Origin of the sequence: Aerococcus tenax, assembly GCF_003286645.3 — a bacterium.
In the GTDB taxonomy this organism is placed as follows: domain Bacteria; phylum Bacillota; class Bacilli; order Lactobacillales; family Aerococcaceae; genus Aerococcus; species Aerococcus tenax.
On record NZ_CP127382.2, the window covers coordinates 229,152 to 344,494 of the forward strand.

General features: G+C 43.2%; 97 protein-coding genes, 3 pseudogenes and 1 other annotated feature (2 of these 101 cut by a window edge). Of the genes and pseudogenes, 77 read left to right on the forward strand and 23 right to left on the reverse strand.

What is annotated here, in order from left to right:
- Window positions 1-1,207: pseudogene (locus DBT50_RS01100) on the forward strand (IS1182 family transposase) (it extends 323 nt beyond the left edge of the window).
- A gap of 150 nt (window positions 1,208-1,357) precedes the next feature.
- Here the strand turns inward: DBT50_RS01100 and DBT50_RS01105 are convergent.
- Complete coding sequence (locus DBT50_RS01105; protein WP_111852235.1) at window positions 1,358-2,644, reverse strand: adenylosuccinate synthase; 1,287 nt, start codon at window positions 2,642-2,644, stop codon at window positions 1,358-1,360.
- 498 nt (window positions 2,645-3,142) lie between these two features.
- Between DBT50_RS01105 and purB the strand changes: the two genes are divergently transcribed.
- Together purB and DBT50_RS01115 are read left to right on the forward strand one after the other, a co-directional pair.
- A complete protein-coding gene (gene purB, locus DBT50_RS01110) occupies window positions 3,143-4,438 on the forward strand; it encodes an adenylosuccinate lyase (RefSeq protein ID WP_111852233.1) in 1,296 nt (431 codons plus the stop codon).
- Between the two features lie 136 nt (window positions 4,439-4,574).
- Window positions 4,575-5,477 (forward strand): acetamidase/formamidase family protein, encoded by a 903-nt coding sequence (locus DBT50_RS01115; protein ID WP_111852232.1) that lies wholly within the window; start codon window positions 4,575-4,577, stop codon window positions 5,475-5,477.
- A 53-nt stretch (window positions 5,478-5,530) separates the two neighbouring features.
- Here DBT50_RS01115 and iadA read toward each other — a convergent pair whose 3' ends face one another.
- Window positions 5,531-6,712: a beta-aspartyl-peptidase gene (gene iadA, locus DBT50_RS01120; RefSeq protein WP_111852231.1), complete on the reverse strand. Its 1,182-nt coding sequence runs from the start codon at window positions 6,710-6,712 to the stop codon at window positions 5,531-5,533.
- 14 nt (window positions 6,713-6,726) lie between these two features.
- Window positions 6,727-8,454, reverse strand: coding sequence for a putative basic amino acid antiporter YfcC (yfcC, locus tag DBT50_RS01125; RefSeq protein ID WP_111852230.1), 1,728 nt, complete (start codon window positions 8,452-8,454; stop codon window positions 6,727-6,729).
- A 161-nt stretch (window positions 8,455-8,615) separates the two neighbouring features.
- On the opposite strand from yfcC, the gene DBT50_RS01130 reads away from it, so the two are divergent.
- The 4 genes from DBT50_RS01130 to DBT50_RS01145 all read left to right on the forward strand — a co-directional run bounded on the left by DBT50_RS01130 (window position 8,616) and on the right by DBT50_RS01145 (window position 14,879).
- Complete coding sequence (locus tag DBT50_RS01130) at window positions 8,616-10,022, forward strand: aldehyde dehydrogenase family protein (protein WP_111852229.1); 1,407 nt, start codon at window positions 8,616-8,618, stop codon at window positions 10,020-10,022.
- 95 nt (window positions 10,023-10,117) lie between these two features.
- Window positions 10,118-10,335: a binding site (T-box leader), on the forward strand.
- A 78-nt stretch (window positions 10,336-10,413) separates the two neighbouring features.
- Entirely contained in the window at window positions 10,414-11,901 is a 1,488-nt protein-coding gene (locus DBT50_RS01135; RefSeq protein WP_111853462.1) for an ABC transporter substrate-binding protein/permease, read from the forward strand.
- A 51-nt stretch (window positions 11,902-11,952) separates the two neighbouring features.
- Complete coding sequence (gene argH, locus DBT50_RS01140) at window positions 11,953-13,371, forward strand: argininosuccinate lyase (protein WP_111852227.1); 1,419 nt, start codon at window positions 11,953-11,955, stop codon at window positions 13,369-13,371.
- On the forward strand, window positions 13,362-14,879 hold the full coding sequence (locus tag DBT50_RS01145; RefSeq protein ID WP_111821520.1) for an ABC transporter substrate-binding protein/permease: 1,518 nt from the start codon (window positions 13,362-13,364) through the stop codon (window positions 14,877-14,879). The genes argH and DBT50_RS01145 overlap by 10 nt, the downstream gene beginning before the upstream one ends.
- Before the next feature lie 86 nt (window positions 14,880-14,965).
- Here the strand turns inward: DBT50_RS01145 and DBT50_RS01150 are convergent, their stop codons facing one another.
- Window positions 14,966-15,922 (reverse strand): NAD(P)-dependent oxidoreductase, encoded by a 957-nt coding sequence (locus DBT50_RS01150; protein WP_111852226.1) that lies wholly within the window; start codon window positions 15,920-15,922, stop codon window positions 14,966-14,968.
- Window positions 15,915-16,634 carry a glucosamine-6-phosphate deaminase gene (gene nagB / locus DBT50_RS01155; protein ID WP_111852225.1) on the reverse strand — a complete coding sequence of 240 codons (720 nt, stop codon included), beginning with the start codon at window positions 16,632-16,634 and terminating at the stop codon, window positions 15,915-15,917. Before nagB ends, DBT50_RS01150 begins: the two co-directional genes overlap by 8 nt.
- 298 nt (window positions 16,635-16,932) lie before the next feature.
- On the opposite strand from nagB, the gene DBT50_RS01160 reads away from it, so the two are divergent.
- The 4 genes from DBT50_RS01160 (at window position 16,933) to DBT50_RS01175 (ending at window position 22,620) form a co-directional block, all read left to right on the forward strand.
- Window positions 16,933-18,741: a PTS mannitol transporter subunit IICBA gene (locus DBT50_RS01160; protein WP_111852224.1), complete on the forward strand. Its 1,809-nt coding sequence runs from the start codon at window positions 16,933-16,935 to the stop codon at window positions 18,739-18,741.
- 113 nt (window positions 18,742-18,854) lie between these two features.
- On the forward strand, window positions 18,855-20,981 hold the full coding sequence (locus tag DBT50_RS01165) for a BglG family transcription antiterminator (protein WP_111852223.1): 2,127 nt from the start codon (window positions 18,855-18,857) through the stop codon (window positions 20,979-20,981).
- Between the two features lie 50 nt (window positions 20,982-21,031).
- The gene (locus DBT50_RS01170; protein WP_013669286.1) at window positions 21,032-21,475 is read left to right on the forward strand and encodes a PTS sugar transporter subunit IIA; all 444 of its coding nucleotides are present in this window, start codon (window positions 21,032-21,034) and stop codon (window positions 21,473-21,475) included.
- A complete protein-coding gene (locus tag DBT50_RS01175; protein ID WP_111852222.1) occupies window positions 21,475-22,620 on the forward strand; it encodes a mannitol-1-phosphate 5-dehydrogenase in 1,146 nt (381 codons plus the stop codon). Before DBT50_RS01170 ends, DBT50_RS01175 begins: the two co-directional genes overlap by 1 nt.
- Before the next feature lie 88 nt (window positions 22,621-22,708).
- On the opposite strand, the gene DBT50_RS01180 is transcribed toward DBT50_RS01175, so the two are convergent.
- Window positions 22,709-23,233, reverse strand: coding sequence for an acyl-CoA thioesterase (locus DBT50_RS01180; protein WP_111853463.1), 525 nt, complete (start codon window positions 23,231-23,233; stop codon window positions 22,709-22,711).
- A 33-nt stretch (window positions 23,234-23,266) separates the two neighbouring features.
- On the reverse strand, window positions 23,267-24,262 hold the full coding sequence (locus DBT50_RS01185; protein ID WP_111821514.1) for a substrate-binding domain-containing protein: 996 nt from the start codon (window positions 24,260-24,262) through the stop codon (window positions 23,267-23,269).
- Window positions 24,263-24,859: 597 nt separating this feature from the next.
- Between DBT50_RS01185 and proS the strand changes: the two genes are divergently transcribed.
- Together proS and DBT50_RS01195 are read left to right on the forward strand one after the other, a co-directional pair.
- Complete coding sequence (gene proS / locus DBT50_RS01190) at window positions 24,860-26,314, forward strand: proline--tRNA ligase (RefSeq protein WP_111852221.1); 1,455 nt, start codon at window positions 24,860-24,862, stop codon at window positions 26,312-26,314.
- A gap of 491 nt (window positions 26,315-26,805) precedes the next feature.
- Window positions 26,806-29,088: a glycogen/starch/alpha-glucan phosphorylase gene (locus DBT50_RS01195; protein ID WP_111852220.1), complete on the forward strand. Its 2,283-nt coding sequence runs from the start codon at window positions 26,806-26,808 to the stop codon at window positions 29,086-29,088.
- 150 nt (window positions 29,089-29,238) lie between these two features.
- Here DBT50_RS01195 and pnuC read toward each other — a convergent pair whose 3' ends face one another.
- Both pnuC and DBT50_RS01205 read right to left on the reverse strand, forming a co-directional pair.
- Window positions 29,239-29,991 (reverse strand): nicotinamide riboside transporter PnuC, encoded by a 753-nt coding sequence (gene pnuC, locus DBT50_RS01200; protein ID WP_111852219.1) that lies wholly within the window; start codon window positions 29,989-29,991, stop codon window positions 29,239-29,241.
- A 17-nt stretch (window positions 29,992-30,008) separates the two neighbouring features.
- Window positions 30,009-30,638 (reverse strand): deoxynucleoside kinase, encoded by a 630-nt coding sequence (locus DBT50_RS01205; protein ID WP_111852218.1) that lies wholly within the window; start codon window positions 30,636-30,638, stop codon window positions 30,009-30,011.
- A gap of 461 nt (window positions 30,639-31,099) precedes the next feature.
- Between DBT50_RS01205 and DBT50_RS01210 the strand changes: the two genes are divergently transcribed.
- Window positions 31,100-31,726, forward strand: coding sequence for a bifunctional 4-hydroxy-2-oxoglutarate aldolase/2-dehydro-3-deoxy-phosphogluconate aldolase (locus DBT50_RS01210; protein ID WP_111852217.1), 627 nt, complete (start codon window positions 31,100-31,102; stop codon window positions 31,724-31,726).
- A gap of 443 nt (window positions 31,727-32,169) precedes the next feature.
- On the opposite strand, the gene DBT50_RS01215 is transcribed toward DBT50_RS01210, so the two are convergent.
- The gene (locus tag DBT50_RS01215; RefSeq protein WP_111852216.1) at window positions 32,170-32,817 is read right to left on the reverse strand and encodes a YigZ family protein; all 648 of its coding nucleotides are present in this window, start codon (window positions 32,815-32,817) and stop codon (window positions 32,170-32,172) included.
- A gap of 156 nt (window positions 32,818-32,973) precedes the next feature.
- Between DBT50_RS01215 and DBT50_RS01220 the strand changes: the two genes are divergently transcribed.
- The 15 genes and pseudogenes from DBT50_RS01220 to DBT50_RS01290 all read left to right on the forward strand — a co-directional run bounded on the left by DBT50_RS01220 (window position 32,974) and on the right by DBT50_RS01290 (window position 48,950).
- The gene (locus DBT50_RS01220) at window positions 32,974-34,320 is read left to right on the forward strand and encodes a DEAD/DEAH box helicase (protein WP_111852215.1); all 1,347 of its coding nucleotides are present in this window, start codon (window positions 32,974-32,976) and stop codon (window positions 34,318-34,320) included.
- On the forward strand, window positions 34,313-34,990 hold the full coding sequence (locus tag DBT50_RS01225) for a ComF family protein (RefSeq protein WP_111852214.1): 678 nt from the start codon (window positions 34,313-34,315) through the stop codon (window positions 34,988-34,990). Before DBT50_RS01220 ends, DBT50_RS01225 begins: the two co-directional genes overlap by 8 nt.
- Before the next feature lie 118 nt (window positions 34,991-35,108).
- Window positions 35,109-35,678, forward strand: a complete 570-nt coding sequence (gene hpf / locus DBT50_RS01230; RefSeq protein ID WP_013668810.1) for a ribosome hibernation-promoting factor, HPF/YfiA family — start codon at window positions 35,109-35,111, stop codon at window positions 35,676-35,678.
- Window positions 35,679-35,951: 273 nt separating this feature from the next.
- Complete coding sequence (secA, locus tag DBT50_RS01235) at window positions 35,952-38,324, forward strand: preprotein translocase subunit SecA (RefSeq protein WP_111852213.1); 2,373 nt, start codon at window positions 35,952-35,954, stop codon at window positions 38,322-38,324.
- Window positions 38,325-38,734: 410 nt separating this feature from the next.
- Window positions 38,735-39,845 (forward strand): peptide chain release factor 2 gene (gene prfB, locus DBT50_RS01240; RefSeq protein WP_111821504.1). Its coding sequence is split into 2 segments (ribosomal slippage): window positions 38,735-38,806 and window positions 38,808-39,845, totalling 1,110 coding nucleotides; the frame shifts between segments, so codons are not numbered across the junction.
- Between the two features lie 84 nt (window positions 39,846-39,929).
- Window positions 39,930-40,673, forward strand: a complete 744-nt coding sequence (locus DBT50_RS01245; protein WP_111821503.1) for a response regulator transcription factor — start codon at window positions 39,930-39,932, stop codon at window positions 40,671-40,673.
- Complete coding sequence (locus DBT50_RS01250) at window positions 40,670-42,178, forward strand: sensor histidine kinase (protein WP_111853464.1); 1,509 nt, start codon at window positions 40,670-40,672, stop codon at window positions 42,176-42,178. Before DBT50_RS01245 ends, DBT50_RS01250 begins: the two co-directional genes overlap by 4 nt.
- A gap of 15 nt (window positions 42,179-42,193) precedes the next feature.
- Window positions 42,194-42,514: pseudogene (locus tag DBT50_RS01255) on the forward strand (sensor histidine kinase); the annotation flags it as partial.
- Between the two features lie 313 nt (window positions 42,515-42,827).
- Window positions 42,828-43,715, forward strand: a complete 888-nt coding sequence (locus DBT50_RS01260; protein WP_111852211.1) for a substrate-binding domain-containing protein — start codon at window positions 42,828-42,830, stop codon at window positions 43,713-43,715.
- A 107-nt stretch (window positions 43,716-43,822) separates the two neighbouring features.
- Window positions 43,823-44,695, forward strand: a complete 873-nt coding sequence (pstC, locus tag DBT50_RS01265) for a phosphate ABC transporter permease subunit PstC (RefSeq protein WP_111821500.1) — start codon at window positions 43,823-43,825, stop codon at window positions 44,693-44,695.
- Window positions 44,695-45,516 carry a phosphate ABC transporter permease PstA gene (gene pstA / locus DBT50_RS01270; protein ID WP_060777685.1) on the forward strand — a complete coding sequence of 274 codons (822 nt, stop codon included), beginning with the start codon at window positions 44,695-44,697 and terminating at the stop codon, window positions 45,514-45,516. The genes pstC and pstA overlap by 1 nt, the downstream gene beginning before the upstream one ends.
- A 37-nt stretch (window positions 45,517-45,553) precedes the next feature.
- A complete protein-coding gene (gene pstB / locus DBT50_RS01275; RefSeq protein WP_216403018.1) occupies window positions 45,554-46,321 on the forward strand; it encodes a phosphate ABC transporter ATP-binding protein PstB in 768 nt (255 codons plus the stop codon).
- Between the two features lie 214 nt (window positions 46,322-46,535).
- Entirely contained in the window at window positions 46,536-46,841 is a 306-nt protein-coding gene (locus DBT50_RS01280; RefSeq protein WP_111852210.1) for a DUF4298 domain-containing protein, read from the forward strand.
- A gap of 17 nt (window positions 46,842-46,858) precedes the next feature.
- Window positions 46,859-48,235 carry a TrkH family potassium uptake protein gene (locus DBT50_RS01285; RefSeq protein ID WP_070559525.1) on the forward strand — a complete coding sequence of 459 codons (1,377 nt, stop codon included), beginning with the start codon at window positions 46,859-46,861 and terminating at the stop codon, window positions 48,233-48,235.
- Between the two features lie 40 nt (window positions 48,236-48,275).
- Window positions 48,276-48,950: a potassium channel family protein gene (locus DBT50_RS01290; protein ID WP_060777688.1), complete on the forward strand. Its 675-nt coding sequence runs from the start codon at window positions 48,276-48,278 to the stop codon at window positions 48,948-48,950.
- Between the two features lie 35 nt (window positions 48,951-48,985).
- Here DBT50_RS01290 and DBT50_RS01295 read toward each other — a convergent pair whose 3' ends face one another.
- Together DBT50_RS01295 and uidA are read right to left on the reverse strand one after the other, a co-directional pair.
- Window positions 48,986-50,488, reverse strand: a complete 1,503-nt coding sequence (locus DBT50_RS01295) for a DUF1846 domain-containing protein (protein WP_013669551.1) — start codon at window positions 50,486-50,488, stop codon at window positions 48,986-48,988.
- A gap of 246 nt (window positions 50,489-50,734) precedes the next feature.
- Entirely contained in the window at window positions 50,735-52,570 is a 1,836-nt protein-coding gene (uidA, locus tag DBT50_RS01300; protein WP_111853466.1) for a beta-glucuronidase, read from the reverse strand.
- A gap of 255 nt (window positions 52,571-52,825) precedes the next feature.
- On the opposite strand from uidA, the gene DBT50_RS01305 reads away from it, so the two are divergent.
- From DBT50_RS01305 to DBT50_RS01325, 6 genes and pseudogenes are all read left to right on the forward strand, one after another.
- The gene (locus tag DBT50_RS01305) at window positions 52,826-53,734 is read left to right on the forward strand and encodes a metal ABC transporter solute-binding protein, Zn/Mn family (RefSeq protein ID WP_111852237.1); all 909 of its coding nucleotides are present in this window, start codon (window positions 52,826-52,828) and stop codon (window positions 53,732-53,734) included.
- Window positions 53,735-53,778: 44 nt separating this feature from the next.
- Window positions 53,779-54,870: pseudogene (locus DBT50_RS09645) on the forward strand (pneumococcal-type histidine triad protein); the annotation flags it as partial.
- On the forward strand, window positions 54,850-57,918 hold the full coding sequence (locus tag DBT50_RS01310) for a pneumococcal-type histidine triad protein (protein ID WP_412030719.1): 3,069 nt from the start codon (window positions 54,850-54,852) through the stop codon (window positions 57,916-57,918). The pseudogene DBT50_RS09645 and the gene DBT50_RS01310, both read left to right, overlap by 21 nt.
- A 221-nt stretch (window positions 57,919-58,139) precedes the next feature.
- Window positions 58,140-59,153 carry a lipoate--protein ligase gene (locus tag DBT50_RS01315; protein WP_111852207.1) on the forward strand — a complete coding sequence of 338 codons (1,014 nt, stop codon included), beginning with the start codon at window positions 58,140-58,142 and terminating at the stop codon, window positions 59,151-59,153.
- Window positions 59,154-59,425: 272 nt separating this feature from the next.
- The gene (locus DBT50_RS01320) at window positions 59,426-60,346 is read left to right on the forward strand and encodes an ABC transporter ATP-binding protein (protein ID WP_111852206.1); all 921 of its coding nucleotides are present in this window, start codon (window positions 59,426-59,428) and stop codon (window positions 60,344-60,346) included.
- Window positions 60,347-60,349: 3 nt separating this feature from the next.
- Window positions 60,350-61,129: an ABC transporter permease gene (locus DBT50_RS01325; protein WP_111852205.1), complete on the forward strand. Its 780-nt coding sequence runs from the start codon at window positions 60,350-60,352 to the stop codon at window positions 61,127-61,129.
- An 82-nt stretch (window positions 61,130-61,211) separates the two neighbouring features.
- Here DBT50_RS01325 and DBT50_RS01330 read toward each other — a convergent pair whose 3' ends face one another.
- Complete coding sequence (locus DBT50_RS01330; RefSeq protein ID WP_111852204.1) at window positions 61,212-62,108, reverse strand: sensor histidine kinase; 897 nt, start codon at window positions 62,106-62,108, stop codon at window positions 61,212-61,214.
- Window positions 62,105-62,797: a response regulator transcription factor gene (locus tag DBT50_RS01335; protein ID WP_111852203.1), complete on the reverse strand. Its 693-nt coding sequence runs from the start codon at window positions 62,795-62,797 to the stop codon at window positions 62,105-62,107. Before DBT50_RS01335 ends, DBT50_RS01330 begins: the two co-directional genes overlap by 4 nt.
- Before the next feature lie 113 nt (window positions 62,798-62,910).
- Between DBT50_RS01335 and DBT50_RS01340 the strand changes: the two genes are divergently transcribed.
- Window positions 62,911-63,210 (forward strand): DUF2316 family protein, encoded by a 300-nt coding sequence (locus tag DBT50_RS01340; RefSeq protein ID WP_111852202.1) that lies wholly within the window; start codon window positions 62,911-62,913, stop codon window positions 63,208-63,210.
- Window positions 63,211-63,351: 141 nt separating this feature from the next.
- On the opposite strand, the gene DBT50_RS01345 is transcribed toward DBT50_RS01340, so the two are convergent.
- Complete coding sequence (locus DBT50_RS01345; RefSeq protein WP_111852201.1) at window positions 63,352-64,317, reverse strand: glutathione S-transferase family protein; 966 nt, start codon at window positions 64,315-64,317, stop codon at window positions 63,352-63,354.
- Between the two features lie 195 nt (window positions 64,318-64,512).
- On the opposite strand from DBT50_RS01345, the gene DBT50_RS01350 reads away from it, so the two are divergent.
- On the forward strand, window positions 64,513-65,712 hold the full coding sequence (locus DBT50_RS01350; RefSeq protein WP_111853467.1) for a coenzyme F420-0:L-glutamate ligase: 1,200 nt from the start codon (window positions 64,513-64,515) through the stop codon (window positions 65,710-65,712).
- 485 nt (window positions 65,713-66,197) lie between these two features.
- Window positions 66,198-67,586, forward strand: coding sequence for a group II intron reverse transcriptase/maturase (ltrA, locus tag DBT50_RS01355; protein WP_224785078.1), 1,389 nt, complete (start codon window positions 66,198-66,200; stop codon window positions 67,584-67,586).
- 67 nt (window positions 67,587-67,653) lie between these two features.
- Here ltrA and DBT50_RS01360 read toward each other — a convergent pair whose 3' ends face one another.
- Window positions 67,654-68,877: a helix-turn-helix domain-containing protein gene (locus DBT50_RS01360; RefSeq protein WP_111853470.1), complete on the reverse strand. Its 1,224-nt coding sequence runs from the start codon at window positions 68,875-68,877 to the stop codon at window positions 67,654-67,656.
- Between the two features lie 183 nt (window positions 68,878-69,060).
- Here DBT50_RS01360 and larC point away from each other — a divergent pair, with 183 nt between their 5' ends.
- The 5 genes from larC to DBT50_RS01380 all read left to right on the forward strand — a co-directional run bounded on the left by larC (window position 69,061) and on the right by DBT50_RS01380 (window position 72,854).
- On the forward strand, window positions 69,061-69,801 hold the full coding sequence (larC, locus tag DBT50_RS09620; RefSeq protein WP_111852198.1) for a nickel pincer cofactor biosynthesis protein LarC: 741 nt from the start codon (window positions 69,061-69,063) through the stop codon (window positions 69,799-69,801).
- A 23-nt stretch (window positions 69,802-69,824) separates the two neighbouring features.
- On the forward strand, window positions 69,825-70,268 hold the full coding sequence (gene larC2 / locus DBT50_RS09625) for a nickel pincer cofactor biosynthesis protein LarC2 (RefSeq protein WP_111852197.1): 444 nt from the start codon (window positions 69,825-69,827) through the stop codon (window positions 70,266-70,268).
- A 13-nt stretch (window positions 70,269-70,281) separates the two neighbouring features.
- Window positions 70,282-71,076 carry an ATP-dependent sacrificial sulfur transferase LarE gene (gene larE, locus DBT50_RS01370; RefSeq protein WP_111852196.1) on the forward strand — a complete coding sequence of 265 codons (795 nt, stop codon included), beginning with the start codon at window positions 70,282-70,284 and terminating at the stop codon, window positions 71,074-71,076.
- A gap of 53 nt (window positions 71,077-71,129) precedes the next feature.
- Window positions 71,130-71,810, forward strand: a complete 681-nt coding sequence (gene larB, locus DBT50_RS01375; protein WP_111852195.1) for a nickel pincer cofactor biosynthesis protein LarB — start codon at window positions 71,130-71,132, stop codon at window positions 71,808-71,810.
- 87 nt (window positions 71,811-71,897) lie between these two features.
- A complete protein-coding gene (locus DBT50_RS01380; RefSeq protein ID WP_082888611.1) occupies window positions 71,898-72,854 on the forward strand; it encodes a DMT family transporter in 957 nt (318 codons plus the stop codon).
- Window positions 72,855-72,926: 72 nt separating this feature from the next.
- Here DBT50_RS01380 and DBT50_RS01385 read toward each other — a convergent pair whose 3' ends face one another.
- On the reverse strand, window positions 72,927-74,159 hold the full coding sequence (locus DBT50_RS01385; RefSeq protein ID WP_224785044.1) for a helix-turn-helix transcriptional regulator: 1,233 nt from the start codon (window positions 74,157-74,159) through the stop codon (window positions 72,927-72,929).
- Between the two features lie 273 nt (window positions 74,160-74,432).
- On the opposite strand from DBT50_RS01385, the gene argF reads away from it, so the two are divergent.
- The 6 genes from argF to arcC all read left to right on the forward strand — a co-directional run bounded on the left by argF (window position 74,433) and on the right by arcC (window position 83,304).
- Entirely contained in the window at window positions 74,433-75,425 is a 993-nt protein-coding gene (argF, locus tag DBT50_RS01390) for an ornithine carbamoyltransferase (RefSeq protein ID WP_013669249.1), read from the forward strand.
- A gap of 382 nt (window positions 75,426-75,807) precedes the next feature.
- On the forward strand, window positions 75,808-77,178 hold the full coding sequence (locus DBT50_RS01395) for an alanine/glycine:cation symporter family protein (protein WP_013669755.1): 1,371 nt from the start codon (window positions 75,808-75,810) through the stop codon (window positions 77,176-77,178).
- Between the two features lie 216 nt (window positions 77,179-77,394).
- Window positions 77,395-79,953 carry an ATP-dependent Clp protease ATP-binding subunit gene (locus DBT50_RS01400; RefSeq protein WP_111852194.1) on the forward strand — a complete coding sequence of 853 codons (2,559 nt, stop codon included), beginning with the start codon at window positions 77,395-77,397 and terminating at the stop codon, window positions 79,951-79,953.
- Window positions 79,954-79,994: 41 nt separating this feature from the next.
- Window positions 79,995-81,176 carry an ornithine cyclodeaminase family domain gene (locus DBT50_RS01405; RefSeq protein ID WP_111821481.1) on the forward strand — a complete coding sequence of 394 codons (1,182 nt, stop codon included), beginning with the start codon at window positions 79,995-79,997 and terminating at the stop codon, window positions 81,174-81,176.
- Complete coding sequence (locus DBT50_RS01410) at window positions 81,166-82,257, forward strand: putative NPN-dependent ornithine cyclodeaminase (protein WP_064292378.1); 1,092 nt, start codon at window positions 81,166-81,168, stop codon at window positions 82,255-82,257. Before DBT50_RS01405 ends, DBT50_RS01410 begins: the two co-directional genes overlap by 11 nt.
- Window positions 82,258-82,377: 120 nt before the next feature.
- Complete coding sequence (arcC, locus tag DBT50_RS01415) at window positions 82,378-83,304, forward strand: carbamate kinase (RefSeq protein ID WP_070559506.1); 927 nt, start codon at window positions 82,378-82,380, stop codon at window positions 83,302-83,304.
- Window positions 83,305-83,361: 57 nt separating this feature from the next.
- On the opposite strand, the gene metF is transcribed toward arcC, so the two are convergent.
- Entirely contained in the window at window positions 83,362-84,216 is an 855-nt protein-coding gene (gene metF / locus DBT50_RS01420; protein ID WP_111852192.1) for a methylenetetrahydrofolate reductase [NAD(P)H], read from the reverse strand.
- Window positions 84,194-86,473, reverse strand: a complete 2,280-nt coding sequence (gene metE, locus DBT50_RS01425) for a 5-methyltetrahydropteroyltriglutamate--homocysteine S-methyltransferase (protein WP_111853469.1) — start codon at window positions 86,471-86,473, stop codon at window positions 84,194-84,196. The genes metF and metE overlap by 23 nt, the downstream gene beginning before the upstream one ends.
- Window positions 86,474-86,856: 383 nt before the next feature.
- Between metE and DBT50_RS01430 the strand changes: the two genes are divergently transcribed.
- The 26 genes from DBT50_RS01430 to DBT50_RS01555 all read left to right on the forward strand — a co-directional run bounded on the left by DBT50_RS01430 (window position 86,857) and on the right by DBT50_RS01555 (window position 109,427).
- On the forward strand, window positions 86,857-87,633 hold the full coding sequence (locus DBT50_RS01430; protein ID WP_111852190.1) for a hypothetical protein: 777 nt from the start codon (window positions 86,857-86,859) through the stop codon (window positions 87,631-87,633).
- Between the two features lies 1 nt (window position 87,634).
- Entirely contained in the window at window positions 87,635-88,231 is a 597-nt protein-coding gene (locus DBT50_RS01435; protein ID WP_111852189.1) for a bifunctional adenosylcobinamide kinase/adenosylcobinamide-phosphate guanylyltransferase, read from the forward strand.
- Window positions 88,228-88,989: an adenosylcobinamide-GDP ribazoletransferase gene (cobS, locus tag DBT50_RS01440; RefSeq protein WP_111852188.1), complete on the forward strand. Its 762-nt coding sequence runs from the start codon at window positions 88,228-88,230 to the stop codon at window positions 88,987-88,989. Before DBT50_RS01435 ends, cobS begins: the two co-directional genes overlap by 4 nt.
- A complete protein-coding gene (locus DBT50_RS01445) occupies window positions 88,989-89,639 on the forward strand; it encodes a histidine phosphatase family protein (RefSeq protein WP_111852187.1) in 651 nt (216 codons plus the stop codon). The genes cobS and DBT50_RS01445 overlap by 1 nt, the downstream gene beginning before the upstream one ends.
- Window positions 89,615-90,709: a pyridoxal phosphate-dependent aminotransferase gene (locus DBT50_RS01450; protein ID WP_111852186.1), complete on the forward strand. Its 1,095-nt coding sequence runs from the start codon at window positions 89,615-89,617 to the stop codon at window positions 90,707-90,709. The genes DBT50_RS01445 and DBT50_RS01450 overlap by 25 nt, the downstream gene beginning before the upstream one ends.
- A gap of 26 nt (window positions 90,710-90,735) precedes the next feature.
- Window positions 90,736-91,686, forward strand: a complete 951-nt coding sequence (cbiB, locus tag DBT50_RS01455; RefSeq protein WP_111852185.1) for an adenosylcobinamide-phosphate synthase CbiB — start codon at window positions 90,736-90,738, stop codon at window positions 91,684-91,686.
- Window positions 91,687-91,760: 74 nt separating this feature from the next.
- Window positions 91,761-92,279: an ECF transporter S component gene (locus tag DBT50_RS01460; RefSeq protein ID WP_111821472.1), complete on the forward strand. Its 519-nt coding sequence runs from the start codon at window positions 91,761-91,763 to the stop codon at window positions 92,277-92,279.
- A 15-nt stretch (window positions 92,280-92,294) separates the two neighbouring features.
- A complete protein-coding gene (locus DBT50_RS01465; RefSeq protein ID WP_111852184.1) occupies window positions 92,295-93,935 on the forward strand; it encodes a peptide ABC transporter substrate-binding protein in 1,641 nt (546 codons plus the stop codon).
- A gap of 254 nt (window positions 93,936-94,189) precedes the next feature.
- Window positions 94,190-94,657: a flavodoxin domain-containing protein gene (locus DBT50_RS01470; protein ID WP_111852183.1), complete on the forward strand. Its 468-nt coding sequence runs from the start codon at window positions 94,190-94,192 to the stop codon at window positions 94,655-94,657.
- Window positions 94,657-96,045 (forward strand): cobyrinate a,c-diamide synthase, encoded by a 1,389-nt coding sequence (locus tag DBT50_RS01475; protein WP_111852182.1) that lies wholly within the window; start codon window positions 94,657-94,659, stop codon window positions 96,043-96,045. The genes DBT50_RS01470 and DBT50_RS01475 overlap by 1 nt, the downstream gene beginning before the upstream one ends.
- 2 nt (window positions 96,046-96,047) lie before the next feature.
- Window positions 96,048-96,701 (forward strand): cobalt-precorrin-8 methylmutase, encoded by a 654-nt coding sequence (locus DBT50_RS01480; protein ID WP_111852181.1) that lies wholly within the window; start codon window positions 96,048-96,050, stop codon window positions 96,699-96,701.
- A 45-nt stretch (window positions 96,702-96,746) separates the two neighbouring features.
- Window positions 96,747-97,874, forward strand: a complete 1,128-nt coding sequence (cbiD, locus tag DBT50_RS01485; RefSeq protein ID WP_111852180.1) for a cobalt-precorrin-5B (C(1))-methyltransferase CbiD — start codon at window positions 96,747-96,749, stop codon at window positions 97,872-97,874.
- Window positions 97,871-98,497 (forward strand): precorrin-6y C5,15-methyltransferase (decarboxylating) subunit CbiE, encoded by a 627-nt coding sequence (gene cbiE, locus DBT50_RS01490; RefSeq protein WP_111852179.1) that lies wholly within the window; start codon window positions 97,871-97,873, stop codon window positions 98,495-98,497. Before cbiD ends, cbiE begins: the two co-directional genes overlap by 4 nt.
- Complete coding sequence (locus DBT50_RS01495) at window positions 98,487-99,041, forward strand: decarboxylating cobalt-precorrin-6B (C(15))-methyltransferase (protein WP_111852178.1); 555 nt, start codon at window positions 98,487-98,489, stop codon at window positions 99,039-99,041. The genes cbiE and DBT50_RS01495 overlap by 11 nt, the downstream gene beginning before the upstream one ends.
- A 33-nt stretch (window positions 99,042-99,074) precedes the next feature.
- Complete coding sequence (locus DBT50_RS01500; RefSeq protein ID WP_111852177.1) at window positions 99,075-99,827, forward strand: cobalt-precorrin-4 methyltransferase; 753 nt, start codon at window positions 99,075-99,077, stop codon at window positions 99,825-99,827.
- Window positions 99,811-100,983 (forward strand): cobalt-precorrin 5A hydrolase, encoded by a 1,173-nt coding sequence (locus tag DBT50_RS01505; RefSeq protein WP_111852176.1) that lies wholly within the window; start codon window positions 99,811-99,813, stop codon window positions 100,981-100,983. Before DBT50_RS01500 ends, DBT50_RS01505 begins: the two co-directional genes overlap by 17 nt.
- Before the next feature lie 6 nt (window positions 100,984-100,989).
- Window positions 100,990-101,730: a precorrin-3B C(17)-methyltransferase gene (gene cobJ / locus DBT50_RS01510; RefSeq protein ID WP_111852175.1), complete on the forward strand. Its 741-nt coding sequence runs from the start codon at window positions 100,990-100,992 to the stop codon at window positions 101,728-101,730.
- A 42-nt stretch (window positions 101,731-101,772) separates the two neighbouring features.
- A complete protein-coding gene (gene cobK, locus DBT50_RS01515) occupies window positions 101,773-102,600 on the forward strand; it encodes a precorrin-6A reductase (protein WP_111852174.1) in 828 nt (275 codons plus the stop codon).
- Window positions 102,593-103,603, forward strand: a complete 1,011-nt coding sequence (gene cobA, locus DBT50_RS01520) for a uroporphyrinogen-III C-methyltransferase (RefSeq protein ID WP_111852173.1) — start codon at window positions 102,593-102,595, stop codon at window positions 103,601-103,603. The genes cobK and cobA overlap by 8 nt, the downstream gene beginning before the upstream one ends.
- 11 nt (window positions 103,604-103,614) lie before the next feature.
- Window positions 103,615-104,400, forward strand: a complete 786-nt coding sequence (locus tag DBT50_RS01525; RefSeq protein ID WP_111852172.1) for a sirohydrochlorin cobaltochelatase — start codon at window positions 103,615-103,617, stop codon at window positions 104,398-104,400.
- Window positions 104,390-105,097: a precorrin-2 C(20)-methyltransferase gene (cobI, locus tag DBT50_RS01530; RefSeq protein ID WP_111852171.1), complete on the forward strand. Its 708-nt coding sequence runs from the start codon at window positions 104,390-104,392 to the stop codon at window positions 105,095-105,097. The genes DBT50_RS01525 and cobI overlap by 11 nt, the downstream gene beginning before the upstream one ends.
- A gap of 4 nt (window positions 105,098-105,101) precedes the next feature.
- Window positions 105,102-106,610 (forward strand): cobyric acid synthase, encoded by a 1,509-nt coding sequence (locus DBT50_RS01535; RefSeq protein WP_111853468.1) that lies wholly within the window; start codon window positions 105,102-105,104, stop codon window positions 106,608-106,610.
- Window positions 106,611-106,612: 2 nt separating this feature from the next.
- Window positions 106,613-107,173: a cob(I)yrinic acid a,c-diamide adenosyltransferase gene (locus DBT50_RS01540; RefSeq protein ID WP_111852169.1), complete on the forward strand. Its 561-nt coding sequence runs from the start codon at window positions 106,613-106,615 to the stop codon at window positions 107,171-107,173.
- A 40-nt stretch (window positions 107,174-107,213) separates the two neighbouring features.
- Window positions 107,214-107,672 carry a precorrin-2 dehydrogenase/sirohydrochlorin ferrochelatase family protein gene (locus DBT50_RS01545; RefSeq protein WP_111852168.1) on the forward strand — a complete coding sequence of 153 codons (459 nt, stop codon included), beginning with the start codon at window positions 107,214-107,216 and terminating at the stop codon, window positions 107,670-107,672.
- Window positions 107,669-108,667 (forward strand): hydroxymethylbilane synthase, encoded by a 999-nt coding sequence (gene hemC / locus DBT50_RS01550; RefSeq protein WP_111852167.1) that lies wholly within the window; start codon window positions 107,669-107,671, stop codon window positions 108,665-108,667. The genes DBT50_RS01545 and hemC overlap by 4 nt, the downstream gene beginning before the upstream one ends.
- A complete protein-coding gene (locus DBT50_RS01555; RefSeq protein ID WP_111852166.1) occupies window positions 108,660-109,427 on the forward strand; it encodes a uroporphyrinogen-III synthase in 768 nt (255 codons plus the stop codon). Before hemC ends, DBT50_RS01555 begins: the two co-directional genes overlap by 8 nt.
- 69 nt (window positions 109,428-109,496) lie before the next feature.
- On the opposite strand, the gene DBT50_RS01560 is transcribed toward DBT50_RS01555, so the two are convergent.
- A complete protein-coding gene (locus tag DBT50_RS01560) occupies window positions 109,497-110,273 on the reverse strand; it encodes an alpha/beta hydrolase (protein ID WP_181566141.1) in 777 nt (258 codons plus the stop codon).
- Window positions 110,274-110,465: 192 nt separating this feature from the next.
- Between DBT50_RS01560 and DBT50_RS01565 the strand changes: the two genes are divergently transcribed.
- Entirely contained in the window at window positions 110,466-111,884 is a 1,419-nt protein-coding gene (locus DBT50_RS01565) for a leucyl aminopeptidase (protein ID WP_111852164.1), read from the forward strand.
- 186 nt (window positions 111,885-112,070) lie between these two features.
- Window positions 112,071-113,024 carry a nucleoside hydrolase gene (locus DBT50_RS01570; protein ID WP_111852163.1) on the forward strand — a complete coding sequence of 318 codons (954 nt, stop codon included), beginning with the start codon at window positions 112,071-112,073 and terminating at the stop codon, window positions 113,022-113,024.
- Between the two features lie 116 nt (window positions 113,025-113,140).
- On the opposite strand, the gene DBT50_RS01575 is transcribed toward DBT50_RS01570, so the two are convergent.
- The 3 genes in view from DBT50_RS01575 to DBT50_RS01585 are tightly spaced (at most 18 nt apart) and all read right to left on the reverse strand, a layout consistent with a single transcriptional unit that may run on beyond the window.
- Window positions 113,141-114,148: an alpha/beta hydrolase family protein gene (locus DBT50_RS01575; RefSeq protein WP_181566140.1), complete on the reverse strand. Its 1,008-nt coding sequence runs from the start codon at window positions 114,146-114,148 to the stop codon at window positions 113,141-113,143.
- A gap of 18 nt (window positions 114,149-114,166) precedes the next feature.
- Window positions 114,167-114,664 carry a threonine/serine exporter family protein gene (locus DBT50_RS01580; protein WP_111852161.1) on the reverse strand — a complete coding sequence of 166 codons (498 nt, stop codon included), beginning with the start codon at window positions 114,662-114,664 and terminating at the stop codon, window positions 114,167-114,169.
- Window positions 114,661-115,343, reverse strand: the 3' portion of a protein-coding gene (locus DBT50_RS01585; RefSeq protein WP_111852160.1) for a threonine/serine exporter family protein. Its footprint extends 100 nt past the window's final position; only the last 683 of its 783 coding nucleotides appear in the window; its start codon lies off the right edge, out of view; the stop codon is at window positions 114,661-114,663. Before DBT50_RS01585 ends, DBT50_RS01580 begins: the two co-directional genes overlap by 4 nt.

Consider the following 115,343-nt stretch of genomic DNA (forward strand, 5'->3'; position numbering starts at 1 on the left):
TTGTAGATGTTTATTAGAAAATTTATTCGTTGAGTTTACCACTCAGTTAAAGTTAGAGAAATTAATTCATTTAGAAAATTGCTTTATAGATGGAACTAAAATTGAAGCGAATGCCAATAAATATTCTTTTGTTTGGAAAAAGGCAACTGAAAAATATGCAGAGCAATTAAAAGTGACTTCACGTGAATATTACTTTAATGAAATTCAACCGATGGTTGATGCTGGCATCCAATATGATGAAAATTTAGATCTAGAAGAAAATATGCTTCAAGAGATATCTAAAGTTCTTAAGGAAGAAATCGATAAACTCACTGAAGATATTGAGGAAACTCCTGTAAAAGGGCCAGATCAACGTAAACAAGAACGTCGTCGTTTGAAAAAACATTACCGTAAAGTGAGTAAAGATTTTCTACCCCGCAAACAAAAGTATGCCAAACAGTTTGAAACATTTAACGGAAGAAACAGCTATTCAAAAACAGATCCTGATGCTACGTTCATGCGAATGAAAGATGATCATATGATGAATGGGCAATTGAAAGCGGGATACAATATCCAAGTAGCGACTGAAAACCAGTTTGTCCTTCATTATGATATTTTCCACAATCCGACGGACACGCGGACTTTACAACCCTTTGTTGAAAGTTTTCCTAATTTCCCGAAATGCATTATAGCTGATGCTGGTTATGGTAGCGAAGAAAACCTTACTTATTTAGATAACCATAAAATTAACCATTTGATTAAATATAATCGGTTTGATAAAGAGCAGAAAAAGAAACATAAAAAATCAGCTAAAAATATGGATAATTGGAGTTACGATAAGCAAAGTAATACTTTTACACATCCTGACGGCACGGTTTATTTCTTTAGTCATCTCCAAAAACGAAAAAATAAAATGAGTGGTTATATTTCTGAAATTCAGGTTTATAAGCCTTTGGACCCAAAAAATGCGCCGCAAAAGGCGCTTTACTATAATAAAAACTATCAGGAATTAAAGAATATAGAAACACAGAAGCTTTTATCTGAAGAAGGATCTAAGCTCTTTTCCAAACGGAAAATTGACGTTGAACCAGTTTTTGGCCAGATAAAGGCTATTTTAGGGTTCACTCGATTTAACCTCAGAGGGAAAACAAGGGTTAAAACTGATGTTGGATTGGCCTTCATGGCCAATAATTTGAAAAAATATAGCAAAATAAAAGCAATAAAATAAGAGAATCTACAAATCACGCTTAAGTAATTTGTAGATTCTCTTTTAGTTTTAGAGTTCGCAGACTTTTGTCCCAGGCTCTTTTCACAAAAAAGTAAGCTCAGATTAAGGGGATTTTCCTCAGTCAGAGCTTACTTTTTCTCTTTATCGTTTTTACCAAATATTATCTAAGATTAAGGTTTGGGTACGGTCAGGTCCCACTGACACTGTGGCAATGGGGGCCCCTACGATTTCACTGATGCGACGGACATAAGCTTTAGCATTTTCGGGAAGTTGGTCAAAGTCTTGACAGCTAGTGATGTCTTCTTCCCAGCCAGGTAAACTTTCATAGATGGGTTGGCATTGAGCCAGGTAGCGCAAGTTAGCGGGGTAGGATTTGGATACTTGGCCATTAGGGGTTTGGTAGCCTACACAGACCTTGATTTCATCCAGTCCAGTTAAGACGTCTAAACAGTTCAAGGAAAGCTTGGTTAAACCAGAAACCCGGCGCGCATGGGCCGTCACCACCCCGTCGAACCAACCTACCCGGCGTGGACGTCCAGTAGTGGTACCATATTCATGGCCAACTTCACGGATGCGGTCCCCAATAGCATCATGCAATTCGGTTGGGAAGGGACCGTCACCTACTCGAGAGGTATAGGCCTTCATCACTCCGATAACGGTATTGATTTTGCTTGGGCCGATCCCACAACCGACTGTAGCACCACCGGCAATGGGGTTAGAGGAAGTCACGAAGGGATAGGTCCCATGATCAATATCCAGTAAGACCCCTTGGGCCCCCTCAAAAAGAATGTTTTCCCCTTGGTCATAGGCATCATTCATCAATAAGGAAGTATCCGTGACATATTTTTTCAGTTTTTGGCCATATGCTAGATATTCCTGGTAGATGGTGTCGTAGTCTAATGGCTCTTCGTCATATACCTTGGTGAGGAGTTCGTTCTTGACTTGAATTTGTACAGATAACCTTTCCGCGAAAGTTTCAGGGTCAATGAGGTCAGCCATCCGGATGCCATTACGGGCAATCTTATCCATATAGGCAGGGCCAATCCCTTTTTGGGTAGTACCGATCTTATTGTCGCCTTTACGTTCTTCATCCAAGCGGTCGATCAGTTGATGGTAGGGCAAGATCACTTGGGCCCGTTCAGAGATGCGGAGGTTTTCACAAGAGATTCCTGCTTGGCGCAAATAGGCCAATTCTTCAAGTAAAGATTTAGGGTTAACAACCACGCCATTTCCGATCACACTCAGCTTATCTTCTGAAAAAATTCCTGAGGGAACGAGGTGGAGCTTAAAAGTTTGCTGGTTGAATTGGATCGTGTGGCCAGCATTATCTCCGCCTTGGTAACGGGCAATAATATCGGCTTGGCTACTGAGGTAATCGGTGATTTTCCCTTTTCCTTCGTCGCCCCATTGAGTACCTACAACAACAACTGATGGCATATGTGTTCTCCTTTATCTATTCGATCTTAATAATGTCTTCATTATGTTAGCTTGTGGCATAACACCCAAAATATTATACCGCAATTTTTTTTGAAGAAAACCTTTTTTTAGGCTCTGACCTTTTTAATCATAAAAAAAGTCCTTGCCTGCCCTAAAAAAATAGCATACATTTATAAAGTACAGAGTGTGACAAAAGTCGAAAAAGCCCTGAAACACTGGAGCAAACTTTGGTGATAGGTGGAGGCCTATCAGCCACAGTTTGTGAAGTGGAGGTCAGGGCTGACTTTTGGAGCAGGTTTAAACAGAGTGCGACAAGCGCATCAGAAGGCAAGATCACTGGAAGAAAAAGACGCAAAAATTCTCAAAGAGAATTTTTCGTCATTTTCTGAAGTGGACGTTTGCCTTGCGCTTGGAGCAGGTTTAAACAGAGTGCGACAAGCGCACCAGAAGGCAAGAAGCACAAGGCAGAAGAAACTGTCAGAAAAGGAGTAAAAGCTGATGATTAATCGCTATACCCGTCCAGAAATGGGACAATTGTGGTCGGATGAGAACAAGTATCAATCGTGGTTAGAAGTCGAAATTTTAGCTGTTGAAGCTTGGGCTGAATTAGGGGAGATTCCTAAAGAAGATGCCCAGGCTATTCGTCAAAAGGCCAGCTTTGATGTCAACCGTATTTTAGAAATTGAAGCCGAAACCAAGCATGATGTGGTGGCTTTTACCCGCTGTGTTTCGGAGTCATTGGGCGAGGAGAAGAAATGGGTCCATTATGGTCTGACCTCGACCGATGTGGTGGATACAGCTTATGGTTACCAATTAAAGCAAGTGAATGACCTCCTCCGCCAAGACTTAGATGATTTCTTAGCGATTCTTAAAAAACAAGCTCTCAAATATAAAAATACCCTCTGCATGGGACGGACTCATGGGGTCCATGCTGAGCCAACCACTTTTGGTTTAAAAGTGGCCCGTTGGTATAGTGAATTTAAACGTCATCGTGAACGTTTTGAACATGCGGCTAAGGGCGTCGAAGCGGGAAAAATTTCTGGTGCAGTGGGGACTTTTGCTAATGTTCCCACCCAAGTGGAAGCCTATGTTTGTGAACATTTAGGGATTCGTCCCCAAGAGATTTCGACCCAGGTCTTGCCACGTGACTTGCATGCAGAATATATTTCAGTCTTAGCCCTAATTGCTACCGGAGTAGAAAATATGGCGACTGAAATCCGCCACTTACAAAAGTCCGAGGTCAGGGAAGTGGAAGAATACTTTGCTGCCGGACAAAAGGGCTCTAGTGCCATGCCCCATAAGCGTAACCCGATCGGTAGTGAGAATGTCACTGGGCTGGCCCGGGTGATTCGAGGACATGTAGTGACTGCTATGGAAGATGTCAGTCTCTGGCATGAACGGGATATTTCCCATTCCTCAGCCGAGCGGATTATTTTGCCCGATACCACCATCTTAGTGGACTATATCCTTCATCGTTTCGGTAATATCTTAGCTAATCTGACGGTTTTTCCAGAAAACATGAAGCGTAATATGCAGGCTACCCACAATTTGATCTTCTCCCAACGGGTCTTATTAAAATTAATTGATTCAGGTCTTTCTAGGGAGGCGGCCTATGATTTAGTCCAACCCCTAACCGCTAAGTCTTGGGACCAGGGCCTTGATTTTAAAGGCTTAGTCGAAAATAATGCGGAAATTCGCCAATCTCTCGACCAAGTGGCTATTGATGATGCCTTTGATCCGGCTTATCACTTGCGCCGAGTGGATGAAATTTATGCACGTTTGGGATTAGCTTAGTTGGTTATTTTTAAATGATCTCTTTTTCCTTCTCCACTTATCCTCTTATATGCTATTGAAAACGTTTACTATTTATAAGCAATATGAGATGATAGGTCTATATTAAATCTTAAATAGACATAATGGAGGTAGGCTTATGCATATTACAAAAGATCACTATGTGTTCTCTATGGACAAGAACCAGAAACCCATTGCTAAGGTAGCTAGTGGCCAGCGCTTACAGGTCGATGTCTGGGATTGCTTCAAGGGCAGTGTCCAGGATGAAAAGGACTTAATTTCTGGAATTGATTTTAATGAAATTAATCCAGCAACTGGTCCGATTTATGTGGAAGGCGCTCAACCAGGCAATGTGCTGAAAGTGACTATTCATAGCATTGACTTAGATCCCCAAGGAGCCATTATGACTTCTCCAGGGCTCAACAAATATTTCTCCAAGGAAATTACTGAAGAAGAGACAGCCATCTGTAAGGTCAGCGAAGACCAAAAGAGCTTTGACTATTATGGAGCAACTTTCCCGGTTCATAAGATGATTGGTGTGATCGGAACAGCACCCAAGGACGAAGCGGTGGCTACTGGATTGCCTGACTTACATGGTGGCAATATGGATAACAATCAAATTACCGAAGGCTCTGTCGTTTATCTGCCTGTTGAAGTCGAAGGGGCACTCCTGGCTTTAGGTGACATGCATGCCGCCATGGGTGATGGCGAGATTTGGGGCAGTGGCGTTGAGATCGGTGGGTCGGTTGACTTAACCGTTGAAGTTCTCGAGTCCTTCCCTTGCCCAACGCCTTTTGTGGAAACTGACCAGGCTTATTATTCCTATGGCGTCGGTGAAGACTTTGAAACGGCAGTTGTCCAAGCTAATGACCGGATGGCAGAATTTCTCATGGCTCAAACCGGCTTATCCTATAATAAAGTTGGCATGTTCATGACCTTTTCCGCTCATTTAGAATCTTGTCAGATTGTTAACCCCAATATTTCCATGCGCGTTCGGGTCGACAAGGCCAGTTATGAAAAATTAAAAGATGTTAAAGAGTAAGCCTAAGTAAAAAAGGAGTTGCAGTGAGCAACTCCTTTTTAATTCGGCCTTCTTTAGGCATTTTCGAAGGTACCGTATTTAATGATTTCTTTGTTTTTAATCATTATTTCTGACATGGCAATCACGGTATCGATGGATAAACTGTCTTCATCTAAGAGCAGGATATCTGCGTCCCGCCCCACTTCTAAACGTCCCTTATGGTTAAGTTTTAGGATACGGGCAACGTTAGAGGTGACTGCTGGAAGGGCCTTTTCAAGGGCAATATTTTCTCTTTGAACAGCTTCTTGAATACCGACCAAGAGTGACTTAGCACTGCCCACACCAATACGGAGGAAGTTGCCTTCTTCATCGAAGCGGGGGAGACTTCCTTGGCCATCAGAACTCATGGTAATGCAGGATTCATCTAAGCCTTGGTCTAGGACTTGTTTGAGAACCGTTCTAAAAGGAATCTCCCCGTCTTTTTCATAGGTCATATCGGGGTCTTCACTTCCGGTAATATCGAAAGTCCCGCCGCGTTTGGCAAAGGCAATGGCTTCATCAACCAGTTCCTGGCTCCGGCCACAGTGGGTCGGCAGGAAGGTAGTGACTGGAATATCGGTTTCATCTAAGGCCTTAAAGAGGAATTCTAGTCGGCCCTTGTTGGGCCCCACATGGCAGTTGACCACGCCGGCCTTACCTGCTAATAAACCACCAGTCCGGGTATCGGCTGCGGCATGGGCAAATTGTTCAAAGGTTGGTGCCCCATTGCGGTGGTCGGAAATAGCAATTTCACCAATGCCAATCACCTTGTCAATGGCCATAATGTCTTTGATGATGGATCCGGTGAGGGTGGTTGCCGGAAGACGGTAGTTTCCGACATAGATATAGGTGGAAATACCCTCTGCTTCTAAACCACGGGCCTTGGCTAAGAGGGCCATTTCATCGCGAGCGACCCCATCAGTCCCCAATAAGCCACAGGCAGTAGTTACTCCAGCCGTGGTTAGTTGACTCAACTGGACTTCTGGTGTTCGGTTTTGAAAACCATTCTCACCACCGCCTCCTAGGAGGTGGAAGTGGCTATCAATGAAACCAGGGGTAGCGATTTTACCTTGACCATCGATCACTTCAATATCAATAGCATTACTATCAATAGTGATATGGTCCTCAATGGCAATAATTTTGGAACTATCCATTAAGATATCTTTAATCCCTAATTTTTCAGGGGCGTAAACAGTGACTTGTTTGATTAATTTCATACTTTCCCAACTTTCTAACTGTAACCGATACTAATGGCAATAATAATGGCAATGCTCCCTAAAACAAAGAGGAAACCCTGCATTTTAATTTGGAACTTAGCCCAATCTGCCCAATCGATCCGAGCGACTGCCAAGCAACCCACCAGGCTAGCAGAAACTGGGGTGAAGGCGTCCACAAAACCGGACCCTAATTGGAAGGCCAAGACGGCAACTTGACGACTGACTCCGATAATATCCGCCAGTGGAGCCATAATCGGCATGGTGAGGGCGGCTTGACCAGAGTTGGAGGTCACCACTAAGTTGAAACAGGATTGGAAGATATACATGAACCAAGCGCCTAGAATGTTAGGAATACCAGATAAGAGGTTACCGACGCCATAGAGAATGGTATTTAAGGCGGAGAAGGTCCCCGCGTCTGATCCTCCTAAGACCAGTAAAATCCCCTTGGCCATCCCCACAACTACAGCGGTAGGCGCCAGGTCAGAGACCCCATCTTTAAAGGCAAAGGCAATATCATTAACGGTCATGCCATCAATTCTAAAGATTAGGGCGGTAATTCCTGATACTAAGCCCATAACAAAGAATTGGGAAGCTAATTCAGGAATGGAAAAGCCTTGGCTCATCACACCCCAAACAATCCATACGAGTCCCAGTAACATTTCTAATAAGATCAGTTTGTGGCCCAGGGTAAATTCATGGCTGACATCCTCTTGCTTGGCTAAATCGGTCCGGAAGTAGGCGTCTGATTCATAAGAGGCTGATAATTGTGGAGCCTTACGAATTCGCTTCGCGTAGACCATGGTAAAGCCACAAGACAGGGTGGTAATAATTACCCACATGACAATCCTAAAGCCAGCCCCTGACAAGGCCGGAAGCCCAGCGATCCCTTGAGCAATGGCGATGGAGAAGGGACTCATCCAGGAACAAGCGTTACCAATCTGTGAAGCAGCAAAGGTCACAGTTACCGCCGTGATGGAGTCATAGCCCAGGGCAATCATAAAGGGAGCAATAATCATCACAAAGGGAATAACCTGTTCAGAGGCCCCAAAGGTTGCTCCGGCAAAGGAAAAGAGGAAGAAGAGCAGGGGAATGGCCAAGTGTTCCATTCCTTTGGCGCTATTGACAAAGGCATAAATTCCGGCGTCGATAGCCCCAGTCCGCATAATAATTCCAAAAGAACCCCCAACGACTAAGAGGAGGGCCACAATCCCGATGGCGGAACCATAGCGGTCCCCGGTAACAATCCCTTCAAAGATATAGTTTAACACCCCGAAGCCATAGTGGTCCTGGGTTCCCCATAGGCCAGCGGTTTTATTTAAATTTTTACTGGTGTCGTAGATACGATCTCCATACATGGCATAGAGTTCGGATTCTTCTAAGTCGATTTCTTCTAACTGCCCCAGGGTCAAGGGTTCTGACTTTTCTAGAAGCTTGGATAAATCCTCCTGGTCAACTTCTAGTTCTTGCAATTTAGCGGGTTCTTGGACCAGGTCTTCCAAGTTGTCCCTTAAAACATCCTCCTTTAAGGGATGCATGTAACGGAAGGAATCTTGTTGGAGAACGGTTCGGGTTTGGGTTTCCCCATTGGCTCCTTCATATTCCAAAACTTCGGTGGTATATTTACCAGCCGGAACGATGAATGTTAGTAACCAGGCCACGAGAACAATACCAAAAATAATGACGTAAGTGTGTGGCGTCTGGAAACGCTGTTTTTTCTCAGCGGTTTCATTCATTTTTCTCACTCCTTATTTTATATTTATAAGGTTATTGTACCATGATAGCGCTTTAGGTGATATGTCTTAAAATGAAATTCCTTTTAATTAATGAATAAGGCCATTACGGTCATTTCTTCTTGCTTGAGTCTCTTGGGATTTTTTTAGATAATAAGAACGAGGTGATGATTATGGAGAACTATCGGAATTTTATCAATGGAGAATGGATAGCATCGTCAAGCCAAGAATTAATGCCAGTCATTAATCCGGCGACAGAAGAAGTCATCAATCATGTACAAAAAAGTAACCAGGAGGATGTTGATCAAGCAGTGGCCGCGGCTAAGGCAGCTTTTCCTGATTGGAATGCCTTAAGTGTGGACCAACGTTTAACCTATTTAGAGAGAGTTTATGACGGCTTGAAGAAATATGCCGACCTTTTAGTTAAGACCACGGTCTTAGAACTAGGGGCTTCGGTCAATTTTGCTAAGGATAATCATATTCCTATGGCCATCAAAGAGATGCGTGAATATATGGATTCGGCCGAAGACTTCGATTTTGAAGAAGAAATCGATGGGAGCCGGGTCATTAAGGAAGGCTTCGGCGTGGTGGCCTGCATCACCCCTTGGAATTACCCACTCAATCAAATTCAGCGGAAGGTCACTCCAGCCCTCATTGCTGGAAATACAGTAGTAGTTAAACCGGCTTCCAATACGCCCTTGACCGCCTTGGTCTATGCCAAAGTTTTTGAGGAAGCTGATCTTCCTCATGGCGTCTTTAACTTAGTCACTGGTTCCGGGAGTGAAGTCGGTGACTATCTGGCGGGGCACCCTGATGTGGCGGTGATTTCCTTTACGGGGTCTACTGAAGTCGGCCGAGGTCTCTATGAAAAGGCTGCGCCAAACATTAAGAAATTAATTCTTGAATTAGGTGGCAAGTCGGTCATGCTCTACTTAGCCGGTGGGGATAAGGACTTAGCGGTTAAAAAGTCTATGGATTCGATTTTAAACAACCAGGGTCAAACCTGTTCCGCCTTTACCCGCTTATTAGTGCCTGAAGCTGAACTGGAAGACTTTAAGGAATTGATTGAAGCTTATTACCAAGACCACGTCAAAATCGGTATGCCCGGCGACGGCGAAACCATGGTAGGGCCGATGGTATCGGCTCAACAAAAAGAAACCGTCCTTGACTATATTCAAAAGGGTATTAATGAAGGCGCTGAGCTTTTCTTAGGTGGTCAAGATATCGACCACAGTGGTTTCTATGTCCAACCTACAGTCTTTACCCAGGTAGATAATCAAATGACCATTGCCCAAGAAGAAATTTTTGGTCCGGTCTTATGTGTATTGACCTATAAGGATGAAGAAGAGGCTCTTGCTATCGCTAATGACTCGGCTTATGGTCTATCCGGTTATGTGGTTGGGCCTAAGGAGAAAGCGGTAGCCATGGCTGAACAATTGCGGACAGGAAATGTCTTCGTTAACCATGCTTCTGGGTCTTCCAGGGCACCATTTGGTGGCTATAAAGAATCCGGTCTCGGTCGGGAAAAAGGTCCTTACGGAATTGCCGACTACTTAGAAATTAAGACGATCTTTGTCTAAGGGCTTGCTTCTTTTTCATTTTAGGATTAAACTTTAGGAAAAAATAAAAATAAAGATTGACAATAAATAAATGTCCTTTATAATAACATTAATTTATGAAATCGATGAAGCAAATAAGTAATTAACTCATTCCTGCAAAGCGAGGAACGTTTGGTGCAAGGTTCCCAGGATGACTAATGAAACGTCTTGCTGAGATAGTTAGTCGAAGTTTTGAGATTAACTCGCAGATGTCTGCGTTACCAAACAGAGTTGTCAATAGTTAGTAAGCTATTCGCAAATTAGAGTGGTACCGTGGAAGAAGTCCGCCTCTTAGGAGGTGGGCTTTTTTTGTTGTTTATGAGCCATTCATTGATTGAAGTGATGTTTAGTTATTATAAAGGGAGGTATTTATATGTATCAATGCAAGAAAATGTTTAGTGCGCTGTGTTTGTTTGCTTTGACTCTTTTAATCTTACTTAGTCCAAGCAGTGTTTACGCAGAGGAAAACGAGGGCAAGCAAGTTGCCCAAGACGATCAACTACTTCAGGAAATTAAGGACCGCGGCGTACTTCGCTTTGGTACAGCGAGTGGCTATGCTCCCTTTGAGTTTACCGTCTTAGAAAATGGCCAAAACCGCCTAGTAGGGACGGATGTTTTCCTCGCCCAACAAATTGCTGACGATCTTGGAGTGAAATTAGAAATTGTCGATATGGAATTTGGTTCTCTGATTCCAGCCATGGAGACCGGGTCTGTTGATATGATTATTTCCGGGATGTCCTATACCGAAGAGCGGGATAAAAAAGTGGATTTCTCTGATGTCTACCAGTCCGACCAGCAATATTTTGTGATTAGAAAAGAAGACCAAGATAAAATTAAAGATGTTTCTTACTTTGACCAAGGTGGCAAGATTGGGGTTTCCGATAACACCCTCCAAGATACCTTGGTGACCGAACGGGTTACCAGTGCTGAAAAAGTAGCCATGCGGAAGTCGGCTGATGCTGTCGCTGCCCTAATGGCTAACCAGGTGGATGCCGTGCTCCTCGATGAATCGGTAGCCAAGGCCTTTGCTGCTGAACATGGGGAACTTTTAACTATTCCTTCTGGTTTAGATGTAAGCTCTGATGGTAAGTCGGTGGCTATCCCTAATAACCAACCCACCTTCTTAGCAGAAATTAATAAAACGGTGAATGCCTGTGTAGAATCGGGACAAATGGATCAATGGATGGAAGAATCCTATGACTTGATCCGGCAAAGTCAAAAGTCGAACTGGTTGAGCTACTGGCCTTACTTCTATGATGGGATAAAAGTCACCCTGTTGATTTCAGTAGTGGCCATTTTAGCTGGGATTGTTTTGGGCTTGATCATCGTCTTGATGAGAATTTCAAACTTACCTGTCCTGCCTCAGCTGGCTAGTGCCTATGTTGAGTTTATTCGGGGAACCCCTTTAATGGTTCAAGTTCTCTTCGTTTTCTTGAGTGTCGGAGCTTTGTTCTCCTTATCTTCCCTGCTATCAGGGATTATCGCAGTTTCCCTAAACGCTGCGGCCTATATTTCAGAAATATTTAGGGGCGGGATTCTTTCCGTTGACCGGGGGCAAGTAGAAGCTGCCCGTTCCTTGGGACTCAATTACTGGACCACCATGAAGAAGGTCGTCTTCCCACAATCCTTACGTCCAGTCTGGCCGTCTTTAGTGAATGAAGCGGCGACCTTAATTAAGGATTCTTCCATTGTTTCTACGATTGGGGTAGCGGAATTAACCTTCCAAACCCGGGCGGTGACCAGCTTAACCTATCAGGGGACGATTCCTCTATTTATTTCGATGTGTTGTTACTTTGTCCTTACTTTTGTGACTTCGATGGCTTTACGTTTATATGAGAATAAGATGCAAGCGAAAGTATAAAGTCGATGAGGAACGCTTGAATACAAAAAATATAGAAAAGGTTGTGTTAAAATGGCACTTTGGTCCAATACTTATCATCAAGCCATGGCTGAGTCAGCCTACCAGTTAAATCAATCCTTGGCTATTGACTTGCGGTTACTTCCTGCAGATCTTGAGGCTAGCCAAGCCCATGCCAAAATGTTAGGTCAACAAGGGATTATTGCTAAAGAAGAAGCGGAAGCTTTAGTAGCAAGTCTAGGGGATATGCAAAAAGAATATGCCCAAGGAGAACTCACTATTGATCCTAATTCAGAAGATATTCATAGTTTTATTGAAAGTGAACTCACCAAACGCTTAGGTGATATCGGTAAGAAAGTCCATACTGGACGGAGCCGTAATGACCAAGTCGCCACAGCCATGAAAATTTATGCGCGCACAGCGGTTGATGAATTATTAGATCAATTGGACCAAGTGGTAGAGGCCTTTTGTCAGGAAGCAGGACAACACCTAGAAACCATCATGCCTGGCTACACCCACTTGCAAAGAGCCCAAGCGGTTACTTATGGTCATTACTTGATGGCCTATGTGGAGATGTTTATGCGCGACTATGAGCGTTTAATGGATGCCCAAAAGCGGATCAACCATTCCATGCCTTTAGGGGCAGGCGCCTTAGCGACAACCACTTTTCCCTTGGACCGGCAATTAACTACTGAGTTATTAGCTTTTGATGCTTATGCCGGTAATAGTATCGATGCGGTTTCCGACCGGGACTATAGTATTGAATTACTGAGTGCCTTGGCCTTGATTAGTATGCACCTGAGCCGGTATAGTGAAGAAATGATCTTATGGGCCAGCCAAGAGTTCCAATTGATTGTAGTGGATGACCGCTTTTCTACGGGGTCATCGATTATGCCTCAGAAGAAGAACTTGGATATCCATGAATTAATGCGGGGCAAGGCTGGCCGGGTCTATGGCGACTTGATGGCGGTCTTAACCATCATGAAGGGCATCCCGCTCGCCTATGATAAGGATTTACAAGAAGAAAAGGAAAGGCTCTTCGATGCCATTGATACAGTCCAAGCCTTACTTAACTTACTGCCAGCCATCTTGGATGCCACCCATCCTCAGGTGGAAAACATGTACCAAGCCGCGGGTAAGGGTTATTTAAATGCCACTGACTGTGCCGACTACCTGAGCGCTAAGGGCTTACCCTTCCGTGATGCTTATCGCCAAGTTGGGGATATTTTAAAGTATTGTCATGAAACGGATAAAACTTTAGAGGAACTCTCCTTAGAAGAGTACCAATCCTTTAATGATTTATTTGAAGCCGATATCTACCAAGCCATTGATTTGAAACATGGGGTTTATGCCCGTCAGGTGGCTGGTGGACCAGCTCCAGACCAGGTCAAAGAACATATTGCCCAAGTGAAAGAACGTCTGAAAAACTATCAAAATAAGAGAAAAGAAGGGAAGAATGAAAAATGTCATTGATGAAGAAATTGAATCATTGCTTTTTAGCTGTTTTACTGATGCTAACGACCCTATCCGGTCTCTTAGCCCCACAAGTCTATGGTGAGGAAGACCAAGGCCAGGCCCCTAGCGAGAATTCACTCCTCCAAAGCATAAAAGACCGTGGTGAACTTCGAATGGGGGTTAGTCCTGACTATCCACCTTTTGAATTTATTACCATGAAAGACGGCCAACAAACCGTGGCCGGAGCGGATATTGAATTAGGACAAAAAATTGCCGATGACCTCGGGGTTAAATTAAATGTGGTGACTATGGAATTCTCTAGTCTCCTATCTTCCATGGAAGCGGGGAATATCGATATTATCATTTCTGGGATGGGGTATACTGAAGAAAGAGCTAAGTCGGTTGACTTCTCTGATGGTTACCAAAATGATGAACAAGCCATTATTATCCGTAAAGACGATGCCGAAAAGATCCATGATAAAGATTCCTTCACCCCCGATATGACGGTAGGTTACCAACAAGGATCGATTCAAGAAGGGCTAGCCAATGAACAAATGGCTCATGTGGGTAAGCACGCTATGCAACAACTCCCTGATTTAATTTCTGCCTTACTGACGGGGCAAATTGATGGGGTTATTATCGACTCTGGTGTGGGGGGTGCCCACGTTCGCGCCCATGAAGATGCTCTAGAGATGATCAATGGTCACTTTAAATTAGAAGACGATAACTCTAAACGGGTAGTTATGCCCAAAAACCAACCTGATCTACAAGCCGCTATCAACCAAAGTGTCCAAGAAGTCAAAGACCAAGGGTTGATGGACCAATGGCTAGATGAATCTTATGATTTGATTATTAGTGAAGGTCAAGAACAAGCTGAACAAGGGGTTGACTGGTTATCCTATTGGCCTTATTACTGGAACGGCATTAAAATGACCCTGCTGATTTCAGCGGTCAGTGTGGTCTTTGGCTTAACCCTAGGGGCTATCTTAGCTGTTATGCGCCTGACTGAGAACAAAATTTTATCCGGTATTGCTATGGCCTATGTTGAATTCATTCGGGGGACGCCTTTAATGATCCAAGTCCTCTTCATGTTCTTAGGAATCGGTGGATTATTTAACGTACCTGCCTTGCTTTCAGCCTTGATTGCGGTGTCCTTAAACTCGGGGGCTTATATTAGTGAGATTATCCGTGGGGGGATCCAAGCGGTTGATAAGGGGCAAACTGAAGCCGCACGTTCCCTTGGCTTAGACCGTTTGACCACCCTGAAGAAGGTTATCTTCCCACAATCTTTACGGTCAATTTGGCCAGCCTTGGGGAATGAATTTGTGACCTTGATTAAGGAGTCATCCATTGTATCGACTATCGGTATTGCTGAATTAACCTTCCAAACCCGGGCGGTTACCAGCATTACCTATCAAGGGATTATTCCATTGTTGATTTCTATGGTAATTTACTTTATCTTGACCTTTACCTTAACCAAGTTCTTGAACCGTTGGGAAAAACAAATGAATGCCAAATATGCTTAGATTGGCTGAATAATAGCTATGTAAAAAAGCCACTTACTGCTTCCTTGAAGGGAAGGGGGTAAGTGGCTTTTTATGAGGCGAATGTTTTAGTAGCCTTTCTTTTTATCTAGGCGGTTGATACTTGGATAGTTACCGCTTAGGTAAGCTTGGTAGTTTTGATAGAAAATCTTAAAAATAGCATCACGGAAGTGCTCTACCCGACCAGAGGCATGGGGTGTGATTAAGAGGTTTTTAGTTCGCCATAGGGGACTGTCTTCCCTTAAGGGTTCCTCTTGAAAGACATCCAGATAGGCTCCGGCGATCTTTTCTTCTTCCAGGGCGGCTTGGAGGTCAGCCTCTACGACAGCATTGCCGCGGCCCACATTGATGAAATAGCTATTGGTTTTCATCTGCTTAAAGAAGTTCTGGTTAAAGATATTTTCAGTCTCTGCTGTTGCCGGAAGGGTATTAATAATGATATCCATTTGGCCAAGCTGTTCGGTCACACTCGTTTGGGTGTAGGTATTTTGGAAATGTTCTACCGGTCTCCCTGAGGTATTAACTCCGTAGCAGCTTAAACCAAAAGCTTGGCCAATCCGGGCAATTTCACTGGCTAAATGGCCAGTTCCGTAAAGGAGTGCCTTTTTACCTGCCAGATTTTTCACATGCTCATAACGGTGCCAGTTATTTTCTTCTTGTTGGCCATGGTAGATAAAGAGTTGGTGGAAAACCCCTAAGAGATAACCGTAAATACTCTCAGCAATGGAAGGGGCATGGATTCCTGAAACGGTCGTCACCGTTACTTTGGGATCGGCCATAACTTCTTGGGGCAAGTAGTCAGCTCCAGCGGTATCTAATTGAAGCCAGGCTAAATGGCGGTCTTCTCCTTGGTAGATGGCCCTTAGGGTATCTAAGTCGCTACCGAAAAAGATTTCGATTTGGGCGTAGTCACTCGCTTCAAGTTGGTTTTTGTCTTTAATTTGATAGCGGTCACTCAGCTCTGCTAGTTGCCCACGGGCTTGGCCCTTATATTGGGTACCTAGGTAGAGGATGGGTTTAGGCATCTGCCTCACCGCTTAGTTGGCTAGCGGCTGCTTGGTCCAGAATGACAACAACATTAGGGTGTTTTTGGAGGGCACTAGCTGGGACTTCTTCAGTCACTGGACCTTCCACCATGGCTTTCACAGCGGCTGCCTTTTCTTCACCAAAGGCTAAGAGCAAGATGTTCTTGCTGTTTAAAATGGAACCGATCCCCATACTATAAGCCGCGGTTGGGACATCGCTAGGAGAGTCAAAGAGACGGCTGTTAGCCTCGATGGTTGATTCCGTTAGTTCAATTTTACGGGTTTTACTGGTGAAGGAAGAGCCAGGTTCGTTAAAGCCAATATGACCGTTGCGGCCAATACCGAGTAATTGTAGGTCAATCGGATGTTCTTGGAGCAAGTTTTCAAATTGTGAACATTCTTCTTCTTCGTTAGGGTTGGCCCCATTTAAGAGATAGTTATGTTTGAAGGGTTTTTCGTTGAAGAGGTGTTTGTGCATAAAGTAATTATAGCTTTGTGGGTGGCTGGCTTCTAAGCCAACGTATTCATCCAAGTTAAAGGAAAGACTGTCGGAAAAGTCTAAGTCAGAAGCAACGATTTCTTGGTAGAGTTTTTCTGGTGTCGAACCGGTAGCTAAGCCAAAGACTTTAGGCCCATCAGCTAAGGCTTCTTGGTAGTAATTTAAAGCGGCTTGGCTGGCTGTTTCGATGTCATCATAGATATAAACTTTCATTTTTGTACCTCCATAAAAGATATAAGTTGATAAAAATCTTATCCCTAGTTTAACACGGATAGGAAAATAAATCTGTGGCAAAAGTAGATTTTGAAAGTAAAACCGGCACTTTAACAAAAAAATCACAAAGTTGAATAGGTGAAAAGGGGGGAGAAATGATTAAAGCATCTTGGCATAAATTTTGGCAGCGGGCACTTTGCCAAAACTAGCCGGCAAATCCATTGAAAGCGTATACAGATATTCTGTACAATAATGGTGTAAATACTTATTACAATGATTCGATGAAGGAGGAAATATTATGGAACAGTCACAAGCCAAGTCTTCCGGCTTGAAGGCAGGTATCCAAAAATTGGGACGCCATCTCTCTAGCATGGTCATGCCTAATATCGGTGCCTTTATAGCCTGGGGGATTTTTGCTGCGCTCTTCATTCCAACGGGTTACCTACCTAATGAAAGCTTAAATGCTGTTGGTGGAGCCATGCAACGTTATCTCTTGCCATTATTAATTGCTTATTCTGGTGGTGCCCTGGTCTACCAACAACGGGGTGCTGTTGTTGCGACCATTGCTACGATGGGAGTTATCGGTGGTGCGCCACCCGAAACGCCAATGTTTATTGGTGCTATGGCCATGGGTCCCTTTGCCGGTTGGGTCATTAAGAAATTTGACCAAGCCTTCCAAGAAAAAATCCCTTCTGGTTTTGAAATGTTAGTCAATAACTTTTCCAGCGGGATTCTAGGCTTCTTCTTAGCCTTACTTGGTTTCTTTGCAGTTGGACCACTGGTGAGTTGGGGAACTGAATGGATGGGAATTGGCGTAAATAAGATCATGGAACTGGGTTTCTTACCTTTGGCCAATGTCTTGATTGAGCCCGCTAAGATCCTTTTCCTAAACAATGCTATCAACCATGGGATCTTAACACCACTAGGTTCAGCCCAAGTTGCTGAAGTGGGCAAATCGGTACTCTATCTCTTAGAAGCCAACCCTGGTCCTGGTCTGGGTGTTTTACTAGCCTTTGCTCTTTTTGGTAAGGGTAGCGCCAAATCTTCCAGTTGGGGAGCTATGATCATCCACTTCCTTGGTGGGATTCATGAGATTTACTTCCCTTATGTGATGACCAAGCCTCTCTTAATCTTAGCGGTTATCGCTGGTGGGGTAACGGGGACCTTTGTTAACGTCCTCCTCAATGTTGGTTTAACTGGACCTGCTTCTCCAGGCTCCATTTTTGCTATTTTTGGGGTAACTGCTCGTGGCGACCATCTACCTATGCTCCTAGCTGTTGCTGCCGCTGCTGCGGTATCCTTTGCGGTTGCTGCTTTAATCCTAAAAACCGACCGTTCCCAAGAAGACAACTTTGCTAAGCAACAAGCAGCTGTTTCTCAAGCCAAGGCTGAATCGAAAGGGCAAAGTGCTGATGTTGAAGCGGCTTCAGATGAAGTTCCAGACGTCAACCAAATCGACCGGATTATCTTTGCCTGTGATGCTGGGATGGGGTCAAGTGCCATGGGGGCTTCCTTATTAAGAAAGAAAGCCAAACAATTAGGTTTGACGCAACCCGTGACCAACTCAGCCATTAATAACTTGAGTGACGATGCGAAGACCTTAGTTATCACCCAACAAGAATTAACCCCTCAAGCTCGTAAGAAAGCGCCATCTTCCACCCATATTTCGGTGAATAACTTTATGGATTCTGACCGCTATGATGAAATTTTAGCGGATATGTTAGATGAAGATGTAGAAACGGTTGAAGCTGAAGTATCTGATGGCTCTAGTGAGTCCGCTGATAAAGACGCTAGTCAAGCGCAAGCATCTGATTATGCTGGTATTAACAAGGTCGTCTTTGCCTTTAAAGGACCTGGTGTTGGTGGCACGACGATTGCCGCTTCCATCTTTAGAAATTTACTTGTCAAAAAAGCCCCTGATAAAAATATCCATGCTTCTGCTCAAGCACTGGAAGAGATTAATGACCAAGACAATATCTTGGTGATCGTACAGAGTGATGACTATCAAACAGCCAAGGAACATTTCCAAAAGGCTAGAGTCATTCATTTTGACCGTTTGATTGATGAAGGGAATTACTATTCATTGATTCAATCCTTAGGGGAATAAGGCCTTTAGCCATCCTTTAATAAATAAGCGACTTCAGTCAGATAAAGTTTTCCATTAGCTCGTCTCATGGTGTACTATAAAGGCAAAGTAGCTTTTATAGAGAGGATTAGGCCATGTACTTTTCAGAACGAGAACGGGTCATATTACAGTGCTTTATGGAGCAAGGCGATGGCGTGAGCTTGGAAAGTTTAAAGATGACCTTACAAGTCAGCCAGCGTACAGTTTATCGGGAATTGAATAATTTAGCAGCTTCCTTGAACAAGTTTGGGATCGAAATCGGTCGTGACCGCAAGCAGGGTTACTTCTTACGTTACCCCAAGGACTTTACGGCTTATGATTTAAAGGATATTCTTGGACCAAAGCAAAGGCAAGCATCCTGGCCTTTCTTTGACCGGGAGATACGCCAGCAGCATCTGGCCTGCCAATTATTACTAGAAAACCCAGAATTGACCAGGCGAGGCCTGGCACAGGATTATGGTGTCAGCCCAGCCACCATTCAAACTGACCTCAAGGCGGTTGGTGAGGCCCTATTGAATTATGACCTCCACCTCGTCCGTGATGATAGGAAGAATTATTTGGTTAGGGGCTGGGAAGCCGAACGCCGGCAAATGCTGAGTTCACTTTTAAGTCAAAATATTGACGAATATACCTTCTTTCATCCCAACCGCCAAGGCGGACAAAACAGTCAAGCCTTTATGGCTTTACTGGAAGGGGAAGACTTGGAATTAGTCCAGCAAATCTTTAATCGTTTGAATCCGACAACCTTTGCTAAGGTGACGGATAACCAGTTGAAGTTGATTATGCTCCAAGTCACAGTCACTATTAGTCGCTTAAAGTCGGGTCAGCATTTAAAAGATGGAGGGCAAGAAAAAAGCAAACACTTAGCCCTTTCCCGGCCCGGAAAAACTGAACAACAGTTAGCCCAGCAAATCATGACTTGGATATCGGATGCTTTAGCCTTACCGATTGGTATTAATGAACGGAATTTCTTGGCCCAGCAATTAGAAGGGGTCAATTACAAGCCGCTTGAACACTTGTTGATTGAAAATTACGATGGAACTTTCCTCTATCAGGTTTCCGAGCTTATCCAAGCTGTCAGTGAAAAAACGGCCAATGATTTCCGCACTGATTCAGCCCTTTACTATAATTTAGTCACCCATATCCAGGCGACCTTTAACCGACCGGAAGTGAGTGAATTTCAAGAATCTCCCCATACCTTATTGGACCGGATAACTGACCAATATTTTGACCTTTACCAGGCAGTGAGGACGAGCTTTTCCCAAGCCTTCCCTGGTCAGAAGATTGGCCGTGATGAATTGGCCTATATTGTTATTCACTTTGCGACTTCCCTGGAACGTCACCCCCAAGGCCGCCAGCAAATTTCCTTGCTCTTGGTTTGCGCGAGTGGGATGGGAACGACAAAAATTCTGGAAAACCGTTTGAAAAAGTACATTAAACAAAATCTATTGATTGATGTGGTGAAATTATCAGCATTAAATCAAGTTGCGCTAACTTCCTATGATATCGTCTTATCCACCCTGTTCTTACCAGGGCTCAGCCGTCACTATCACTTGGTCTCCCCCTTGCTCTTAGACGATGAATTAAAGGCTTTAGAAATAGAAATTGAGCAAATCGCTCAAAATAAGGACCGGGGAGGAGCTAACAATCGGACTGGGGAAGTAAGAAGCTTAGCGAGAAATAATCAGGAACTCAGTTTAGAAAATTATTATCATAAGATCAAAGAGGCTTATCAAGTCTACCAAAACTTTCAAGTGATTAAGGTCAATAATACTGGAAAGGCTAAGCTTGATCTCAAAGCCTTACTTGACCAGCAAATAGGGCAACTTAGAGGCCAGCAAGTTGGCGATAGCCAGCAGGTCAGCGAGGCGGTCATGCGGCGATTTAAAGAATCGGCTATCGGCATCCCACATTCAAGTATCGGACTCTTCCATACGAGTCATGTTGAGGTCCTAGAGCCGTACTTTGTCATTTATGACTTGGCGGAGGGTTACCCTATTTTGGGCATGGACCACCAAATGATGACCCTTAGACGTTTGCTACTACTCTTAGCCCCCAACCCCTTAACCCCCTGGATACAGGAAGTGATGGGAGCAATATCGAGTTCCGTGATTGAAAATGATGCTAATCTCTCCCTCTATGATCGAGGCGATGAAGGGCGCTTGAAACAGTTATTGAATAACATATTACTGGCTACCATAAAAAATATGGACAGTCTATAAAAAAGCAAAAATGATGTAGGAGTATTCCTGGAGATAAAAGGAGTGAGGAAATGGAATTAAAAGAATCGATGATTCGTTTGAATCAATCCTTTATTAATAAAGAAGATGCCATTCGTGCAGCTGGGCAATTGCTTGTTGATGACGGCGATGTGGAAGAAGAATATATTGATTCCATGTTAGCCCGTGAGGAAGTGGTTTCAACCCATATGGGGAATTTTATTGCCATTCCCCATGGCACCGATGAAGGTAAAGATAAAGTAAAAGCAACTGGTATTTCGGTGATCCAAGTACCATTCGGGGTTGACTTTGCCCCCGATGAGCCAGAAGAAAAAATGGCTATGATGGTTTTTGGTATTGCGGGGATTGGAAATGAACACTTGGATCTTTTATCCAAGATTGCAGTTGTATGTTCAGATATGGACAGTGTTGTACGCTTAGTCAATGCAACAAGTGCCCAAGAAATTATTGCTATTTTTGAGGAGGCAGAAGTTTAATGAAAGCTGTACATTTTGGTGCGGGGAATATCGGACGTGGTTTTATTGGTGAAGTATTAGTCGCCAATGGTTTTACCGTTGATTTTGTGGATGTGAATGAAACGATCGTGGATGCCTTGAATGAACGAGGATCCTACCAAATTGGTTATGCGGCACCAGGAGAAGAAAAAATTGATATTTCTGGTGTGAAAGCCATTAATAATGGAAAAAATCCTGAAGCCGTGGTTCAAGCCATTCAGGAAGCAAATATCATTACCACTGCGATTGGCCCTAATATTCTTCCCTATATTGCTGAATTAATTGCCCAAGGCTTACAAGCACGTCGCCAAGCTGGGGTGAGTGAACCTATTGATGTCATCGCTTGTGAAAACATGATTGGAGGGACCGATTTCTTACACCAAGAAGTCGATAAATACCTGACCGACCAAGATCAAGACTATATTGACCGCTATGTTGGTTTTCCCAATGCAGCTGTCGACCGGATTGTCCCTGAGCAACACCATGAGGATGTCCTCTTTGTTAGTGTAGAACCCTTCAAAGAATGGGTGGTTGACCAAACTCACTCTAAAGCTAAGAACATACGCTTAGACGGGGTTCTTTACGTGGATGACCTGGAACCTTACATTGAACGGAAATTATTCTCGGTCAATACCGGCCATGCTTCTGTGGCTTATTCTGGAGCAGCTAAGGGCTATCAAACCATTGGCCAAGCCTTAGAAGATGATGTCATCTTAGAACGTTTGAAAGCAGTCCTTAAAGAAACCAGCAGCTTGTTAATTGCCAAGTGGAACTTTAAGGAAGCGGATATGGCCGCTTACCGGGAAAAAATTGTTGAACGTTTCCAAAATCCAATGATTGTTGACCAAGTCAACCGGGTAGGTCGGACACCAATCCGTAAGTTGGGTTATAATGAACGCTTTATCCGTCCAATCCGTGAATTAAAGGAACGGGGCTTAGATTATAGCACCTTGCTAACAGTGGTTGGCCTAGCCTTTAACTTTGATAATCCCCAAGATGACCAAAGTGTAGCCTTACAAGAAAAATTACAAAAGCAAAGTTTAGAAGAAGTCATCCAAGATGTCACTGGCTTGGATGATGCGGATTTAATTCATGAAATTAAAGCCGCAGTTGAAGCCGCTAAATAATTTCTACAAAAACTTCAAAGAAAAAGAGGTCAGGAAAAAATTCTGACCTCTTTTTTTGAACAATTTTAAAAGATTAAGCCGCTTGTGCTTAATGGAAATGGTGTTTCATTTTCTCTTGGATAATTTGATCTTCTTTTCTTTGTTCTTGGCGGATCTTGCGACGGGAGCCATAACCAGCACAGATGTAACGTTCTTCATCGGTTTCCGGTTGAATTTTGGGCATGGTAAAATCTTCGTCTTCTTTTGGTGTAGCGACAAAGGTTAAGAAAGAGGTTGCGCCAATGAATTTACGGTTTTCCTGATAATTTTCACCAATCACTTTGACAAAGACTTCCAAGCTGCGATGACCGGTCCCAGTGACATAACACTCGATGCGGACAATTTCCCCTAATTTAAAGGGGCTAATGAAGTTCATATTGTCCAAGGAGGCTGTTACCCCAGAACAGCGGGTGGCTTTATGGGCAGCGAGACTAGCCACATTGTCGATTAAATAGAGTAACTCCCCACCATAGAGGTTCCCAGCGGGATTAGTATGGGCAGGTAAAACTAGCATTTCATGGACAACAAGTGTGTCTTTACAATTAAGGACTAAATCCTTTGTTTCGTTTTCCATAGTGACATCCTACTTTCTAATTAAGCCGCTTGATTAACTGGTGGTTCCTCCCTTTATGATTTGGTAAGGAAGCTTCAGGTCAGTGTCAAGCGTTTCATTTTCCATTAACTTGGTCAAGGCCCGCATGGCAACAGCACCAATATCATAAATTGGTGGAGCAATTGAGGAGAGTTCCGGACGTGACATGTGGACAATTGGTGAATTATCCGAAGCCATGATTTCAATCTCATCAGGGACCTTAACGCCATTATCTAATAAGGCATTGAGTAATCCAATGGCGATGGTATCATCGGTAGCAATAGCAGCATCAGCTTCTAATTCAGAGAAAGTCTCGTAAAGGGCATAGCCTGAGTCATAAGAAGGCGACTTCGCCGCAATTAATAAGTCTTCATTGACGGCATGTCCAGCTTCTGTTAAGGCCTTTTCATAACCTTGTAATTGCCGGCTTTGGCTCACTTTGAAGCCTTGGTCACTACCGACGAGGGCGATTCGTTTCTTACCCTTAGCTAAGAAATCTTTAGTGACTTGGTAGTAGGCATCTTCCACGTCTATATTAATAGTAGGCATGGTTGCTTCAGGATCGATTAAATCAGTGAAGACGCAAGGACGACCAGCGGCGGAAATTTTTTGCCGGGCCTCTTGGGAAATGCTATTCCCGATAAAGATAATGCCGTCGACTTGCTTCATAATTAAACTTTCCACCCCAGCAGCGTCATGTTCAGGGTCGGCGTTAGCTAAAATAATATTGTATTCGTACATATTAGCAATATCATCGATCCCCAAAGCCAGAGAACTGTAATAAGGGTTAGTAATGTCTGGTAAGAGTACCCCGATATAGCGGGTCCGCTTGCTGGCTAAACCGCGGGCAATGACGTTAGGATGGTAATTTAATTCTTTAATCACTTTCATGACTTTTTCTCTAGTCTTAGGGCGCACATTAGGATTTCCGTTAACGACACGTGAAACTGTGGCCATGGATACCCCTGCTTGGTGGGCGACATCATAGATTGTCACGTTTTGTTTCTCCATAATAAAACTCCTTCGAAAAAATTTACTGACTTAATATAGCAAAGGTGTTTTTCTTTTGCAACCGTTTACTCATTCATTATATCACGTTTTCATTAACTTTCATAAAAAATAAAATCTTTCCTAAAAAGTTATCGTAGCTTATTACGCTGAAAAGCGCTTAAGCCTGCTTGCTGTCTAAGAAAACACCTATCTCTTTCATTATATATAAAATATTAATTTAAAAATATTATCATAAAATGATAAATAGAAAAAGTTTTTGTAACGAAAAAACATTCTTGACAGTATTTCTCTAAGTGATGAGCTTTTTCCCTATTGACAAAAGGCCCTAAGTCGGCCACAATGAGAGATAGTTTAGACCAGTAAATTGTTGAAGGGTTAAGAGAGAGTTTGGCTGCTGAAAAAACTACCCCGCTCACAATTGAACCTACTAAGATACTAAGTAAGACTTAGCAAGTGCAAGCATTTGCAGGGGAGACACCCTTATCGTCCAATGAGATAAGCAAAAGCTTAATAAAGGTGGTACCGCGAGTCATATCGTCCTTTTAGGGGATGGTGGACTCGCTTTTTTTATCGGATAAAGTGAAAAAGGAGATTACAATGGCAAAAGAAACAACAAGTCATTTACAAGAAAATGATTTTTCTAAGTGGTATTTACAAAGTATTCAAAAGGCTGATTTATTTGCCTATGGTCCTGTTCGTGGAACCATGGTCTTTAAGCCTAATGGCTATGCCTTATGGGAAAAGATTAAGACCGAATTTGATAAGAAATTTAAGGCATCAGGGGTAAAGAATTGCTACTTCCCCATGTTAATACCAGAATCCTTCTTCAAGAAAGAAGCTGACCATGTTGAGGGCTTTGCCCCTGAATTACCCTGGGTAACCCGGGCGGGTGATGAAGAATTAGAGGAACCAGTTGCCCTTCGTCCTACCTCAGAAACCCTCTTTGGTAATGCCATGTCTGACTGGATTAACTCTTACCGTGACTTACCTATGGAACTTAACCAATGGGCCAATGTCTTCCGCTGGGAGAAACGGACCCTACCATTTTTAAGAACCTCTGAATTTCTCTGGCAAGAAGGCCACTGTGCCTACGCTAGCGAAGAGGAAGCCCGAGAACGGACTATGCACTTCCTTAAGGTATATCAAGAAACCGTCGAAGACTTATTAGCTTTACCCGTTTACGCTGGTCAAAAAACCCCTTCGGAAAAATTTGCTGGCGGGGTGGATACCTATTCGATCGAGGCCATGGTGAAAGACACCAAATCTGTTCAAGCAGGGACCTCACACTACTTGGGGACCAACTTTGCCGAAGCCTTTGATATTAAGTATCTTAATACCGAAAACCAACATGTTTATGCCCATACCAGTTCTTGGGGTGTCTCGACCCGCTTGATCGGGACCATGATTATGGCCCATGGTGACGAAAAGGGAGTTGTTTTCCCACCAAAAATGGCACCAATTCAAATTGCTTTGATTCCCGTTGGCAATGTGAAGAAGAACCCTGAGGTCCTTACTCGCCTAGAAGCCATTGAAAAGGACCTACAAGCAGCCGGTTATTCAACCTATTTAGATGATTCCAATAATTCAGCGGGTTACAAATACAATGAAGCTGAAGTGAAAGGGGTCCCACTACGGATTGAATTTGGTCCACGGGATATGGAAAATGGCCAATGCATGATTAAGATGCGTGACTTAGAGGACAAAGAAGCGGTTAACTTAGATGACTTACTCGACAAGGTTGCCACTGAAATGGAAACCATGCAAAAACGTCTCTATGATAAGGCAGATCAATTCCGTCATGACCATGAACATTTCGACATTGACACCCTAGACCAATTAAAGGCACATATCAAGTCTTGTGAAGAAAAGGGTGAATACCCAGGCTGGGTCCTTGCTGGCTGGGATGGCACGGAAGAAACAGAAGCCAAGGTAAAAGAAGAAACCGGCTTCACTACCCGGAATATCCCCTTTGAACCAGCCGTCGAAAAAACTGTCGACCTAGTCAGCGGAAAGCCCGCAAAACACACCGTCTGGTTCGCCCGCGCATATTAGAAGAGAGTGCGACAGTCACACCAAAGGACGAAATCGCTGGAGGAAAATACCATAAGCACAGCAATAAGGATGTGAGGAAGGACCAGGGAGGGAGATTCCTTGGAAGAAAAGGTGATAAGATCAGCTTGCTGATCGTACAACTTTTCTGAAAGGACATCCCCTCACCCTTCCGAACTCAACTAACTGTGCGTTGGAATTTTCTGAAGCGGATGTTCGTCCTGTGACTGGAGCAGGTTTGAATAGAGTGCGACAAGCGCGAAAAAGAGGGCAGAGGCCCTCTTTTTTATTAACTCAAACATGTTTCTTCTACTAACTAAAGACCAGTCGTTTGATATTTTAAGTGGTTAACTCTTGTTTTTATCTCAGGAGAAAATAGAAAACGCTTGCTCAATGAGATGAAATCAGCTATTTTAATAGTATATTACTTAATTTTTTTAAAGTGGATACAACTTTTTAGTTGTTATTATCCAAGTACGAGAAAGGATCCACCTATGAATACAATGGCAGCTATGGCAAAAAATCAATTTCATAAGTCCATAGAAGATATTAGTGACCAGGAACTTTATTATTTATTACTCGATTTAATCAAAGATAAAAGCAAAGGCTTAGCCACTAATCACAGTAAGAAAAAACTTTATTATGTATCGGCAGAATTCTTGATTGGTAAATTACTGGTCAATAACCTATTAAACTTAGGGATCTATGACCAAGTTGAAGAAGAATTACAGGCTCACGGCCGATCTTTAATGGAAGTGGAAGAAGCAGAAAAAGAACCTTCACTCGGTAATGGGGGGTTGGGACGCTTAGCTTCTTGCTTCTTAGATTCTATTGCCAGCTTAGGCATGAACGGGGACGGAATCGGTTTAAATTACCATTTTGGTCTCTTCCGTCAGTTTTTTGATAATAACCAACAAACGGCCAAACCTGATGACTGGTTAGGGGGGAGAACTTGGTTAAACCGCACCGAGACTACTTTTACCGTTCCCTTTAAAAATGGGTCAGTCGCTTCCACCTTATATGAGATTGATATTATCGGCTTTAAAAAAGGGGAACGTAACCGCCTCCGCTTATTTGACTTGGATACGGTGAATTCTGATTTAATCCAATGGGGAACTATCCAATTTGATAAGAAAAATATCCCTGAAAACTTGACTCTTTTCCTCTATCCTGATGACTCTGACCATGCGGGACGGATGCTAAGAATCTATCAACAATACTTTATGGTCTCTAACGCTGCCCAATTGATTATTCGTGAAGCCTTGGAACGTGGGTCCAACCTCCATGATTTAGCTGACTACGCGGTCATCCAGATTAATGATACCCACCCTACCTTCATCATTCCTGAATTGATCCGACTTTTAACTGAAGACCACGACTTTACTTTTGAAGAAGCGGTGGGTATTGTCCGCCAGGTAGTCGCCTTTACTAACCATACGATTTTAAGTGAGGCCTTGGAAAAATGGCCACTGGTAGATATTGAAGCCGTTCAACCAGAAATTGCTAATATTATTTACCGCTTAGACCGTATGATTAAGGAAGAGTTTCCCGATAATCATGCGGTTGAGATTATCGATGGCTCGAATACGGTTCATATGGCTAGCATTGCTATCCACTTTGGCTTTTCGACGAATGGTGTGGCCCGCTTACATTCGCAGATCTTGGTGAATAGTGAGCTCAAGGCCTTTGCAGATATTTACCCAGAAAAATTCTCTAATAAAACTAATGGGATTACCTTTAGGCGTTGGATTATGGCTGCTAATCCGCGTTTGGCTCATTTAATTGACCAAAGCATTGGCGACCAATGGCATCAAGGAATCTCCGATCTTAGCGATTTAAGCAAAGAAAAGAATAATAAGGATTTCATGAATCAATTAGCCCAAATTAAGCAGGCTAATAAAGACCGTTTAGCGGAACATTTAAGGGTAAGTAAACGGATCGAGATTAAGCCAGATTCGATTATTGATGTTCAAATTAAACGGATCCATGAGTATAAACGTCAACAAATGCTGGCCCTTTATATTATTTACAAATATTTTGATATCAAGAATGGCAACCGGCCGCAAACCCCAATCACCATTCTTTTTGGGGGCAAGGCCGCTCCAGCTTATACTATTGCTCAAGATATTATCCACTTAATTCTTACTTTGTCAGCTCTGATTAAGGAAGATCCTGAAGTGGCTCCTTATTTACAGGTTGAGTTTGTCCCCAACTATAATGTCACGGAAGCAGAATACCTCATTCCGGCGGCTGATATTTCTGAACAAATCTCTTTGGCTTCAAAAGAAGCGAGTGGGACTGGTAATATGAAATTTATGCTTAATGGGGCTTTAACCATTTGTACCTTGGATGGGGCGAATGTGGAAATTGCTGAGCGGGTAGGGGAAGACAACATCTACACCTTTGGTAAGGCTAGTGATGAAATTATTGACCTCTATGCGAATAACGCCTATAATCCCCAAGATTACTATAATCGCCCAGCTATAAAACCCTTAGTTGACTTTATTGTGAGTCCGGAAATGATTCGCCTAGGCCACGAAAGTCAATTACGGCGTCTCTATGAAGATATCAAGAACAAGGACTACTTCATGGCGATGATTGACTTAGAAGAATACATTGCCCTCAAAGATAAGATGTATCAAGACTATGAAGACCAAGATGCTTGGTTGGAAAAGGTCCTAGTCAATATTTCTGAGGCAGGGTACTTCTCTAGTGACCGTACGATTTTGGAATATAATAAGGATATTTGGCACTTAGAAGTTGACGATCCTGAATAAACTATTAAAAAGACATAAGTAAAACAAAAATGCAGCAAGCCTAAGGACTTTGTTTGAGAAGTAGGAGCGATTAGAACTTCTCAGCGATCCTTTTGTGCTTGCTGCGCTTTTTTATTTATTGTGTTGTTGAAGATGGAAGCGACAATTCCTTTAGTCGATGCATTCGTTTTCGTATTCTAAGGCAGAGCTCTTTCCTTTAGACCAGATAATTAAGCCAGCAATCCCTTGAGCTAACATGCCTAGGTAGGAGAAACCTACGATCAGGTTACCTGCTTGTAACCAAAGAATCACGGAAAGAATATCGTTAATTAACCAGAGATAGTAGCCGTCCTTGTGACCAGTCACTTGACGTTGTTGGGCGGTAAAGGAAATCCCGTTAGTGATGGCGTCTAAGACAATTTGTTGACCACCTAATACATAGGAGAAGGCCCCTAAACCAATGGTCCAGAAGAAGACAGCTTGACAAATTATTTTTAAATTAAAGTATTGGTCCACATGGAGGTCACCATTTTCGTCACGACGTTTAGCCCAACTGAAGTGGCCAACAAATTCGGTGATGAGATAGTAAATAGATGAAAACATATCTCCGTATATTCCTAGGATAGCGGCAGCGGCAATCCCGAAGATATTTTGGATCCCGTTAACAATAAAAGTGGGTTGCCATTGGATGGCTAAGGTCCAAGTGCCTAAAAATCCAAAGATACTCATCCCCAGAGACATAAGGATGTTAAGGTCAAATTCTTGGCTGGTTAAACTGGTAATAATTCCGTATAAATTAAATCCCAAGGAAACGATAAAACCAAAAGCGATGATGGCTAATTCCACCTTGTTGAGTGGTTTTAAGGCGCGGTGAATACATTCTTTTAAGGACAGGGTCTTAGTGGCTTTGTTTTGTTCTTGCATATATTTTCCTCGTTTTTCTATTGAATTTTTTCTAAATATGTGTCAATACTATCAAAAATGATTTGAGCATCTTGGGGGCGATGAATGTCATAATTATCCACATTTAGCCGCATTTTAGGTGATTGGTCATAGTCTGCATACCATTGACCATAGTGGCTGTGGAGTTGACGGTAATAATCGTAAAGGCCGTTATCAGAACTTGGTTGTTCATAAACCCGGCCCCGTTTTTTGATGTTTTTGACAGCGTTGTCTAGGGAACTATCTAAAAAGACTAAGAGGTCAGGAGCCTTTTTAGGTAGGCTGTCTAATTCTTCCATCATGTTGGCTAGTAAGTCACGGTAGATGCTAAACTCTTCTTCAGAGATATTCCCGTTTAAGACATTCAAATAGGTGAAAAGTTCGTCTTCGTAAATACTACGGTCCAAAACGTTATTATTATCGAAAAAGGCTGCCTTAATATTTTTAAAGCGTTGGTTTAAAAAGTAAATCTGTAAGGAAAAGGCATATTTCTTGGGGTCTTGGTAATATTTATCAAGGATGGGGTTTTCCTCGACAGGTTCGTAAAATACTTTTGTGCCTAAATATTCAGCTAATTTTCCGGCATAGGTCGATTTCCCTGCGCCGATGGTTCCAGCAAAAACTATCACTATTGTAATCCCTACTCTCTAACTATATATTGTGCTGTTTTCTTATAAAAATAAGTGTAAACACTATATCTTGTGTCCGAAAAGTATTCTATCATAGGATATTGATCAGGCCAAGGAAGAAATTTTCCTGCAATCTTTGACCTATTTGACTAAGCTTGAGACTGCCTGGATGGATCGGCCTAATTATTTTTAAAATTTAAATAAGCTTTTATATTTGGGGGCCTTCTTTATAAAAGTTCTAAAAAGACCGATAAGGTGATGAAATCGCTTGCGAAAGCGTTAACAAGATGCTATAATAAGCTTGTGAGTCCCTTACAATGCTTACCCAAAACCTGTAAGGGCTTTTTTGTTTTCAAGAAAATATAAAGCAGTCCGGGGGCTTTTTTCTAGCAAATCCTAGTAATCGTGTTAGACTGAATAATAATAAGCAGCGTAATTTCAATGAGTGGAGGACATTAGGTATGGCAGAAACTTTTAAAGAACGATTGGGTAAAGAGCAACTCTTACCCTTATACACGGTCAATGACTTAGGGTCGGTGGTCTTAGCTGAGGCGGTTTTAAGTGAAAACAACTTGTCCTTTATCGAAGTGACCTACCGCAGTGATCTAGCTTCTCAAGCCATCAAGCAATTGGCGGATAGGGGCAAATTAGTTGTGGGAGCAGGCACAGTCCGTGACTTGGATACCGCCAAGGACGCCGTTGACTCTGGTGCGCAATTTATTGTCAGTCCTGGTTTATCGGTTGAAGTGGTCGATTATTGTTTAAAACAAGATATTCCTGTCTTTCCGGGAGCAGTTACTCCAAGTGAAATCATGCAAGCCATGGATTTAGGCCTTGACGTGGTGAAATTCTTCCCAGCCAATGTCTATGGGGGGCTGTCAGCGATTAAGTCTTTAGCAGGACCTTTCTTTGATATTCAATTCATCCCCACTGGCGGGGTCAATAGTGACAACTACACCGACTATTTAGCCAATGATGCCGTATTGGCAGTGGGTGGGTCTTTTATCTTGTCTGAAAAAGAGGTCTTAAAAGATGAAGGTCAGACAGCTTCAGAAAAATTAGCGGCCTTAAACAAGCAGCTCCACTAAAACTTATTGGAAGATAAATACCCAGCTTTTAGCGGCTGGGTGTTTTTTTGGAAGGAATTTTTTTGTTTAGCTAAAAATTGGCAGAAAAATAAGAGGCTGAGACAAAAGTCCCAGGCTCTTTTTAAAACATGAACTATCTATTCAAAACGTTCTCCAAAAGTCAGCCCTGACGTCCACTTCATACAGGGTGTAAGATTTGGCGTATAGGCTTGGATGGTTGGAGCAAGTCAGAATAAAAGCGAAGCATTCGCTTGTTTCTAACTTGTGAAACCACTCCAAGTCTGCCAAATTGAACCCAACTACAAACTATGTGCGATAGTCTTGTGCCTATCTTCCATAGTTCGCTCCAGTTGCTATAGCTGTTCGAAGCGCAAGCGAGTTACAGATATAGTATGCGAAGCGGTTCAGGGCTCTTTTGACTTTTGTCACACTCTCTTATTTCTTTATTGATCAGTATCGACCGGGACAGGCACATCTACATAGACTTCTTCACCAATCTGAAAACTAGCTTGGGCAGCAGTAAGGTTGGTGAGTTCTTCTTGGAGTTTGTCCACTTCTTGGCTCGGAACGCCTAAGTGATAGGTCACTTTTTCTAAGTAGGAGGTATCTAGGAGAGAGTAGGGGGAGTTTTCCACCCAATAGGCCATGCTACCATTGAGGGAATAATCGATGGTCACATCGACTTGGGTTTGCAAGCGGCGTTCAACCACACCAATCTGGTGGACAGCTTCGGAAACGGCGCCGCTATAGGCACGGACTAGACCGCCAGTTCCCAATTTGGTGCCCCCAAAATACCGGGTAACCACACAGGCAACGTTTTTTAAATCCATATTTTTTAGGACTTCCAGCATGGGTACTCCAGCTGTTCCGCTGGGTTCACCGTCATCAAGGGCCCTTTGAATTTCATTACGCTCACCGATTTGGTAGGCGACACAGTTGTGGGTGGCCCTATAATGTCCTTTTCTGACTTCTTCAACAAAAGCGTCGGCTTCTTCCTTCGTGTAGGCACGCTGAATCCGACAAATAAAGCGTGATTTTTTGATTTCTATTTCATGTTCACCAGCACATTTAATGGTACGGTATTCAATCATTGATGGCTCAGCTCGTTTCTGTTTATTTTCTCCTTATTGTAACTAAAGCGGGTCTAAACTTCAAAAGTCTCCTTTTATTCGTCAATTGAGAGGGGAATTTGGCCGTTAATTACGGATGAATAGTTTAGTCAGGTGATGAAAGGAGGATGAATAAGCGTGCAAGACTTACTTTTAGGACGGCTGCTGGCGGCGAGTGAGCTGCCTGATGACCTTGATTTAAGCAGTATTCCTAGCCTTCCAGCAATTAAAGCTGAGGGAAAGCAATTAATTTGCCAACGTTGTTTTAACCATATGGCTTTTCAGCCTAATCCTTGCATTTGTGACGGCCCGTGTTTTTATTGTTTAAATTGCCTGGCCTTTGCCAAATTAAGGACCTGTGACCGGCTTTATTATGACCTAGATCCTCACTTTTACTTTAGAGACTTATGTCGGGAGCAAACTTACCTAGAATGGCCTGGAACCCTATCACCCCAGCAAGAGCAGTGTGCTAAACAATTATTGACTTCCTATCAAGCGGGGCGGGATCACTTGGTTTGGGCGGTCACTGGGGCAGGGAAAACAGAGATGATTTTTCCCCTAGTGGACTATGTCCTCCGCCAGGGTCAGCGTATCGCCTTGGCCACGCCTCGGGTCGATGTTTGTAATGAGTTATTCCCCCGTTTTCAAGCCGCCTTTCCGGAAATTGATATTCTCCTCCTCCATGGCAAGGTGGACCACCCCTACCGGCTTAGCCCCTTGACTATTGCTTCGACCCACCAGTTACTGCGCTTTTACCAGGCCTTTGATCTTTTAATTGTTGATGAAGTCGATGCTTTTCCCTACCATGGTGACCCCTTATTAGAGGCAGCTAGTCGGCGAGCAGTTAAAGACACCGGCGTGCGAGTGGAACTCACGGCCACCCCTTCAAGAGACCAGCAAAGGGCTATCAAGCAGGAAAAAATTGCCGCTTCTATCCTGCCAGCCCGCTACCACCGCCATCCTCTCCCGGTTCCTAAGCACCGCTGGGTGGGCGATTGGCGGCAAGCTATTGCTAAGGGGCGCTTGCCGGGCGTATTAGGGTCAACCATCAAGTCTTTTTTGAAGAAGGACGAGTCTTTTTTACTCTTCCTTCCCCATATCGCCTTGATGGAAGAACTCGAAAAAATTCTCCATAGGTATTTTAAGCAAGTAAGCTTTACCAGTGTGTCCTCTAAAGACCCCGATCGGATTGAAAAGGTAGCCGCCATGCGTGAACAGACTTATCAGTTTTTACTGACTACTACTATTTTAGAGCGGGGTGTGACCTTTCCTGGAATTCACGTCATTGTCTTAGGGAGTGAGGACCGGGTCTTTAACACCTCCTCCTTAGTTCAGATTGCTGGACGGGTAGGACGAAAACCTGACCAAGCCAGCGGGCAGGTGTATTTCCTTCATGAGGGGAAAACCAAGGCCAGCCTAGAAGCGGTCAAGCAGATTCTCTGGCTAAATCAAGAAGCTAGGAAGCGGGGCTTGATTGATGAGTGAGTGCTTATTGTGTCAAGAAAGTTTCCAGGAAAAGCTTAGCTTAAAAGAACTCTTCACCTGGAAGAGCTGGGAGCCTATTATTATCTGTCCAACTTGCCAAGAGGCCTTTCATTATTTAAAGGGGCCGCGTTGTCAGCAATGTAGCCGAGAATGGGAAGAAGGGGACTACTGCCCTGACTGTTTGACCTGGCAAAGGGAGGATGGCTGGTACTTTCGTAATTACTCGCTCTGCGCCTATAATGCTGTCTTTAAAGACTGGCTACATACCCTGAAAAGTAAGGGCGATGTCAGGGTGGCCGGCTTATTTACACAAGAACTCAAAAAGATTAGAGGCGATTATCCCGGATACACCTGGTTAGCCATCCCTGGCTCAAGTGCAAAGTTTAAAAATCGCGGTTTTCATCAAAGTGAGCTTATTTTGGACCAGGCGGGTATTCCCTACCAACGCTTAATCCACCTATCTGGATCCAAAAAGAAACAGGCCCAGTTGAACCGTCAAGAGCGCTTAGCTAATCAACGCCAGATTGAACGCTTGACAGAAGGGCCACTCCCTCAAAAAATTCTTCTCTTTGATGATGTCTATACAACCGGAGCGACTATCCACCAAGTGGCCCGCTTTTTAGAAGCTTTTGGGGTAGAAGAAATCACTTCACTCACGTTGGGACGTTAGGGAAAACTGCCTTATGACTTGAATTAAAGCGCTATCTAACATATAATATAAGTAGTAAGAAAGAAGCTTATTAAGGGCTTCTGCCAGACCATGTTTGGCTTAGGAAGGATGAGTAATTATGTTTACTTACAATGTTCGCGGAGAAAATATTGAAATCACTCCTGCTATCCGTGATTATGCAGAGAACAAGATTTCAAAAATCGAGAAATACTTTAAAGACGCTCCGGATACAACCGTCTATGTGAATGCCAAAGTCTACCAAAACGGAGAGGCTAAAGCAGAAGTTACCGTTCCCCTACCACGTTTAACCTTACGGGCTGAAGAAACCTCACAAGACCTTTACGGTAGCATTGACCTAGTGGTTGATAAACTCGAACGCCAAGTGAAGAAATATAAAACTCGGATTAACCGCAAATCACGTGAAAAAGGTATTTCTGACGTGATGTTTACTGAAAATAATCAAGAAGACAGTAAAGATGACAATGACAGTAATATTGAAATTGTCCGTACCAAGAGTATTGCGGTAAAACCAATGAGCGCAGAAGAAGCGGTCTTACAAATGGAAATGTTAGGACACTCATTCTTTATTTATGAAGATGCTGAAAGTGAAAGCGTGTCCTTAGTTTACAAACGCCATAACGGTAAGTACGGTTTAATCGAAATCGAAAAAGACATCGTTAACGAATAAGAGATTTTTAAGTCAGAAGCTGGGTCACTTTGATCCAGCTTTTTTGAATGGAAAGACTTAAAGTTTACCAGGTAAATCTCTTCTGACTAGCTGGTGGAAGCTGAAAAGAACGGGGCCGCTAGAATATAAAAAATGATTTCATTTAGCCGAGACGAGCTGCTTCTGTTACAATCAATGGGGAAGTTTTTCTTGTTTTCATAGCTATAAAAAAATGCTAGAATAATAAAGATACCTTATTTATGCAAGGAATACGAGTAGATTAAGGAGAATTCCATGGCCAACATTTTAAGAAAAATGTTTGATAACGATAAAAGAGAATTAAAACGTTTTAATAAACAAGCAAAAAAAGTGGAAGCACTTGCTGATAAATACAGTGAGTATTCCGATGAACAATTACGGGCAAAAACCACCTCTTTCCGTGAGCGCCTCGCTTATGGGGAGAGCCTAGAAGATATCTTAGTCGAAGCCTTTGCCACTGTCCGGGAAGCCGCTAAACGGGTTTTAGGTTTATATCCCTACCATGTCCAAATCGTGGGGGGCTTAGCCCTGCATTATGGGAATATTGCTGAGATGAAGACTGGGGAAGGTAAGACCTTGACGGAGACCATGCCAGTTTACCTCAATGCCTTAGAAGGTAAAGGGGTTCATGTGGTAACAGTTAACGACTACCTGGCCCGCCGTGACTCGGTGGATATGGGAGAAGTTTATCGCTTCCTAGGCCTGACAGTGGGTTTAAATACCAATGACTTAACCGCCGAAGAAAAACGGGCTGCCTACCACTGTGATGTGACTTATTCCACCAACAACGAATTAGGTTTTGACTACTTACGTGATAATATGGTGGTTTATAAAGAACAAATGGTCCAACGTCCCTTGCATTATGCCATTGTCGACGAGGTGGACTCCATCTTGATCGATGAAGCCCGGACGCCTTTGATCATTTCTGGACAAGCTGAACAATCCACAGCCCTTTACCAACGGGCCGATTATTTCGTGAAGTCCTTGAAAGAGGAAGAAGACTATGTCATTGATATTGAGTCAAAAACCATTAGCCTGACTGAACAAGGGGTCGACAAGGCTGAGGCGGTTTTCCACTTAGATAATCTTTATGATGTGGAAAATGGTCCCCTGATCCACCACATTGATACAGCCTTACGGGCTAACTACATCATGATCCGTGATATTGACTACGTGGTTCAAGAAGATGAAGTAAAGATTGTGGACGGATTTACTGGTCGGATTATGGAAGGACGGCGCTATTCAGATGGCCTCCACCAAGGGATTGAAGCCAAGGAAAATGTGCCGATTCAAAATGAATCTAAAACCATGGCCACCATTACCTTCCAAAATTACTTCCGTATGTATGACAAATTAGCCGGGATGACCGGGACAGCCAAAACGGAAGAGCAAGAATTTCGTGAAATCTATGATATGGATGTTATCCAGATTCCTACCAACCGCCCAGTCCAACGTGAAGACGCTTTGGATAAGATTTATCCTAACTTGATGACCAAGTTCCGTGCAGTTGCAGATGAAATTGAAGCCCGCCACAAAAAAGGTCAACCGGTATTGGTAGGGACAGTTGCGGTGGAAACTTCAGAATTACTGTCACGGATGCTCAGTGAGCGAAACATTCCCCACAATGTCCTAAACGCTAAAAACCATGCCCGCGAAGCTGAGATCATTGCGCAAGCAGGGCAAGAAGGCGCCGTAACCATCGCTACCAACATGGCGGGACGTGGGACCGACATTAAATTAGGACCTGGCGTTAAAGAGCTGGGCGGTTTGGCAGTTATTGGGACGGAACGTCATGAATCACGCCGGATCGATGACCAATTACGGGGCCGCTCTGGCCGGCAAGGAGACCCAGGTTTCTCTCGTTTCTACTTGTCCTTAGAAGACGACTTGATGCGTCGCTTTGGTTCAGACCGGGTGAAAGCAATCTGGGAAAACCTTCAATTAGAGGATGATGATGTCTCAATTGAAAATCCCATGCTGACTCGCCAAGTGGAATCTGCTCAAAAACGGGTAGAAGGTAATAACTACGATACCCGTAAGAGTGTCTTAGAATACGACGAAGTCATGCGTGAACAACGGGAAATCATCTATAGCCAACGACAACAAGTTATTGATGAGAAAGAATCGCTTGATAAAATCATGTGGGCAATGATTGAACGTACCGTTGAGCGTATGGTAGAACAGTACACTGCTGGAACGGAAAAAGAGTGGAACTTAGAAGCCCTCTATGACCAAGTCTCTACCGAAATTCTACGCTCAGATGCTATTCAACTTAGTGATTTAGAAGGTAAGTCGCAAGACGAACTCAAGCAATTCATTACCGATAAAGCCCGCCAACGCTTCCAAGAAAAGTTAGAGAATATTGCTAACCCTGACCTGATCTTGGAATTTGAAAAGGTAGTTATTCTGCGGGCAGTTGACACCCGTTGGACCGACCATATTGATGCCATGGATCAATTACGTCAAGGGGTAGGGCTAAGAGCCTATGCGCAAAATAACCCGCTTGTCGAGTATCAAACGGAAGGTTATGAACGTTTCAATGATATGATTTCTGGCATTGAATATGATGCCAGCCGGATCTTTATGAATTCTGAAATCCGTCAAAACCTACAAAGACAACAAGTTTAAGGAAGGATGTGAGGAAGGACCAGGGAGGGAGATTCCTTGGAAGAAAAGGTGATAAGATCAGCTATAAGGATGTGAGAACGCCATCAAAGACTTGAATCACTGGAAGAAAATGCCATAAGCACAGCAAGTCTGTGCGCTGGCATTTTTCTGAAGTGACTTCAAGGCTAGCGTTCGAACTCAACTTGCTGATCGTACAACTTTTCTGAAAGGACATCCCCTCACCCTTCCGAACTCAACTAAAGAGTGTGACAGGCGCCTTAGCAGGCAAGACCTTTAGCGAAATGGAGCTCGTCTCGCACTTGGAATACGTTTAACGATTAAGAAAGAAGGACTGGGCTCGTGAGGCTTACAGTCCTTGTTTTCTTATTACTCAATTTAAAATTAAGGATTTTTTATAAAGGAGCAGTTCGATGGAAATTAGTGAATTACGTCATCTATTAGCAGAAAACCAAGAACAATTAACCAGTTTCGGGAGGTCTCTTTGACTTAGAGGAGTTAGAAGCCCAACTGGCTGAATACCAAGACCGCATGTTGGCCCCTGATTTCTGGGATGACCCGAATCAGGCCCAGGAAGTAATCAATGAAAATAATCAAGTCAAGGCTGTCTATGAAACCTACCATAAGTTATTGTCAACTTATGAAGATCTTCAGGCTTATGATGACTTACTTTCAGAAGAAGAGGCTGACCAAGAGCTCTACCAGGATTTTGAAGATCAAGTGCTCGCCTTCCAGGAAGAGATGGAGGATTATGAGCGCCATATGCTACTCAATGGCCCTCACGATAAGGCGGCGGCTATTTTAGATATTCATCCTGGGGCAGGAGGAACCGAGTCTCAAGACTGGGCCAGCATGCTGCTTAGGATGTACCAACGCTGGGCAGATAGCCATGATTTTACTTTTACCCTCTTTAACTATCAGGCGGGCGATGAAGCGGGGATCAAGTCGGCTACCTTTGAAATTAAAGGCAATAATGCTTATGGCTTATTAAAATCGGAGCACGGTATCCATCGTCTGGTCCGCATTTCTCCCTTTGACTCCAACAAGCGCCGGCATACTTCCTTTGCTTCCGTAGAAGTCATGCCTGAAATTGATCAGAATACAGAAATAGAAATCAATGATGATGACTTGCGGATCGATGTTTTTCGTGCTTCTGGTGCTGGGGGTCAGCATATTAATAAAACCTCATCAGCCGTTCGCATTACCCATATTCCAACTGGAATTGTCGTTTCCTCACAAAGTCAACGCTCACAATTACAAAACCGGGAAACCGCTATGAAAACGCTGCAAGCCAAACTCGCCCGTTTATTAGAAGAAAAGAACGCCCAGGAACTTGATGAAATTCGGGGCGAAAAGTCTGAGATCGCCTGGGGGTCTCAAATTCGTTCTTATGTTTTCCACCCCTATCAAATGGTCAAAGACCATCGCACCAATTACGAAGAAGGCGACACCAGTAAGGTGATGGATGGCGATATCGATGGCTTTATCGATGCCTATCTTAAAGAGACTATCAATCAGGATTAATAAGAAAATGTTATAGAGTTCTTTTTCAGATATTTTTTTGCTACAATAAGAACTGATGATTGATAACAAGGGGGAGGCTTATTCATGAAGAAAGTTCTAGTCGTGGATGACGAAGAATCAATTCGGAAGTTGTTAGAATATAACCTATCTAAAGAAGGCTATGAGGTCACTTCATCGGCTGATGGTAAGGCAGCCTATGATCTTGCAGGTGAGAAAAACTTTGATTTTATTATATTAGATTTGATGCTTCCTTCCATGGATGGAATGGATGTATGTAAGCAATTGCGTCAAGATAAGGTAAATACACCGATCTTGATGCTAACTGCCAAGGATGATGAATTAGAAAAAATTATTGGCCTTGAACTGGGAGCGGACGATTATATGACAAAACCCTTTAGTCCGCGAGAAGTAGTCGCGCGAATGAAGGCCATCTTACGTCGGTCACGTGATTATGGCAAAGTGGCTAGTGACCAAGAAGACAAGAAGGAAGCTGACCAAGACCCAGCCGGGGAAGAGGAATCAGTGATCCAAGTAGGCGATATCACTATTAATAAGAGTGACTTTTCTGTTACTGCCCATGGGCAAGCGGTAGATATGACAAAGAAAGAATTTGAACTCTTAACTTATTTAGCTGAACGGGTCGACCGGATTGTTTCTCGGGAAATTCTCTTATCCAAGATTTGGGATTTTGATTACTCGGTAGGTTCCCGCTTAGTGGATGTGCATATCAGTCACTTACGGGAAAAGATTGAAAAGGACCCTAAAAATCCTGAATATATCATTACGGTTAGAGGCTTTGGCTATAAATTTGAGGTGCCCAAAGCATGAAGCGTTTAACTTTAATCATAACAACAGTGTTTTCACTGTTGTTTATTTTATATAGTTTTCTTTTTGCTTATAATGCTAACGAAGTTGTTCAAGTCACTGTCCAGCAGGAAACCCAAGAATCCATGCGCGATACAGTCCATTCGGTTGAACGCATCACTAAGAACTTGACCGCAGAAGATGTGGTGAACAATAGTTCCGCTTGGTTTGATGCCCAGCAGGAAATTATGAATACCCTTAACCCTATGGAACGGGTGTCTATTTATGACGCTAACCATAAGGAAGTTCTCTCCTTTGGTAATAAACTCTTAGCCAATATTCCCTTTACCGAAGCGGGGAAGCAGGCCTTAGATAAGAATTTATCCTTTACCGAGTTTGAAAATGAAGAAGATATGACCACCTATGAATACACTGGCTTGATCAAGAATAAGAACCACCAGCCCATCGCTTCAATCCGAGTTCTGCGGAATGTTAACGATATAACAGAGGCGCAAAACCGCTTATTGATCGTGTCTGTCGGTGGGTCGGTGGTCATGGTTTTAATCCTTTTAGCGATTCTGTCCTATTACTTTAAAAAGATTGCCCAACCCATTTATTCTATTTCAGATGTGGTTGGTCGGCTGTCTAAAAGTGACTACTCGATTCGTTACAACCAGCTGGGAGTGGCGGAAATTGACGAATTGGGAGACGATATCAATGACTTAGCCAGCAATTTGTCCCGGCAAGATATCCAAATTTCTATGCAGGAGGAACGTTTACAACTCCTGATGGACTATCTGGTGGTGGGTGTTTTAATGATTGATAAAAAGCACCGCATTAAAGTGGCTAATAAGGCAGCCTATAGTATTTTTGATTTAGATGATAATGTGATTAATCATAAATATGAAGAAGTGCTGACAGGTTATCGCCTCTTACAAATGATAGAAACTTGCTACTCCACCAAAGAGAATGTTAACGATGAAGTTTACCTCTATTATCCTAAGGAATTGATTTTGGATGTTAATATTCTCTATGTTCCTAAGAAGGCCAATGTCTCTGGAATCAGTGAGCAGGTAGTGGTATTAGCCTATGATATTACTGAAATTCGCCGTTTAGAAAAAGTGCGCTCTGATTTCATTGCCAATGCTTCCCACGAATTAAAGACACCTGTCACCGCCTTAAAGGGCTTTACGGAAACCTTACTCGATGGGGCCTTAGAAGATGAGGATACCGCTCGAGAATTTGTCGAGATTATGAACCGGGAAGCTAACCGACTGGGTTTTCTCATTAATGATATTTTAGATTTGGCTAAGATTGAGCAAGACCAACTCGGTCACCGGAGTGAAACAGTGCAACTGAACCGTGTGATTGCTGAAGTCGTTCATTCTTTAGAAATTCCTGCCAGCGAAAACCGGGTGAAAGCCCACTATGACAATGATCTTGAAGCAGGCATTCGTTTTACTACCGAAGAAATGCGCTTAAAGCAGATTTTGACCAATTTAATCAACAATGCGATCAAATACAACTAGGCAGAGGGAGGTCAAGTTTGGATTAGTTCTACAGTGACTGAGGATGATAAATATGTTGTTATTGCTATAAGAGATAATGGTCTTGGAATTCCTGACGAAGATATCCCCCGGATTTTTGAACGTTTCTATCGGGTAGATAAGACCCGGTCAACTGCTTCTGGTGGGACTGGTCTTGGCCTGTCTATTGTCCGAAATTTAGTCGCATCAATGAGTGGAAAGATTGATGTGGTCAGCGAACTCAATGAGGGATCGACGTTTACCGTCTATTTGCCTAAAAACGATAAAAATTTACTAGAAACAGAAGCAGACACCTCCCTGTCTGCTGATAGCGAATAGAAATTAAGTTTTTTAAGGACCGGATTTCAATAGCAAAGAAATACCGATAAATAATATTTTAATAAAGAACAAACTAAAACAGTCAATGACCTTTAAGTGAAAGGAATTGGCTGCTTTTGTCTTTTTGATTATTTAAAATATAATTTATAAAAAGGAAAAATTTACACAAAATTTACATAAATTTTACAAAAATCGGCAAAAAAGGCTAAACCCTAACATTATTTTTACATTAGGGGGCTATAATGAATATAGTAAGAAAAAAGCGGTCATCCATGATGGCTATATTTTATCAATCAGAAGGAGAGATTGTTTAATGGCATTGAAATTCAAACCACTAGGTAAGTTAGTTATGGCTTTAGGTGTAACAGCAACTTTAGCTGCTTGTGGTAACGGCGGTTCTGAAGGCTCAAATACTGCAGATGGTGGTAGTGAATCAGCTGGTGATTTCTCAGGTACTATTAACGTAACCACTCGTGAAGAAGGTTCCGGTACCCGTGATGCTTTCCAAGAAATCATCGATTTTGAAGAACCAGACGCATCTGCTTTAGTTCAAAACGGTACTGACCAAGTGCTTTCCTATGTAGCTGGAGATACATACTCCATTGGATACATCTCCCTTGGTTCTATGAACGATACCGTGAAAGCCTTGAGGATTGACGGTGTCGAAGCAACTGAAGAAAATGTTGCCAATGACAGCTACAAGATTGCTCGTCCTTTCAATATTGTTTACCCTGGTGAATTAGAAGGCGCTGCCAAAGACTTCCATGACTTTATCTTCTCTAAAGAAGGGCAAGACATTGTCTTAGAAAATGGTTATGTTCCTGTGAAGTCTGACGCTGAAGCATATAGCGGTGATGGTTCTGCAAGTGGTACCATTAATATCGCTGGTTCAACTTCTGTTGGTCCGGTTATGGAAAAACTAAAAGAAGCTTATGAAGAAAAGAATCCAAATGTTCAAATTAACATTACCCAAAATGGTTCTGGTGCAGGGGTTACCGGTGCTCAAGAAGGTACAGCTGATATCGGTATGGCTTCTCGTGAATTAAAAGAAGACGAAACTGGTGTAACAGCTGAAGCAATTGCTAAAGATGGTATTGCAGTAATCGTCAACAAGGAAAACCCAACAGATGATTTATCTGTAGACCAAATTAGAGGAATTTATACAGGAGAAATTCTTGACTGGTCAGAGCTAAATCAATAATAGCGATTAGTAAAAAGAGGCTACTCCTTTAACTAGAGGTAGCCCTTTTTATTGCTGGCCCTTTATAATATAATAGCTTAGTAGAAGAATTTTAAAGGGAGAAAAAAATGCAGAAGAATACTTTAGAAGTCGTCATGAAATGGATCTTTTTCATCTGTGCGGCTGTTTCAATTTTAGCATTATTAGCTATTTGTTATTTCATTTTTGCGGGAAGTATTCCTTTCTTGTCGGATTATGGACTAGGAAACTTCTTATTTGGTTCTAGCTGGCGCCCGCGTCAGGGAGACTTTGGAATTGCTCCAATGATTGTTGGTTCTTTTTATGTGACTCTCTTAGCGATTGCTATTGGTGTCCCTGCAGGAATTTTTACGGCGGTCTTTATGGCCTTCTATTGTCCCAAGAAACTCCACACTTGGTTGAAACCTGCTGTTAACTTGATGGCCGGGATCCCTTCCATTGTCTATGGGTATTTTGGTTTAGTGGTTCTGGTTCCAGCTGTTCGTAGTTTCTGCCAATCTCTAGGTATTTCAAGTACCGGGATGAGCGTTTTTACAGCGGGGTTAGTTTTAGGCATTATGATTTTACCAACCATTATTACCACTTCTGAATCATCCCTAAGAGCGGTTCCTAAGTCCTACTATCAAGCCTCTGTTGGTCTGGGAGCGACCCATGATCGAACAGCTTATCGGATTATGTTGCCAGCGGCTCGGTCAGGGGTTCTTGCAGCGGTTATCTTAGGTATTGGTCGTGCAGTGGGAGAAACCATGGCGGTAATTATGGTTGCTGGTAACCAAGCCATTTTCCCACAAGGCCTCTTCAAAGGGGTCAGAACCATGACCACTAACATTATGTTAGAAATGGCTTATGCTTCTGGGACTCACCGTGATGCCCTGATCGCGACAGGGGCAGTCTTATTTGTGGTTATCTTAATCATCAATGGTGTACTAGCTATTGTAAACCGTAAAGGAGGCAACCACTAATGGCAGATAAATTACTACGTGCTTTGACTTATCTCTTTACCTTATTTACTTTTGGTTGGTTATTTTTCATTATTCTCTATGTTCTAGTAAAAGGGGTTCCTTATTTATCACCAGAACTATTTGCTTGGAATTATACCACTGAGAATGTGTCGATGATGCCTTCTATCATCACCACCATTTACATTGTTCTAGGTTCCTTACTCATTGCAGTGCCTTTAGGAGTCTTTGCTGGTTTCTACTTGGTAGAATATGCTGGTAAAAATAATAAATGGGTGGAAGCCATTCGAATTGCTACAGATACCTTGACAGGGGTACCTTCCATTGTGTATGGTTTATTCGGTATGCTTGCCTTTGTTTTGGCAGCACAATTCCAGTATTCCGTTTTAGCCGGGATTTTAACCATGGCAATCATGGTCTTACCCTTAATTATCCGTAATACCGAAGAAGGTTTAATGTCAGTTAACGATAGTTTACGCTTTGCCTCATATGGCTTAGGGGCAGGCAAGTTACGGACCATCTTTAGGATCGTTTTACCAGTGGCTATGCCAGGGATCTTATCAGGGGTTATCTTGGCTATTGGGCGTATCGTAGGTGAAACGGCAGCTCTTATGTATACCTTAGGGACTTCGACTAGCTTACCAAAATCACTCTTTTCATCCGGGAGAACCTTAGCCTTACATATGTACGTGCTTTCCACTGAAGGCTTACACCGTAACGAAGCGATGGCAACGGGTGTGGTATTGCTGATCTTAGTTTTAATTATTAACGGAACATCAACATGGCTATCCAATAAATTGGGAGCACAAGGAGGACAACAATAAAATGGCTGAACAAACAAAAACGCCGATGAAATTAAAGATGAGTGCCCATAATATGGACCTCTGGTATGGTAATTTCCAGGCTTTGGAAGATATTGATATTGAAATTTATGAAAAACAAGTGACTGCTCTGATCGGACCTTCTGGATCAGGGAAATCCACCTTTCTTAAATCTTTAAACCGTATGAATGACCTGGTTGATGGTTGCCGGATTGACGGGACCATTGAATTAGAAGGTAAAAATATTTACGATAAAAATATCAACCTTAATCTTTTACGTAAGGAAGTAGGAATGGTTTTCCAACAACCTAACCCTTTCCCAATGAGTATTTATGATAACGTGGCTTACGGCCCTCGTACCCACGGTATCCGTGATAAAAATGAACTTGATCAAATTGTGGAAGAATCCTTACGTGGTGCAGCTATTTGGGACGAAGTCAAGGATGACTTGTCTAAGAGTGGTTTAGCTATTTCTGGTGGGCAACAACAACGGGTATGTATTGCGCGTGCCTTAGCCGTTAAACCAGAAGTCTTACTCATGGACGAACCCACTTCAGCCTTGGACCCAATATCCACTTTGAAGATTGAAGACTTAATTAATGATCTTAAAGAAGAATATACCATTGTCATCGTGACCCATAACATGCAACAAGCTGCCCGGGTATCCGACTATACTGCCTTCTTCTATGCTGATCCCGAATTAGGCGGTGGCCATTCTAGAATTATCGAGTATGGCCCAACGGAACAAATCTTCAACAATCCCCAACAAGAACAAACTGCCGACTATGTGGCTGGTCGTTTTGGTTAGTGGAACTTGCCTTTTTACAATTGAAAAGAAGTTTTCAGGACTTGGTTAAGGCCAGGTCCTCTTTTTTTAGAAATAGAAAATAATTGAAAAATTGTCTTATTACTTGGAGAAAAAGCTAGCTTATTAGAAGTATTAGGCGTACAATTCATAGTTATTGAGAGTGAATATATGCGCTAGCCGGAAATAATGGCTTAGCGAGTTAAGGAGGATGTTGATGGAAGCAGAAGCTAGAATCCAGGCGATGGAAAGCCATGCCGATCAAGTGGCCACTTTACTTACTGATTTTTCTAAGTCCCTAGAGGCATATGCTAAGGGCCAAGCTGCCGTAAATAAACTTAGCGATTATTATGGGAGTGAAGAATGGTATCGTGATTTTGAGGCTTCTAACCAGGGAGCTCTTCCTAGTGACTTAAAATGTGGTGTGCTTTCTGAGGATCAAGTCTATAATTTACTTACAGATAATTATGAATTAGCTATTCGTATGCTAGAAATAGCCACACAAGTTATTAAAAATTATTAAGAATAAAGAGGGTAGTCATGTTAAATTTCTTTAAGCGCTTAAATGTTTCTCAAAAGATTGCTTTTTCTTTCATGAGTGTGATTTTAGTAGGGTCCTTACTCTTATCCCTACCGATCGCCCATACGGCGACTTCTACTGCAACTTATTTAGACCATTTGTTTATTTCGGTATCAGCCGTTTGTGTGACTGGTTTATGGACCGAATCCATTTATGATTCGTATAATATTATCGGACAAATGGTGATGCTAGCCCTGATCCAAACGGGTGGCTTAGGCTTGATGACCATTATTGGGTCCATCTACCATACCATTGGGCAAAATATTGGTTTGAAAAATCAAATAGCCACTGGCGCGGCCCTTAACCACAGTGAAAATTACAAAATTGGCGACTTCCTAACCCGAATTATTCGCTATACGGCGATTATTGAGGGGACTGGCTTTATCTTATTGTCGACCTACTTTGTGCCTCGCTTCGGCTGGGCTAAGGGGCTCTGGAATGGTCTCTTTACAGCCATCTCAGCTTTCTGTAATGCTGGTTTTGATATTATGGGAAACAATTCCCTAATTGACCTAAAGACAGTGCCGGTATTAAATTGGACCATCATGGCCCTCATTGTCCTGGGGGGAATTGGTTTCAGTGTTTGGTTTGATATTACTAATCAAATCAAAAATTATGCTAAAAAAAGTAATGGACGCAAACTGAGTTTTTATTTTAAACACTTAAGTCCCCACACCAAGTTAGTTCTTATCGTTACTAGCTTAGTTATTCTGACCGGAGCCTCTTTATTTTTACTAGTGGAGTGGAATAATCCTGGTACTATTGGGCCGTTATCGCTTGGAGATAAGATTATGACTGCCTTTTTCCAAACCATCACTATGCGTACTGCCGGCTTTGCTACCGTGGATTACACGGCCTGCCGCCCCGTGTCCTTATTGATCTTTGTTCTCACCATGTTCATTGGTGGGGGTGCCGGGGGTACTGCCGGTGGGTTAAAGGTAACCACCTTTGCCTTAACCATTATGTTAGCCTTGCGCGAGGTGCGGCAAATTAAGCATGTCAACTTTGACCGGCATACGATTCCAGATGCTGCGGTTCGTCAATCTTTTACCATAGCTTTAATGTATGTTAGTGCTCTCTTCATTGGGTCCGCCTTATTATTAACTTTTGATCCAGGCCAGCGCTATTTACACTTGTTATTTGAAGCCATTTCAGCCTTGGCGACAGTTGGGGTCTCTGCTGGCTTGACGCCTAACCTTTCCCTAGCTAGCCACATTGTTTTAATGCTATTAATGTTTGTTGGCCGGATAGGACCGATGACCATGGCTTTAAGTTTGAGACGGAATCGGAACAATTATGATATTCGCTATGCGAAGACCAATATTCTTATTGGATAGATTAGAAAGAAATAAAAAATAATAGGATAAGGGAGTCATTATGAGTAAAGCAAATCGTGTTATTGGTGTTATGGGCTTAGGCCTCTTTGGTTCTGCCTTGGTTAAGCGGCTAGCGACCAAGGGGATTGATGTGATTGCTTGTGACCGCATGGAAAAACATGTCAACGACTTGGAAGATTGTCTAACTATAGGTAGTGTAGGAGACTTTACCGACCTCGACTTTATGCGAGAAGCTGGTTTTGGAAATTGCGATATTATTGTGATTGGAACCGGGGAAAACCTCGAGGCTGCCGTTCTCGGTGTGATTAACTGCCAAGAATTAGGGGTCAACCATATTATCTGTAAGGCCAAGAACCAACGTTTTGCCCAAGCCTTGTTAGCGTTAGGGGTTTCGCGAGTGATTCTTCCTGAAGAGGAATCAGGCTACCATATTGCCGATGTTATCAGCCGCCAATCCATTGAAGACCTGATTAATCTGGATGAAGAAACCGCTATTGTTGAATTCCGGGCTCCGGAAAAATGGGTTAATGTCACTTTGGATGAATTAGATGTCAGACAGAAATACGATCTCAATATTATCGGAATCAGGAAACATTTAAAGGAAACCCTAAATACCCAATTCCAACCGGACTATCGTTTTGCTAAAGACGATATTATTGTGGCTGTAGCCAATAATGAAAAATTTGATCAAATTGATTACTTAGAACGTTTATAATAAGCAAAAAACAGGCCGCGGCCTGTTTTTTGTTTTTATTGATAATAGAGATTTTCATTAGGGAAGACGGGATCATTAGTGACATCGATACCTAAACTCTTTAAGGTTTTTTCATTGTCTTTAGTGAGTATGTAGGTTGAGTGAGCTTGGGTGCCGTCCAGGGCTTTTAATTGGTCATAAGCCATTTGGGCGGTTGGATTGGTTGACGCTGAAATAGCTAGGGCAATGAGTAGTTCATTAGCAGTTAGGATCGGTGTCCGGTCACTTAAAGGGCCAGTTTTGAGTTCTTGAATGGTTTGTAAAATGAGTGGTGATAGCAAGTTAATCGGGTCAGCGATGCCAGCCAGTACCTTTAAGCTATTTAGGATGACTGCACCTGAGGCGTCCATCAGGTCACTGCTACGTCCAGTAACAATTTGACCATCATCTAAAGCCAAGGCCATGACGGGTTGGTCTTCTTCGGAATTGAAGCGGTCTTGGACTTCTTTAGCATATTGGCGTGCTTCTTTGACAGGAACGCGGTCTTCTTGCTTGAGGTTGGAGTCTTCCATAATTAATTGCATCCGTGACAAGGCTTCTTCATCGACCAGACCACTCTTATAATCGTTTTCTGTTTGGAAGGAACGTCGGATGATTTCTTCATTAGCTGCCTGACGGACCACTTCGTCATCAATAATGCCAGCTTTGACACAGTTCACGCCCATGTCGGTAGGGGATTGGTAGACAGTTTCGTGGGTAATGCTTTGTAAGATGCGGCGGATGACTGGGAACATCTTTAAGTCGCGGTTGTAATTAACAGCGACTTCCCCATAGGCATCGTAGTGATAATTATCAATCATATTGACATCTTTTAAGTCCACCGTCGCTGCTTCATAGGCAATGTTAACAGGATGGTTGAGGGGGAGGTTCCAGACTGGGAAGGTTTCAAATTTGGCGTAAGATGCCCGGACGCCACGTTTCCATTCATGGTAGAGCTGGTTAAGGCAGGTGGCTAGTTTCCCAGAACCGGCACCTGGACCAGAGACAACCACAATCGGTTTTGTGGTCTCAATATAAGGATTGACTTCAAAACCATTTTCCCCTAAAAGGTCAACGTTAGTGGGGTAGCCTTTAATTTCTTGGTGGGTGTAGACCTTAATTCCCCGTCTTTCAAGATTATGCATAAAGTTTGTGGCATTCGCTTCACCATGGTAGCGGGTGATAAGGACGCTGTTAACAGAAATATCTAAGGCATGGTATTCATCGATTAAACGTAAGACTTCAAGGTCATAAGTGATGCCATAGTCGCCCCGCATCTTGTTACTTTCAATGTCTCCAGCATAGACACAGATAATAATTTCGGCTTGGTCCTTCATTCTCTCCAAGAGTTTCAATTTGGCATCTTCATCGAAACCTGGAAGGACCCGTTTGGCGTGCTTATCGCCGATTAATTTTCCCCCAAATTCCAGGTAGAGCTTATCCTTGCCTTCAACGCGCTTAAAGATATACTTTGACTGTTCTTCAAGATACTTTTTAGTGTCAAAACCAATTTTACCCATACTCTTACACTCACTTTCTCTTTTTTATTAACGATTAAATGATCGTTACTTGTCTCGGTTCATGTGTTAGTCCAACAAATGAACACCTACAATATGATACACGAAAAAGTTCGCTTGCACAGTAGAAAAAAATAATTCTCGTAAAATATTAGTCAAAAACGATAAAAAGCAAAGACTGATTCCCCTTATTTCAAGCTTTTGGCACAGAAGAATCAGCTTTGCTTTAAATGATTTTATCAATCAGGCCTAGTTTGTTTTTATTTTATAATTAAAGTTTGGTATCTTTTGCCAGCGGTCTTTAAGGAAACGAACCACCATTTTGGGTTCCCGGGCCCGGTTAAAGATACCTTTTTTGTTGCCTTGAACCCGTTGAACGCCAACTTTGGTTTGGAAGTCAGCAAAATTCCAAAGTTGCTCGCCGACAAAGTTATCTACTTGGTCGAAGACTCGAGACATCATGACATAGTAGTCCCATTGGAATTCTTCTGTAAAGGGTTGGCGCTCGATGGCATGGAGGCCAGCAACCGTATCAACCCCGTATTCCGTGTACATGATGGGTTTATCTGGATAGAGGGCTTGCCAGTCTTGTAATTCTTTTAGGCTCAAGTCTTCAGCTAAGTCAAAATCAGCGGTTTGGGTATACCAGCCGTAATAGCGATTAAGACAAATAACATCAACCAGTTCAGAACATTGGTCAGTATCCGGAGTTGCTAAGAGGATATTGATCATAGTTAGGGGACGTTTTTGGGGGTCGAGGGACCGAGCTAATTCAAAGAGCGGGGCAAAATAATCATGAGCTTCCGGGTTGAAAGTGGCTGCTTCGTTGGCCAAGGACCACATCACCACACAGGCGTGATTTTTATCTCTTTGAATCAATTCGCGGATCACTTGCTCATGGGCGGCTTGGGTATCGAGTTCTTGGAATGTATCATCGCGGTAGGTATTGGGGTCAAAGTTAGACATATTAAAACCAAAGGAGGACATAATCCCCACCCCGGTGGTTTCATCGATAACAACAATCCCTTCCCGATCACAGAGCTGCATCATTTCCTCAGAGTAAGGGTAGTGGGAGGTACGGATGGAGTTGGCTCCCATGCTCTTTAAGAGGTTAATATCTAAGACATTATAAACAGGATCATAACCACGACCATGGGCGTAGCTATCTTCATGTTTACCACAACCTTTAAAATAGAAGGGTTCTTGGTTAATTAAAAATTGGCCATTTTTGACCTCTACCTTGCGAATCCCAAAGTCTTGCCGGTAAGTATCCACTAGTTGGCCGTCTTGGTAGAGGTCGACTTGGGCAGTATAGAGATAGGCATTGAGTGGTTGCCAGAGATGGGGTTGGTCTAGGTAAAATTCACTCTCATTAGCCTTCCCCTCGGCAACTATCTTTTCAGCTTCGTCATAAATACTTATTTGATAGGATAACCCGTCATTAACCTGGAAATCAATCGAAACATCGAAGCTAACTTTAGCTTGATCTAAGGAATCATTTAAATCTGGCAGGATGGTGAGGTCAGTCAAACGGGCAGCTTTTGAGCTGGTATAGATAACAATGGAGCGGTTAAGTCCGGCGTAATTGAAGAAATCAAAGTTCTCATCCAATTCTCGGTGGATCTTTCCTTGGTCATCTTTCTTTTCATGGTAGTGGCCCACGGGTAGGGTGGTGTGGTCAAGAATATTGGAGAGTAGGACAGTTAGGCGGTTAGTTTTAGAAAAAGAAACCGCGTCCGTAATTTTGCACTCAAATGGGGTAAATCCCCCTTGGTGATGGGCGACTTCCTGACCATTGACGTAGACCCAAGCTTGGTGGGTTGCAGAGCCAAAGCGGAGAAAAATATCCTGGTCAGCCAAAGTCTTGGGGAGGGTGAAGTCTCTTTGGTAGTAAAAGTAGCCGACATGGTTGCGAATGGCTGGGTCAGCCACTTGGTCATTGAAGGAGGCAGGGACCGCAACACTTTGCCAATGGTCTAAGGGGTCCTTAGGGTCATAACTTTCTTGGTCTTCTTTAATGCGGAAGCGCCAATTGCCATCGAGCGATAAGACATTGCGACATGAGTTGGTTTGTGGATATAACATCTTCATTTCCTTTCTATGGATTTTCTCTTAGCCGGCCTCTTGGTCATGGTTAGGAAAAAATCTTCTTACTTATTACTTTAACAGGACTTTTGTAGAAACAGAAAGAAAAGCGCCAGCAAAAAATAAATCGTAATATTTACGATTTACTATTGACTTCGATCGGAAGAATCGATAATATAAATCGTAAGAGTTACGATTTAAAAAGTAAGAGGAGGAAATCAAGTGAAAAAATCGGTTAAAAGCCTAATCTTTAGCATGTTTTTACTCGCTTTATTAGTGTTTACTGGTGCTTGTACGAAGAATACTGGGGGTAAAGAAGTCAAGGGGCTAAATATTGTCACCAGTTTTTACCCAATTTATGAAATGACCCGGGCGGTTTCGGGAGACTTGAATACGGTGCAAATGATTCAAAGTGGAGCCGGTATTCATTCCTTTGAACCCTCAGCCAATGATATTGCTGCCATTGAAAAGGCAGATGTCTTCGTTTATCATTCGCGGACCTTGGAAGGCTGGGCTAAGAATCTTAAGGAAAACCTGAAAGATTCTCCAGTCAAAGTTATCGAAGGATCAGAAGACTTAACTCTAGACAAGGTTCCTGGCTTAGAAGACCTCGACCCTGGTCAAGAAGTTGACGAAAAAACACTCTATGACCCCCACTCCTGGCTTGATCCGGTACTTGTTGGTCAAGAGGCACAAAGTATTGCTAAGCAATTAAGTGCGATTGATCCTGACCATGCAGCAATTTATCAAAAGAACGCTGATGACTATCAAGCCCAGGCCCAAGATCTAGTGGATAAATACCAAGATCAATTCAAAGAGGCCAAGCAAAAAACTTTTGTCACCCAGCACACGGCCTTTTCTTATTTAGCTAATCGCTTTGGCTTACGCCAATTAGGCATATCGGGGATTTCACCGGACCAAGAGCCCAGTGCCCAACAAATGGCTGAAATTCAAGACTTTGTAAAAAATTACCAGGTCAAGACCATTTTCGTTGAGCCTCAAGTGTCTACCAAAATTGCTGAGGTCATTTCCCAAGCGACGGGGGCTCAATTGGATACCTTAAGTCCCTTGGAAGCAGACCCCAAAAATGATAAAGGACTCTTAGGAAATATTGAGATGAATTTACAAACCCTCTTAAAGCATTTACAAGAAGATAAAAAGTAGAAAGTGAGTGAATAATTGTGGAGAAGAAAAACATTAAGCAAGCCATTCTGGCCTGCTCAGCCTCAGCGCTCTTATTAGGAGGGGGCTATTATTGGGGCTACTCCCAGGGGCATTCAGGCAATGAATCGACGATTAATTACGTGGCTGACCAAGGCCTGGGAAAAGATGGGGCCGAAGTCAAAAAATTATCTCATGCGGATGATGAAATCGAAGCAGAGCAAATCGTAGTGAAGATCACTGATGATGGCTATGTCACTTCTCACGGCGATCATTTCCACTATTACAATGGTAAGGTTCCTTATGATGCCATTATTAGTGAAGAATTAATTATGCGAGACCCCAATTACAAACTCCGTCAAGAAGATATTGTAAACGAAGTTCGGGATGGCTATATCATTAAGGTTAATGGCAAATATTACCTCTATCTAAAAGATCCTAATAAAGCTGTTAATGTGCGAACCAAAGAAGAAATTGAAGAGCAAAGAAAATTGCACAATGTTAAAGAAGACGGTAGCCACGGAGGACATGCCATGACTAAGGCTGAGGCCCAAGCTGTCCAAGCAGCTAAAGCCCAAGGCCGTTATACCACCGATGATGGTTATGTCTTTACTGTAGGGAGCATTGTTCAAGATACCGGGGACGCTTATATTTGTGCCCATGGCGACCACTTCCACTATGTACCTAAAGCAGACCTTTCCCCAGCGGAACGGGCGGCCGCAGCGGCCTATATGGCGGGACGATCAGGAACTTCTCAGTCAGGATCAGCAGGCCCCTCGCGTAGTAGTGGACAAAGCATCGTTAGCCAACGCTTAAATAATAGTCCTTATGCTGGCCTAGTGAATGGGAATAATAGCTGGCAAAACCCACAGGGATCAACGGGTAAAATAAGTCCCCAAAATCAAGCCAACCAAGAAGTTCAGCAAGCGAGTCAGGGACAACGTTCTGGCTTAGACGGTTTATTAGACCAACTCTATAAACTGCCAATGCATCAACGCCATGTAGAGTCCGATGGCTTAGTTTTTGATCCGGTCAAAGTCACCAAAAGAAACAATTTCGGCTATGTCCTCCCCCATGGCGACCACTTCCATATTATTCCTTTTGACCAACTATCCGATTTGGAAATTGCGGCCACTGAAGCTTATTTAAAGGCGGGGAACTACAACTACCAAGCGCCTAAAGACCATTCAAAAACGACAGCATCTAATAAGAAACCACAAACAGGGTCGCAGCCTGAGAAAAAAGATCAAGCAGCTCCTGAACAAAAAGAGCCAGCAGGACAGAAAACCCAGGAGCATGGCCAAGGCAATAAAGATCAAGGAAAGGATCTTTCTCCCTTAGAAGAAGCGCGGCGTCAGGGACGTTATACTACCGACGATGGTTATATCTTTACCCCTGAATCTATCGTTTCTGACCAAGGCGATGGCTACATCTGTCAGCACGGCGATCATTTCCACTATGTGCCTAAGGCGGATTTAAGTGTTAATGAGCGCGCCCAAGCCCAGGCATATCTTAATAAGAAGAGCGGGCAAGCTGGAGCACAGCAAGACCAGACTGAGAAGGTCATTAGGCCCTTAGACCCAGCTCGCCCGCAAGTGAATAAACCAGGCTTTAAACCTAGCCAAATCGACCATCCCAAAGAAGCAAAACCACAGCCGCAAAAAGATCTCAATGACAGTCCGGCAAATAGTCAAAAAACCTTAGAGCAAATGTTGAATGAACTCTACGCTCTTCCTCTAAAAGAACGCCATAGGGAAGGGGATGGCTTATTATTCGATCCGATGAAAGTGACACGCAAGACCAAATTTGGCTATGTTCATCCCCATGGTGACCACCACCATGTGATTCCTTTGCAAGAATTATCCGCTCTTGAAATTGCTGCAACAGAAGCTCATCTCAACAATCCTTCTTATATTTACCAAGCTGGGAAGACCGATCAGGAAAGTAAACCTTCAGATTCCCATGGTGAAGAGATAAATCATCAAGCAGATGAGTCTAAGAAGCAAGCAAGCCAGGTGGACGATAGACAAGAGGAGAAAGACCAAGATAAGGTAAACTTCCTTGCTCTGGCTCAAAAAATCGCTAAATCCGCTAAAGGTAAAGATCATAAAGCCTATACCACTGATGACGGCTATCGTTTTAGCCCAGAGTCGATCCTAGAGTACGACAGTAACGGCCTTATCACCCAACATGGCGATCACAGTCACTATGTTCCCTTTGCGGATTTGGATGATGAAGAGATCCGTCAAGCACAGGATTATGTCAATAGCGGGAAAAAGGAAATTAAGTTTGTCGAAGAAAGTCAGGATTCTGCTGATGAAATCGATAAGAAACTTTCTTTAATCGCCCTGGAAAGTGGGGTTAAGAAGGCCGATCTTAAAGTAACCGGCAATAAAGTCATTGTTCCGCATGGTAATCATAGTCATATGAAGAATTTATCGGACTATCCTTCCTACCTAAGAGCGAGTGATTTTTCTACTGCTGAAGAATATAAAGACTATATTTTAGGATTAAAATTGAGTCAGTTCAAATTGGAACATGGTCTCCAAGACAAAGAGGTTTTACGTGATGGTGATCAGTTACTTGCTGTTCTCGCGGATAAAACGATTGCTAAAAAACTTGATGATATTACTTTACCGATAGACTATGAAACTGTTTCGTTTAGCTCTTCTAAAAATGACCAAGGTGAGAAAAAGGGAGAAATTGTAGCAGAGCAGCCACAAGCTACCCCTATCCCTGAAGGGCTCTTTACCCCTCAGCAATTGGCTGCAGTGAATATACAGATGGCCTATCCGGAAAGAGAAGAAAATGGGGCTTTCTTGGTTTACCATATTGATCACTGGCACAAAATCGAAGATATCCATTTAAATGCTTGGTTTAACCAAGATAAGGAAAAAATCGAAAAGGCTAAGGCAAGTATGCGTTATTTAATCACTCATCCTGAAGCTAAAATGCCGCCTAAAAATGGTTTTGGTGTCTCTCATAACCACTCAGAGGATGACAAGGATTTCTATGTGACCTTTAATGGTAAAAAGTATAAGGCTTTCGGTAAGGGGCTCCAGGCGGGACCTTATAATACTGGATCTGAAGGCTATGTTTTTAGTAAGGATAATATCTTAGGGGTGGATGACCATGGTGTAACCACCGCGCACCGAGAAGATGGTCATGCCCATACTCACTATATTGAATTTGGCGAATTAAAGGGCTATGAACTTGCCCAAGTGGAAGAATGGATGGAAGAACAGGGAATAGCAGTTGAAAAGACTAAGGACCAAAGCCCTCAAATCGATCCAGAAAGTGTTGTGCCTGACAAGCGTGGTGACCGCTACGTCTTCGAAGGTGACAATGGTAAGGAATTTTATGTCTATCCATTTGAATTAAGACCGGACCAAATTGCTGCAGTCGAAGCGGTCTTAGCTAGAAAAACACTTGACCCTCAAACAGTGTTAGGCAAGGCTGGCGATGGTTACCACTTTAAAGTGAATGGAAAGTCCGTGGTTTACCCAGCTGAAGCTTTATCCGATTACCAAGTTGAAAAAATTGAACGGCAACTTTTCTTGAAGAATTTCCAAGCAGATAAAGTGCTTAGCCGTTTTTCACGCGGATACCTCTTCCAATTTGACCAAGGCAACCAGTACTTCAGTCAGTCTGAACTCTCAAAAGAACAAATTGCCGCGGTAGAAGAAGTCTTGCAGCAAAGAGCTAGCAAGGCCCCAGATAAAGAGCCAGCCACCGATTCAAAAGCAGCTACCGAACAAAAAAACGACGCCGAACGAATTGAAACGGCAAAGGAAGCCTTTCTCGCTTCTCATGGTTTTAACCCTGAAGAAGTAAAATCCAGAACTGCTGGAGGCTACATCTTTGAAATTTTCGGCACGGAATATAAGCTGACAGTCTATAAGCCAGAATCCGGACAAGCTAAAAAGGCTAGTGAATTAAGTCCTGACCAAGTTGTCGCAGTGGAAGCAGTGCTCAAATCCCGTGAGCAAGAAAGGGCAAACTTAATTTCTGAAAGCAATCACAATCCGTCCTTAGATAATAGTGAGGACAAGAAAGGTCTAGCAGAAAATGTGCTTACTGAAACAGTCAATTCAGAAAATGCTGAAGCCGAAAAAACCAATGACAAAGAAGTTTCGCCAGAAAATAGTGAGACCAACCTGACCACTGAAGTCAAAGCGGCAAACTAAGCAGAGAAAATTCATTTATTTAATCGCTTAAAAATTTGCTTAAGTCACAATACTAAGGCAAGAGGCTCCCTCTAAAGTTTACTTGAAACGAGCTAAAACTTTAGGGGGAGTTTTTTCTTGGTCCTTCGCTTATCAACCGCTTTCATTATCAGTTAAATTTGCTATAATAAGCTCTGGTAAGCTTTATTAAATATGAATTAGTCATGAGAGGAAGGAAAACAATGATTTTTGTAGATAATAATAATCACTATGATGCTTCGGTTAATATTGCCTTGGAGACTTATTTGGTTGAAAACCGCCTAGTCGATGAACCCATCCTACTATTTTATATCAATGATCCTTCGATTATTATTGGACGCAACCAAAATACCTATGAAGAGATTAACCAACGTTATGTGGATGAGCATAATATCCAAGTGGTTCGTCGCATGTCCGGTGGGGGAGCGGTTTATCATGACCGGGGCAACTTTTCCTTCTGCTTTATTAAAGATGATGATGGTAGTTTCCGTGACTTTGCCTCCTTTACTAAACCGGTGATCGATGCCCTCCATAAGATGGGGGTGGAAGGCGCTGCCCTAAAGGGGCGTAATGACTTAGTGATTGGTGACCAAAAATTTTCCGGTAATGCCATGTACGCTAAGGATGGTCGGATGACTGCCCACGGGACCATTCTATTTGATGCGGACTTAAATGAGGTCAACAATGCCCTTAAACCCCGTAAAGAAAAATTCGAATCCAAAGGGATTAAGTCGGTTCGGTCACGGGTAACCAATATCAAACCCTTTGTCGACGAGGAGTATAAGAACCTCTCCACAGAAGAGTTCCGTGACCGGATCCTACTCGAAATCTTTGGGGTTAAAAATCGTGAAGAAGTGCCTGAGTTAAAATTAACCCCTGAAATTTGGCAAGGAGTTATGGATTTACGGGCTGAACGGATGGGAAACTGGAACTGGAATTATGGACAATCCCCTGACTTTGATATCCAAGGTTCACATAAATTCCCCTTCGGCTTTGTGGATTTGCGGTTGAATGTTTCTAAGGGACTCATTAGCCAAGCCAAGATCTACGGGGACTTCTTCGGTCTAGGAGAAATTTCTGATGTGGAAGAAGCCTTGGATGGTGTCAAATACGACCGTCAAGCCATGGTTGATGCCTTAAGTGATCTAGACCTAAATAAATATCTCGGCGATATCACTGCGGAAGAATTAGTGGATATTGTATTCCAAGAAGTCTAGAAAATGCCTTCTTGGGGATAATTTGAGGAAAAATGCTAAAACCGTCTGTATGAGAGAGCGGTCTGTGGATAAAAACTGAATAATTAAACTGGAGCTGTGGCTAAGTGGAAAACTCTGCCTAACTGATAGGTAGGCAGTCCCCAGTCACAGCTTCTTTTTGCGTGTTTCCATTTCTTTAGAAAGACTTTAGAATTGCTTGGCAATCTATTGAGAAGCGGCTGGCATAATAAACAGTGTCAAGAAGAGATCAGATATGAAAGTGAGGGATTAGCATGGAAGAAGTGCTAAGAGTTGACCAGCTGACCAAGACTTATGGCAAGCAAGTAGCTTTAGACCAAGTGTCTCTAAGTCTTAAGGCAGGGGAAATTTATGGCTTAATCGGACGTAATGGGGCAGGGAAAACTACCCTGCTCAAAGCAATTGTCCGTTTGATCAAACCAAGCTCGGGTAAAGTGTCCTTGTTCCATTCGGAAAGTAGCCGGGAGTGGACCAAGGCCTTGGAACGCACCGGGGCAGTGATTGAAAGTCCCGTGGCCTATGACGCCTTAACTGCAGAGCAAAATTTACACTATTATTGTAAATTACGTGGAGTGGTTGATGAGGACCGGGTGGTAAAGGAAACCTTAGACTTGGTTGGCCTGACCCAAGACCGCAAGAAAGCCTATAAATCCTTTTCTATGGGGATGAAACAAAAATTAGGCATTGGGATTGCCTTATTAACCCAGCCTGACCTATTAATTCTCGATGAACCGATCAATGGCTTAGACCCGATTGCCATCAGCCATTTCCGTCAATTAGTTAAACGGTTAAGCCAGGAAAAGCAAATGACTATTATCATTTCTAGTCATATTCTTTCTGAACTTTATCAAACGGCTAGCCGCTTTGGCTTCATTAATCAGGGGCGGCTTATCCAAGAAATGACTAAAGAGGAATTTGAGCAAATGAACCGGGAGTATATTGTCTTACAAACTAGTCAAGTATCCCAGGCCAGCCGTCTATTGTCTGAACAAGGGCAGTCGAACTTTAAAGTGGTGGATGAAGAAACCATCCATATTTTCACCTCTGACCAAAAGATTCAGCCCTACATTCAGCTCTTTAGTCAGGCGGATGTGCCTATCGATGCCATTTATTTTTCTCACAAAAACTTAGAAGATTATTTTACCGGCATTGTCGAAGAGAAAGGAGACCAATAGACCATGTTAAGAGCAGATTTTTATCGATTGTTTCATAGCAAGGGCTTTTACATTACCCAGCTGGTTTTGATTCTGGTAGTCGCCTTCTGTGTCTGGGATAAGGGTGTTTTCTCAATGACTGTCAGTGAACAAAATGCTCAGGAAATCGCCCAAAGGACCGATCTTATCCGAGAAATGGCCTGGACCAGTCACCAAGCCGTTATGGCCATGTCAACCATGGCAGCCTTTCTAATCTATTTCTCTCTCCCCCTCTTTTATATGACTGTGGGAGCGGATTTAAATAGTGGGACCTTAAAGAATATTATTAGTAGCGGGATGTCTAGGACTCATTACTTCTTTTCCAAGTATAGTGTTTTTCTTATGGTGACAGCCCTGCAATTCATCTTTTATTACGGAACGACTTACCTGGTAGCGGGCCTTACCAATGGCTTTGACGCCTTAAGCTTAGAGTGGCTTGGTAATTTTATCAGGGTATTCTTGGTGCAGTACCTCTCCCTCCAAGGCGTCTTTGCGGTAACGATGCTGGTTATTTTCCTAACCCTCTCCAATGTGTGGAGTATCTTAGCGACTATTGTGGTGCCCTTGGTACTAACGGTCGTTCAGATTGCTTACTTTGCTGAAAGTAAAATTTTCGCCTACCTGAATTTCCAAAGTATGCTCAACCAGGCTGGCGCCTTAACTTTGGATAGTGAATTTTTCTTAGAATTTACCCCCTTAGCCCTCTTAGTGATCGCAGTCTGCCTCTTAATCGCCTTAATGTCATTTAAACAGCGCGATTTCTAAAAATTAGCCATTGAATAGTAATGAAAAACCGACCTCGATGACTTAGAATAAGCCTCTAAGTCAAGAGGTCGGTTATTTGTTGTTAATCTGAACCTTCACTAGCTGGCCAAGTGATTTGGCTGGTGAAGCTACCTTCTTGGTAGGTCATGGAGAGTTGCCCCTGAGTGAGATCAACTAATTCTTGGATAATAAACAAGCCTAAACCCGAAGAAAGTTGGTCGTTGGCAAGGTTTTCTGCGTAGAAGCGCTTGGTTAATTGGTCTAAATGTTGGACGGCTTGCTGACTTTGATTTGACAGGGTCAAGTGGACCTGCTTGTTGTCTTTTTTGACCTGGATATTTAATTGAGAGTGGCCATGCTTAATCACATTGCCCAAAAGATTATCCAGAATACGGTTTAAAAGATCCGGGCTATTGTCAATATAGCAAGCTTCCTCAATGGCTAAGTGAATCTGAAAATCATCATTAAGGCGGTCGTAGTAATGGAGTAAGTTTTCCTTTACCGCTTGGCTGAGGTCTACTGGCTCAAGCTGCACTTGGACTTGACCTTCGATAAGTTTTTGATAGCTGAGTAATTCTTCTAAGCGGTGAGCGACTTGGCTGAGATGTTGGTTGATTTTCAATAGCTTTTCTTTTTCAACCGAGTCTAAACTACCTTCTGAATCCAAAAGCTGCTGGCAGTAGCCGCTGGCAACGGTGAGGGGAGTTCTGATATCATGGGCAATATTATGGATGGCTTGGTCAAGACTATTCTTTTCTTGGAGGTTTTTAATCCGCAAAGTTTGTAAGTCATCGAAGAGTTGGTTAGCCTCCCTAATTACTTGGTGGAGGTCCTTATCATTCAGGGAACTGGTGAGTAGGCGGTTAGATTGTTCTTCTCTTCGGTAGGCCATGTCTTGGCTAAAGTTCCGCAGAGCTTTTTTCATTTTCAGATAGCGGTAGAGCAAGAATAAAGATAAGATGCAAAGTAGCAGGGTCAATCCTGGTCCCCCCTGGCTAGTCTGACACCAATCCCCCAAATGGTTTCAATATAGTCCTGGCTGGGATCTAATTGAGTCAATTTCTTACGCAGGTTGGAGAGGTGGGTGTTTAAGGTATTGTCTTCGGCGATATATTGCGCCTGCCAGATAGATTCATAGAGTCGCTCCTTGGTGAAAATTTGCTTAGGGTGGCTGAGCAATTTGTGAAAGATCTTGGCTTCGATTTTAGTCAGGCGGATGGCTTCCTGGTCCGTATAGATCAGAAACTGCTTAGGATCAAAGTGGATGGCTTGAAAGTCAATGACTTGGTCTGACTGATCTTTAGCCTGTTGGTTGCTTTGCCGCAATTGCACCGTAATTCGGGCTAAGACTTCTTTATTGTTAAAGGGCTTAGTAATGTAGTCATTGGCCCCTTTTAAGAGGTATTCACTGACCAGGTCTTTATCCCCCAGGGCTGTCAGCATGATGACCGGGATTTGGCTGCTTTGACGAATATAGTCCAGGACTTCGTCGCCTTTCTTGCCGGGAAGGAGGATATCTAGGAGCACTAAGTCGATGTCCTCTTGGTCAAAGAGTCGGATGGCTTCAGTTCCGGAAAAAGCTTGTTGGATTTGGTAATTCTGACTCAGGAGGTCTTTAAGCATTGTGTTAATGTCATCATTATCTTCCACAATCATGATTTGTTTCATGCAACCACGCCTTTCACTTGATTTTTACCAGTATTGTAACATGGACTAGGCGGATTATTCTCTTATTTCTCGAGCGAAGTTTATAATAGAAGGCAGAAAGAGGAGTGATAACCATGTCTTTAACCCAATCTCAAAGAGAAGAAACTAAACAAGCGCTTAAAGCGGCCTTTAAAAAGACTGGCTTAAGCAAGCAGGAGCTAGCTGACATTTTGGAGACGAGTGAATCTTACCTGGACCAGGTCTTTCAATTACAAGGCCAACGTTTAGAAGATGCCTGGATCTTAAAAAATTATCTCAATACTTATTTAAACGAGCACGGCCAAGAGCCAGTGCCCTTTCAAGCCCTGGGGGGGGATTACCATGATTATTGGTTCTTAGATGCCGATCTCATTGAGCGTGGTCTATTAAAGTAAAAAAGCACCCCCACTAGTGTAGTGCCCCCCAAAAGTTGAATTCTTAGTCCAACTTATTGGGGTCACCATATAGCCTCGGGAGTGCTTTTTTGTAGCGGGTTGAAGGCTAGTGAGAGTGCTTATTCAAATGATTTTATTTCTTTATTCATTAGGAAGTGACCAGTCTAAATCAGGCCCCACCGGAACGATTCCATTGGGGTTAATGGTCGGATGGCTGGTGTAGTAGTGTTCCTTAATGTGGGAGAAGTTTACCGTTTCTTTGATGCCCGGCCATTGATAGAGCTTACGGGTGTAGAGCCAGAGAGCTGGGTAGTCGGTTAAGTTTCTAATATTACACTTGAAGTGGCCGTAATAAACGGAATCAAAACGAACCAAGGTGGTAAAGAGCCGCCAATCAGCCTCTGTGACTTGGTCCCCAACCAGGTAATCATGGTGACTTAAGTGGTCCTCTAAGCGGTCCAATTCCTTAAATAATTGGTCCACTTCTTCTTCATAGACAGATTGCTTGGTCGCAAAGCCCGCCTTGTAAACGCCATTATTAACCTTAGGATAGATTTCATCATTCCATTGGTCAATCTCATTGCGTAGCTTTTCTGGATAGTAGTCGCCTGTTTTTGCGCCAATATCATCAAAGGCTTGGTTAAACATCCGCATAATTTCGGAAGACTCATTATTAACAATGGTATCGGTCTTCTTGTCGTAGAGAACGGGAACCGTGACCCGACCGCTATAATTAGGATCAACATGGGTATAGATTTGATAGAGATAGTCAGCGTCAAAGAGCGGATCTTTGATCACGCCGTCAGCTTCTTCAAAGGTCCAGCCGTTTTCGCCCATATGGGGATGGACAACCGAGATTGAAATCATATCTTCTAGCCCCTTGAGTGCCCGCATAATGAGGGCACGACTGGCCCAGGGGCAGGCATAGGACACATAGAGGTGGTAGCGGCCAGCTTCAGCCTTAAAGCCTCCTTGGCCTGTGGGCCCGGGGGAGCCGTCTTTAGTAATCCAGTTTCTAAATTGGGAGTCTTTGCGGACAAAGTGGCCCCCAGTACTTTCGGTATCGTACCACTTGTCATACCATTTACCGTCAACTAATAATCCCATCGATTAATCGCTCCTTTTACTTGTTTTTAGGTCATATAAGCTTCTTATTTACTATATAAGACCAATCCCTAAATGAAAAATGATTTGCTCCTTTTTCTTGTATGGGTAAAAAACCAAGAAATGATTTAATGTCAGAGAAAATAATGGTAAAATGTTCAGGTACTCAAAGTAATTTAATTAAAAAGGATGATGAATATGTCAAGAGTTGTTGGGACAGTATCACGTGGCCTACGTGCACCCATTGTAAAAAAAGGTGACGACTTAGCTCAAATTGTTGTAGATACAGTCACTCATGCAGCCAAAGAGGCGCCCTTTACCATTCATGACAAGGATATTGTGGCCATTACCGAATCAATCTATGCCAGAGCCCAAGGAAATTATGCCAGCTTAGATGCTGTCGCTAAGGATATCCACCAAAAATTCCAATCAGAAAGTATTGGTGTGGTATTTCCAATTAATAGTCGGAATCGTTTCTATAATATTCTCCAAGCCGTTGCCCGGGCAACTAAGAAAGTTATCATTCAACTCTCTTATCCGGCTGATGAAGTGGGCAATGAATTAATCAGTGATGAAGCCCTGGTGAAGTCGGGCGTTAACCCCTGGACAGATACCCTAAGTGAAGCAGAATTCCGTTCGCACATTGAAGAAATCAAACATAAATTTACTGGGGTAGACTATGTGGCCCTTTACCGTGAATGCGTGGAAAAAGAAGGCGCTGAATGTGAAATCATCTTTTCTAACCAAGCCCAAGCCATTCTTGACTATACTGATGCTGTCTTAGTATCGGATATTCATACCCGTTTCAAAACAGCTCAAGCCGTTAAAGAAGCTGGAGCTAAGACTGTCTACCGTTTAGATGAAATCTTAACCCAATCAGTTGATGGGTCAGGTTACAATGAAGAATACGGTTTATTGGGGACCAATCTCTCTGGAGACAATGAATTAAAACTCTTCCCGCGTGACTCAAAATCTTTTGTCTATGATGTGCAAAAGCGCTTATTAGAAGCTACCGGCAAGAAAATTGAAGTCATGGTCTATGGAGATGGTGCTTTCAAAGACCCAGTGGGTCATATCTGGGAACTGGCTGATCCAGTCGTTTCCCCTGGTTATACCAGTGGTCTTGAAGGGACTCCTAATGAAGTGAAATTAAAATACTTGGCCGACAATGAGTTCAGTGACCTTAATGGGCAAGCCTTAGAAGATGCCATTACTGACTATATTAGCCAACATGACGATGTGGATAGAGATGGTAAAAATGTCAGCCTAGGAACCACCCCACGGCAAATTACTGACTTAGTAGGTTCCTTATCTGACTTAACCAGCGGTAGTGGGGATAAAGGAACTCCAATTGTTTACATCCAAGGTTACTTTGATAATTTATCCGATGAAGATTAATTCATTTAACGAGTAAAAAGGAAAAGTTCAAGCTGAAAATAACAATCAGCTTGAACTTTTTTCTTGGTGCGCCTGGCATGGGCGACAACTCGGTGGTGAAAGTCCACTACAGGCCTTTGCAGTAGGAACTGTTAGCCAATGACAAGGGTGTCCACCGTGAGGTGGAATCTGAAGGAAGTTGGAGGCAAATACTTGCACTGACGTACAGAAACTTCATAAAGAAAGGCTGTCAAAAGATGGATGAGCTTGCCAGACAAAGTGAAGTCCAATACTGCACGAATCTGAGACAGTAGATGAAGCAGTGACATGAGTAGAAAGTTGTCGTTCTTACCCAGGGAGATCTCACAGACGGCGCAGGAGTCCCCTTATAAGAAGCCGGTCGAAAAAGGTTTACTGTGAGAAGTCAGCCGAAGTCATAGTAGTTTCCAGAGGAAACGAAGGACTGAACAATATCCATGTTTATTTAGATGGGAGGTAGCTCAATTATGGGAAAAGCAGAAAAGTTGCGGAAGCAACGCAGCCTACAGAGGAATAAGGTGGAACCTGAAAAGTATGTAGATGTGCTTAGTGGTAGAGCTATTGAATATATGAAAAGACATGATGGGTCTCTAATGAGTCTCGTTGTCAGAGAAGAAAACCTCATGCGAGCAGCTCAATTAGTTCGTAAGAACAAAGGAGCAGCTGGTATTGATGGTGTTTCCGCAGAAGCTGCGGAAGCTGAAGTAAGAAAGTATCTTAGACCCTTACAACAGAAATTGATGAATGCAACATATAAACCTCAACCGGTCAAGCGGGTAGAAATTCCCAAAGCCAATGGAGGAGTTCGTCGATTAGGTATTCCTGTGGTCAGGGATCGCATTGTTCAACAAGCCATTCGACAAGTGATTGAACCAATCATAGATCCTCAACTATCACCTTATAGTCATGGCTTTCGTAAAGGCAAGAGTGCACATAGTGCACTGAAACAATGTGTCGACTATTACGAAACAGGCTATAAAGTTGTGGTTGATTGCGATCTAAAGAATTGTTTCGATAATTTTAATCAAGATAAAATGATTCATTACTTGGAACAAATGGTAAAAGATCCAGCGATATCACGTATTCTTAGACGTTTTATGAGTGCAGGTGTTATTGATATGTCTGGTCAATTTATTGACAGTCATACGGGTACCCCTCAAGGGGGTGTTATTTCACCGCTTCTATGTAATGTTTATTTAAATGAATTGGATAGAGAATTAGAACGTCGTGGACATCGTTTTGTACGTTACGCAGATGACTTTGCGATTTTCGTCAAATCTAAGCGAGCAGGAGAACGTGTGCTAAAAAGTATTACTACTTACATTGAAAAAGATCTTCGATTAACCGTTAACCATGAGAAAAGTCAAGTGGGTTCGCCAACCCGTTTAAAATTCTTGGGTTGCCTTATCAAGCCTACCCGAAAGGGTTGTCGTTTTCGTCCGACGAATGAAGCGAAGAAGAAATTCAAAGCAAAGTTAAAACGTCTGACAAGTCGAAAGCGACCAGGTACCTTTAAAACCATTGTAAAAGAGATCAACCAAGTCACACAAGGTTGGATCAACTATTTTGGAGTAGGCTATATTAAAACCTATATTGAAGAGATAGAACAATGGTTAAACCATCGCCTAAGGCAACTCATTTTGAAGCGATGGAAAAACTGTCGAACGAAGATTATACGCCTCATGCGGTTGGGATTGGATAGTGAAAGCGCGAAGCGTATTGCTTTCTCACGCAAGAAGTATTGGCGTCTATCCAAGACACCGGAGGTGCACTACGCTCTGACAACAAAAAGACTCCGTCAGTGGGGATTAAAATCATTAACCCTCCTGGCGGAGTCTGCCTATTTAAGATATTGAACCGCCGTATACGGAACCGTACGTACGGTGGTGTGAGAGGTCCTCTGTCCGACTAACGGACAGAGTCCTACTCGATCTTATATTTTTCCCAGTAGGCTTCTGGGGTCATTTGCATAATAGTATAGAAGCTACGTTTAAGTTTATTTTCATGAATAAAGCCCGTTTCTTTGGAGATTTCTTTAAGGTCTTTATCACCAGCTTGTAAGCGCTGACAGACGCTTTTTATTCGTAGATGGGTCACTAAGTTTTGAAAATTTCTTTCAGTATAGGCGATAAGTTGGCTATTAATATCTTGGGGGCTTAGGGAAAATCTTTGACTCAGGTGTTCAATTGTAAGAGCATCAGTAAAGTGAGAGTAGGTGAATTCTAATATTTTAGGTTGCAATTCTTTAAGGGCTATAGGAGTAATGGCTTCAATTAATTGCCAGTAGGATTCACATTCTTTAGGGCTTAAGTACTGAATTCTTTTGCTTTCTTCCTGTATTTCTTGACTGTAGGGATAGTTTAATAGCAGAGAAATTTCTTCTTGATTTAACTCAGTATTTTCTTGTAAATGAAGCCATTTAAAGACACGGATTCTTTGTAAAACTTCTTTGAAGCTGATCCCTACATAAGCTTGTATTCCTGCTTCTAGGGACTGGCTGTCCAAGAAAAAGATGTTAGCGACTTCATCTAAATGAAGCGATTTTGAAGCATTGTAGAATAAATAAGCAAATATTTCTTTATAAGAAGGGGTGTAATTACTTATTTGGTGGTTTTCTCTTTGATAGAGGATAATAAACTCTGCTAATTTAAGTAAACTACGAATAGTAGATAACTCTTGGTGGTCATGAAAAAGTTGGTTGGTGTGGGTGGAAATCAGTCCAACCTCTTCACGTAAATCAGTGAGAATTTGTTTGACTTGATAACGCCCCTTAGGGCTTATTTTTTTACAAGGATTATTTTCTAGATAATTGAATAAATCAAATGACTCCTTATCAATATTTAAATAGTCTTTCATTAGAAATTTTATGCGATCAAAGTTATAAACGAGTAAATAATAGGTTACTCTTTCGGTTATCTCTACAATTTCAGAAACCTCAAAAGGTAGTAAAGCAATAATATGCCCAGCTTTCATAATATAGTCAGTATTATTAATTTTTATTTTTCCTTGACCTGAAATAATAATTAAAAACCGAGCTTCTTTATGCAATAAGGGTTTTGTGGGGCTAGAATCAGATTGGATATCCATTGACAAAGCAAATGAATTTTGTCGAAAGTCATCATCTAGTTTGTTGACATATTTTCTCATCACTAATTATGGTTCACTCCCCTACTATCTTAGCTTATTTAATGGCATGAATAAGATTATTATATACTAAACTTAGCACAATCAAAATGATAAAAGAAAGCGCTATACTTTGATAATTTATTGATCAACGATATAATAAAAACATATTAAATGGTCGAGATTAAATGAAAAAAGGAGATTATTATGAGTCATTTATTCGTGAATTGTGAATATGGGATTTCTGGTGACTTAACCCTAGCTGCCTTAGTTGACTTAGGGGCAGATCCGCATTATATCGTAAGCGAGTTAAATAAATTACCAATTGATGATTTTTCCATGTCTTTTAGCAAAAAGGACGAAAAAGGAATTACTGCTAATAAACTTAATTTAAGCTTTACAGAGCTTGATGAAGACCATGATCACCACGGTCACCACCACCATTCGGCTCAAGGGATTTTTCAATTAATTGAGGAAAGTGATCTGGCTGATCGAGTTAAGGAGCGGAGTTTAGCCATATTTAAAGAGGTCGCTCGCGCAGAAGGAAAAATCCATGGCAAGCCAATTGACGAGATTCATTTTCATGAAGTAGGCGCCATGGACTCCATTATTGATATTATTGGGGTTTGCTTAGCACTTGAAGACTTGGATGTTGACTACTTAACCTTTTCAAAAGTGCCTACCGGTCATGGCAAAATTGAAATTGCCCATGGGCTTTATCCGGTTCCAGCACCAGCGACTATGGAGATTTTGGTGGGCGTACCTTTATCCTCTTTTACTGCGGAAGGTGAATTAACTACCCCAACTGGAGCGGCCTTCGCCAAGGTTTTAGCTAATGATTATGCGGATGTGGTTGAAGGAACCATTGAAAAAATCGGCTATGGGGTGGGGGATCGTGAATTTGACCATCCTAATGTCTTAAGAGTAGCCTTGGTAAAAAAAAACTAGCCGGCACTAGGGAAAAGGTTTCAGTGATTGAGTGCCAAGTTGATGATATGACGGGAGAAGCCTTGGGCTATTTGTTGCGCCTACTGGAGAGCCAGAAAGAAGTTCTTGATGTTTTCTATAGTCCCGTAAAGATGAAAAAAGACCGTCCAGGCGTTCTCATTACGGTCTTAACCTCAGCCAAAGATAAGGAAAGCGTTGCTAAAATTTTATTAAAAGAAAGTTCTTCTTTTGGGGTTCGTTACTATGATACCGAACGCTTGATTTTAGCGAGAGAATTTACCCAAGTGGCCTTAATGGGCGGTGGGCTTCAACTTAAAATTGGTTACCTAGATGGAAAGATTATTAAAGTCACTCCAGAATACGACGACTTGGTGAACTTGGCTAGAGATAATCACTTAGCCCTTAGTCAAGTCTATCAAAAGGCCTTGGCGGTTATTGAAGAAAAGTTCGGTTCGCAAATAGAATAAGTAAGGAGTAATTATGGAGCAAAAGAAATTGCAGCAATTGAAAAGTCTCTTAAAAGAAATGGGCCAAGTCTGCGTTGCTTTCTCTGGGGGAGTGGATTCAACTCTTCTCTTATATCTTGCTAGAAAATTACTAGGTAAGGAGAACACCTTGGCCATCATTATTCAGTCTGATTTAGTGAGTGAGGCGGATGACCAGGAAGCGCTAGCTCTTGCTCAGGCTATGGATGTCGAAAGTCAGCTTATCCCTGTCAATGAGTTAGAAGATCCTCGTATTCAAAAGAACGATGACAATATTTGGTATTACAGCAAATTGTTGTTTTACCAAGCCGTTCAAGAGGCTGCTATGGCTCAAAATAAAGACTATGTCTTAGTGGACGGGATGATTGTAGATGATTTAAACGATTATCGTCCAGGGTTAAAGGCTCGAAAGGAGTTTGATATCAAAAGCCCCTTAATCCTGTGTGATTTTACTAAAGAAGATGTCCGTCAACTGGCTAAAAAAGAAGGCATTTCGAATTGGAATCGGTCAAGTGGCTGTAGTGTAATTTCACGCTTTCCTACCGGAACATCACTTAACCAGGACAATGTCCAGCAAATTCTAGCTAGTGAAGCTTATATGCGCCAAAAGGGTTTTGATCCCGTTCGGGTTCGCTACTACAATGAATTGGCTAAGCTAGAGCTCTCTCCTGACCAGTTCGACCAATTCTTCCGAGAAAAGGATGAGATTTTAGTCCAATTTAAGGATTATGGCTTTAAACACCTGGCCCTAGATGTTGAAGGCTATATTTATGGAAAACTCAATCGTTAAAACTAATTTATTAAGTGGTATCAATAAAGAGAGATATAGAGGAAGGACTTATAATGTTTGATAATTTAGGTGAAAGTAAGGTGGATATTGATCGCGATCATTTAAAGGGTTACCCAGAGATTGTCTATGGTTTGCATAAAACTGCAGACCAAATCGCCCGGGTGATGCAGTCTTTACTTGACCACGATAAACCGGTCTTGGTGACCCGGGTAGCTAAAGAGAAATGGGAGGTTATTGGGGCAGATTTTCCCCAAGCTGACTATCAAGAAGCTGCGCAAACGATTACCATTGGCCAGTGTGAGAAAATTCCTCATGGCAAGATGGTAATCCTAAATGCAGGAACCTCTGACTTTCCCGTATCAGAGGAAGCCCGGGTGACAGCAGAATGGATGGGATGCCAAGTGACCTGCATTTATGATGTTGGTGTGGCCGGTATCCATCGCTTATTATCTTACCAAGAAGAAATTCGCCAAGCCAACGTGCTCGTTGTTGTTGCTGGGATGGAAGGCGCTTTACCTAGTGTAGTTTCTGGCCTAGTAGAGGCGCCCGTGATTGCTGTACCAACCTCGGTAGGTTACGGGGCTAACTTAGAAGGTATTACGACGCTCTTAGCCATGATTACTTCTTGTTCTTCCGGGATAAGTGTTGTGAATATCGATAATGGCTTCGGTGGAGCCTACCAAGGAGCCTTATTCTTAAAGCAGATCAGCCAATTTGTTAAGGAGAGAGATTAACAGTTTTTATAGATAAGTAGAAAGAGGGGGTGGTACGAAGATATAACTTTGTCACTTGTCACTTGCAAAGAAAAGTGAGGAATTATCATGAAAGAAGAAAATCAAACTGCTAATCAGCCAGCTCCCCAGAAGAAGAAAAAGAATAAAAAACTCGGTAATCTACTTTTACTGGTTGTTGCCTTTTTATGGGGATCATCACTTACCGTAGTTAAGGGCGCACAGGATTACGTTAATCCAAATATGATTTTAGCGATTCGCTTTTCAGTAGCGGCTTTGGTCTTAGCGATAATCTTTTGGAAAAAAATTCGTGATATGACTAAAGATGATTTAAAAAGTGGGGTAAGTATTGGGGTCTTTCTCTTTATTGCTTATTCTATCCAGACAGTTGGGGTAGGATATACAGATCCCGGTAGATCAGCTTTTCTGTCTGCTTCCTATTGTGTTTTAGTCCCCTTTATTTCCTGGATTGTTTTAAAAAATCGGCCTGATAAATTTAACATGATTGCTGCAGCATTCTGTATTGTAGGAATTTATTTTGTATCAATGGCTGGAGGTGCTGAAAATTCAGTGCTGGGTCAAGGACGAGAAGCAATCTTAGGGGATGCTTTGGCCTTACTGAGCGGTCTGTTTTTTGCCTCTCACATTGTAGCGGTTACGAAATTTTCTAAGGGCAAGGATCCTTATTTGATGACTATTCTGCAGTTCATTACTGCAGCAGTCTTATCTGGCTTAACGACCTTGTTCTTTGAAGATAACTCTAATCTGGTGATTGGACAGAGAACTTTCTTAGAGTTGGCTTACTTGGCGATCATGTGTACAGCAGTTGCCCTCCTATTTCAAAATGTTGGGCAAAAATATACTGATGAAACCAGTGCAGCTTTAATTCTTTCTCTAGAATCAGTCTTTGGTATTTTAATTCCAGTGGCTTTAGGGGTTGAGACCCTAACCGTATACAAGACTATCGGTTTCGTAATGATATTTGTTGCGATCTTAATTTCAGAAACTAAACTGAGCTTCTTATTTTCTGATTCAAAAGAAGAATAATTAATAAAAAGAGTTGATTGGAATGCTTACGGAGCATTGCGGTCAACTCTTTTGTTATTTATCAAGATTTTTTCAATAACGGATTTGTTCTTTAGGATTTAACTTACGAAATGCACTGGGGGATATTTGTAAAATCTTTTTAAAATTTCGGGTCAGTGTCTTGCTGGAATTAAAACCGACTTGATAGGCGATATCAATAATGCTTAGGTCAGTTTTAATAAGTAAGTCACAAGCTTTATTGACGCGTAATTGATTCAAGAAATTTGAAAAATTATCTTCAACAAAATAATTAAGCATAGAATTAATATCTTTAGGATTACTATCAAATATCTTCGACAGTTGATCAATGGTAATGTCTTCGGCATAGTTTTCATACAGGTAATTGATTAATTTAAGGTCTCGCGGGCTTAGGCGGCTAGGTATTTGTTTGTCTCCTTTTTTATAGGTGGCTTTGAAATGGCTACTATTTATGCCGTGGTGTTGGCTAAATAGTTTGGATAGCCGGGACTTATCACTAAAGTTTAAAGTATCAGCAATTTGGGTCAAGCTGAGATCGGTATGGAGTAATAAGTACTGGGCTTTAGATAAACGCATTTCATCGAGCAGGCTATAGAAGCCTAGACCAGTTAATTTCTTGATATACTTTGAAATTGTCGATTTTGATAGAAAGAAAATTTCTGAGAGCTTATTTAAAGAGATATCTTCAGAAGAGTGTAGGTACATATAGCGGAAAATTTCTTCGCTACAAATACTTTGGGTCTTATTGTTAGAAATTTGTCGTAGGTAAGAAATGATAATTTCTGCTAATTGGATGACAATCCACATTGAAGATAGGGGCTTTGTGTGCCGATTGATTGAGGCAGTGCGTAAGCCGATCTCATCTCTTAAGGAATGGATCGCCCTTTGGAAGACCTGACTGTCATCTTTATCGACTTGGATTGAATGTTGTTGATAAAGTAAGTCAACGATATCTTGACCTTCATTTGCATAGCTTAACTGTTCCTTTAAGATAAATTCAATGAGTTCAAATCGATAAATTAATAGATAATAAGTGACTTTTTCATCGACCTCGATAATTTCTGAAATTTGCCAAGGTAGAAGTGAAATAATCTTGCCTTTTTTCATTATATGAACTTCATTTTGGATTTTTATTTTTCCTTTACCGGATAAGATAAATAAGAAACGGGCTTCTTTGTGGATTAATGCCTTTGTCGGAGAACTGTCGCTTTCAATATCTAATGATGCAATAAAGTTATCATCAATATTATTGGGAGAAGGTTCTTGGATATTAATAGGACCTTGCATGACATTCACAACCTTTTTAACTTCTTCGCGCTCAGGTTTATTTTACCATATAATTGCTTGAATAAAATTCAAAAGAGACGGTGACTAAGTCTGGGTATTTTATTTGAAAGCATTATAAGAAACGACAAACAACATTTCTTACCTAAGATGTCCTAGATTAAAAAAGTGAGCTGCTATAATAATGCTGTAAGCGATTACAACATAGTTGTAATTAAAAAAGTTCGAACTTTTGTAATAGCAATAATGACATTAATTTTTAGGAGGAAATATCTCATGGCAAAAAACTTTCGTGGTAAAAGTTATCTAAAATTAATTGATTTCACCAGTCGTGATATTCGTCACTTATTAGATCTTTCAAAGAACTTTAAAGACATGAAGCGAGCTGGCGTTCCTCACAAATACCTAACAGGTAAAAATATTGTTCTCTTGTTTGAAAAAACATCGACACGGACTCGTTGTGCTTTTGAAGTTGCTGGTTATGACCTTGGTATGGGCGTGACTTTCTTAGATGCTAATAGTTCTCAAATGGGACATAAGGAATCCATCGCTGATACCGCCCGTGTGCTTGGCCGTATGTATGATGGGATTGAATACCGTGGCTTTAGCCAAGACGTTGTTGAAGAATTAGCTGAATATGCAGGTGTTCCAGTATGGAATGGATTAACTGATGAATGGCATCCAACCCAAATGTTAGCTGACATGTTAACTGTTGAAGAACATTACGGCCACTTAAAAGGTCTAAAATTTGTATATATGGGCGACGCTCGCAACAATATGGCAAATTCCTTAATGGTTGTCTGTGCTAAATTGGGGGTAAACTTCGTTGCTTGCTCTCCTAAAGAACTCGCTCCAGATCCTAAGTTAGTGGAAATGTGTGAAGAAATTGCTAAAGAAAACTTCTCAACTGTTACTGTGACTGACAATGTTGAAGAAGGGACTAAAGATGCTGATGTTCTCTACACTGACGTATGGGTTTCAATGGGTGAACCAGACGAAGTTTGGGAAGAGAGAATTTCTTTACTAAAAGACTATCAAGTAAATAAAAAAGCCATGGAAAATGCAAAACCAACTGCTATTTTCTTACACTGCTTACCAGCCTTCCACGATGAAAAGACAACAGTAGGCCAAGAAATTGCTAAGAAATTTGGCTTAACTGAAATGGAAGTTAGCGACGAAGTCTTTGAATCTGAACAATCCTATGTCTTTGAACAAGCTGAAAATAGAATGCATACAATTAAAGCTATTGTTTATGCAACATTATCATAACTTAATAAGGTAATTGTTACGGATAACACTTAGTTGAATGGAAATAGTATCTTATATATTTCAAAGGATCAGATTGTCTACGGCTAAGATAATATTAGTCGGCTTCTTGCTCACTTAAATAATCATTTGAAAGAGGCTAGTGATGTTTCCCACAACTCATCACTAGCCTAGTTGAAAAGATTAAGAATAGGAAATGAAGTCAAGGTAAGGTTTGAAACTAGTGTTATCTATTCAATTAATAGGCCGGAGGGGAAAGCTTTTAGCGACAGACATTTAACTAAAAAGCTTTTCTACTATCCGGCTTATTTTATTAATTGCTATCTCTAGCTATTATTGATTAACAATTCCTTAATATAAAAACCAATATTTAGAGGTGGTTAAAATGAATTTTATTGAAATGATTACTCAATTTACCAATTGGGTTTGGAACTGGCCTATATTAATTGTACTAATTACTGGGGGATTAATACTTGGTTACCAAACTCGCTTTATTCAAATTCGACACTTTGGTTATGCGATGAAGCAAACATTTGGAAAAATGTTTGACTCGGATGTAGGTGGTGAAGGTTCAGTAAGTCCCTTCCAAGCAGCATCGGCAGCCTTAGCATCTTCAATCGGAGCGGCTAACATTGTGGTTGCGCCGGCGATTATATTTACTGCTGGACCTGGTGCAATTGTTTGGATGTGGGTAGCAGGTATTATTGGTCAAGCCACTAAGTTTTCAGAAATTGTTCTGGGGATTAAATATCGGGAAGTTAATGAAGAAGGAGATTACGTCGGTGGTGCAGCCTATACCTTTAAAAATGGTATTAAAGGGAACCTTGGTAAAATCATGGGCTTTTTGGTTGCATTCTTCTTCATGCTAGAAATCTTACCTTCCATCACAGTTCAAACGATTTCCGCAACAGCACCGCTAGAACAATTAGGACTTTCTCGTCCTATATCTGCTGCTGCGATAACTGTTTTAGTCGTTCTTGTAGTTTATGGTGGTATTCAACGGATCGGACAAATTACTGAGAAATTAGTTCCTTTTATGGCTGGTTTATACGTGATTTGTGGTCTGGTTGTTATTTTTATGAATATTCAGAATTTACCTGATGCTGTTTCTGCCATCTTTTCAAGTGCCTTTAATCCACAGGCTGCGATTACAGGTGGCGCATGGGGAGCCTTTTTAGAAATGTTTAAAGCGGGTGCTGCACGCGGTTCCTATTCTAATGAAGCTGGTATGGGTTCAGCTGCTTATGCACATGCTACCGCCGTTACTGACCACCCTGTACGTCAGGGACTGTGGGGGATCTTTGAAGTCGTTTCTACTACCTTAATGGTATGTACCATTTCTGTTTTAGTGGTGATGCTTTCAGGAAATTATAAGAATCCCGCTCTCAAAGATATTGCGGTCGAAAGAGCATTTAACAACGCTTTTGGTAGTATTGGTACAGTTATCATAGCTATTTCCTTATTTATGTTTGTTATTTCAACGGTTATCGTTATTGTCTTCTATGCAGAAAGATTAGGCGAATATCTATTTGGACTCCACTTTGGTAAATTAATGCGTTTCTTAGCTTGCTTTATGGTTCTACTAGGCGGTTTTGTAACTTTTGAAGGGGCTGGAGTATTCTTAGATTTCACCCTAGGTTTAGTAGTCTTTGTAAATATGATAGGGATGATTATGCTCAGTGGTGAAGTCAGAGAATTGACAGATGACTTCTTTACAAACCCTAAATATTTCCCTGGGGCCAAAAAAGATAAGTAATGTGTATCGATAAATTTAGTTAAGAAACTATACTTTCTCTTAGTTTGGATAAAGTAAAAAAGAATAAGAAATATTGCCTTTTGTATATAAATAGCCTTAATAAAAACGAACTAGGAGAAAGTTAAATGAAATCGCTTAATAAAAATATATTTTTATAGTAAATTATAAATAAACGAGTAATTTAGCTTAGTAAGAAATGTAGAAAGGAGGGAGGAAATGAACACAGAAAAGTATTCTCAGGAAGCCATGCAGGTGCTTAAAGAAGCACAAAACTTAGCCATAAATAAAAAGCACAGCGAAGTCACTGAACTTCATCTGCTCAAGGCGATTCTAGACCAAGACGAAAACTCGGTGATTAAATTATTGACCGACCAGGGGATCATGTTGGGGCCACTAAAAGACCAAGTGGATACCGCGGTGGATAAATTGCGGAGTCCTAAAGGGGTTAAAAATCTCTACATCAGCCGAAATTACCAGCGGCTACTCTTGATTAGTGAACAAGTATCGCGGGCTCAGTTTGAAAGCCGGGTATCTTTAGACCATCTTTTCTTAGCACTAATGAAAGACGAAGATTTTGCTTCTGCTAAATTATTAGCCCTCTTTGAGATCACTGCCGACTTCTATGAACAGGCTATGGCTAAAAGAGAGACTGATAAGTTTCAAGAAGGTATTTCTAAGGCAGACTTGAAACAATTACTCAAGTACGGACGTAATCTTACCCAAGAGGCTATTGAAGGCCGCCTTGACCCCATTATTGGCCGTGATCAGGAAACGCGTAGCGTAATCCGAATCCTGTCCCGGCGGATAAAAAACAACCCTGTTTTGATTGGAGAGGCGGGCGTAGGGAAGACTGCTATTGTTGAGGGCTTAGCTCAACGGATTGTTCAAGGCCGAGTGCCAGATAAGTTAAAGAATCGAATTATTTTTGCCTTAAATATTACCTCCCTAATTTCAGGAGCTAAATATCGGGGTGACTTTGAGGAACGCTTGGAAGAAGTCCTTGGTATCATCAAGGATTCTAAGGGACGCATCATTCTCTTTATTGATGAACTCCATAATATTGTTGGCGCTGGAAATAGTTCAGGATCCATGGATACCTCAAACATCCTTAAACCTATGCTAGCGCGTGGAGAGATTTTGACTATTGGTGCGACAACGACCGATGAGTATAAACTCTACATCGAAAAAGACCTGGCGCTAGACCGACGTTTTCAAAAGGTGCTCATTGAAGAACCTTCAGAAGCTGCCACCTTGTCCATTTTGCGAGGAATCCAGTCTAAGTATGAATCTTTCCACCAAGTCAATATTAAAGACCCTGCCTTAGTGGAAGCTGTCCGTTTGTCGAAACGTTACCTACCTAACCGCAAGTTACCAGATGTCGCTGTCGATATCTTGGATGAAGCTTCGGCCATGGTGAGAATGTATACGGATGAATTGCCTGAAAAGATTCAAGACCTTGAGGCTGAACTCAATAAAATGGAAACTGAAGCGGCTCGCTTAAAAAATGAAAGTGATCAGGTCAGCCAATACCGTTTCAAAGAATTAATGGAACAGGTAGCTGAGCAAGAAAAGCTACTCGACCAAGAATTAGCGAATTACCATAAAGAAAAAGACCGCATCCAAGAAATCACTCGCTTGAAGGGTGAGTTAGAAACCCTGAACCAACAAAAAATGGAAGCCCAATATGAGCGGGATTTAGATAAAATGAGTGCTTATTTAGCTGAAGAGAAAAGTACCAAGGCCGATTTAGAAGAACTTGAACAAAGTACTCCCTACTATAATGTATCGGCAGATGTTGGAATCAATGAAATTCGCGAAGTTGTTGCCCAGTTAGCCCATATGCCTAAAGCAGAAATGGAATCAGATCCTGCTGCTCAAATTGCTAAAATTGAAAGTGACCTGCGGGAAAATTTTGTTGGTGCAGATGATTTAATCGACAAAATCATTAGTCTGGTTACCCAGAGTCGGTCGGGCTTATTTAATCAAGCCAAGCCCTTGCTTTCTTTGATACTAGCAGGGGAGTCGGGGACCGGCAAAACCTATCTGGCAAGGTTAATTGCTCAGGCGCTATTTGGAGGTGAAGAACATCTTATCGCTTTAGACATGAGTGAATTTAGAGATGCCTCTTCCAATACCAAATTGATTGGATCACCACCAGGTTATATTGGTTATGAATCGAATAACCATTTAACTGAACAAATTCGAACCCGCCCCTATTCAGTTGTTTTGTTAGAAAATATTGACTATGCCCATCCGGATATCTTTGCTTTGATCAAGCAAATAGTTGCTAGTGGTCAAATTCGCGATAATAAAAGTCGGGATGTTGATTTCTCTAACACAGTGATTATTGCTACCCTGACTTTAGATGGGAATGCGGATTATCAAAAACAAGTAAGCAAGCGGGTGAATGGACAATCGCTAAGTGATTTTGATGCCGTTTACTACTTACAGCTATTTGATAAAAGTGAGATGGAAGCTCTTATTCAATTAGAGTTGGATCGCTTAGCCAAACTCCTAAAAGATAATCAGATTAAACTAATCTATCAAGATGAATTAGTCAGGAGCTTGGCGAATTATTTGGTGAATGACTTAGATCGTCATAGTGCCAATGATCTCTCCCAATTGATGGAGAGTGAAATCACTACGCCAATTGCCCAACTACGTCTTAATAATCAACTACCAGCATTTACCAACATAGAACTTAGTCAAGCAAAGGGTGGTGATCGGCTAGTTCACATTGACTACCAGCAGGAGAATGGCAAGCAAGATAATTAAAGAAAAAAGACATCGTTAAAATTAACAAGGAGGAAGAGATAATGGCTTATAAGATACCAGAATTAAAATTTCCTGATTTCCAAGAAGCAAAATATCAAGAAATGCCAAGTGTGACTTACGAGGAAGCTGAAAGTGATGGCGTTTTACCTGATAGCTTTTATTTAACCACCCATTTACCAACCTTTTATAAGTTAGGGGAAGAATGGATTTTACCTAAATATAACTCATTAAACTGTGTGGCAGTAGTTGAAGATGATGATATTGTTATTCGGGAGATGCGTGATGTCAAAGCCGGTGACAAAATTATTTCTGGATCGACCACTGATGGGTCACAAGGCATCTTAGTTTATAAAGAAGGTTTTCCAGAAGACATTTATTCTCAACGGAGTGTTTCAGTAGAAACCTCATTCTCACAGGACTACGACAAGCTCTTTGACATTATGGAACATGAGAAGAATAATGGCGGTCATATTTCCTGGGTATTGGGGCCAGCAGTTGTTTTCGACCACGACACTCGGAACGCCTTAGTTCACTTAGCTGAAAATGGTTATATCCATAGTCTCTTAGGTGGGAACGCCATGACCACCCATGACCTGGAAGGTGGTTTCTTAAATACTGCTCTGGGGCAAAATATTTATACCCAAGAAAATGCACCAATGGGACACTACAACCACTTAGACCTCTTAAATGAAGTCCGGACAGCAGGATCGATTAAAAACTTTAATGATGCCGGTAACGTTAAGGACGGAATTATTAAAGCCCTAACCGAGATGGATATTCCAATTGTTCTGTCTGGTTCCATTCGTGATGATGGTCCACTACCAGAAGTGATGGGCTCAACCAGCCAGGCTCTGACTGAAACTAAGAAAATTTTAAATGAAGCAACTCTGATTATTTGTATTGCGACCATGTTACACTCGAATTCAGTAGCCTCCTTGGCTTCAAGCTACAAAGTGGGCGATGATGGTAAGGTTCGTCCCGTTTATTTCTATACCATTGATATCACTGAAAACGTAGTCAACAAGGTTGGGGCTGCCAGAGAATACATGGCTTACCACCCAATGGTGACTAACGTTCAAGACTTCTGTGTCGCTTGTGAAAAAGCTTTAGTAACACCTGCCCAAGGAGAAATGGCTAAGGCTGTTGAAGACGAGGAGTACGAAACTGTTGAAGTAGAAAACAATGAAGACGCAGCGAAGGGAGAGTTGGGAAATGACATTTAAGATTGCTGAATTTCATCATCCAGATTTTGACCAAGAATTTTTGAAAAACGCACCCAATGCTAAGTTAGTTGAAGTAGTAGAAGATGGTCTTAGTCCTAGAAACTACCATGCCTTATCCATTTATCCAGAATATTTTAAAATCAATGACAAATGGGTATTGGCTGAGCAATCCCGAATGGACACCGTCGCAGTGGCCCATGATGAACCTGGTAAGGAATATATCGATGTAATCGAGTTTAGAAACCTTAAGAAGGGTGATAAGGTCGTTGTTGGACGGACAGAAGATGCTTCCGAAGGGATCTATGTTTGGACTGAAGGTTTCCAAGAAGCAGCTGTTGATGCGGATACTTTTGCCTTCCGTGAAGGGCGTTCTCGTGAGACTGCCTTTTCTATGGATTATGACAATCTCTATGAACTCTTAGAGCATGAGCGGGAAGCTGAACATGGTTATGTGACCTTAATTTTAGGGACTGCTACAGTTTTAGACCGTGATTCCCGTGATGCTTTAGCCAAGATTATTAATGAAGGCTATGTTAATGCAATTTTCTGTGGGACAGAAACTGCTGCCTTTGACTTAGAGCAAGGCTTGTATGATACCACTTGGGGGCAAGAAACCTTTACCCAAGAACAAAATACCTACCACAATATGTATGCCACTATCAACCGCGCTCGCCGCTATGGCTCAACTAAGAAATTAGTTGAATCTGGTGAAGTTAAAGATGGCTTCATGAAGGCAGCTATTGAACAAGATGTCCCAGTTGTTTTAGCTGGAACCATCCGTGACCGTTTCGGTTTACCTGAAAGCATCGATAATGTCTATGATGCCCAAAATGAAATGCGTTCTCACATGCGTAAAACTTCAACCATGATTGCTATGTCAGCGATTCTCTTCACCATTGCAACTGGGAATATGACGCCTTCCTACAACCGTTTTGGTGATACAGTCAGACCGGTATTCTTATATACCGTTGACGTCCAAGAATTTGCGGTAGATAAATTGGCTGACCGTGGCTCTCTAACTGCAGTTTCTATTGTCACCAACGTTCAAGACTTCTTACGGAATATTGGTAGTGCCCTTTAAGTCGTAAAGGTAGCTACTGAGTTGGAAGATTAGCGCTTTGTAACTTAAGCATTAACACATCTGAAATTTTTTGAAAAAGGGACTGAAAGGGAAGAGTCTTAATAAGAATGGAGGAAAAATATGAGTAAGATAGTATTAGCTTTGGGTGGTAATGCCCTAGGAAGTACTCCAAATGAACAAAAAGAAGCAGTAAAAACAACTGCCCAATCCATTGTGGATTTAATTGAAGCGGGCAATGAAATTATCGTTTCCCATGGAAATGGGCCGCAAGTTGGTATGATTAATCTTGCTATGGACGTTTCTGCAAAAAGTGATGCTGGCACACCTGAAATGCCATTCCCTGAATGTGGAGCTATGAGTCAAGGTTATATTGGCTTCCATTTGCAAAATGCCATTGAAAATGAGTTGAATAAACGTGGTGTTGATAAAGCCGTTGCATCAGTGATTACTCAAGTTGTGGTAGATAAGGATGATCCAGCCTTTGATAATCCAACAAAACCAATTGGCGCTTTCTATAGTGAAGAGGAAGCTCAAGCCCTAAGTGACAAAGGATTTGCAGTGAAAGAAGATGCAGGTCGGGGTTATCGTCGGGTGGTGGCTTCACCTAAGCCTATCGATATTGTTGAAAAAGCTTTTATCCAAGATGCTTTTGACCAAGGTAATATCATTGTTGCTGCCGGTGGTGGTGGCATACCAGTAGTTGAAGCAGAAGACGGTTATGACGGGGTTCCAGCTGTCATTGATAAAGATTTTTCAAGCGCTAAATTAGCTGAACTCGTTGAAGCTGATTTGTTGATTATTTTAACCGCGGTTGAAAAAGTGGCAATCAACTTTGGTAAAGAAAATGAAGAATGGCTGGATGAATTGACTGTCGACCAAGCCAAAGAGTATACTGAAGCTGGGGAGTTTGCTGAAGGCTCAATGAAGCCAAAAATTGAGGCTGCCCTAGGCTTTGTGGAATCAAAACCAGGTAATCAAGCCATTATCACCTCCTTAGAAAAAGCTGAAGAAGGTATTAAAGGCCAAAATGGTACCTTAATTAAATAAAAAACAAAAACTAAGCCCTCCTAGCTCTTTTGTTGAGCCAGGAGGGCTTTTTGTTTTCTATAATAAATTTTTAACGGCTTGGTAGATGTAACGAGCGACGTAGGGATTATTCATGGTGTAGAGGTGGATCCCATCTACGCCATGGCTAATCAGGTCAACAATTTGATCAATGGCATAGGCCAGACCGGCATCGCGTAAAGCTAGGGGGTTGTCTTGATATTTCTCCATAGCGCGACGGAATTTATCGGGAATTTGTACGCCACAAATCCGAGCCATGCTTTCAATTTGCTTTTTATTGGTGACTGGCATAATGCCAGCTTCAATAGGAACATCGATGCCCGCTAAATCAGCCCGTTCTAGGAAACGATAAAAATAATCATTATCTAGGAAGAGTTGGCTAATTAATTGGTCACTACCGGCATCGACTTTTTCTTTAAGATAGCGGATATCGGTAATGGGGTCAGGGGCATCCACGTGACCTTCTGGGTAGCAGGCGGCAATGAGGTTGAAGTCCTCTTTTGACTTGATGTAGCGAATAAGGTCAGCTGCATAGGGAAAGTCTTCCTTAGGACTTTGACCAGGTTTAGGGTCACCCCGTAAGACTAGGATATTTTCGATATTGGCTGCTTTTAATTCAGATAATTTTTCATCGATACTAGCCCGAGTCTCATATAGGCAGGGCAGGTGAATAACACTTTCAATCCCATAGTTTTTGATCAAAGAGGCAATTTCGATACTTTTTAGGCGGTTATCACTACCTAAGGCTCCGCAGGTTACGCTGATGGCATCGGGATCAAGTTCTTTTAGACCATCTAAGGTTTTATAGATACTGGCAGAGGATGACTTAGCATTGGGCGGAAAGACCTCATAGGTGAAGAGAGTCTTGCCCTTAAACAATTCCTTGGTTTTCATGACGCAACTCCTTTGTTGCTTGGACTAAGTGCTTGAGGCTGGCTTGGGTTTCTTTTTCGCCCCGGGTCTTTAAACCGCAATCGGGATTGACCCAAAGTTTTTCAGGCTTAACTTTTTGAAGCATTTTATCCAAGGCTTCCTTAATTTCACTGACACTAGGGATCCGTGGGGAATGGATATCGTAGACACCAGGACCTACTTCGGTAGTGAAATGATTTTCTTTTAAGGAATCCAGAATTTCTAAGTTAGAACGTGAAGCTTCAAAGGTGATGACATCAGCATCCATGGCATCGATTGCTGGGATGATATCGGTGAATTCGCTATAACACATATGGGTGTGGATCTGGGTTTCCTTATGGCAGCCACTGTGAACGAGGCGGAAGGCTGGAATGGCCCAGTCGAGGTATTCTGTATACCAGTCACTTTGACGGAGGGGAAGTTTCTCCCGTAGGGCGGCTTCATCGACTTGGATAATGCGGATACCATTGGCCTCTAGATCAAGGACTTCGTCACGGATAGCTAAAGCTAGTTGCAAGGTGGAGTCTTTCACGCTGATGTCTTCTCGAGGGAAGGACCAGTTTAGGATAGTTACGGGACCGGTCAACATCCCTTTCATTGGTTTCTTGGTGAGGGATTGGGCATAAACTGACCAGGAAACAGTCATTGATTGAGCGCGTGATACATCGCCCCAGATAATTGGTGGTTTGACACAGCGGGTACCATATGACTGAACCCAGGCTTTTTCAGTGAATAAGACTCCATTTAACTGTTCACCAAAGTATTCGACCATGTCATTTCTTTCAAATTCACCGTGGACGAGGACGTCGAGGCCGAGCTCTTCTTGTAGGTGGACACAGTCTTTAATTTTTTCTTTGAGGAAGTTTTGGTAGTCTGCTTGGCTGATTTCACCGTTTTTAAAGGCCTTGCGCTTTAGCTTAACTTCCTTGGTTTGCGGGAAGGAACCGATAGTTGTTGTTGGAAAGAGAGGTAAGTTAAAGAATGCTTTTTGGGCTTTTTCTCTTTCGTCGAAAGGCACTGAACGTTGATAGGCTGTTTTAGGAATAGCAGCTAGACGTTCTTGCACCTTAGGATCATAACTGTCAGGACGATCGGTAAAGAGTGCTTGGTTTTCTTGGAAACGAGGATCATGATGATAATCTGTGTCAATTAACTGACTGAGGTCGTTTAATTCGCCCAGTTTCTCTTCAGCAAAGGCAAAATGTTTTTGGTATTTTTCTGCTAGGGCGCTTTCGTTTTCCAAGCTATAGGGAACATGGAGTAGGGAACAAGAAGTGGAAAGAACGAGATCGATTCCTTGACTCTTGAGGTCTTTAATCAGGGCAAGGGAACTTTGGTAGTTATTGCGCCAAATATTTTTCCCATTGACTAGACCTAAAAAGAGGGTTTTATCTTTGGGAAAGCCATAGTGTTCGACCAATTCTTGGCTCTTCTTCCCTTCAATAAAATCTAAACCGATACCATCAATGGCTAAGTTGGTGAGTTCTTGATAAACATCTCTTACGTCGCCAAAATAGGTATTGACCAGCACCTTGACTTGGTCTTTTTGACTGAGTAAGCCCTGGTAGAGATCCTTGAATAGTTTGATATCTTCATGAGTTAAGTCATGGACTAGGTAGGGCTCATCCAGTTGCAGCCATTGGATCGTTTCTGTATTAAGCAGTTTTACGAGGTCCTGGTAGGCAGTAACCAGGCCGGTGAGAAAATCTTGGGCTTGGCTTTGACCGTGGTAACGCGATAGTTTTAAAAGGGTGAAGGGCCCAGGAAAGACGACCTTGCCGTTAATTTTCAAGGCTTTGGCTTCTTCAATAATTGCCTTTAATCGTTCAGCGTGGAAGCGAATTTCAGTGTCGTTATCAAACCCAGGCACAATGTAGTGGTAGTTGGTATTAAACCATTTCTTCATAGCTAGGGCCTTCACGTCTCCAGCTGGTCCTTGATAGCCCTTAGCTAAGGCAAAATACGTATCAAGAGCAGACAGCTCGAGATCTTGATAACGTTTAGGGATAATGTTCAATTGGAAAGCAGCATCCAAGAGGTTATCATAGTAGGAAAAATCATTAACAGGAATAAAGTCGATGCCTGCTTGAGCTTGTTTAAGCCATTGGTCTTTACGGATAGCTTGGGCGGTTGCTTCGAGCTCGTCGACGGTAATTTCTTGGCGGAAATATTTTTCAGTGGCAAATTTTAGTTCTCTAAGTCGTCCTACACGAGGGTAGCCTATCAGGGATGTTTTCATTATCTATCACTCCTAAAAATTAAAAATTAATTTACAAAATCTCCTTTTTTCACTTGTATAGGAGTATAGCTAAATCCCAGCCTGGGGTGTTAATATGCATTTTGCATAAAAGGTGATCGAAATTCTAAAAGTTTGATATTATTTTTTAATTAATAAAGAAGTCTTTTGGGACGTTTTTAAGACCAGGTTGTTGATCAAAAAGGGTAGTCCTGTTGAGGCCGAGTAATTGTTTCCATTAAAGCTTTAAAAAATGAAATCAGGCCTATATTTTGTGCTATAATTCTAAGCAGTGAACTATATCTTGTAATTACTGAGAACTTTTGTAAGGGGGAATTCTTTACAAAAGTCTTTTACTTTGCACTTTTTAATTAAGGAGTAGTCTATTGAAATATCGTGATTTAACCTTGCTTGCTATCGATGAAATGTTTCCTCTTGGACTCGCTAAGCAAAGAACAGAAGAAGATTACTTGGTCTTTGCCTGTGATAGTTCAGCTAGTATCGGTGAGAAGGCTAATGACCAATTAGCCTCTCCTAATCCCTTAACTGCTCAAACTGCCCTACGGGTGCCCTTGATTGAGTTGCGAGCAGTGAATGCGGAACCGGTCTTGGCATTTTATTTGGTTAATAATGAAATGAATCCCACGGGACTTGCCTATCAGGAAGGCTTTCAAGCGGAACTTGACCGGGCCGGTTTTCCCAATATCCAAGTCAATGGGTCTACTGAAGAGAATATGCTAACCACTATGTCCGCTTTAGGAATCGTTTTGATGGGAAAGGCACAAAATGCTAAGGGACTGTGGATTCGACGGGTTGTGAGTGGTGATCGGGTCTTTCAATTAAAACGTCCCCGTTGCGGCCAAGCCGTCCTCGATGAGATGGATAAGCTCATTTCTTATCAGGACATTGACCGTTTGCTGAGTCGTCCGGACTTGGTCCATGAGATTTGTCCGATCGGGTCTAAGGGAGCCCTGAATGAAGCGGGACAGGTGGCTGACTATAATCAATTAAGCTTTAAGGTTAATCCTCAAGTGGAAGGCTTAAGCATCCACCAAGATTCAGCTGGACCAGCAACCGCTCTTGTTGTAGTAGGAACAGACCAATTGGGAAGTTTCCTAAAAGAGCATTTTGATGAAGTTTATGACCTGGGAGTGATGGTTTAATATGGGAAAAATTATTCTGATATCTGGAGCAGCCAAGAGCGGTAAGACCCAATTAGCCGAAGAGATGGCCTTGGCCTCTCCTGCTAGACGCCTCTGCTACATTGCTACCCAAGCCAACCAACACACGGATAAGGAGATGGAGCGGCGTATCCTGGCCCACCAAGCCAAGCGGTCGTCCCGCTTTGAAACGGTCGAACGTTTCAAAGACCTGTCAACCTGGATAGCTAGCCAGTCTTATGATGGCTATCTCTTGGATTGTGTGACTTTGTGGCTAACCAATCTTTTCTTCGTCTATTTAGAAAAGCAGGGCATTGCAGCGAAAGACTTTGACCAGAAGATCGCTAGTCTTAAAGCCGAAGAGATTAGTGCCATTTCTGACTATTTCCAGCAAGAAGTTGCTGATCTGCTTCTAGCGGCTCAAGAGACTTCCGCCAGTTTATGGTTGGTAACTAATGAAACCGGTTGGGGCGTGACTCCGCCTAGCCAGCTGGGCCGCTTATTTGTTGATTTTTACGGCCAAGTCAACCAGCAACTGGCTGCTGCTAGTGATGAGGTCTACTTAGCCATTATGGGACTAAAAAAACAGGTGAAACCATGATTAAAGTTTTAATCATTTATTTTCAATTTTTTACCCGGATTCCTATTCCTATTGCCGTCGACCATCCGCTAGAGCGCTACCGTCAGGGGGTCTATTTACTACCGCTTTTTGGGGCCTTGCTCTTTAGTCTCTTGGCTTTCATTTATGCTCTCCTGGCTTATGTGTTACCGATCCATGTCGTTTGGCTGATGGTGGTTGTTTTTGAGACGGTAATCACCGGAGGCTTTCACCAGGACGCCTTGGCTGATACTTGTGATGGGATCTTTTCAGCGCGTAAAAAAGAGGATATGTTACGGATTATGAAGGATTCACGCCTAGGGACCTTTGGTGGCATTGCCTTGATCTTTTATTATTTGTTATACTACGTGCTTGGGAGTGAGGTCCTGAATGGCCTTCCTGGATTAGGCTCTCAAATGGGAGTGATTATTAGTCTGGGACTGATTTCCCGCGCCATGCTTGCCCTAGGCCACTGGCAGCTGGTTTATTCAGGCTACAACCCCAATGGTATGGGAAAAATGATGGTAGGGACTCCCAAATGGGGGATCTTACTGGGCCAGTTGTTAACGCTGGTGATCTTGTTTTTCATTATTGGTGCCAAGAGCCTCTTGGCCTATGGGCTAACCACGGTAGTTGTCCTCCTCTACCGCCACCATATTTATCATCTCTTAGGCGGCATGAGTGGAGACACGGTGGGTTGTATGGGGCCTTTGAGTGAGGTCACATTTCTTTTAGGCTTACTGGCTTTAGGAGGGCTTTGATGGAGCTTTATTTAGCGCGGCACGGCCAAAGTGTTCGCAATGTTGACGGTCAATTTTATGGCAGACTGGACCCGCATTTGACCCCACTGGGACAACAACAAGCCCAGGCTTTGGGACAGGCACTAAGAGGAAAAAGAATTGATCGTTTGCTAACCTCTAGGATGCAGCGGACCCAAGAAACTGCCCAGATTATTGCAGACAGCTTAAAAGCTGAAAATGATTTCCAGGCCTTTCCCTGGACCCAGGAAGCTGATCTGAATGAACGTGATTTGGGTGTCTGGGAAGGGAAAACGGCTCAAGAAATCGAAGCTATGGACCCTAAGACCTGGTGGGAATATATTGACCAACCCTTTCTCACCACCCCGACTGGGGCAGAAAGCTATTTTTCCTTTAGAGACCGGGTCTTGAGGGCTCTATTTAGCGTCTTTAGCTCAGCTAGTGATGAGGGAAGCTATTTCTTACTGGGGCACCATGGGTGGCTGCGCTTATTGGTCAGCCGGCTCTTAAACTTGGATGTGAAATATTTTGATTGTCACTTTACCCAAGGAAAGATTTATAGCTATTCCATTGACCGAGTTTTATTTTTGGAACGGCTAGTTGAAGCTATTGAAGAGGGGGATGAAGGATGCCAAAACATGGTGGAAATTTAAAGGAGCTTAGCCAGGTAATAGGAAGGGATATGACCCAGGCCTTGGACTTTTCCGCCAATATTAACCCACTCGGCTTACCCCAAGCTTTTAAGGAGGCCATCGTTTCCCATTTGGATCAGTTAGATCGCTATCCGGATTACAACTATCGGGATTTACGCCAAGCACTGGCGGACTTCTATCAAGTGTCCGATGACCACTTACTGGTGGGCAATGGGGCGGCAGAATTGATTGATCTTTTGGCCTTTGCCTTGCCTTATCCGATGGTGACCATTGAACCTTGCTTTAATGAGTACGCAGCTAGTGCTAAGAAGTACCAGCGCCCCCATTGGTCCTATCTGACCCAGGCAGAAAATGATTTTACCTTTGACTTAGAAGATTTTTGGCCCTGGTTAGATAGCCACTGCAAGCAGGAGGCGGACCAAGAAGCTGGGAATAGGGCTTTTTCAGTCTGGCTCTGCCAGCCTAATAATCCCACTGGGTCCTTATATGAGTTCAACTTATTAAAGGATTTATTAAAGGGTATTAGCGACAGGGGTGGTTATTTAGTGGTGGATGAATCTTTTATTGATTTCCTGCCTGACCAAGACAACTATTCGCTGTTAGGACAAGTAGAAAGGGAAGAAAAGCTGGTGATCATTCGCTCCCTAACTAAGTTCTATGCCATGCCTGCCTTGCGCTTAGGAGTAGCCATGACCAGTAAGCAGACCCTCTTGGATGACTTAAAAGCGGCTCAACTGACTTGGTCAGTCAACGGCTTAGCGGAAGTCTGTGGCCAGAAAATGCCTGACTTAACCGCTTATCGCCAGGCATCTTTGAATTATTTAGCTGCTGCTAAAAAAGAATTGCAGGCAGGCCTGGAGAGCTTTCCAGCTTTGAAAGTCTTTTCTAGTGCAGCTAACTTCTTTTTAATCCAAGGGCCTAAAGAGTTGGGTCAAAACTTACTGGAAAAAGGTATAGTTTTGCGACAGACAGATGATTTCAAGGGCCTGGGACCTGGTTACTACCGATTGGCTGTTCGGACTAAGGAAGAAAACCAGGCTTTACTTCAAGCCTTGGCTGATATTTTATGAGTGAATTAAAGAAAGAGAGGTAAAGGATGCTTGCTATTTACCGTTTGCTGGCCTTCCTGTTAGATCTATGGCTGGCTGATCCCCCCACTTGGCCTCACCCGGTTAAATTCTATGGCCGCTTTATTCGTGGTTTTGAGAGACTTAGCCAGTTCGACAAGAAAAAGCCGATGACCCAAACTTTTTTAGGCGGGGTCTTAGTTTTCTTACTCTTAATTATCATTTTGCTGATTAGCTCTCTCTTACTTTATGGGGCTAAGCGCTTGTCGCCCATCCTCTATGCGCTTGTATGGATCTATCTCACCTATACTTGTTTTGCCGTCAAGGGCTTAGCTGATGAGGCTAATGGGGTCTTAGAGGCGATGAAGGAGGGTGGACTACAAGCAGGGCGTCGGCAGCTGAGTCGGATTGTCGGGAGAGAAACGAGTCAACTCAGTGAGGAAGAAGTTTACCAAGCCGTCATTGAGACTGTTGCTGAGAACTTAAGTGATGGCTTTGTAGCCCCATTATTTTACGTGATCTTATTTGGCCCGGTGGGTGGGCTCCTCTATAAGGGAATCAATACCTTAGATTCGATGATTGCCTACTTGGATGACCGTTATCAATATTTTGGTTATTTTGCTGCTAAGTTGGATGACTTGGCAAATTATATTCCAGCCCGACTTAGCTGCCTTTTGATTGTTTTATCCAGTGGCCTTTTGGGCTTAGATATGGCTAGTGCCTGGAAGATTAGTTTTCGGGATGGACGTGCCCACCGCAGCCCCAATGCGGGTTATCCAGAAGCAGCTGCTGCTGGAGCCTTGGGTGTTCAGCTGGGCGGAACCCATGTCTACCATGGCCAGCCCATTGAAAAACCAACCATTGGAGACCCACAAAAGTTGATCGGTCCCCAGCAAGTGAAAGCCAGCATTGCTTTATTATATACCAGTGCCAGTCTAGCCATGGCTTTGTCGATGTTAATGATGCTCATTAGTAGCTGATAGCCGCTAAGCCATGCTTTAGGATAAGCTGGATTCATCCAGCGGAAAAAACAAAAATGAAATGAGGATTACTTATGAAAAATTTACATGCCAATATTTTAACTGCTTTACTTTTAGCTATTGCAACTATTGGAGCCAATGTTCACTTTCTAGGCAGTATTGCCTTAGACTCTTTTCCTGCCTTTTTAGGAGCTATTATTTTGGGACCAGGCTATGGGTTCTTGCTGGGGCTTCTTTCTCATGGCTTAACCGCTCTCCTATCGGGTTTCCCGCTGACCCTACCTGCCCATATTATTATTGGAGTAATGATGGGGCTTACCTGTTCAGTCTATGGCTATCTACGGGGAAAGGCTGGTAAGTCCATAGGAAAAATCCTGTTCAGTGATGCTGTTGCCTTAGTGTTTAATGTTTTACTGGCCCAATTAGCCCTCATTCCGCTACTCGGTTGGCAAGCAATTTTAGCTATGGTAACGGGTGGGTTATTACTGACCTTATTAATTGCTAGTGTGGTTAACTTAGTATTGGCTGAAGTGGTTTATATAAGCCTCCCTGCTAAGTTCTTTAATCCATTTATGAAGAGAAAGACAAAATAGAGGAGTATCAAATGCATGCGAAGCTTACTGAAAACGCTATTGACTAGCTTGCTATGTCTTTTCTTGGTCGCTTGTCAAGTTGACCAAGCGAAAAGTAGCGATCAGAATCAAGCAAGTACCCGCTCAGCCAATCAGATCCATTTCCCAGCCAAGTATCCCTTAACAACCCTGGATAATCAAAAGGCCAATGACATTACCAGCCTGACCTACGCTAGCCAGGTCTTTGACGGGCTTTATTGGCAGGATGAAAATAATGAATTACAGCCTAACCTGGCCCAGGATTTTCCTGAAATTTCCCCAGATGGCCTGACCTACCGGATTAGCCTGCGCCATGATGCTAAGTGGGAAAATGGGCAACCAGTCACGGCCCATGACTTTGTCTATAGCTTTAGACGTTTAGTCAATCCCAAGATAGCAGCTCCCTATGCCAATTTAGCAGGGGAAATCCAAGGGGCAAAGGCCATTCTGGCCGGGCAAGCCCCCCTGGACCAACTCGGAGTCAAGGCCTTGGATGACTATCAATTAGAAGTCCAACTCGACTATCCTAATCCCAATTTCACCAAGCTTTTAGCTTTTACGCCTTTCTATCCCGTCAATGAAACCTATGTGAAGGCCCAGGGAGACCAGTACGGTCAGGATAGTGACCATGTCTTAGGGAATGGCCCCTTTGTTATTGAGAACTGGCAGGCCGGCCAAGACCAGTGGGACTTGCGTAAGAGTGACCAGTATAACCGTCATTCTGTCGCTATTGACGGAATCAAAGTTCAGGTAATTAAGGAAGAGAGCACCGGAGTGAATTTATTTGAATCAGGTCAATTAGATCAAATGCCCCTTCATGGTCAGATTGCCAAGAATTATCAAGCTAAGGGGGAAGGCGATTTACAAGTCAAGGCCTGGACTGACTATCTGGAGTTTAACCACCAGAACCCTGATTTATCGCAACTTGACTTGCGCCAAGCCATTGCCTATGCCATCGATAGCCGCTCGGTTGAAGACCTCATCGGTGGGGGAGCTCAGGCCCTAAATACCTTTGTTCCTAGTCATTTAGTGATTGACCCGGTGACGGGAGAAGATATCACCGACAGTCCGGCTATGGATGCTTGGTACGACTTAGACCAAGCCCAGGAGGCTTTTGACCGCTATAAGGCGGCTAATCAGAAGGAAAGCTTAAGGCTCACCCTGTTAGCTAATGATGATGAAAATAGCCGCAAATTGTCTGAATACCTCAAAGAAACTCTGGAGCAAGCCCTTGACGGCTTGACCATTGAATTGCAAAATGTTCCCAAGAAAAATCGGATTGACCGTATGAACCGGCAAGACTTTGATTTTGCCTTGACTGCCTGGGGGGCAGATTACGATGATCCCCTGGCTTATTATCAAAATTTGAAAAGTGACAATTCCTTCAATCGCGGGCGATATCAAAATCCTGAGTTGGATCGGTTGATCACTGACCTTGCTTTCCCTTATAATCAAGATCGAGACCGGCCTTACCAAGTGGCCCAAAAAATTGAAGAATTAATCAAAAATCAAGCCGTTGTGGTGCCGCTCTACCAACAAAATGAATGGCATCTCAGGAGCGACCGGGTTCAAGGAATTATCTACCGCCCCATTGGCCCCGAAGTTGATTTTCGATTAGCTTCCATTCAAAGTAATTAAATAATATCTAAGTCCTCCCTTTTATTACTGGGGAAGTCGGTGCGAGTCCGACGCAGTCCCTATGCTACTGTGTTTACGTTAAGGTATCAGTCAGAATGCCAGTAATAAAAGGAAGTTTTATTTATGTCTCAGGGTTTGATAAATAAGACGAAAAAGGGCTGTCATTTTTGCGTGCGATAAAAGATTCAAAAACGATTATTGAGCAAACCCTGATTTGTTGAATAATCGTTTTTTTCTGTTAGGAGGACTTGGCGATGAAGATATGCATTGTTTATAGTAGCTTGCGAGGCAATACCGAAGCTGCTGCCTTTATTCTGGCCTCCTTCTTGGAAGACCTGGGCTTAAGCGCTCAATTAGTTGGGGCCGATGCCTATGACTATGAGACCTTGTTAGAAGCTGATGGTTTAGCTATTGGTTCCTATACCTACGGCAACCATGCTGAAATTCCCGAAGAATTATTAGATCTCTACGAAGACCTACCCGATTTGATTCAAGCCAATCCCAAATTAAAGCAGTCCCTGGCAGTATTTGGTTCTGGGGACCGGGACTATCCCATTTATGCTAAAGCCGTGGATGATTTTGTAGAAGTCATTGAAAAAAGTGGCGGGCACTTACTAGCACCTGGAGTAAAAATTGATGGCTATCCTGACTATGATGAAGAAATTGCCGGCCTAGCCGCTATTGCCCAGGCCTTTTTACAAATAGCAAAGGAGAATAAATGATGAGAGCCTTAATGATTGCCGGAGCGACTAGTAATGTGGGCAAGACGACCTTGACTTTAGGTCTGATCCAAGCCCTGATCAAGCGCGGACTGAAAGTCCAACCCTACAAGGTGGGGCCTGACTACATTGACACGCGTTTTCACCAGGAGATTAGCCACCGTCCTTCGATCAATTTGGACCAATTCTTAGTTCCTGATGACCAGGTCTTAAAAGCCCTCTATACCCGTCACCTTGAGGGTAGTGATATTGCCGTGGTGGAAGGAGTTATGGGCCTCTTTGATGGCTTTGGCTCTGACGCTCTCAAGGCCTCTAGCGCAGGCATTGCTAAGGCCCTGGATATTCCCATCCTCTTAGTGATTGATGGGCGGGCCATGTCGACTTCAGCAGCCGCCATGGTCAAGGGTTATCTCAGCCTGATTCCTGACCTCAATATTATCGGTATCTTGGTTAATCGGGTGGCTTCAGAAAGTCATTACCAATTAATTAAAAATGCCATTGAACGTTATAATGATGTGCCCGTTCTTGGCTACCTGCCCCGTAATGAAATATTTTCCTTGCCTTCCCGCCACTTAGGCCTGGCCCTGGAAGAAGCGAATAATCATTTAGTTGACCAAGTCAGTCAAGTGGCAGAGGCAATGGAAGAAAGTATCGCCATTGATGATATTTTAAACCGCTGTCAATTGGATCCGGCTAAACTTAAAGAGGCCCAAGCAGCCATTGACTCCAGTCTGGCTCCTTATGAAAAGACCGATCAGGAGTCTCCTTTTAAGGTGGCTTATGCCTATGATGAAGCCTTTTCCTTTTACTATCCCGATAATTTAAATTTATTGGAAAAACGAGGGGGCCAGCTCCAAGCCTTTAGTCCCCTCCATGACCAAGATTTACCGGAGGCTGACCTCTACTATATTGGCGGGGGCTTTCCCGAATTATACGCCGAAACTTTATCTAAGAACCAAGCCATGCGTACTGCACTCTTAGAGGCCCACAAGTCCGGTAAGGCTATATTGGCCGAATGCGGGGGTCTTATGTACTTAGGAAGTAGTTTTTCTAAGGAGGATAAAGACTATCCCATGGTGGGGATCTTTGAGGGGCAGAGTCAAATGACAGACCGCCTACGCCGCTTCGGCTACTGTACCATGACTCTTACTAGCGATTCCTTTTACGGCCAAGCCGGTGATGAGGTCAGGGGACATGAATTTCATTATTCAACCTTTACCAGTCCAGAAAGGACGATTGGAAACTTATACAAGGACCGCGATGGTAAACGGGTTAAGGAGTGGCAGGGGGGCTTTCAAAAGAATAAGACCTATGCCGCCTACCAACATGTACACTTTTACCAAGACCCTAAAGTCATTGACCAAATGATTTCATGGATTAAGGAGGACTAGAGATGGCTTATATAAAAAAACCGGAACGCATCACTGACCGCTCATTTGAAATTATTGACGCGGAAATCAAACGGGACTTTCCTGACTTCCAATTTCAAAATGACCTAGAGGAGCGTATTATTAAGCGGGCGATTCATACTTCAGCGGATTTTGATTATTTACACAACCTGGTCTTTGACCGTCAAGGCGCCCAAGTGGTCCAAGAAGTGATTCGCTCTGGAGGCCACTTGATTACTGATACCACTATGGCCCAATCGGGAATTAATAAGCGAATTTTAAAGGAGCTAGGTACAGAGACCCATTGCTTTATCCGCGACCCCAGAGCCTATCAAATTGCTGAAGACAAGGGGATTACCCGGTCTATGGCAGCCATTGAATTAGCGGCTCAGCTTGAAGGCCCCAAAGTCTTTGTCGTGGGCAATGCGCCGACTGCTATTTATAAAATCCTAGAGATGATTGACGCAGGACGTTTACAAGCCGAAGCGGTTGTGGGTGTGCCGGTAGGTTTCGTGGGGGCAGCTGAGTCCAAGCAAGCCCTCCATGATTATCCCATTCCAAGCATTGCAGCTTTAGGCCGTAAAGGCGGATCTAATGTGGCTGCTGCTATTATTAATGCTATCCAATATGATATTAAAGATACCATCTATCAAAATTAAGCGGATTAGGTGGCTGAATAGACAGGGAAAGCGAGCTGAAACGAGATGAATGAAACAGGTTATTTGTCTTATAACGGGAAGCGCCTGCGGATGGGCTATACCACCGGAACTTGTGCCACCGCAGCGACTATGGCTGCTGTGGAAATGATACTGACCCAAAAACCGGTTCACCAAGTTCAGTTAATGACGCCAGCAGGGGTGGACTTAGTCTTAGAAATTGACCATTGCCAGCTCAGTTTAGACCAAGCTTCTTGTTCGGTGGTCAAAGATGGAGGCGATGACGCCGATGCCACTGATGGCTTGGATATCTATGCCACCGTGACCCGTCGCCAGGATAATCAGATTACCCTAGATGGTGGTCAAGGAGTGGGGCGGGTAACCAAACCCGGATTAAAAATTGAGCCCGGCAATGCTGCCATTAATCCTACACCTAGAAAAATGATCCAGGAAGCTGCCCGCCAACTCTTGGGTCCAGACCAAGGGGTGGACATTGTTATCTCGGTACCAGGAGGGGAGGAAACCGCTAAGGCTACTCAAAACCCCCAACTTGGTATCCTGGGTGGGATATCCATCCTAGGGACTTCGGGAATCGTTCGCCCCATGTCAGAAGATACCTGGAAAGAATCGATCACCCTAGAAATGCAACAAAAGAAAGCGCTAGGGTTAGATAAGTTAATTTTAACGCCGGGAAATTATGGCAATGACTTTATCGCTGAACATACCCATTTGAAACCTGATTATATTGTGCAAATGAGTAATTTCGTGGGCTATGTCTTATTAGAGGCCATGCGGATTGGTTTTACTGATATTCTACTGGTTGGCCACTTGGGTAAATTTATTAAAATCGCAGGGGGAATCTTTTCCACCCATTCCAAGGATGCCGATGCCAGAAATGAAATCATGCTGGCTAACTTGGCCCTGCTTGGGGCTCCCCTAGACTTATTACAGGCTGTCGATGAGGCCATTACGACTGAAGCCCAGGCTGAACTCATCTTAGAAGCAGGCTATGGCCAAGTTTACCAAGTGATTGTGGATAAAATTAAGGCCAGGGTCTTAAAGCTCTTTAAATTCCGGGCTCCTGATATCCATGTGGAGGCCATTACTTTTCTCAGTGACCATGATGTTACCGTGATGACTAAACCTTTGGAAGAATTGGAGGCGATTTGGGGATGATACATGTGATTGGTATCGGGCCAGGACAGACCGACTATCTAGTCAACCATGCCCTTAACCTATTAGCTGACTTGCCCCACGTTTACGGTAGCCAGCGGCAGTTAGACTCCTTAAAGGTCTATATTAAGGGGAAGCCCCATGTCTTGGGCAAGCTAGGGGAACTTTTATCTCAATTAAAGGACCACCTGGCTAAGGAAGAAGATGTAGCGGTGCTCGCTTCGGGGGACCCCATGCTTTATGGGATTGGTAACTACCTTTACCGTAACTTACCCCAGCAAGCCATCCGTATCCATCCTGGCATTTCTTCCCTCCAGTATATTTTTTCCCGAACAGGGATGGCCATGAATGATGTCTATTTAACTTCGAGTCATGGGCGTGAGCCCAATATTGATTGGATTAGCCAATTTCCAAAAGTTGCCATGGTAACCGATGACAAATGGGGGCCTTATCAAATTGCCCAAGCCCTTCTAAAAGAGGGGGAGGCGAAAGATCTTGCTGCTTGCCAAATGGTTATTGGAGAGAACTTATCTTATGATAATGAGCGGATCGAAATCCGGCCTTTGAGCCAGGTAGAAGACCGCGACTATGCGATGAATGTGGTGGTGATTTTAAATGAAAGATAGTTGTTTTATCCGGGGCAAAGTCCCCATGACCAAGGCCCCCATCCGGGCGGTCGCTTTAGACCTCTTAGAATTACATCAGGCCCAACGCTTTTTGGATATTGGTGCCGGGACAGGGAGTATCTCTTTACAAGCCGCCCAAGAATATCCTGATTTAGACGTTTATGCCATCGAACATAAAGAAGTGGCAGTAGACTTAATCAAAGAAAACCGGGCTCACTTCGGCCTGAAAAATTATCAAGTCTTCTTAGGGGAAGCCCCCATGACGGAAGACTTGGGCCACTTTGATGCGATTTTTATTGGAGGTAGTGGGGGCAAGTTACTCGAAATTATTGATTGGGCCTATGAACTTTTGAAGCCGGGTGGTCGTTTGGTATTGACCTTTATCCTGATGGAAAATGCCCATAAGGCCATTACTTACCTTGAAGCGGGCCCCTGGCAAGACCTTGAGGTGCAAACCCTACAAGCAGCCACCCGGAAAACCATGGGACCAGGGCACTACTTTAAGCCCTTTAACCCCACCACCATCATCTCCTGTAAGAAGTAAATAAGAGCGAATGAAAGAGAAAGGTTGTTAATTATGGCTAAAGTAACTTTTGTGGGAGCAGGCCCCGGCGATGTCGACCTCATTACCCTAAAGGGCTATAAAGCACTAGCCCAAGCCGACCGGGTCATTTATGCTGGCTCCTTGATCAATAAGGACTTGCTCGATTATTGTAAGTCCGGAGCAGAAACCTATGACAGTGCCAAGTTAGACCTCAATGAAATCCTAGACCTGATTGAAGAAGCTATTGGCCAAGACAAAGAAGTGGTCCGTTTACACACAGGCGATGCTTCCTTATATGGTTCGATCCGGGAGCAAATTGAAGAATTAAAGAAACGGGAGATTGACTTCGCTGTTATCCCCGGGGTTTCTTCTTTCTTAGGAGCAGCGGCAGCCATCGGTACCGAATATACTGTCCCCGAAGTCAGTCAAAGCCTGATCATTACCCGGATGGCAGGGCGGACACCCGTTCCTGAAAAGGAAAATTTACGGTCCTTAGCCAGTCATCAAACCTCCATGGCTATCTTCCTCTCAGTCCAAAATATCCAGGGCGTGGTGGAAGAATTATTGGCAGGTGGCTATTCCAAAGATACCCCAGCAGCAGTGATTTATAAGGCTACCTGGCCAGAAGAAAAACAAGTAGTGGGGATCCTAGCAGATATTGCTGAAAAGACCCAAGCCGCTGGGATTAAGCTCACGGCTTTGATTTTAGTGGGGGACTTCTTAGGAGAAGAATTCTATTATTCTAAGCTCTACGATACGGACTTTAGCCATGGCTTTAGAAACTAAGGTTGATGCCCGCTTTTTAGAACGGATGCAGCGTGGGGAAGAAAATAAGCGGGTAGCTATTGTTACCATCACCCAAAAGGCCAGAGATTTGGGACGGGAGATTAAAGCCAAGTGTTTTCACCAAGCTAAACTTTACGTGAGGCCTACTGACCAAGCCCCTTTAGATTCTCATTACGACGAATACAGTCAAAGAGATGGCCGAGCGGTCCTCGCCCTCCAGGAAGCTTTTCGATCAGCTGATTTAGTGATTGCAATCATGGCGACAGGGGTTGTGGTCCGGGCCCTAGCCCCTGTGATTGAAGATAAGATGACTGATCCAGCAGTCTTAGTCCTAGATGAAGGCGGCCAACATGTGATTAGCCTCTTAGCAGGCCACTTTGGCCGGGCTAACCACTATGCCCGTTTACTGGCTAAGGAAATTCCTAGTCAGGCTGTGATTACTACAGCAACTGATAGCCAAGGTCGGATAGGAATTGATGATTTAGCCTTTAGCTATGGGGCCGTCTATAGTGATTTTAAAGGCCAAACCCGGCGCTTTAATCTGCTTATTGCCGAAGATGCTCCCATTCTCTACTTAAATGAGACGGTATTCAATTTCCCCTCGCCTCCGGGTTATCAGACCCTGGCCAAAGGGAATTGCTCGGAGCCAGCAACAAAAACTAGCTCACTTGCCCCCAGTACTTGGGCAGCTTACCAAGGCCTAGTGCTGGTGACTAATCACCAACAAAATTATCTTAGCCTGCCCAAGGACCTGCCTCTGGTAGAAATGATTCCCCGACGCTATATTTTAGGAATCGGTTGCAAAAAAAATACCCCTTATCCCTTACTCTTAGAAGAATTAGAAAAATTCCTCCAAGAGGAAAATTTGCGCTGGGAAAGTATTAAAACCGTGGTGTCTATTGATCTAAAAGCAGAAGAACACGCCATTTTACAACTGGCTAAAGACCACTGCTTTAACTTTAAAACATTTTCCAAGGAAGACTTACTGGCCTTTGAATCCTACTATCCGGGATCTGATTTTGTCAAAAAGACGGTCGGAGTGAGTTCGGTCTCACAGACTGCTGCCCATTTGGAATCCAAGGGTCATGTGGTCAGTGGACGCTATGCCCATAATGGGGTAACTTTTACCCTGGCATATTATCAAGAAGAGGAGTAATGAAAGATGTTATATATTGTTGGATTGGGACCAGGTGACAAGGACTTAATGACCAAGGAATGTCTTGAAGTCCTTGACCAGGTGGAAATTATTGTGGGTTATAAGACCTATATTGCCTTAATTGAAGACTTGATTAAAGGCAAGGAAGTTTATTCCACCGGTATGAAGGGAGAGATTGACCGCTGTCAAAAAGCCATTGAATTAGCTAAAGACACAGGAAAGGATATTGCGGTGGTCTGCAGTGGCGACTCAGGTATTTACGCCATGGCTGGTTTAATTTTTGAGTTGTTAGCCAGTCAAGAAGAGGATATCCCCGTCAAGGTTATCCCAGGGCTTAGTGCCGGAATTGCTGGAGCTGCCAACCTCGGTGCCCCGTTAATGAATGATTTTTGCTTTATTAGCTTGAGTGACTTGATGACACCATGGGCCATGATAGAAAAACGCCTCCATGCCGCAGCTCAAGGAGATTTTGTGATTTGCTTGTACAATCCGCGTTCTAAAGGCCGGCCTAAACATTTAGCTAAGGCCCTAGAGATTATTAAGGCCTATAAGGGTGGCGATATTGTCGTTGGAATCGTTAAGGATGTGGGCCGTACAGAGGAAGAAACTATCATTACGACCATTGATGAGCTCGATGAGGAAGTCGTTGATATGACGACAACGGTGATTGTGGGCAACCGTTTTACCAGAGTTTACAAGGGTTGGATGTATACGCCCCGCGGTTACGAAGATAAGTATGGGATTTAAGCTGCAACATTTGCGACAAGCTGAGCGAGAAAGGATGAGCTGATGATACTTCTATTTGGTGGGACCTCGGATAGCATAAAAATAATGGAGACCCTACTTGAAGGGGGTTGTGAGGTGACCCTTTCAGTGGCGACTAATTATGGCAAGATTTATTCAAAAAAATTTAAGGACCGAGTGATCCAAAGTCGGATGGACCAAGACGAAATGGAGACTTACCTCAAAGACCATGCCATTGACCTGGTGGTTGACGCTACCCATCCCTTTGCTGATTTGGTGTCCAAGAATGCCATTGCTGCTGCTCAGGCGGTAGGAATTCCTTACTTACGTTTCGAACGTCCCTTATCACAAGCAGACCCTCGTATTCAGCAAGTGACTTCTTTAGCCCAAGCTTGTCAAAAAGCCGAAACTCTCTGGCAAGAAAAAGGCCATGGTATTGAGGACCATATCTATCTAGCGACTGGGTCGAAGACGGTAGGTGATTTTGCCCAAATCTTAGGGCCTGAGCGCTTAGTTGTGCGTGTCCTTCCTGTTGCTTCCGTGGTCAAACACTGTGAAGCAGCTGGCCTATCAGCGGGGCAAATCCACGCCATTAAACCGCCTTATTCTAAGGCTTTAAATACGGAGCTCTATAAAAAGGTCAATGCTCAGATCATGATTACCAAGGAAAGTGGCCAGGCCGGTGGGATGGATGAGAAGGTTTCGGCTGCCTTAGACCGTGGCATGGATGTGATTGAAATTACCCGACCCGATGTGGCTTATCCTGAAATGACTCATGACATCGATGAGGTTCTATCCCTAAGCCGTCAATTATTAAGCCAAGGGCAATCCTCCTCAAGCGATAGCCCAAGTAAGGAGAATCGTGATGAATAGCGGTAAAGTTTATTTAGTAGGTGCCGGCTTAGGCCGGCTAGGCAATCTCAGCTTAGCGGCCTATGATTGCCTGCAAAAGGCCGATATTATCTTTTATGACCGTCTTATTAATCAAAATTTACTGCAAGTCGCCCCAAGTTCCTGCCTCTTGGTGAATGTTGGCAAAAAGCCTGGTAAACACTCTCATTCTCAGGAAGAGATTACTCAGCAACTTATCCAAGCCAGCCAGGAATATCAAGTCATAGTCCGATTGAAGAGTGGTGACCCCTACCTCTTTGGTCGGGGTGGGGAAGAAGCCATGGCCCTGTCCGAAGCGGGCGTGGATTTTGCAGTCATTCCCGGAATCACTTCAGCCATTGCTGGTTTAGCCTATGCCGGCATCCCGGCCACTTACCGGGATAAGTCAAGTTCCCTGCACATCTATACCGGTCAGAGCCGAGCGGGTCGAACAGACTTAGATTATCAGGCCATTGTCAATAGCGGGGGAACGGCAGTCTTTCTAATGGCGGTAAAGGCTCTAGGAGCCATTGTTAGTGGCCTTATAGGAGCTGGCCTGGATGAAAAAACGCCTATGGCAGCTATTGAGTGGGCAGGAAGGGCTCAAGAACGCTACTTGGTCTCTGATTTAGGCCATATGTTTGATGATTGTCAAGCTGCCCAGATCAAAGCGCCCGCCATCTTTGTTCTCGGGGAGGTAGTGACTGACCAGCAAAAACTCGACTTCTTCAGTCAAGCTCCTCTTTTTGGACATCAGATTGCTGTGTCTGTACAGACGCCTCTGACCGATTGCCTGGCCCTGGAAGATTTGGGAGCTGATCTAATCTTTTATCCTGACCCAGCCGCTGAAAGTAGTCGCCAAGATCTAGCAAAAACCGCTCTCAAGCAGGCTGATATTATGATTAGCCAAGACCTACTTAATCCTTGGCAAGAGAAGCTGGCGGCGGAAACCCTACATTTCCACGGCAGTGTTGATGACTTTATCCATCATTTTAGTAAGCAATAAAGGAGTTCAATATGAAAAGTGCCATTTTACTAGTAAGTTTCGGGACCACATTTAAAAAGACCCGTGAATTAACCATCGAAACTGTTTATCAAGAGCTTAAGTCTACCTATCCCAACTGGCCCATTTACCAGGCCTATACGTCAAACATTGTGCGCAAACGCATCCAGGAACATGAAGGCTTGACTCGGCTCTCCCCCCTAGAAGCCTTACAATCCTTAAAAGCTGAGGGCTACCAAAGGGTCTATGTCCAACCCCTCCATGTGATTTCTGGGAGTGAGGTCGACAAAATTTACCAAGCCCGAAGAGAAACAGCAGACCAAGACTTCCAAGTGAAGATTGCCCGTCCACTCTTAGATATCTATACAGACTACCAGGACCTGCTCTCAGTTTTGGACCAAGACATTCAAAAGCTCTCCCAAGATGAAGTTATGGTTTATATGGCCCATGGGACCCAAGCGCCACAATTTACTAGCTATGTGACCCTTGATTATATGCTAGCCGATAAACCGGCTTATGTACGCTGTGTGGAAAGTTATCCCGAATTGGAGGAAGACTTTATCAAGGATTTACGGCAAAAAGGTGTTAAAACCGTCCACCTGCGTCCCCTCATGTTGGTGGCTGGTGACCATGCCCATAATGATATGGCTTCGGAGGATCCCGATTCCTGGCAAACGCAATTTGAAAATTATGGCTTCCATGTCATGATCCACTTGGAGGGTTTAGGAGAAGACCCAGCCATTCGTCAACTTTACCTTAAGCATTTAGGTGAATTGATGGAGGACGACCATGCCGGCTAAATTATATGGAATCGGCGTTGGGCCAGGGGATAAGGGCTATTTGACCCTAAAAGCCATTGAAAAGCTTAAGGCTGTCGATATTATTTATGTTCCTACCGGGAAAAAAGGGCAAGCCAGCTTGGCCTTTTCCATTGCTGAGCCTTATATCCCTAGCCATACCCCGGTAAAAACTTATCATTTTCCCATGACTAAGGATAGGACAGTAAAGACCAAGCAATGGGACCAAGTAGCCCAAGCCATGGCCCAAGACCTTGACCAAGGCAAGTCCATTGCCTTCTTAACCTTGGGAGATCCTTCAACTTATTCCACCTTTACCTATCTGGAAGAACGCTTGTGCCAGGATTATAGTGTGGAGTTGGTGGCAGGGATAACTTCTTACCAAGCGATGGCGGCAGCCCTCCAAGTTCCTCTGGTGATTGATGAAGAAAGTTTTACTGTCCTACCAGCAACAACATCTACTGACCTGATTCGGTTGAATCTAAAAAACGCTGACACCATCGTTATTATGAAAATCAAACGTCATCTCAAGAAAATCCTAGCCCTCCTCGATGAAGAAAATCTCCGTGACCAGGCCCAAATTATTAGCCAAGCCACCATGGAGGCGGAGACAGTCTACCGGGACTTGAGTGACTGGCAAGGTGATGAGAAGATTTCTTACTTTTCGACCATGATCGTCCGGAAGTCAAAGGAGGCCTAACTTCATGGCTAAACATATAATGATCCAAGGGACCGCTTCCGATGTCGGTAAGAGCCTTATGGCAGCAGCCATTGGCCGGATCTATACTAATGAAGGATTGCGGGTTTTTCCTTTTAAATCGCAAAATATGGCACTAAATTCTTATATTACTAAGACCGGGGCTGAAATGGCCCGGGCCCAGGTGGTGCAAGCCAATGCCTGTCGTCGGGAACCTGACGTCTTGATGAATCCCATTTTGATGAAGCCAAGCCAAGATGCCCAATCACAGATTATTATTAAAGGGCAGGTGTACGGAGATCTCAATGCGCGTGATTACCACGAGTTAAAACCCCAATTAAAGCCTATGCTAAAAGAGGTTATGACCCAATTAGATTCGGAAAATGACCTGATTGTCTTAGAAGGGGCTGGGAGCCCTGCTGAAATTAACCTCAATGACCATGATATTGTGAATATGGGCATGGCAGAGATTGCTGATAGTCCGGTTATTTTAGTGGCTGATATTGACCGGGGCGGAGTCTTTGCTTCGATTTATGGAACCATCGCTTTATTAAAAGACCAGGGCAAACGGATTAAAGGAATTATTATTAATAAATTCCGGGGTGATGTCTCCTTACTGGATCCGGGTATTGAACAAATTGAAGCCTTGACCGGGGTAAAGGTGATTGGGGTAGTTCCCTACTTACCCCATGTGATTGAAAGTGAAGATTCCTGTGACTTACATATGGAACAGACCAGCTATGATGCCTATAAGGCCCTTGATGTCTGTGTGATTGCTCTGGAATGGATTGCTAACTTCACTGATTTGAATAGCTTATCGCTTTTTGAAGATGTTTCTTTGCGTTATGCTAAACAGGCTAAGCAAGTCGGGCAACCGGACCTGATCATTATTCCAGGAACGGCCAACCCTATCAGAGCCTTAAAAGATCTAGAAGACCGGGATTTGTCAAGAGCTATTCAAGCAGCCGTAGGAAAGGGTAGTCACTTGATTGCCTTAGGGGCAGGCCAAACCCTCTTGGGTCAAACTTTAAAAGATGAAGCTGGTAACAGCTATCCTGGTCTGGATATTTTCCCCTACCAGTCGACCTTAACCGGGGCGCATGATGTCTACCAGACTCAATGCCAAACGACTTATCCGCCACATGGAGCTGGCGAGGAAGAGGGCTACGCCTTAGCGGCCTATGAAGTTCGGACCTATACTATCCAAAGTCAGGACCACTTAAGCCCCCTTGCCCGGGTAGTTAAACGCAACGGAACAAGCTATTCGGGGGATGAGGGCTATTGTTTAGAAGCGGGCCGTTTAATTGCTAGCAATTTACATGGCTTGTTTGACAATACTGCCTGGACCTATGCTTATCTACAGTCCCTAGCTGAGAAAAAGGGTGTCGAACTCAAGGGCCAGCTTCCCCAAAATTATGCAGCAGTGATGGAAGAACAATTCCAAGACTTGGCCCAACATGTTCTCAACCATATTGATAAGGAAGCATTAGACCGAATTATTGAAGGAGAAGAATAAAAATGGCAATTTATACACGAAGCGGTGACCAGGGCATGACCCGACTGTACGGAGGACATAGTGTTTCGAAGGCTTCTGAGCGGGTAGGAACTTATGGGGCCATTGACCAGTTAAATGCTAGTGTGGGCTACCTGGCCGCTTTGGTTGATCCCAAATATGACCAAGTTCAAAGTCAACTCCTGGCTATCCAGCAAGATTTGTTTGATTGCGGGAGTGATTATGCTACCCTAGACCAAGAACGTCCCTATAAGGTAAAAAGTGGTCTGGCTGACAAGTTAGAAGCTTGGATTGATGATTATACTGAAGCAACCCCCAGCATTAAAAAGTTTGTCCTCCCCCGGGGCACTCAGGCTGCTAGCTTCTGTCATATGCTAAGAACGCAAACTCGCACACTAGAACGGCATTTGGTGCAATTTAGCCAGGTAAGCCAGGATTATAATCCCCATGTTTTGCCTTATATTAACCGTTTATCGGATTATTTCTTTAGCTTGGCCCGGGCTTTAAACCATTATGATAATTACAGTGAGGTCCCCTATAAAAATAGTCGCGATATTTTTTCATAAGCTAGTTCAATAACAAAAAGAGTCATAAAGGAGCTTAACCATGTATCCAGTCATGTTAGATATCAGTCACTGGTCAGTTCTCATCATTGGCGGTGGGAGGATCGCTGAGCGAAAATTACAGGGACTTATAAAGGAAGCGGCACAGCTTACGGTCTTGGCTCCTCGAGTGACTGAGCAGATTGCTGACTGGGCCAGGAAAGGGCAAGTGATCTGGTTGCCACAATCCTACCAGGGCCCTATGGATTTACAGGGTTATCAGATGATCTTTGCCTGTACTGATCATTCAGAGGTCAACCAAGCGATTGCGGAAGATCTTGGGTCAGGGCAATTGATCAACCAGACTGGGGACAAGCGGGCATCGAACTTCTTTAATATGAAAACCATTAACCATGAGGGCTACTTGATTGCCATTTCCAGTCAAGGGCAGTCATCCGCAGGCGCTAAGGCCCTGGGAGAAAGTATCGCATCTTATCTGAAAGACAAGGAGAATCGGATTTGACCACTTATCGTATTGGAACACGAAGCAGCCGGCTAGCCATGCAACAAAGTTTAGAAGTTGTCAGGGCTTTGGAGGTCGTTTACCCGCAGGATGAATTTCAATTAGTTAAATTATCCACCAAGGGAGACAAGGATAAGTCCTCCCCCCTCTCTAAAATTGGGGGCAAGGGGGTCTTTGTCCGCTGGATTGAGCAGGCCCTAGTCCAAGGCAAGGTCGATTTTATTGTCCATAGCCTAAAAGATGTTCCTAGCGAATTAGCCCAAGGGACTGTTTTGGCCGCTATTCCTCAGCGCCAAGACCCTGGAGATGTGATTCTGACTGCAAAGGGGATGGACTGGCGCGACTTGCCTAATGGCGCTAGGGTAGGAACAGGGAGTTTACGCCGCCTGGCCCAACTGCATGCCCTAAGACCAGATTTGGAGATTGTCCATGTTCGCGGGAATATTGATAGTCGTTTGGATAAACTCGCTCGCGGCGACTTCCAGGCCCTGGTCCTCGCTACGGCGGGCCTTAAACGCTTGCAGCTCCTTGACTATCCTTTTGACCCCCAGCGCTTTAACCAAAAAGAAGCCAATAGTGAGGCCCATATCCTCAAGAACTATGAACTCCAGGCCCATGCTTTTAGCCTGGATGAAATGATTCCTGCAGTAGGGCAAGGGGCCTTGGCAGTCCAATGTTTGAGTGATGATCAGCAAACTAGAGAAGTCCTTCAAGCCATTGATGACCCCGAAACCCACCAGGCAGTGGCTTGTGAACGGGTAGTCCTCAAAGCCTTAGGGGCCGATTGTAACTATCCGGTGGGCGCCTATGGTCAAATGAAGGACCAAATGATTCAATTAACCGCCATGATTGGTCGTCAGGACGGCTTAGCCTTGGTTCGTAGCCAATTAGAAGCTCCCCTAGACCAAGCCTTAGCCCTAGGCCAAGCGGTTTACCAAGATCTCTTAAACCAAGGGGCAGGAAAATGGTTAGGTCAAGGTGACGGCAATGACTAGACTTCTGTGGACGGCATCACGCCCCTTGACTAAAAAGCAAGTAGTCCGCTTAGAGCAAGCGGGCTACCAAGTGGACTGGCTGCCGGTCATCCAATTGGAGCCTCTGAGCCAGGTTAATCCCTTAAAACTTCAACAAGGAGATGCCTTTTTCTTTGTCAGTCGCATGGCCGGCCAAGCTGCCTTCAAGCATTTACCCCCTAGTGATGCTTTAAGTCAACTCTACTTTTTTTCTAGTAGCCAGCAAACTGGACGCTATCTTAGCCAGAACTACTCCATTGATTGCCAAGCCTTGACCCAAGGGGGAACTAGTCAGGGAGCCTTTAGGCATTTCCAGAAAATCAAGGACCACTACCAGCCTAGGATTGACCGGCTTATTGTCCCCATTAGTCCCCAAAGCCAGGGCAAGTACCAGGCTCTAGGGCAAACTTACCTGTCTGATATAAGTATTCAGGAGTGGATCGTTTATCAAAAGCAAGTCAACTGGAAAGTTGGTCAATCACTTCAAGCCGCCATCAGTCAGGCTAACCAAGCAGCGCCCCTAGCCATAACGATCGCGAGCGCCAGTGCCTGGCAGGCCCTGGTAGACTTAGTGTCCTTGCCGGTCTTAGATCAGAAGCGGTCTGCTATCCAATTGTGGACGATTGGTCCCTTAGCCAGTCAAGCCATCCTTAAAAGTAGCTCCCAAGTTAAACCCTACCATGAAGCCGATCAGTCGAATTTCGCTGGCTTGGTAGACAGTTTGATTGAATATAAGATATAAAAAACAGCCTAGCTTAAGGAAACTTTCCGCTTAAGCTAGGCTGTTTTTCAATATGTTAAGTAGCTAGTTTTAAATGGTAGGTAACCAGTCAAGTACCTTTTTAATTTCTGGGTCCCAGTAGTCCCAACCGTGTTCGCCAGGTTTTTCATGGTAGGAGAGCTCTAAGAAGTCGCCAAAGCGGTCTTTAAAGTGGCGGTTTTGTTCGATTAAGTCATCTTCAGTCCCACAGGTTAAATAAACTTTGGGCAAGTCGATTTTATTGTCAATGGCTTGTTGGACCAAGTAATAGATATCGTTGTCAGTCTGTGCGGGAGATTCCTCGTCAAAGAGCATTTGATGTTCAAAAGGAGACTCAGGATCAGGCCCTTGGGCAAAGACATTGACCAGGTCGGTGACTCCCGATAGGCTGGCCACATAGCCGTATTTTTCCGGATAGGTGAAGGCCGCCTTCAAAGCCCCAAAGCCACCCATAGATGCACCAGCGATATAGGTGTCTTCGCGTTTAGTCGAAACCGGGAGCATGGTTTGGATGATTTCGGGCAGTTCGACACTAATGAAATTGCTATAGGGGTAACCAATGGCATTGTTGATATACCAGCCGCGGTGGGTGGTAGGTAGGACAATGACCAAGTCCAAGTCACGGGCATAGCGCTCTAGGGAAGTGAAGCGAAGCCAACCATCCTCATTACTGGATAGGCCGTGTAAGAGATAGAGGACCCGGTAAGGGGGCTTTAAGCTTTGGCGTTTATCTTCTGGAGTCCGGGCACAGTTTTGAGGAAAAATGATATTGACATGGACATCCATGCGCAAACTGTCTGAGTAAAGCGTCGTCTGTAAAAGAGTCATGGGAATACCTCCTGCATATTTTCTTATGATCATTATAACTAAAAGACCAAGCAAAGGCGATTGATCTGGTAGGGGGTTAAGTCAAATCTTTTAGATTGATTTCTCTAAATTAATCGCTAAACCTAGCTAAAATAAGTAAACTTGGTATAATGAAAGCATTGACAGAAGTAATGTAGAATTGGAGGATGAGTGATGAAATTTGTCAGCAATGAAAATTTTACCAATCATGTTTACTTAGTGGAGGCTGGTCAAGACTTAAGCATGGTCGACCAGGCCACCCAAGACTATTTAAAAGACCAACTGGACTTTAAGGGCGAAGCCAAGCAAGTCTATCGCTCACTAGGCCCTAATAGTCAAAACCTCGTTTTAGTCGGCCTAGGCGAAAAGCCTCAACGCGATTCCTATGTACTGGCCGCTTTTCTAGCAGCTAAGGAATTAAAGGCGGCTAAGGTGGAAGAAGCCAATGTTTCTTTTGCGGCGACGGACCGCGCTGCCCTAGAAGGGGTGATTGAAGGTTTCCTACAAAGCGACTATCGTTTTGACCGTTACCTCAGTGAAAAAAATACCAGTTCCTTAGTTAAGATTAACTTGCCTAAAAAGGTCGCAGACCTTGACCAAGTGGTTGCAGAAGTGACCCATTTAGTGGAAGGGGTTAATGCCACGCGTGATTTGGTCAATACACCTTCTAACCATCTCAGCCCGGCGCAAATGGCTGACCAAGCCAAGGACTTGTTAAGTGGACTTGGGGTAGAAGTGGAAATCTTCGATAAAAAACAAATCGAAGACTTGGGGATGGAAGCTCTCCTAGCGGTTAACGCCGGTTCAGTCAATGAACCCCGCTTCCTCGTGATGAATTATCTCCCTCAAGGCCCAGAAGAAAAAGCCATCGCCTTAGTTGGTAAGGGGATTACCTATGACTCCGGTGGTTACGCCTTAAAACCAGCAAACTCCATGATCGATATGAAAGATGACATGGCGGGTGCTGCAGCCGTAATTGGTAGTGTTTACGCCTTAGCCAAAAACAAGGTCAATAAAAACGTTGTGGGTGTGGCTGCTATCACAGAAAACTTAGTCTCAGCCAGCTCCTATAAAAATGGGGACATTATTGGTTCCATGAAGGGGACCACGATTGAAGTCTTAAATACCGATGCTGAAGGTCGGGTGACCTTGGCCGATTCGATTTACTATGCAGCTGCTAAAGTGAATAGTGAATGTGTGATTGACCTCGCGACCTTAACGGGAGCTTGCTTAGTCGCCCTCGGTGAACGGACAGCAGGTGCCATGACTAATGATCCCGACCTCTTCCAAGCAGTCGACCAAGCTGCTGACAGTGTTGGTGAACCGATTTGGCAACTACCAGCACCAGAAGAATTACGAGAAGCCGTTAAAGGCACCAATGCCGACTTAAGAAATTCTACCGGACGCAATGGAGGAACCATTACCGCAGGGGTCTTCTTAGAACACTTTGTGGAAGGTAAGCCATGGGTTCACTTGGATATTGCTGGTCCTGCCTTTGGAGAAAAAGCCTACCGCTACCTTCCTCAGGGAGCAACCGGTGTGCCAGTGAAGACCTTATACCAATTTGTTAAAGGACAAGCTGAAGCTAAGTAGGAGTCCATATTCCTTGCTAGTAATGGAGATGACTTAATTTAAATGAAATTCGGCCTCACTTAGCCTTAAATGGCTAAAGGGGCCGGTTTTATTTTGAACCTGACTGGGCTAAAGCTTTAAAAATGGGGATAAAGCGGGTAAAATTGAAGTGACGTAAGTGTAAGGATTCAATGAGGAGGATCTTCTATGGTAAAAATGATACTGGATTTAGATACAGGGATTGACGATGCCTTAGCCATAGCTTATGCATGTGGCTCAGCAGAAGTCGACTTGATTGGTATCACGGGGACCTATGGCAATGTGTTGATGAAAACAGGTCTTAAAAATGCCAGTCAGTTATTGGATTTATTTGGTCGAGGAGAAGTACCGGTTTATCCCGGTTTGGACCATGCCTCAGATAAGGAAGACTTTGAAGTACAAGAAGTCTCAGCTCTGATCCACGGTAAAAATGGTCTGGGTGAGGTTGACCTGGGTGACCGGCCCGTTAAGCAAGCCGCTGGCAATGCGGTTGACTTTATCCTCGAATCGGCTAGGAAGTATGGAAAAGATTTAAAAATTGTCGCTACCGGGCCTATGACTAACTTAGCCGCAGCCATTGATAAGGACCTCGATAGCTTATCCCAAGTCGGTGAAATTGTTATTATGGGTGGGGCCTTGACGGTTTGCGGTAATGTATCAGCTTTTGCAGAGGCTAATATTAGCCAAGACCCCGCAGCCGCTGATAAATTATTCCGATCGGGCTTACCAGTTACCATGGTGGGCTTAGACGTGACCTTGCGCACCCTCTTGACCTATAAGGAAACCCAAATTTGGCGGGACTTAGGCACTGAGGCTGGGGAGAAGATGGCTGATATTGTGGAGTATTACATTAAATCCTACGAAGTCACCTCGCCCCACTTAAAGGGTTGTGCCCTCCATGACCCACTAGCCGTGGCGGTTGCCGTTCAAGAAGACTTAGTTAACTGCCTACCTTTAGCCATGAAGGTTGAAACTGAAGGCGAAAGTCGGGGGCGGACTATTGGCGATAATGACCGTTTAAATGATCCCGATCCGAGTGTCCGAGTAGCCGTGGCGGTTGATGTGGACCGATTCTTAAATGAATTTATGACCCGTTTGACCCAGCTCTTTAAAAAGCATTAAAAATAAATACGGTCCAATAAAATAAAAGTGCTAGTATCACTCTTAAGTCTTTTAAGAGGCTGATACTAGCACTTTTTAATTGTTTATTTATCTGAGTGATCTCCATTAATTTAGCCTTAATCGGTTTGCTCTTCTTCGTCGATAGTGAGTTGGTAATGTTCATCGCCGAGTTGATTGACCATGAACTTATCGATATAAGAGAGGGCCTTGATGAAGTCAGAGCCGGAAAATTCATGCTTGCCGCCAGGGATCATTTCTAAATGGGCCTTGGGGAAAAGCTCAGCGGCCTTTTGGGCATAGACTGGGGGCACGAGAACATCATCTTCTCCATGGACAATGAGAACTGGGCCAGGATAGGAAGTAGTAATGTCTTCCACATCCACCTTAAGCATGTCTTCGATATAGTAACGGCTAACCGATACTCCCATGATATCGATGGAGTCAGGAATTTCTTCTTTGTCCGGGACAAAGTCGTGGACTAGGCTGGGCATATTGAAGGCAGGGTAGAGTAGGATCATCCCCTGGATATCCTCGGGGTGTTTAGCTGCCATCATGGTAGCTACCAGACCGCCCTGGCTATCTCCTAATAGGTAAGTTTGACTGGAATCAATTGCTTTATAGTTAGTGAGCTTTTGGTAAATGGCCTCCAGGTCAGCCAGTTCAGTCAATACGGTCATATCGGAAAAGTCACCATCACTGCTATTTAGGGGAGCCCCGCCGATAAAGTCAAAAACATAGGCAGCTACCCCACGTTTCGCCAAATGAGTGGCGTAAGGCGTGGTGGTTAAATCGGTTTGGTTAATCCCGTGGGCTAGGATAGTTAATGGCCAGGATTCTTGGTCGCCCTTGGGCAAGAAGAGCTTACCATGTATTTTAAAACCATCCCGCATGACATTTAATTCATATTGAACATAGTCCTCAGTCTGACTCAAGACGGTTAATTGGTCCAGGTCAGTCGCTTGGTCACTGGCTGGCTGTGTTTCATTCTTTTGCTCAGTTTGTGGGGGCTTACTTTCTGTTTGGCCTTCCTGGCTAGCTTGCTCAGGGGTAGTAGAGTCTGGTTTTTGACCACAGGCAAAGAGCAGACCGGTCATTAAGAGTAGGAGTAATTTTTTTATTGTCATCATGATCCTTCCTTATTTTTAATGCTTACGGAATAAGGCCCGCACGCGTTTACGGTTATCCCGGCGAATATACTTGGCTGAAGTGGTCCGGTTTCCTAGGTAAGTGATACTAGAAACGGTAAAAATAGCTAATCCGATAGCCACGGTACTCATAAAGGTTTCTAGCAATTGACTAGAAAACAAGTCAAAATCGCGTTGAAAAAGATAGAGGGCAGTCCGATAGAGGCCTCCACCAGGGACGATGGGAATAAAACCCGGAATGAAAAACAAGGTCACTGGTTGGTGGAAACGATTGGCCGCCCACTGAGACATAGCGGCAATGACTAGGCTGGCCCAATAAGAGGACCAGACTGGAGTCGAACCCGCTAGGACCTGGGTGAAGTAGTAGGTTAACCAGCCAAACATCCCAATTAAGGAGACTTGGAAAATCATTCTTTTAGGGACCTCAAAGACATAGGCGCAAAAAAAGCCTACGGTCAGTGAAAAAAAGGCATGGTAAAGAAATAAAGCAATCATATAAAGACTCCTTCTAAGATAAGAAAGGCGATGATTGAACCTAAAGCTAAACTCCCCGCCGTGAGAAGGGCTTCCACTAAACGGGAAGAGCCAGCGATGAAATCCTCGTGGAAAAGGTCACGGACAGCGGTGGTGAAGGGCGTTCCAGGAACCAGGGGCATGAGAGAGGCGATCACCACGGTTCCGCTGGCTAAATCAGGCCACAGATACATTTGAAAGAGGTGGGGTAGGAGAGTGACGACACTTGCTTGAATGACATTGGTAAAGAAAGCCCCAAAATTAAAGCGGTTAGCAGCTAGAAATAAAAGCGCCAAGACTAGGCCATTAATAGCTGCCGTTAAGCCTTCAAAGGGGCCTCCATCAAAAAGAAAGGTAAAGCAAAAAGTCATCCCCCATATTCCTAAAGCCATTCGGTTAGGATTATAGAGGTTACGTCCCGAACGGATGTTCAATAAGAGGGTATAAGTTTGGTCAATGTCTAGCTGCCCTTGGACGAAATAATCAGTTATCCGGGTCACTTGACCAATTTTATTGAGATTGTTGCTGTGGCTAGTGATCCGTTTCACCCCCACAAAAGCCCCACTCTCAAATTTAGGATCGTCAATAATGGCCAATAAATTAGTTGAAAAAGAACAGCCGACCGCAAAAGCTGCCTGGGAAAGACTAAGAATCTTATTCA

Excerpts from the sequence above, each read along its gene's own strand:
- pstA (WP_060777685.1), top strand. The coding sequence starts at position 44,695 with ATGGCAGATAAATTACTACGTGCTTTGACTTATCTCTTTACCTTATTT.
- ltrA (WP_224785078.1), top strand. The coding sequence starts at position 66,198 with ATGGGAAAAGCAGAAAAGTTGCGGAAGCAACGCAGCCTACAGAGGAAT.
- DBT50_RS01260 (WP_111852211.1), top strand. The coding sequence starts at position 42,828 with ATGGCATTGAAATTCAAACCACTAGGTAAGTTAGTTATGGCTTTAGGT.
- pstC (WP_111821500.1), top strand. The coding sequence starts at position 43,823 with ATGCAGAAGAATACTTTAGAAGTCGTCATGAAATGGATCTTTTTCATC.
- larC (WP_111852198.1), top strand. The coding sequence starts at position 69,061 with ATGAGTCATTTATTCGTGAATTGTGAATATGGGATTTCTGGTGACTTA.
- proS (WP_111852221.1), top strand. The coding sequence starts at position 24,860 with ATGGCAAAAGAAACAACAAGTCATTTACAAGAAAATGATTTTTCTAAG.
- DBT50_RS01435 (WP_111852189.1), top strand. The coding sequence starts at position 87,635 with ATGGGAAAAATTATTCTGATATCTGGAGCAGCCAAGAGCGGTAAGACC.
- DBT50_RS01225 (WP_111852214.1), top strand. The coding sequence starts at position 34,313 with ATGAGTGAGTGCTTATTGTGTCAAGAAAGTTTCCAGGAAAAGCTTAGC.
- DBT50_RS01315 (WP_111852207.1), top strand. The coding sequence starts at position 58,140 with ATGATTTTTGTAGATAATAATAATCACTATGATGCTTCGGTTAATATT.
- DBT50_RS01335 (WP_111852203.1), bottom strand. The coding sequence starts at position 62,797 with ATGAAACAAATCATGATTGTGGAAGATAATGATGACATTAACACAATG.
- DBT50_RS01470 (WP_111852183.1), top strand. The coding sequence starts at position 94,190 with ATGAAGATATGCATTGTTTATAGTAGCTTGCGAGGCAATACCGAAGCT.
- DBT50_RS01290 (WP_060777688.1), top strand. The coding sequence starts at position 48,276 with ATGAGTAAAGCAAATCGTGTTATTGGTGTTATGGGCTTAGGCCTCTTT.
- DBT50_RS01500 (WP_111852177.1), top strand. The coding sequence starts at position 99,075 with ATGGCTAAAGTAACTTTTGTGGGAGCAGGCCCCGGCGATGTCGACCTC.
- DBT50_RS01495 (WP_111852178.1), top strand. The coding sequence starts at position 98,487 with ATGAAAGATAGTTGTTTTATCCGGGGCAAAGTCCCCATGACCAAGGCC.
- DBT50_RS01480 (WP_111852181.1), top strand. The coding sequence starts at position 96,048 with ATGGCTTATATAAAAAAACCGGAACGCATCACTGACCGCTCATTTGAA.
- DBT50_RS01195 (WP_111852220.1), top strand. The coding sequence starts at position 26,806 with ATGAATACAATGGCAGCTATGGCAAAAAATCAATTTCATAAGTCCATA.
- DBT50_RS01475 (WP_111852182.1), top strand. The coding sequence starts at position 94,657 with ATGAGAGCCTTAATGATTGCCGGAGCGACTAGTAATGTGGGCAAGACG.
- cobA (WP_111852173.1), top strand. The coding sequence starts at position 102,593 with ATGAATAGCGGTAAAGTTTATTTAGTAGGTGCCGGCTTAGGCCGGCTA.
- secA (WP_111852213.1), top strand. The coding sequence starts at position 35,952 with ATGGCCAACATTTTAAGAAAAATGTTTGATAACGATAAAAGAGAATTA.
- DBT50_RS01285 (WP_070559525.1), top strand. The coding sequence starts at position 46,859 with ATGTTAAATTTCTTTAAGCGCTTAAATGTTTCTCAAAAGATTGCTTTT.
- DBT50_RS01160 (WP_111852224.1), top strand. The coding sequence starts at position 16,933 with ATGGAACAGTCACAAGCCAAGTCTTCCGGCTTGAAGGCAGGTATCCAA.
- DBT50_RS01405 (WP_111821481.1), top strand. The coding sequence starts at position 79,995 with ATGGCTTATAAGATACCAGAATTAAAATTTCCTGATTTCCAAGAAGCA.
- DBT50_RS01135 (WP_111853462.1), top strand. The coding sequence starts at position 10,414 with ATGTATCAATGCAAGAAAATGTTTAGTGCGCTGTGTTTGTTTGCTTTG.
- DBT50_RS01325 (WP_111852205.1), top strand. The coding sequence starts at position 60,350 with ATGTTAAGAGCAGATTTTTATCGATTGTTTCATAGCAAGGGCTTTTAC.
- pstB (WP_216403018.1), top strand. The coding sequence starts at position 45,554 with ATGAGTGCCCATAATATGGACCTCTGGTATGGTAATTTCCAGGCTTTG.
- DBT50_RS01535 (WP_111853468.1), top strand. The coding sequence starts at position 105,102 with ATGGCTAAACATATAATGATCCAAGGGACCGCTTCCGATGTCGGTAAG.
- DBT50_RS01280 (WP_111852210.1), top strand. The coding sequence starts at position 46,536 with ATGGAAGCAGAAGCTAGAATCCAGGCGATGGAAAGCCATGCCGATCAA.
- DBT50_RS01560 (WP_181566141.1), bottom strand. The coding sequence starts at position 110,273 with ATGACTCTTTTACAGACGACGCTTTACTCAGACAGTTTGCGCATGGAT.
- DBT50_RS01545 (WP_111852168.1), top strand. The coding sequence starts at position 107,214 with ATGTATCCAGTCATGTTAGATATCAGTCACTGGTCAGTTCTCATCATT.
- DBT50_RS01185 (WP_111821514.1), bottom strand. The coding sequence starts at position 24,262 with ATGGAGAAACAAAACGTGACAATCTATGATGTCGCCCACCAAGCAGGG.
- larE (WP_111852196.1), top strand. The coding sequence starts at position 70,282 with ATGGAGCAAAAGAAATTGCAGCAATTGAAAAGTCTCTTAAAAGAAATG.
- DBT50_RS01320 (WP_111852206.1), top strand. The coding sequence starts at position 59,426 with ATGGAAGAAGTGCTAAGAGTTGACCAGCTGACCAAGACTTATGGCAAG.
- DBT50_RS01345 (WP_111852201.1), bottom strand. The coding sequence starts at position 64,317 with ATGGGATTATTAGTTGACGGTAAATGGTATGACAAGTGGTACGATACC.
- pnuC (WP_111852219.1), bottom strand. The coding sequence starts at position 29,991 with ATGCAAGAACAAAACAAAGCCACTAAGACCCTGTCCTTAAAAGAATGT.
- DBT50_RS01150 (WP_111852226.1), bottom strand. The coding sequence starts at position 15,922 with ATGCCTAAACCCATCCTCTACCTAGGTACCCAATATAAGGGCCAAGCC.
- DBT50_RS01130 (WP_111852229.1), top strand. The coding sequence starts at position 8,616 with ATGGAGAACTATCGGAATTTTATCAATGGAGAATGGATAGCATCGTCA.
- DBT50_RS01400 (WP_111852194.1), top strand. The coding sequence starts at position 77,395 with ATGAACACAGAAAAGTATTCTCAGGAAGCCATGCAGGTGCTTAAAGAA.
- iadA (WP_111852231.1), bottom strand. The coding sequence starts at position 6,712 with ATGAAATTAATCAAACAAGTCACTGTTTACGCCCCTGAAAAATTAGGG.
- DBT50_RS01575 (WP_181566140.1), bottom strand. The coding sequence starts at position 114,148 with ATGACAATAAAAAAATTACTCCTACTCTTAATGACCGGTCTGCTCTTT.
- DBT50_RS01215 (WP_111852216.1), bottom strand. The coding sequence starts at position 32,817 with ATGATTGAATACCGTACCATTAAATGTGCTGGTGAACATGAAATAGAA.
- nagB (WP_111852225.1), bottom strand. The coding sequence starts at position 16,634 with ATGAAAGTTTATATCTATGATGACATCGAAACAGCCAGCCAAGCCGCT.
- metF (WP_111852192.1), bottom strand. The coding sequence starts at position 84,216 with ATGAAAACCAAGGAATTGTTTAAGGGCAAGACTCTCTTCACCTATGAG.
- DBT50_RS01465 (WP_111852184.1), top strand. The coding sequence starts at position 92,295 with ATGCGAAGCTTACTGAAAACGCTATTGACTAGCTTGCTATGTCTTTTC.
- DBT50_RS01350 (WP_111853467.1), top strand. The coding sequence starts at position 64,513 with ATGTCAAGAGTTGTTGGGACAGTATCACGTGGCCTACGTGCACCCATT.
- DBT50_RS01245 (WP_111821503.1), top strand. The coding sequence starts at position 39,930 with ATGAAGAAAGTTCTAGTCGTGGATGACGAAGAATCAATTCGGAAGTTG.
- DBT50_RS01180 (WP_111853463.1), bottom strand. The coding sequence starts at position 23,233 with ATGGAAAACGAAACAAAGGATTTAGTCCTTAATTGTAAAGACACACTT.
- DBT50_RS01295 (WP_013669551.1), bottom strand. The coding sequence starts at position 50,488 with ATGGGTAAAATTGGTTTTGACACTAAAAAGTATCTTGAAGAACAGTCA.
- DBT50_RS01165 (WP_111852223.1), top strand. The coding sequence starts at position 18,855 with ATGTACTTTTCAGAACGAGAACGGGTCATATTACAGTGCTTTATGGAG.
- DBT50_RS01540 (WP_111852169.1), top strand. The coding sequence starts at position 106,613 with ATGGCAATTTATACACGAAGCGGTGACCAGGGCATGACCCGACTGTAC.
- DBT50_RS01105 (WP_111852235.1), bottom strand. The coding sequence starts at position 2,644 with ATGCCATCAGTTGTTGTTGTAGGTACTCAATGGGGCGACGAAGGAAAA.
- argH (WP_111852227.1), top strand. The coding sequence starts at position 11,953 with ATGGCACTTTGGTCCAATACTTATCATCAAGCCATGGCTGAGTCAGCC.
- cobK (WP_111852174.1), top strand. The coding sequence starts at position 101,773 with ATGATACTTCTATTTGGTGGGACCTCGGATAGCATAAAAATAATGGAG.
- DBT50_RS01340 (WP_111852202.1), top strand. The coding sequence starts at position 62,911 with ATGTCTTTAACCCAATCTCAAAGAGAAGAAACTAAACAAGCGCTTAAA.
- DBT50_RS01460 (WP_111821472.1), top strand. The coding sequence starts at position 91,761 with ATGAAAAATTTACATGCCAATATTTTAACTGCTTTACTTTTAGCTATT.
- DBT50_RS01250 (WP_111853464.1), top strand. The coding sequence starts at position 40,670 with ATGAAGCGTTTAACTTTAATCATAACAACAGTGTTTTCACTGTTGTTT.
- DBT50_RS01410 (WP_064292378.1), top strand. The coding sequence starts at position 81,166 with ATGACATTTAAGATTGCTGAATTTCATCATCCAGATTTTGACCAAGAA.
- DBT50_RS01525 (WP_111852172.1), top strand. The coding sequence starts at position 103,615 with ATGAAAAGTGCCATTTTACTAGTAAGTTTCGGGACCACATTTAAAAAG.
- cobS (WP_111852188.1), top strand. The coding sequence starts at position 88,228 with ATGATTAAAGTTTTAATCATTTATTTTCAATTTTTTACCCGGATTCCT.
- DBT50_RS01385 (WP_224785044.1), bottom strand. The coding sequence starts at position 74,159 with ATGCAAGGTCCTATTAATATCCAAGAACCTTCTCCCAATAATATTGAT.
- DBT50_RS01145 (WP_111821520.1), top strand. The coding sequence starts at position 13,362 with ATGTCATTGATGAAGAAATTGAATCATTGCTTTTTAGCTGTTTTACTG.
- purB (WP_111852233.1), top strand. The coding sequence starts at position 3,143 with ATGATTAATCGCTATACCCGTCCAGAAATGGGACAATTGTGGTCGGAT.
- larB (WP_111852195.1), top strand. The coding sequence starts at position 71,130 with ATGTTTGATAATTTAGGTGAAAGTAAGGTGGATATTGATCGCGATCAT.
- DBT50_RS01210 (WP_111852217.1), top strand. The coding sequence starts at position 31,100 with ATGGCAGAAACTTTTAAAGAACGATTGGGTAAAGAGCAACTCTTACCC.
- arcC (WP_070559506.1), top strand. The coding sequence starts at position 82,378 with ATGAGTAAGATAGTATTAGCTTTGGGTGGTAATGCCCTAGGAAGTACT.
- cobI (WP_111852171.1), top strand. The coding sequence starts at position 104,390 with ATGCCGGCTAAATTATATGGAATCGGCGTTGGGCCAGGGGATAAGGGC.
- DBT50_RS01445 (WP_111852187.1), top strand. The coding sequence starts at position 88,989 with ATGGAGCTTTATTTAGCGCGGCACGGCCAAAGTGTTCGCAATGTTGAC.
- DBT50_RS01305 (WP_111852237.1), top strand. The coding sequence starts at position 52,826 with ATGTTTTTACTCGCTTTATTAGTGTTTACTGGTGCTTGTACGAAGAAT.
- metE (WP_111853469.1), bottom strand. The coding sequence starts at position 86,473 with ATGAAAACATCCCTGATAGGCTACCCTCGTGTAGGACGACTTAGAGAA.
- hpf (WP_013668810.1), top strand. The coding sequence starts at position 35,109 with ATGTTTACTTACAATGTTCGCGGAGAAAATATTGAAATCACTCCTGCT.
- uidA (WP_111853466.1), bottom strand. The coding sequence starts at position 52,570 with ATGTTATATCCACAAACCAACTCATGTCGCAATGTCTTATCGCTCGAT.
- DBT50_RS01450 (WP_111852186.1), top strand. The coding sequence starts at position 89,615 with ATGCCAAAACATGGTGGAAATTTAAAGGAGCTTAGCCAGGTAATAGGA.
- cbiE (WP_111852179.1), top strand. The coding sequence starts at position 97,871 with ATGATACATGTGATTGGTATCGGGCCAGGACAGACCGACTATCTAGTC.
- cbiB (WP_111852185.1), top strand. The coding sequence starts at position 90,736 with ATGCTTGCTATTTACCGTTTGCTGGCCTTCCTGTTAGATCTATGGCTG.
- DBT50_RS01505 (WP_111852176.1), top strand. The coding sequence starts at position 99,811 with ATGGCTTTAGAAACTAAGGTTGATGCCCGCTTTTTAGAACGGATGCAG.
- DBT50_RS01380 (WP_082888611.1), top strand. The coding sequence starts at position 71,898 with ATGAAAGAAGAAAATCAAACTGCTAATCAGCCAGCTCCCCAGAAGAAG.
- DBT50_RS01570 (WP_111852163.1), top strand. The coding sequence starts at position 112,071 with ATGGTAAAAATGATACTGGATTTAGATACAGGGATTGACGATGCCTTA.
- argF (WP_013669249.1), top strand. The coding sequence starts at position 74,433 with ATGGCAAAAAACTTTCGTGGTAAAAGTTATCTAAAATTAATTGATTTC.
- DBT50_RS01115 (WP_111852232.1), top strand. The coding sequence starts at position 4,575 with ATGCATATTACAAAAGATCACTATGTGTTCTCTATGGACAAGAACCAG.
- DBT50_RS01170 (WP_013669286.1), top strand. The coding sequence starts at position 21,032 with ATGGAATTAAAAGAATCGATGATTCGTTTGAATCAATCCTTTATTAAT.
- DBT50_RS01175 (WP_111852222.1), top strand. The coding sequence starts at position 21,475 with ATGAAAGCTGTACATTTTGGTGCGGGGAATATCGGACGTGGTTTTATT.
- cobJ (WP_111852175.1), top strand. The coding sequence starts at position 100,990 with ATGTTATATATTGTTGGATTGGGACCAGGTGACAAGGACTTAATGACC.
- DBT50_RS01555 (WP_111852166.1), top strand. The coding sequence starts at position 108,660 with ATGACTAGACTTCTGTGGACGGCATCACGCCCCTTGACTAAAAAGCAA.
- DBT50_RS01565 (WP_111852164.1), top strand. The coding sequence starts at position 110,466 with ATGAAATTTGTCAGCAATGAAAATTTTACCAATCATGTTTACTTAGTG.
- DBT50_RS01360 (WP_111853470.1), bottom strand. The coding sequence starts at position 68,877 with ATGAGAAAATATGTCAACAAACTAGATGATGACTTTCGACAAAATTCA.
- DBT50_RS01580 (WP_111852161.1), bottom strand. The coding sequence starts at position 114,664 with ATGATTGCTTTATTTCTTTACCATGCCTTTTTTTCACTGACCGTAGGC.
- cbiD (WP_111852180.1), top strand. The coding sequence starts at position 96,747 with ATGAATGAAACAGGTTATTTGTCTTATAACGGGAAGCGCCTGCGGATG.
- DBT50_RS01395 (WP_013669755.1), top strand. The coding sequence starts at position 75,808 with ATGAATTTTATTGAAATGATTACTCAATTTACCAATTGGGTTTGGAAC.